We start from the raw sequence: 112247 nt of genomic DNA, 5'->3' as shown, positions 1-112247 counted from the left end.
GCTGACCTTGCCCGCCGCTGTCCGGGGCGAGATGCGCGCCCGGTATAGCGCCTCGCACACATAGATATTGCCCAGACCGGCCACGATGCTTTGGTCCAGCAGGCTGACCTTGATGTTCTGCGCCTTGCCGGCAAAGGCCTCGGCCAGGTGCGCGCCCGAGAAGGCGTTGCCCAGCGGCTCCGGCCCCAGTTTGGCGAACCAGGCGTGCCCCTCGACCGCCTCGGTCGGGATCAGGCCCATGAAGCCGAAGCGCCGCGCATCGGCGTAGCCCAGCCGCGTCAGCACCCCGTCCCGGTCGGCGGTCAGGCTCATATGCTCATGCTTGCCCACGACGGGGGCGTCCGTTTCGAACAGGCCGGGGGCGACGCCCTCCAGGGTGAAGCGGCCGGTCATGCCTAGGTGCGTGATCCAGGTCTCGCCGGTCGACAGGGGAAACAGCAGATATTTCGCCCGCCGGTCCAGCCGCAGCACCGTCGCCCCGTCCAGCCGCTCGACGAAGCGTTCGGGAAAGGGAAAGCGCAGGTCCGGCCGGTTCTGACGCGGCGCGCTCAGGCGGGCGCCCTCCAGCACGGGCTGAAGGCCGCGACGGACGGTTTCGACTTCGGGTAATTCGGGCATGAGCGTCAGCTTAGGCGCGGGCGGCTTCTCGGGCGAGGGGGGAAGGGATTATAGGCGGGGGATGACCATGCTTCTCTACGGCCGCCCGCCCGCCGTGTTCGATCCGCCCACGACGGCGATCCAGACCTCGCCCCTGATCCCCGGCTCGAGCGCGCTGGAGACGGTCGCGCCCGGCTCGGCCGAGGGCGTCATGCTCTACGCGCCGCCCGGCGCGGTGGAGCGGCGCTATACGCTGGCCCTGGCGCTGAGGGCGCTGAAGCCCGGCGGGCGGCTGGACGTCATGGCGCCCAAGGACAAGGGCGGCTCGCGCCTGGGCAAGGAGCTGAAGGCCTTCGGGCTTGAGGTCGCCGAGACGGCCAAGGCGCACCATCGCCGCTGCATCGTCATCCGCCCCGAGGCGGTCGAGGGGCTGGACGCCGCCATCGAAGCGGGAGCGCCGCGCGTGGTCCCGGGGCTGGAGGGCTGGTCCCAGCCGGGCGTCTTCGCCTGGGACCGGATCGATCCGGGCACGGCGCTGCTGGCGCAGGTGCTGCCGCCGCTGAAGGGCGCGGGCGCCGATCTGGGCTGCGGTTTCGGGGCGCTGTCGACGGTGGTGCTGCGCGCGCCCGCCGTGACGGCGCTGCGGCTGATCGACATCGACCGGCGCGCGGTCGAGGCGGCGAAGCGCAATGTCGAGGACGCGCGCGCCAGTTTCGACTGGGCGGATGTGCGGACGCTGGAGGGGGCGGGCGATCTGGATTTCATCGTCAGCAATCCGCCCTTCCACGACGGCGGGGCCGAGGACCGGCGGCTGGGCCAGAACTTCATCCGCAAGGCGGCCGAGATGCTGCGGAAGGGCGGGACGGCCTGGATCGTCGCTAACCGCCACCTGCCCTATGAGGCCGAACTGGACGCCGCCTTCAAGCGGGTGCGGATGGTCGTGGATCAGGGCGGCTACAAGATTTTCGAGGCGGTGAAGTGATCTCGCCCTCAAGCAGCCCGAAGGGCGGTAGGGCGAGGCATAAGCCCTCAAGCAGCCCGAAGGGCGGTAGGGCATGAGCAAGAAGATTCCAACGTCCCGCGTGGACAAGCTGCTGGGCTCGATGGGCTACGGCTCGCGGGCCGAGATGGCGCGGCTGGGCAAGGCGGGCGGCGTCGTGCTGGACGGCGCCGATCTGACCGATGTGTCGCAGCGCATTCCGGTGACGCCCGACCTGCCGAGCCGCATGGAGATCGACGGCGAGCCGCTGGATCCCGTGCCTGGCCTCGTCATCCTGTTGAACAAACCGCTGGGCATGACCTGCTCGCACAAGGAGGACGGGGCGCTGGTCTATGACGTCCTGCCCGACCGCTGGCGGCGGCGCGATCCGGCGATCTCGACCATCGGGCGGCTGGACAAGCAGACCTCGGGCCTGCTGCTGCTGACCGACGACGGCGACCTGCTGCACCGGGTGATCAGCCCCAAGCGTCAGGTGGCCAAGGTCTATCGCGCGACGCTGGCGCGGCCGCTGAACGGGACGGAGGGGGCGCTGTTCGCCTCGGGCGAACTGGTGCTGGAGGGCGAGGACAAGCCCCTGGCGCCCGCCGTGCTGGAGGCGGTGTCGCCGACCGAGGCCCTGCTGACGGTGACGGAGGGGCGCTACCATCAGGTGCGCCGGATGTTCGCGGCGGCGGGCAATCATGTGGAGGCCCTGCATCGCGAGCGGTTGGGCGGGCTGACGCTGGGCGATGATCTGGCGCCGGGGGAGTGGCGGCTGCTGAGCGAGGATGAGATCGCCTCGATCTTCGACTGAACCACTCTTTCGTCATCCTCCGACGAGCGTAGCGAGATCGGGGGACCCAGCGGCGCCCGTCAGGGCGAAAGACCCACGCGCCGCGCTTGCCGCAAGGATCGCCTTCGGCGCCGCAGGGTCCCCCGGTCTGCGCCGCTTGCGCGGCTTGCCGGAGGATGACGAGGGGTAAGGGAGGGGAAGTGCGGCGCTTGACCTCTTCCCCACAGTCGCGCACCTGATTTGCGCATGACCCTGACCAAGATCTGCGGCCTGACGACGCCGGATACGCTGGATGCGGCGCTCGACGGCGGGGCGGCCTTTGTCGGGGCGGTGGTGTTTCCCAAGAGCCCGCGCCACATCCCGCCGCTGCACGCCGCCACCCTATTCGACCGGGCGCGAGGGCGCGCCAAGGTGGTCGCCGTCCTGGTCGATCCCGACGACGCCCTGCTGAGCGAGGTCGCCCTGATCCTGCGGCCTGACCTGATCCAGCTGCACGGCCACGAGACGCCGGCCCGCGCGGCCGAGGCGCGGCGGTTGACGGGGGCGGGGATCATCAAGGCGCTGCCGATCCGGGACGAGGCGGACTTCGCCTCCGTCGCCGATTGGGCGGACGTCGCCGATCACCTGCTGTTCGACGCCAAGCCGCCGAAAGGGGCCGATCTGCCCGGCGGAGTGGGGGCGTCGTTCGACTGGACCCTGATGCGCAATCGGGCTCTTCCGGCAAACTGGTTCCTCGCGGGCGGGCTGTCGCCGGAAAATCTCACCGAAGCGGTGCGGATTTCAGGGGCGCCGATGGTCGATGTCTCCTCTGGCGTCGAAAGCGCGCCGGGTGTTAAGGACCCTGACCTGATCCACGCCTTCCTCAAGGCCGTATCCCGGTCCTGATTTCGTCGCCTTCCCGCGAAAGACTGCCGCTCGTGAACGCATTTCTCCCCAATATCTACGCTTGGCCCGACGCTGACGGCCGCTTCGGCCCCTATGGCGGCCGTTTCGTGCCCGAGACCCTGATGCCGCTGATCCATGAACTGGAGGCGGCCTATAAGGCGGCCAAGGCGGACCCGAGCTTCCAGGCCGAGCTGGACGGCTATCTGGAGCACTACGTCGGTCGCGCCAGCCCGCTCTATTTCGCCGAGCGGCTGACCGAGCATTTCGGCGGCGCCAAGATCTGGCTGAAGCGCGAGGACCTGAACCACACGGGCGCGCACAAGATCAACAACTGCATGGGCCAGATCCTGCTGGCCCGCCGCATGGGCAAGACGCGCATCATCGCCGAGACCGGCGCCGGTCAGCACGGGGTCGCCTCGGCCACCGTCTGCGCCCGCTTCGGCCTGCCCTGCACCGTCTACATGGGCGCCGTCGACGTGGCCCGTCAGCAGCCGAACGTCTTCCGCATGAAGCTGCTGGGCGCCGAGGTCTCGGCGGTGACGGCCGGGGCGGCGACGCTGAAGGACGCCATGAACGAGGCGATGCGCGACTGGGTCACCAACGTCGCCGACACCTATTACATCATCGGCACCGCGGCGGGCCCGGCCCCCTATCCGGCCATGGTGCGCGACTTCCAGTCGGTGATCGGCAAGGAGATCAAGGCCCAGGCCCAGCGCCAGATCGGGCGCCTGCCCGACGCCGTCATGGCCTGCATCGGCGGCGGATCGAACGCCATCGGCGCCATGCACCCCTTCATCGAGGACGAGGGCGTGCGCCTGATCGGGGTCGAGGCGGCGGGCCACGGCCTGGACACCCCCGACCACGCCGCCAGCCTGAAGGGCGGGCGCTCGGGCGTGCTGCACGGCAACCGCACCTATCTGCTGCAGGACGCCGACGGCCAGATTCTGGAGGGCCACTCCATCTCAGCGGGCCTCGACTATCCGGGCATCGGGCCGGAGCACGCCTGGCTGCACGATCTGGGTCGCGGCGAATATCTGTCGGCCACCGACGCCGAGGCGCTGGAAGCGTTCCAGACCCTGTGCAAACTGGAAGGCATCATCCCGGCGCTGGAGTCGTCGCACGCCCTGGCGCGCGCCGGCGAGGTGGCCCGGGACCTCGGCAAGGGGGGCGATCTGGTCATCGTCCTGTCTGGCCGGGGCGACAAGGACATTAACACCGTGGCTCAACACCTGGGCGTGGAGTTGTAATGATGAAGACCCTGCTGATCGCCGCCCTTCTGGCGGCCGCTTCGCCCAGCCTGACCCTGGCGCAGAACACCGCTGCGCCCGCCCAACAGGCGCCGGTGCAGACGGCGCCGACCGTCCCGCCCGGCCCGGCGGCGACCGGAATGCCCGTCCTGCCTCCGGCGACCGAGGCGGCCGACTGCGGCGGCCTGCTGCGCAGCCCCGCCTTCTGCGTGACGGCGCAACTGGACCAGATCGGCGCCCTGGCCGACGCCTATACGGAACATCTGGGCACGCTGAACTGGCTGGCGGCGGACGGGGACGACAACCGCGTCATCTTCGTGCGGCGCCGCGAGGGCGGCGGCTGCGACGGCCTGCAGATGGTCGCCTTCTATGACGAGAGCAAACCGGCCGAGGCGACGGCGCCGGGCTATCTGGGCTTCGCGGTCATTCCCGGCGATGTCTGCACCTCAGGCCCGGCTTCGCCGGTCGCCGGAACCCTGCCGCAATGACGACCGCACGCATCGACGCCCGCTTCGCCAAGCTGAAGGCTGAGAACCGGGCCGGTTTCGTCCCCTATGTCATGACCGGCGACCCCAGCCGGGACGAGGCGCTGGAAATCCTCAAGGGCCTGCCCGCCGCCGGGGCCGACCTGATCGAACTGGGCCTGGCCTTCTCGGATCCGATGGCCGAGGGGCCGCCGATCCAGCGCGCCGCCCTGCGCGGGTTGAAGGCGGGGATGACCCTGCGCGGCACGCTCGACCTGGTGGCCGACTTCCGCAAGAGCGATCGGGACACGCCGCTGATCCTGATGGGCTATCTGAACCCGGTGGAATCCTACGGCTATGAGGCCTTCGCCTGCGACGCGGCCGAGGCCGGCGTGGACGGCATCATCGTCGTCGACTGCCCGCCGGAAGAGGCCGGGCCGCTGTCCGCCGCCCTGGACGCGGCCGAAGTTTCGCTGATCCGGCTGGCCACGCCGACCTCTGACGACGACCGCCTCAAGGTCATCGCCGAGGGCACGTCGGGCTTCGTCTATTACGTCTCGGTCGCCGGTGTGACCGGGATGAAGGAGGCCGTCGCCGCCGAGGTGGCGCCCGCCGTCGCGCGCGTGCGACGCGCCGCCGGCCTGCCCGTCGCCGTCGGCTTCGGCGTCCGCACGCCCGAACGCGCCGCCGAGATCGCCCGCGTCGCCGACGCCGTCGTCGCCGGTTCGGTCTTCGTGAACGAAGTCGCCGCCGCCCTTGAGGCGAACGAACCGGCTGTCCCTCGCGTTCTGGCCAAGGTGAAGACGCTGTCCGATGCGGTGAAAGCCGCGCGAACGAGTGCGCCCCAGAATAGTGATTTCCTCGCGGAAACCGTCTAAAGGCCCGCCCATGGTCGATAAACATCCTGAGAACAAGGCTCGCGGCGGTTGGCTGTCGCGTTTCGCGCCCGGCGTGCGCAAGATCGTCAGCCCGCGCGACACCCCGGACAATCTGTGGGTCAAGGATCCCGACACGGGTGAGATGCTGTTCCGCTCGGACCTGGAGGCGGCCCTGTGGGTCACGCCGTCGGGCCGTCATATGCGGATCAATGCGCCCACGCGCCTGAAGGCCACTTTCGACGACGGCCTGTATGAGAGCATCGACACGCCCGACGTGCCGGAAGACCCGCTGAAGTTCTCGGACGGCAAACCTTATCGCGACCGTCTGTCGGCGGCGCGCAAGGCGGCGGGCCGCAAGGACACCATGGCCATCGGCTATGGCCGCATCGGCGGCGCGCCCGCCGTGGTCATCGTCCAGGACTTCACCTTCATGGGCGGTTCGCTGGGCATGGCGGCGGGCGAGGCCTTCATCGCCGCCGCGCGCGAGGCGGTGAAGCGCAATGTTCCCTTCGTCTGCTACACCGCCGCCGGCGGGGCGCGGATGCAGGAAGGCGCCCTGTCGCTGATGCAGATGGCGCGCACCACCCTGGCCGTCCAGGAAGTGAAGGCGGCCAAGCTGCCCTACGTCGTGGTGCTGACCGACCCGACCACGGGCGGGGTCACGGCCTCCTACGCCATGCTGGGCGACGTCCACCTGGCCGAGCCGGGCGCCCTGATCGGCTTCGCCGGTCCGCGGGTGATCGAGACCACCATCCGCGAGAAGCTGCCCCCGGGCTTCCAGCGCGCCGAATACCTCAAGGACAAGGGCATGGTGGACAAGGTGGTGTCGCGCGCCGACCTGCCGACGACGCTCGGCCTGATCCTGTCCATGCTGATGAGCGGAACCGCCCAGACGCAGAAGGCGGCGTAAAGCCGGCCCTGATGGACCCGATCTCGGAACGCCTGCGCGCCCGGCATCCCCAGCGCATCGACCTGTCGCTGGACCGGATGCGGGCCCTGTGCGCCGCGCTCGGCGATCCGCAGGACAGGTTGCCGCCGGTGGTCCATGTCGCGGGCACCAACGGCAAGGGCTCGACCGTCGCCCTGATCCGGGCGATTGCAGAAGCGGCGGGCCTGCGCGTCCATGCCTATACCTCGCCGCATCTGGTGCGGTTCAACGAGCGCATCCGCCTGGCGGGACGCCTGATCGAGGATGACGCCCTGAACGCCATCCTGGACCGGGTCGAGGCGGCGATGGCCCTGACCGGCGGCCAGGCCACGGTGTTCGAAAGCACCACGGCGGCGGGCTTCCTGGCCATGAGCGAAACCCCCGCTGACCTGGCCGTCATCGAGGTCGGTCTGGGCGGATCGCTGGACGCCACCAATGTCATCGCCCGGCCGCTGCTCAGCGTCATCACTCCGGTCGACCTGGACCACGCCGAGTTCCTGGGCACGAGCATCGAGGGCGTGGCGGGCGAGAAGGCGGGCATATTGAAAGCGGGCGCGCGCGGCGTCGTGGCGCGCCAGTCCGAGGCGGCCATGGCGGTGATTGCGCGGCGTGCGGCGGAGGTGGGCTCGCCCCTGACCGTCATGGGCGTGGACTTCGACGCCTGGGCCGAGCGCGACGGCCTGGCCTATCAGGATCCGGAGCGGTTCCTGGACCTGCCCGCGCCCGCCCTGGCCGGCGCGCATCAGTTCGACAATGCGGGCGTGGCGGTCGCCGCCGCGCTGGAGCTGGACCTGCCCGAAGCCGCCATCGCCGAGGGGCTGAAGTCCGTGCGCTGGCCGGCGCGGATGCAGCGGCTGACCGCCGGGCCTTATGCCGACAAGGCCCAGAAGGTCGACGCCGAACTGTGGCTGGACGGGGGGCACAACCCGCACGCCGCCCGCGCCCTGGCCCGCGCCCTGTCCGACCGTCAGGCCCGCGCCCCGCGCCCCACCGCCCTGATCGTCGGCATCCTGGCCAACAAAGACGCGGGCGGCTTCTTCGAGGCGCTGAAGGGGATCGACGCCCAGGTCTTCACTGTCGGCTTCGAGGGAGCGGCCGCCGAGCCGGAGGCCCTGGCCGCCGTCGCCCAGGGACGCGGCTTCGGCGCGATGGCGGCGGGATCGGTGGACGCCGCGCTCGACCGCGCCCTGGCCCTGGGCGCCGGGCGGGTGGTCATCTGCGGCTCGCTGTATCTGGCGGGCGAGGTGCTGGGCGCCAGCCGCGAGACCTGGCCGGCCTAATCCCGAGGCGCCGCGCTTCTTCCTCCCCGTCCCGGGGAGGGTGGTCGCGAAGCGACCGGGCGGGGAGGGCCAGGCGATCCTGAGCGCCTCAGAACAACAGACAAGCAAAAGGCGGCGCCCCGTTCCCGGCGCCGCCCCCACCCGGTTTCGGCCTGACGGCCTCAACCCCCCTCCCCGGGAGGGGGAGGGAAAAGTCGTGCGTGTGTCAGTCCGCCTTCACGCCGGCTTCGGCCAGCCATTCGACGATCTTGCCCTTGGGCATGGCGCCGACCTTCATCGAGGTCATCTGGCCGTCCTTGAACAGCATCAGGGTCGGGATGCCCTTCACGCCCATCTTGGACGGGACCATGGGGCTGTCGTCGATGTTGACCTTGGCGATGGTCACCTTGCCGGCCAACTCGTCCGAAATCTGCTCCAGCGCCGGGCCGATCTGCTTGCAGGGGCCGCACCACTCGGCCCAGAAGTCCACCAGGACCGGGGTCGAGGATTTCAGGACGTCGGCGTCGAAGCTGTCGTCGGTGACTTTCACAGTCGCCATTTTAGTCTCCTTAAGGGCGCTATCGCTCGCCGCGCGGCGGCTCGCTGTTTGAGCGCATTTAATAGTCGCGCGCCGACGGCAGCGTCGGCGTTCGGCCACAGATGTGGGTGCGAATCCCGCACAAATCAACGCGCATTTTCGAGAGCGGCGTCCATCAGCCCTTGCGGAACCGCCATCAGCTTCGGCCCGTCGGTCCAGACCAGGGCCGCCTCGACCGCGCGGTCGGGATAGAGGCGGCGCAGAACGGCGGCGTAGATGGCCATCTGCAGCACATAGGCGGGATCGGCGTCCTCGACCCGGTCCGGGGCCGGGCGGTTGGACTTGAAGTCCACCACTAATACGCGTTGTGGCGTGACCACCAGCCGGTCGATGCGGCCCGAGATCGACACGCCGGGCGGCAGGTCGGGCGCGGTCCCGGTCAGGGCGACCTCGGCGCGGCTGCCGGGGCCGAAGACGGGGGCGAAGCGGGCGTCGTCCAGCACGCCGAACGCGGCGGCGATCATCTCGGCGCGCTGGTCCTCGCTCAGGTCGCGCTCGCGGGCCAGCATCCGGCGGGCGGCGTCGGGGCGGTCGGGCGACGGCAGGTCGGGTAGACGCTCCAGCAGGCGGTGGATCAGGTCGCCGCGCCGGAACCGGCCCAGACCCGCGCCGGGGCCTTCGCCCCGCGCCAGCGGGGACGGCGCCGGGATGCGTTTCTGCTCCTGCATCTGCGAGGGCGAGGCGAAGCGGGCGGCGGCGTCGCGCGGCGGGGTGGTCCGCGCCCAGGCGGGGGCCTCCGCGCGCATCTCGGCGGCGGCGACGGCGGCGGGCAGGCTGTCAGGATCGGCGCCGTAGCGGCGGACGCCGCCGTCCAGCTCGCGCACCTGATCGCCCAGCCGGTCGAAGGTCTCTTCGATCACCGACCACCAGTCCCCGGCCTCGGGCGCGCGTTTCGAGCCGCGTCCCATGACCATCACCCGATCACGCGCGCGGGTCAGGGCGACGTAGAGCAGGCGCAGAGATTCATCGCCGACCCGCGCCTCACGCGCCGCACGGGCGTCGGCCGAGGCGGGGCAGTCCTCCTTGGACGAGCCGGGGCACATCAGCCAGGCCTCGGCGCCGTCCTCCAGCGGGACAGGCATCAGGGACGGCCCCTGCGCCTTCGCCTTCATCGTCGTGTCGGGCAGGATGACGACCGGCGCCTCCAGCCCCTTGGCGCCGTGGACGGTCATGACGCGGACCTCGCCGCGCGGGCCTTCCAGCTCGCGTTTCACCTCGACATCGGCGGCTTCCAGCAGGGCGAGACAGGTCTCCAGATCGGTCCCGCCGCGTCCCTCGGCGGCCAGCACCTGATTGAGGGTCTCGTCGATGGCTTCCTCGGCCTCGCGGCCCAGCCGGGTCAGGATGCGGGCGCGGCCGGACTGGCCTGTCGCGTCGACCCGGTTCAGCAGGCTTGAGAAGAAGCCGAAGGGATCGAGGTCGCGGGCGCCGCGCGCCGCGCGCAGCAGGTGCAGCGCCCGGCCCCACTCGGGCCGCTCGTCCGCCCGGCGCTTCAGTTCGCGCCACAGGCTGTCGCGTTTATCGCGGCCCGCCAGGTCGAACAGGCTGTCCTCGTCCACGTCGCAGAAGGGGCCGCGCAGCACCTCGGCCAGGGTCAGGTCGTCGCCGGGGAAGAGGGCGAACCGGGCGAGCGCCTTCAGGTCGTCGAAGACGATGTGCTGCGACAGCTTCAGCCGGTCGGCGCCCGCCACCGGCGCGCCCGCCGCCTTCAGGGCGCGGATGATCTCCTCGAAAGTCGCGTCGCGGCGGCGGACCAGGATCAGGAAGTCGCCGTAGCCGCAGGGGCGCGCGACACCGCCCTTGTCAAAGACGACGACGTCGGTCTCGACCTGGCGCTTGATCTCGTTCGCCAGGGTCTGAGCCATGCGCTTGCGGGCGCTGGCGGTTCCTTCCTGATCGACGGGATCGGTCCAGGCGTCGCGCTCGGGCGGGGCCTCGTCCACGAACAGGGGCCACAGCTCGACGGCGCCGGGCTGGCCTTTGCGGGCGGCGGTGTGGTGCGGGATCTCGCCCGTTTCGCCGACCAGGGCGCGGGCGCGTTCGGGCGTGCCGAAGACTGCGTCCACGAAGGTCAGCACCGCCTCGGTCGAGCGGTAGGAGGTCTCCAGCGGCACGCCCTCGAAGGCGCCGCCCGCCCCGCTGATCAGGCTGTCATAGACCTGCGATTCCTGCCTCAGCCGCTCGGGCCGGGCGCCCTGGAAGGAGTAGATGGACTGCTTCTCGTCGCCGACGGCGAAGACGGTGCGGTCGGTGTCCGGGACGGTGAAGAACTCGCCGGTCAGGGCGCGCATGATGGCCCACTGCTCGGGCGCGGTGTCCTGAGCCTCGTCGATCAGGACGTGGTCGACGCCGCCGTCCAGCTTGTACAGCACCCAGGCGGCGGTCGAGCGGACGGTCAGCAGCTCCACCGTGCGCGCCACCAGGTCTGAGAAGTCGAGCGCGCCGTGCGCCGTCTTGGCCGCCTCGTAGAGGGCGGCGTGGGCGTTGGCGAGGGTCAGCAGCTTGATGGTGTCATCGGCGACCTTGGCGGCGCGTTGGCGGTCGAGCGCCGCCAGGTATTTCAACTGCACATTCGCCAGATAGGTCGTGGATGAAGCCGGCGCAGCCTTGGCCCCGAACTTCTCGCGCGCGACGCCCTTGGAGTCGAAGAAGATGTCCTTCATCGCCGCCAGGGTCGTGTCGGGCGGCATGGCGTCGCGCATGCGCTGAGCCATCTTCTGGTCGTTCTTGCCGCTGGTCGCCAGGCCGTCGGCGCAAGCGGCCCAGTCGGCGGGATTGAGCCAGCGCAGGAAGTCGGCCTCGATGTCCTCGGGCGTCTTTTGCGGATCGGCCCCGGTCAGGACATGGGGGCCAGGCGCGCGGCCGTCGGCGACGCGGGCGACATAGTCGGTCAGCTCGGCGCGCCGGTTCTCGATCAGGGCCAGCAACTCCTGGAAGCGGCCCCAGTCCAGCTCGACCGCGAAGTGGCTGTAGGCCTGGCCGACCGGCCCCTCGGCGTCATGGAGGGCGGCGCGGGCCAGGTCTTCGCGCGCGGCGTGGGAGAGGGCGATCGCCGCCTCGTTCTCCAGCACGGTGAAGCGCGGCGACACGCCTGCCTCGATGGGAAAGCGGCGCAGCAGCTTTTCGCAGAAGGCGTGGATGGTCTGGATCTTCAGCCCGCCGGGCGTCTCCAGGGCGCGGGCGAACAGGCGCCGCGCCTCGGACAGGCGGGCGGGGTTGAGGGCGGCGGGGTCGCTGTCGTCCAGTTTGGCCAGCGCAGCCGACAGTTCGCCGTCGTCCATGACGGCCCATTTGCCGAGCGTCTCGAACAGGCGGGCCTGCATCTCGGCGGCGGCGGCCTTGGTGTAGGTCACGCACAGAATGGCCGAGGGCGCGGCGCCGCCCAGCAGCAGGCGCGCCACCCGGCTGACCAGGGTGGTGGTCTTGCCCGATCCCGCGTTGGCGGTGACGAAGACCGAGCGTGCCGGGTCGGCGGCGCGGGTTTGGGGGTTGAGGGCGTCTTCGGGCCGGATGTGGAGGTTCATTCCGCCTCTCCTTCCTCGGCCCCGCCGATGACGTGCCATTCCCAGACCCGGGCCAACAGATTGTAGGGGCTGTAGCTGCCCATCAGGTGCGGCGCGGCCCACGAGAGATAGGGCGTCTCCGGCCGGTCGAACTCGGCCACGCGGGCCATCAGGCCTTGCAGCGCGGCGTCGGACAGGATCTGCGCCTCCGGCCCGGCCGCGCGCACGGCGACCTCGCCCGCCTTCTTTCGGCCGACGACCCGGACGTAGGTCAGCTCTTCGGGCGGCACGGGGCCGTTGGTCTTTTCGAAGCCGCCGGCGGCCAGGATGGCGCCGGTCAGGGTCAGCTGGGGGGCGAAGCCCGCCTTGATCTGCTTGGCGGTCGGGACCTGGCCGGTCTTGAAGTCCATGACGGCGGCCGACAGGGCGCCGACCTCGATGCGGTCGGCGTAGGCCTTGAGCGTGAAGGGGCCGCCGGGGGCCTCGAAGGTCAGGGCACCCTGCTGTTCGATCAGTAAGGTGACGCCGCGCGCACGTCGGTTCGTCTCGAACCCGGCCAGCCAACGGGCGGCGTTTTTCGCCAGCGGCGCCTCGCGGGCCATGGCGGCGTCCTCGAAGCCGTGGGCGCCCAGCTCCTCAAGCAGCAGGCGCTCGATCACCGCGTCGAGATCGTCGGGCAGCAGGTCGGGCCAGTCCTCGGTCAGGCGCTCGATGGCCTTGTGCACGGCGTTGCCGCGCGCCAGGGCCTCGGCCGAGGCGCCGGGGCGCTCCATGGGCTCCAGGTTGAGGATGCGGCGGGCGTAAAGCGCATAGGGGTCGCGGACCCAGCGCTCGACCCCGGTGACATAGAGGCTGCGCGGGCGGCGCTCGACCGGGGGCGTGGGCTTGGGCCTCGGCGCAAGCTTGGCCGGGCCGGCCGGCGGGGCGTCGAGGGCCTCGGTCCAGTCGATGACGCCCCCGGGGGCGCTGAGCTTGACCGGAGTGTCGGGCGCGTCGGCGCCGCGGGTCAGCATCTCCAGCCGCCACAGCCAGCGCGAGCGCACGGCGGGCTGGCCGCCGCGTCGTTCGCAGTGGACCAGGATCGCCTCCTCGGCGCAGGCGGCCTGGACGAAATCCTGCGCCGTCTGTCCCAGGCGCCGCTCGGGCGCGGGCAGGGGCAGGGCGGCGCGCATCGGCCGTGACAGGAAGGGATCGACCGGGGCGGCGTTGGGCCAGACGCCCTCCTCCAGCCCGGCCAGGATCATGCGGTCGGCCCGCGCCAGCCGCGCCTCGATGGCGCCCAGGATGCGAAGCGACGGATGGGTGGCGCCGCCGGTGCGCACCGTGGTCTCGGCCAGCAAGGCGGCGATCAGGTCGGCGAACTCGGCGGGCGCGGTCGGTCCCAGCGGACCGCCGCCCTCGATCAGGGCCGACAGCAGAGAGGCCGCCGCCTCGCCGTCCGGCCCGGCCCAGGCGTTCTGACCCGCCAGGGTTTCGATCAGGGCGGCCAGGGTGCGGGCCGCCTCGTCCGGCGCACAGGGGCGGGCGGTCGCCAGAGCCTCCAGCCGGTCGGCGAGGGTCTGCGCGCCCTTCAGACGGGACAGCTTCCAGTCGGCCAGCGGCAGGCCGCCGCGCCGTGGCTGGGCCGCCTTCAGCAGGCGTTCCTGCAACTGGGACCAGCGGCGCGGACGCGGGCCGCGCAGGGCATGTTCTTCCAGCGCCTCGGCGGCGTCGGTGAGCGAGGTCTCGCCCAGGTCGAGGCGGACCACCGGGTGCTTCAGCAGGGCCAGCAGGGTCTGGGGCTTCAGCGGCTCGGCCAGAAAGCGGGCGCAAAGGTCGACCAGCACCCCGGCCGTCATCCGCGACAAAGGCTGGCCGGTGGAGGAGTCCGGGACGATGCCCCAGCGCGCCAGCCGCGCTTCGACCCGGCGCGACAGCTGCAGGTCCGGCGTCACGAGGGCGCAGGTGATCGGGCGGCCGTCGGAGCCGCGCTGCTCCAGGCTCTCGCGCATCATCAGGGCGACGGCGGTCGCCGCCTCTTCCTCGGCGCGGACGGACAGGACGGTCAGGCCCGACAGGCCCTCGGCGATGGGGTCGGCGGCGCGGCCCGCCTCGGCCGAGCGAGCGCGCAGGCGCTTGATCTCGGCGCGCCAGTCGTCGGTGGCGTCTGCGGGGCGCAGGGCCTCGTTGATCAGGCGTTGGCGGGCCAGGCCGCGCGCCTCGACGGCGGGCTCGAGGGGCGGCTGGAACCAGGGCTGGACCGCCTCGCGCGCGATCTCGGCGCGGGTCAGCAGGGCCTTCAGCGCGGCCTGCGGATGCTGGTCATCGATGCGGTCCCAGGCGTCGGCGGCCAGATCGAGATCGAGGCCGGGCAGGACGACCACGCCCTGCGGCGCTTTCGCCACGGCCTTCAGCACATCGGCGGCGGCGGGGACGGTGCCGGTGGACCCGGCGGCGATGACGGGGGCCTGCGGCGGGCGGGCGTCCCACGCCTCAGCCAGACGGCGCAGCAGGGTCGCGCGGCGCCAGGCCGGATCGACGAGGCCGAGCGCCTCGAGCCGCTTGGGCCAGGCCTCGACGGCGAGGCCGAGGAAGCGGGCGCTCTCGCGCCAGTGCTCGGCCAGATCCTGTTCGGCCAGGGTGGCGACGCGCGACAGGTCCGAGACCTCCTCCAGCTGGCAGGAATCGAGGAAGGCGCCCAGCGCATCGGCCATTTCGAGCGCGCGCAGGGGCTTCATCCCCGGCTGGAAGTCTTCGGCGATCATGCGCGCCATCTCGAAGCGGCGCGTCAGGGGGGCGATGGCGGGCGGCAGGTCCAGGCCCAGCTCGCCGGGGGCGAAGGGCGGCTCGTCCTCCTCCAGATCGCCGAGGGGGCGCACCTGGGGCAGCAGGACGGGCCGCTCGCCCGCCAGCTTGCCCAGGGCGAAGGAGAAGGCGCGGGCGGCGCGGCGGTTGGGCAGCAGGATGGTGGCGTCGGTCAGGGTCTCGGGCGGGGCGTCGCCCAGCCAGTCGAGGACGCCTGCCGCCAGGTCCTCGAGAAAGGGCCGCCAGGCGGGCACGGCGCGCCAGCGCGGACCTTCACCCGAGAAAGGATCGAAGCGCGCCCCCGTCATGGTCAGCCTTCCGCCTTCAGCCGCGCCTCGGCCTCATCGCGCGCCTGCGGGTCGCCGACGTGCATCCAGTCGCCGTCCAGCACGCAGCCGAAGAGGCGACCCTCGGCGGCCGAGGCGCGCCACAGGGGGCTGAGCGAGAAGGGGCCGTCGGGGCCTCGGTCGGCGTAATCGGGGCGGGTGATGTGGACGCCCATATAGGCGTAGGGCGCGCTGGCCGCCTCGCCTCGGAAGGTCAGGGCGCCGTCCTCGCCGAGGAAGAAGTCGCCGCCGCCCTCGAAGCCGATGGAGCCTTCGCGCCGGGCCAGCAGCAGGGCGGCGTCCATGCGCGCGGGGTCCCATAGGCGGATCAGGTCGCCGAGCGCGTCGCCCCGGTCGATCCAGACGCTGTCGATATTGGCGACGAAGACGGGGGCGTCGCCGAGCAGGGGGCGGGCCTTCTTCAGCCCGCCGCCGGTCTCCAGCAGTTCGGCGCGTTCGTCGGAGATGCGGATGCTTGGGCGGGTGCGGGCGGCCAGATGGCTTTCCAGCCGGTCGGCGAACCAGTGGACGTTGACCACGGCGTCGGCCACGCCCGCCTGGGCCAGCCGGTCGAGAACGTGGTCGATCAGCGCCTTGCCGCCGACCTCGACCAGCGCCTTGGGCCGATCGTTGGTCAGAGGACGCATCCGCGTGCCGAGCCCGGCGGCGAGGATCATGGCGATGGCGGGCGAAGTCATGCGCGTTCTCCGATCCTTCTCCCCTCGGGGGAGAAGGTGTCATGCGGAGCATGACGGATGAGGGGGCGGTCGGCGACGGGCGCGCCGCTCGACGTCAAGGGCGAGACCGGCGGAACGCGCCCCCTCATCCGAGCCGCAAGGCGGCCCACCTTCTCCCCCGAGGGGAGAAGGAAGAGAGCGGCGGCGGTCATCGACGCACCTCCTTCGGCACATAACGGTCCATCCAGGCGGCGACGGCTTCGAGGCCCGGCGCCTTAAGGTTGGCGTTCAGGTGGGCCCACATGCGGGGCATGAAGGCGGCGTAGCGGGGCTTGCCGTCGCGGGCGATCAGGCGGGCGAAGATCCCCAGGATACGCGCCTCGTTCAGCGCCGCCAGACCGGCGTAGGCGGCCATGAAGGCCTCGCGTTCGGTCTCGGGCCGCAGGGCGAAATAGTGGTCCAGCGCCAGGGCCTCCAGCTCGGGCGCCACGTCGCGGCGGGCGTCCTGCAGCAGGGAGTGGAGGTCCCAGGACGGATGGGCCTTCACCGCATCCTGGAAGTCGATCATCCCGACCGAGGCGGCGCCGGTCTTGCCGTCCAGCCGGATCAGGTTCTCGGCGTGATAGTCGCGGTGGGCCATGACGGTCGCGCCCGCCTCGCCCGCCGCCGTGATTGGGGCCCAGGCCGCGCGCCATTCGGCGACGGCGGCCTCATCTAAGCTGAGGGCGGGGATCAGCTTGGGCAGCCATTCGACGAACAGGTCGGCGCCGCCCTGCAGCGCCGTCTGGTCATAGGTCAGCAGGGGCCAGTCGCCCGCCGGACCGGTCAGCACCCCGGGCGTCGGGGCGGCGTGCAGGACGGCGAGCGCCTCGACGGCGGCGCGGTAGAGGGGGGCCGGATCGGCGCCGTTCTCTATGACGCGGGCGAACAGGGCGTCGCCGAAATCCTCGATCAGGGCCAGGCCGTTCGGAGCGTCGACGGCGACGATCTCGGGCGCGGACAGGCCGAGCGACTTCAGGTGGGCGGCGACGGCGGCGAAGGCCTCGATGCGGCCGGCCGACAGGCGGGCGACCGCGTTCCAGCCGTGGGCGCGGCGCTCGTCCGGCGTCCAGGCCGGATCGCAGATCGGGCTCTCGGCGGCGGGGGCCTGATCCATCAGCATCAGGGTCGCGCCCGAGGCCGTGGTCAGCCGCTCGTAACGGCGCGTCGAGGCGTCGCCGGGCAGGGGCGCGCGGACGGCCTCGGCCAGGCCGGCCGAGCGCAGGAAGTCGAGGCGGAGGGCTTCGCGGTCAGACATGGAGTTCCTTCAGTTTCGCTTCCCACGCGCCTGCGCCAGTTACGGTCGCAAGGCGGCCTTCGCCGTCCTCGGAGATGGCGATCGTCAGCCGGTCGGGGCCGAGCATCCGCCCGGGATCCTCGCCCAGCCGTTCGGGCCATTCGATCAGGGCGCAGCCCTCGTCCAGCGCCTCGTCGAGGCCGACCTCGAAAGCTTCCTCGGGGCGGGTCAGGCGATAGAGGTCGAAATGGGCGATGGGCGGGTCGCTCTCGTAGAACTGGACCAGGGTGAAGGTCGGCGACGGCACGTCCTCGTCCGGGCGCGTCAGGGCGCGGATCAGGCCGCGCGCCAGGGTCGACTTGCCCATGCCCAGGGGGCCGTAGAGCAGGACCGCCTCGCCCGGCGCCAGCAGGGGGGCGATGGCCTGGCCCAGGCGCGTGGTGGCGTCGGCGTGGGGGAGGACGAAGGTCGTCATGCTGAGATCATCATGCGAAGGTCGCGTCAGGATCGGCGGCGAGGGTCCGCTCGACGAAGGTTTTCAGTTTCAGGGTGGCGGCCTGAGCGTCGATGTCCAGGGCCAGCGGCGGGATGGGGCGGCCGACGGTCAGGTCGAAGGCGCGCCCCTTCTTGTTCAGCAGCTCGTGGAAGAGGGTGATGTCGCGCAGCTCCTGGGACACCTTGTCGAACAGGTGGAACAGACGGCTGGTCGGACCGGCGACATGGACCGGAATGACCGGCGCTTCGTATTTGCGGGCGAGCGAAGCGGCGGTGGCGGCCCACTCTGGATCGGTCAGCCGGCCGTCCGGGCCGAGGCGGGCCAGGCGTCCGGCCGGGAACATGACGACGCAGCGCTCGGCCTCGAAGGCTTCCTTGGCGGCCTGGAGGGTGGCGCGGGTCTTCTCGCGGGTGCGTTTGGCCGTGACCCATTCGACGGGAATGACGGTCTCCGACAGGCGGGGCGAGACCCGCAGGGCGTCGGCGTTGGCGAAGTAGATCAGGTCGTCGCGCACCGTGCGCAGGGCGTCGTGCAGCGCCAGGCCGTCGGCGATGCCGGTCGGGTGGTTGCACACCACCAGACAGCGGCCAGACGCAGGCAGCCGGTCCAGGTGCGCCGTCCGCACCGTCAGCTCCAGCAGGTCCGAGACGTAGTCCAGCGCCTCTCGTCCGCCCATCGGGCCTATGGCGTCAGCCATGCGGCGCGCCTTGGCGTAGTCGAGCAGGCCGTAGAGGGCGGGGCGGACCAGGGGCCAGGCGGCCGATGCCGTGAGCCGGGGCGCGCGCTCGGCGATCAGCACGTCGACGATGTGGGGAGCCGGACTCATCGCCTGCTTGTCGCCGAGCCGGCGGCGGCGGGCAAGCGGCTTGGCGCGGGCGAGAGACTTTGCGGGCGGCTCGCGGCGGTGTTAGGCCTTCGGCCAGACATCCCATCCGCATGAGGAGCGCCCGAATGCGCCGCCTGCCCCATCTCCTGTCCGGCCTCAGCGCCGCCGCCCTGCTGACCACCACGGCCCTGCCGGCCCTTGCCCTGCCGACGTGGGCCGAGGGAGCGCCCGCCGCTGCGGCGGCGGCCACGGCCCCCGCGACGACCCAGGCCCGCGCCGCCTTCACCTATCAGGACATGATCTCGGCCAACCGGCTGGGCGATCCGCAGGTGTCGCCGGACGGCGAGTGGGTGGTCTATTCGCTGACCCAGACGGATGTGGCGGCCAACAAACGGTCCAGCGCCCTCTACATGCTGGGCCTGAAGGGCGAGGCTCAGCCGCAGAAGCTGGCGATCTCCGAAGGCGGCGCCAACACCGCCCGTTGGGGCGCCGACGGCAAGCTGTATTTTCTGTCGAGCCGCTCCGGCTCAAGCCAGGTGTGGGTCTCGGCCGACAAGGGCGCGACGGCGACGCAGGTCACGGCCCTGCCGACCGACGTCAACGCCTATCGCATCAACGACGCGGGCGATGCGGTGGCCGTGTCGCTGGCCGTCTATCCGGACGCTGCGGACCTGAACGCCTCGGTCGCGCGCGGAAAGACCGAGGGCGAGAAGAAGTCGACCGGCCAGGTCTATGACCGCATGTTCGTGCGCCACTGGGATACGTGGAACGACCACACCCAGAACCACCTGTTCGTCCAGTCGATCGGCGCCGACGGCAAGGCGGGCGGCGAGCCGGTCTGGGTGACCAAGGGCTTCGACGGCGATACGCCCTCCAAGCCGTTCGGCGACGAGAGCGAGTTCACCTTCGCCCCGGACGGCCAGTCGCTGGTCTTCTCGGCGCGCAAGGCCGGGAACAGCGAGCCGTGGAGCACCAACTTCGACCTGTATCAGGTGGCCGTCTCGGCGCCGGGCCAACTGACCAATCTGACCGAGGCCAACCCGGCCTGGGACACCGGCCCGGTCTTCTCGCCGGACGGCCAGACGCTGGCTTACCGCGCCATGGCCCGTCCGGGGTTCGAGGCGGATAAGTATTCGATCTTCCTGCGCGACGTGGCCACCGGCCAGACGCGCCAGATCGCGGCCAACTGGGACCGTTCGGCCGACACCCTGCAGTGGTCGAAGGACGGCAAGACTCTGTACGCGACGGCGGGCGATGTCGGTCAGACCAAGCTGTTCGCCATCGACACGCGCAACGGCGTGGTCATGCCGCTGACGGGCGAAGGCCACGTGGGCGCCTTCGGCCAGACGCCCTCGGGCTTCGTCTTTGCGATGGACAGCCTGACCTCGCCCAGCGACCTCTACTTCAAGACCTGGCGCGGTCGCGAAATGCCGCGCCGCCTGACCGAGGTGAACCCGCAGCTGGCGACAAAAGCCTTCGGCGAGGCTGAGCAGTTCAGCTTCCCCGGCTGGAACGACGAGACGGTGCACGGTTACGTCATCAAGCCCGCCAACTATGTCGAGGGTCAGAAGTATCCGGTCGCCTTCCTGATCCACGGCGGTCCGCAAGGCTCGTTCGGCAACTCCTGGTCCTATCGCTGGAATCCTGAGACCTATGCGGGCGCCGGCTATGCGGTGGTGATGATCGATTTCCACGGCTCGACCGGCTACGGCCAGGAATTCACCGACGCCATCAGCCAGCACTGGGGCGACCGCCCGCTGGAAGACCTGCAGAAGGGCTGGGCCTTCGCCCAGTCGAAATATGACTTCCTGGACGGCGACAACGCCTGCGCCCTGGGCGCGTCCTACGGCGGCTATATGATCAACTGGATCGCCGGCAACTGGCCGGGCGAGTTCAAATGCCTGGTCAACCACGACGGCGTCTTCGACACCTTCGGCATGGGCTACGGCACCGAGGAGCTGTGGTTCACCGAGTGGGAATACGGCGGCACGCCGTGGGAAAACCCGCAGGGCTATCAGAAGTTCAACCCGGCCAACCACGTGCAGAACTGGCGTGATCCGATGCTGGTGGTCCAGGGCGATCTCGACTTCCGCATCCCGACCTCGCAGAGCCTGTCGACCTTCACCGCCCTGCAGCGGCGCGGGATCGAGAGCCGTCTGGTCTTCTTCCCCGACGAGAACCACTGGGTGCTGAAGCCCGCCAACAGCCTACAATGGCACAACGAAGTCTTCGGCTGGCTGGACAAGCATCTGGCCAAGTAAGGCTTGGCCTGACTTCGAGGGCGCGGTTCGTCAGGGCCGCGCCCTTTGTCTTTCGGGGGAGGATGCATGACGCGACGAGGGCTTCTGGCGCCGCTGCTGGCGACCGTGGCGACAGCCGCTTGCGCGCCGTTGATCAGGCAGGAGGCGATGCCGCCGGTTCCGCTGGGGCCGGCCGGCTGGCGCACGGCGCGCGCGGCCTATGGCGCCGATCCGCGTCAGACGCTGCGTTTCTATCGACCGGCGGCGGCGAGCCGCTTGCCCATCCTGATCCTGTTGCCGGACGGCGCGCCCGAAGCGGTGGACGAGCGGGCGGCGCGCGATCTGGCCGAGGGCGGCTTCATTGTGGTCCTGGCCGACCGACGCGAGGCGCCGGACAGTCCGCACCCGGCCTTCATTTCCGACGTGGCGGCGGCTGTTGCCTGGGCGGCGAAACGGGTCCAGGATCTCGGCGGCGATGCTGAACGCATCGGCGTTCTGGGCCTGGGCGAGGGCGGCCGGGCGGCTGTGATGCTGGCGCTGGACCGGCGCTATCTGGCGGCGGCTGGCGCGCCTGCCGCCTTGCGCGCGGCGGCGGCTCTGGGCGCGCCCGAACGGCCGGATGCGACCTTCACCGACCCCTCGGCCTATGCCGGCGCCTCTGATTCAGCCCCGGTCTGGCGCGGACGAGCGGGCGATCTGGCGGGGGCGGTCAGCTTCCTGCGCGGGGCGCTGGGGTAGGGCCTCAGTCGCCCGCTTCGACGCGCGTCTTGAGATTGGCCAGCTGCGCCGACAGCACGCCGTCGACCGGCGCGGCCCAGGCCTCCAGTCCCCCGCTGGCGTAGCCGCCGACCACATAGGTCCAGGTCAGGGTCGTTCCGTCGCCTTCCGGCTGAAGGCTGAATGTCAGGCCGCCCGCCGCGCCCTGCCCCTGCAACGGGCCGAGGCCGCCTTGCAGCACCAGTTTCGATCCCGGCTCGACCAGCACCGTTTCCAGATGACGCGAGACGCGGCCGTCCGCCGCTTGCTCGCACCAGCAGCCGCCGGGCGACAGGTCCAGCGACAGGGTCGAGGCCTTGAACCAGCGGTGGTCGCGGCTCCACCAGGTCTCGGGCGCGGTCAGCGTCGCCCAGACCCGCGCGGGCGGGGCGGCGATGGTGATGGCGCCGCCGACCTCGAAGCCGCCCGGGGCGGCTGACTTCACCTCGGCCGAGGCGGGCGCGGTGGCGGCCAGCAAGGCCGCGGCGACGAACGAAAACAGGCGTCGAACCATGGGAGTCCTCAGCCGGATCAGCAAGCGCGCGCCGGGGCGTTCGGTCAACTGTCATGTCGGCGTGTTTCCCCTGTCTCGCCAAGGTCACGGTTTTCCGCTAGAGGAAGCCATGACAGACAAGATGACCCCCCAGGCGGCGCTGGACCGCCTCGAAACCCTCTACAATCAATCCGTCGCCAATCTGCGTCAGGCCGTGAAGGTCTTTCTGGCGACTGGCGATCGCGCCGAACCCGAGGCCCGCGCGGCGGGCCTGTTCGCCTATCCCCGCCTGACGGTGACCTGGCACGGCGAGCGGCCGCAGAACCTGGAAACCCGCGCCTATGGCCGCCTGTCGTGGCCCGGCGTCTATTCCACCACCATCACCCGGCCCGACCTGTTCCGCGACTATCTGCTGGAGCAGCTGACCCTGCTGGCGACCGAATACGGCGCGACCTTCGCCGTGGAACCGTCGGATCAGGAAATCCCATTCCCCTATGTGCTGGACGGCTCGGACGTGGTGCTGGACCGCACCATGACGGCGGCCATCGCCCGCTGGTTCCCGACGACGGAACTGGCCCACATCGGCGACGAGGTGTCCGACGGCCTGTGGGAGCCGGGCGAAGAGCATCCGCTGGCCCAGTTCGACGCCCTGCGCACCGACTTCTCGCTGGCGCGGCTGCGGCACTATACCGGCACCCCGGTCGAGGACGTGCAGAGCTTCATCCTCTTCACCAACTACAACCGCTACGTCGACGAGTTCGTGCGCTGGGCCACGACCCAGATCGCCGATCCCGACAGCCCTTATGAGGCCCTGTCCTGCGCCGGCGGCGTGGTGGTGACGCGCGCCACCGACGATCCGGAGGCGGCCATCATGGACGCCGCCTGGCGCAAGCATCAGATGCCCGCCTATCACCTGACGCGGCCGGACGGTCAGGGCATCACCCTGGTCAACATCGGCGTCGGCCCGTCCAACGCCAAGACCATCTGCGACCACCTGGCGGTCATGCGGCCCCACGCCTGGATGATGATCGGCCACTGCGGCGGCCTGCGCGGCAGCCAGACCATCGGCGACTATGTCCTGGCCCACGCCTATCTGCGCGACGACCATGTGCTGGACGCTGTCCTGCCCGCCGATATCCCCATCCCCAACATCGCCGAAGTGCAGCGCGCCCTCTATGACGCGACCAAGCTGGTCTCGGGCGCGCCGGGCGAAGAGGTGAAGAAGCGTCTGCGCACCGGCACCGTGGTCACCACCGACGACCGCAACTGGGAGTTGCGCTATTCCAAGTCGGCCCTGCGCTTCAACCAAAGCCGCGCCGTCGCCATCGACATGGAAAGCGCCACCATCGCCGCCCAGGGCTATCGCTTCCGCGTGCCCTACGGGACGCTGCTGTGCGTGTCGGACAAGCCGCTGCACGGCGAGATCAAGCTGCCGGGCCAGGCCAACCGCTTCTACGAGGGCTCGATATCGGAGCACCTGCAGATCGGCATTCAGGCGGTGGAACTGCTGCGGGCGGAGGGCGCGCGCCTTCACTCCCGCAAGCTGCGCGCCTTCGACGAGCCGCCTTTCCGGTAAGGGCGCTATCGCGCGCGACGCGGTCGCGCTGCTTGGGCCCAGGCGCGACGCCTCTCCCTCCCCGTCCCGGGGAGGGTGGTCGCGAAGCGACCGGGTGGGGAGGGCTTGGTGATACGGAGCGCAGGGTCGACGCGGGCGGGTCGGCGCTTGATTTGCCTTGCCGCCCCCACCCGGTTTCGCCTTTCAGGCTCAACCACCCTCCCCGGGACGGGGAGGGAGAGGGGCTGTGTCCGCTTTTAAGAAAGAACTTTACAACATAAAGTCATTGGCTCATCTTCTGCTCAACAGGCAGGGAGAGACGCCATGACCCGCGACCAGGTTCAATCCGTTCACGACGACATCGCCTATATGAAGGCCCTGGCCCAGGAAGGGCGGCAGGCGCCGCTGCTGGGCGGGCGCATACTCGTCACCGCTGGACTGGTGTTCGGCGTGGCGGCGGTCATCCACTACGCCATCAACAGCGGGCTGATAGACATGGCGCCGGTCGCTTATCTGATCCTGTGGGGCTCGGCCATGGTGATCTTCTTCGGCGCCCTGATCGTCGAGATCCGGCGTTGCGAGGGCAGGCCGGGCGCGCAGTCGGCGGGCAACCGCGCCGCCAGCGCCGGCTGGATGGGCGCAGGCCTGGGCATCTTCGTCATGTCCCTGGCGATGGGGGTGATCGGCTGGAAGACCCAAAGCGACGCGGTCGCCATGATCTTTCCGTCGCTGATCTTCGCCCTTTACGGCTCGGGTTGGGCGGTGTCGGCGACGATGGGTGGGCAGAAGTGGCAGTGGTATCTCGCGATCGGATGCTGGATCGCCACGCCGTTGATCGCCTTTCTGATCGGCAGCCCTGTGATGTGGCTGGGTTATGCGGCGGGCCTGTTTCTGTTCGCCCTCGTTCCCGGCCTGATGCTGATGCGCCAGGAACCGACGGAGGTGGTCTGACATGACCGCTTCTGAGCCAACGCCCGATGCGGCCGACGATTTCGACATCGGCCGCATCGACGAGGTGATCCACGGCCGGGTGCGCCTGGGGATCATGGCCTATCTGTCGGGCGTGGAGAGCGCCGAGTTCGGGGAGCTGAAGGCCCGCCTGCAGACCACGGACGGCAATCTGTCGGTGCATTTGCGCAAGCTGGAGGAGGCGGGCTTTGTCGCGGTGTCCAAGAGCTTTCAGGGCCGCAAGCCCCTGACGCGCGCCAGCATGACGACGGCGGGCCGCGACGCCTTTCTCGCCTATCTGGACGCGATGTCAGCCCTGGTGGCGGTACGCTGAGGGCGGCTGGCGTCGGGGCGCGAACCGTCTATGGAAGACGGTCATGAGCGAGCGCCTTTCATCACCTGATACTGGCGGCCAAGGGGCGCTATCGGCGCTGGCTGTGGAGCCGTGCGGCTGGGTCGATCCGGTGGCGGTCGCGGCGGGCATCCACCGGCGCGAAGGGGCGCTGGGGCTGATCGCCGGGGCCGATGATCCCACCGCGCATGGCGGGCGGATGTCCTTCGTCGCCTGCGAGCCGGACCTGTGCGTGATCGGGCCGGTCAGGGACGCTGCGCCGTTCCAGGCTCTGCGGAATCCGGCTTTCGCGGGCGGCGGGGTCGTCGGCTTGATGAGTTACGACGCCGGGGCGCGCCCGGCGACGCGCGATCGGGGCGGGGATTGGCCCGATCTGATGCTGGCCCGCTATCCGGCCCTGCTGGCCTTCGATCACCAGACGAAAGAGGTGCGCGCCGTGGGGCGGGGGCGCACCGCGGCGCAGGCGCGCGAACAGGCGCGCCGGGCGGCGGCCTGGCTGACGCTGGCGCAGACGCCGGGAACGCCGTCGGCCCCGGCTTCGGCCTTTGAGGGCGAGGCGGCGCCCGACGTTTATGAGGCCGCCGTCGCGGATGTCGTGGCGCGCATCGCGGCGGGCGAGCTGTTTCAGGCCAACATCGCCCGCGCCTGGTCGGGCAGGCTGGAGCCGGGAGGCGACCCGTTCGATGTCTTTGTGCGGCTGTCGGCGCGGCGCGGCGCGGCCTACGGCGCCTTCTGGCGGCTGGGCGATCGGGCGATCGTGTCCAACTCGCCGGAACTCTTCCTGACCTTCGACGAGGCGAGCAGGCGGGTCGAGGCCCGGCCGATCAAGGGGACGCGGCCGCGCGATTTCGATCCGGAGCGTGACGACGCCCTGGCGGCTGAACTGACCGCCAGCGCCAAGGACCGGGCCGAGAATCTGATGATCGTCGATCTGATGCGCAACGACCTGGCGCGGGCGGCGAGGCCGGGCACGGTTCGGGTCGAGGGGCTGTTCGAGCTGGAGCGCCACCCGACGGTGCATCATCTGGTCTCGACCCTCAGCGCCGAGGCCGCCGCAGGGTTCGGTCCGGCCGATGTGCTGGAGGCGGCCTTTCCCCCTGGCTCGATCACCGGGGCCCCCAAGCATCAGGCCATGAAGGTGATCGCGGCGCATGAACCGCCGCGCGGGCCGTGGTGCGGTTCGCTGTTCGGCTGGGGGCTGGCGGGCGAGCTCCGGCTGACGGCGTCGGTGCTGATCCGCACGGCGGCTTTCGTTCAGGGTGAGAAGGGCTGGCGCTGGCGCGCTCAGGCCGGGGCGGGCATTGTCGCCGACAGCGACCCGCGCGCCGAGCGGCTGGAGACCGAGGCCAAGATCCTGGCCTTGAAGCAGGCCCTAACGGGGTAGGTCAGCAGTCGGTGCAGACGACGCGGTCAACGGTGCGCGGCCGCAGGAAATAACGGCGCGACAGGGCGACCGGCTTGGGCAGGACGGCGGCGAACGGCGACCTGTAGATATACTGGGTCTCGCCCATGATCACCGTCTGCTCCTTCTCGACCACGTCGGGCGGCAAATCGGTGACGGGATCGCCGCGCTGTAGAGGCGACAGCGCCTTGCCGTTGCCGTGGCTCCACTCGATTGTCGCGACGCCCCTGGCGTCGACGGAGATGCTGGTGGTGCGGATGGACAGTTCGGCGGCGGGGAAGGGGCGCATGATCAGGCCGCCGACGGCGTAGATGGCGTCGATCCCGGCCCGATTGGTTCTTTCGCTCTGGGCGACCAGGTCCGACACGACCGAGGCGGCGTGACTGGCGCGGCGCTGGGCCATGAAGCCCTGGCTGAACTCGACCAGGCCGAAATAGAGCAGGATCATCACCGGCGCGATCAGGGCGAACTCGATCGCCGTGGCGCCGTCCCGGTCGCCGGGCAGGCGGCGCAGGGGCCGCAAACGCAGGCGCCGGTTCATTGATAGGGCTCGTTGCGGAAGGCCAGGGTGGTGGTCAGCATCACCCGCCCGTCCTTGGTGCGCGCCACCGCCTGGGCGATCATCGGCGTGACGATCGGCTGTTCATACCAGACCCGCACGAGCACGCGCTGGCCGGGGCCGCCGGGTTCGAACTTCAGGCCGGTGGGGTCGAACTGGTCGCCGCTGGTCGGGTCCGGCGGGGCCTTGCTCGGATCGGTCAGGGAAAAGTCGTCCAGCACGCGCACGTCGATGAAGGCGCGGCGGCCGCAGTCGCCGGAAAACATGCTCATCTCGGCGCAGAACTTGTCCTTGAACTGCTCGGGCGTCAGTTCCTGCGTCTGGGCCTGCCCGGTGCGCACCTGGCGGGCGGCGTCCGAGGCGGCGGTCTCGACCAGGGCGTCGACCAGCAGCATCAGGCCGATCTCCAATATGCCGAACAGCAACAGGAAGAAGGGCAGGGCGACCAAGCCGAACTCGATGGCGTTCGAGCCTTCGCGTCGTTTCCGGTCGTGGGGGCGCCGCGCCAAGGCCCGGCCTTTCTTAAGAGCCGCGGCCGGCGGGGGCCGGGGCGCAGGTCGCGCCGCAGGTCACTTCGGTCGTCTCGCGTCCGCGCCAGACCCGCACCGTCCCGGCGCTGCTGGGCGCCACCACGATCTGGCGCTGGAACAGGGGGCGGCCCAGACCGTCCACGGCGACGACTTCGGTCACGCCATAGGCCTTGCCGGTGATGAACAGGGTGCGGGCGTCGGTGACGGCGACGTCGGCGATGGCCGGGTTGGCGACGATGACGGACCCGGCGGCGGCGCCCAGCTGGACGCGCGTCGCCTGATGGATCGGCACTTCCAGTTGACGGTTCTGGGCCGTCGCCGCCGTCGCGCCCAGAACGATCGGCACGCCGACGCACAGCAGGCGGATCAGGTTCGCCCTGTTGGGCCTGGCCGATGCCGTCATGTCGGAACCTCCGAAGTCAAAAGAACGGGCGCGCGCGACGCCGCGCGTGAACTGTCGCGCGCAAAGGTCAAGATTTCCTGAAATTGCTGCGTCCGCCGATCCTGTGATGAGATCATAGTAAACAAGCAAGTAACCATCATATTCGTATTAGAGGCCGGCGGCTTTTACTCGCCCTTAATCCGCAACGCGGCATGGTCAGCGGGCAAACGGGGGTCAAGCGGGCAAAACCGGTGACCCTGGATGGTGGAACTGTTGCTCGCTTAGAACAAAGGAAGACAAATCATGCGTAACTTCATTAATCGCTTCGCCAAGGACGAATCCGGCGCCACGGCCATCGAATACGGCCTGATCGCCGCCCTGATCTCGGTGGTCATCATCGGCGCGCTCGTCGCCATTGGTCCCAAGGTCAAGGGCATGTTCGAGAAGGTCGACACTGAGCTGGAAGGCGCCGTCGAAGAGTAAGCTTTCAAAAGTCCAAGTTGAACGGCCGGGGTGCAAGCTCCGGCCGTTTTCTTGCGCCAGCACCGAGGCGGATCTTAAAGGAAACCGAGTTTTAAAGACTCTAGGTCAGGCTAGCGGCATGGATCAGCTCTCCTTCGTCCTACTCGCCGTCCTGCCGGTGCTCGCCGTCGTCGCGGCCCTGCACGACCTGACGACGATGAAGATTCCGAACTGGATCTCGATTGCGCTCGTCGTCGGCTTCTTTCCAGCGGCGCTGGCGCTGGGCCTGCCTTTGAGCGTGGTGGGCGTCTGCGCCGGAATGGCGCTGGCGGGCCTTTTTATCGGCGCTGGGATGTTCGCCCTGAACTGGATCGGCGGGGGAGACGCCAAACTGCTGGCGGCGGCGACCCTGTGGATGGGGTTGTCGGGCACGCTGTATTTTCTGCTCTTCACCGGGCTAGCCGGCGGAGCCTTCTGCATGCTGCTGCTGACGGCGCGCAGTCGCCTGCCCATCCTGGCCCAGACGGGACCGGGCTGGATGATGCGGCTGATGCAGCCCAAGGGCGACATTCCCTATGGCGTCGCCATCGCCATCGGGGCCCTGTTGGCCTATCCCGAAAGTCCGCTGATGGCCGCCTTCATCGCCGGCTGATCTGCGTTCGCCAAGGCCTGTCCCGCTTAGGGACGCGTTAACCTCGATCCGTCATCATTGTTAACGGCAGGGGGCGGCCCGCGCGCTATCGCGTCGTCGCGTCTGCCGGAGACCGTCGATGAAGCCCGCCAAAATCGCCGTCATCTGCATCGCCGCCCTGGCCGCTGTCGGCCTGGCGCTGGTGGTGCGCGCCATGGGTTCGTCCGGCGCAGAGCCGGCGACGGCCTCGGCCGCCGTCAAGGCGCGGCCGATGGCCAAGGTTCTGGTCGCCGCGCGCGATCTGGAGCCGGGCCGACGCCTGGCCGACGCGGACCTGAGCTGGAAGGACTGGCCGACCGAGGAGCTGAATCCGCTCTTCATCACCGACGGCTCGACCCCGCCGCCCGCCAAGTCCGAAGGCGCCGCCGCCGAGAACGCCGCCGTCGACGCCAAGGGCGAACCGAGCCGTGAGCAGGCGCGCGACCAGGCGGTCGAGCGCGCCCTGAAGGCCGCCGCTGAATTGAACGGTCCGGGCGCCAAGTCCGACTATATCGGCGCCGTGGTGCGCGAACCCATTCTGGCGGGCGAGCCGATCGTGGCGCGCAAGATCGTTCGCGCCGGGGACAGCGGCTATATGGCCGCCTATCTGGAGCCGGGCACGCGCGCCATGGCCATCCGCGTCAATGTCGAGACCGCCGCCGGGGGCTTCATCCTGCCCGGCGACCGGGTGGACGTGCTGATGACGCGCGAGATCAAGAACAACGACAGCGGCGCCGGGCCGCGCTTCACGACGGCGACGATCATGCGCAACATGAAGGTCCTGGCCATCGACCAGACCACCCGCGCCGCCGAGGACGAAAAGGCCGTCGTCGGCGCCACCGCCACCCTGGCCGTCAGCGAACGCGACGCCGAGCTTCTGGCCCTGGCGCGGTCCGAGGGGGATCTGTCGCTGGTGCTGCGCTCCTATGCCGATACGGCGGGACCGTCCGGCCACGTTCCGGGCGCGGTGCGGCGCGGCGGCGAGCGAACGGGCGCGGTGGTGAAGGTCTATCGCGGCGGCGACGCGCAGGAAGTGCCGACGCCATGAGGATTTCGCGCATGAACCGTTTCGCCGTCGCCGCCAGCGTGGCTGTTCTTGCCCTTGGCGGGGCGGGCGCGCCGATGGATCAGGCGGGCGCCCAGACGACGCGCGCCGCCATCACGGCCGGCTCGGCGCCGCAGCTGGTCAACCTGCCGCGCGGGACCTCCTTTGCGGTCGACCTGCCGTCTGATGCGCGCGACGTCATCATCTCCAACCCGCGCGTGGCCGAGGCCATGCTGCATTCGCCGCGCCGCATCACCATGATCGGCCTGGAGGGGGGCGAGACGGACGCCGTGTTCCTGGATGGCTCCGGCCGCACCATTCTGGCGCTGCGCGTGCGGGTGGACGCGGGCGTCAGCGCCCTGCAGGACACGCTGAACCGCATCGCGCCCGGTTCGGATCTGCGGGCCGAAGCGGTCAACGACAGCATCATCCTGACCGGTCTCGCCGCCAGTCCGGCCGACGCCGACCGCGCCGCCCAGGTGGCCCGCGCCTTCGTCAGCGCCCCCGAGAAGGTCATGAACATGATCTCGGTCGCCGGTTCGGACCAGGTGACGCTGAAGGTCCGGGTCGTCGAGGTGCAGCGCAACGTCATCAAGCAGCTGGGCTTCGACACCCAGGCCGTGATCGGCCGTGTCGGCGACACCCAGTGGCTGCTGGGCAATAACGCCACCTGGGGCGTCAACGGTTCGCTGCTGGGCGGGCTGGCGGGCGGGATTGCGCGCGACACGACCAAGAACTTCCAGATGGAGGGGCCGTGCCTCGGGCCGGGGTGGCCGGAAGGCGCCCTATGCCCGGTCATCGTCGATGGCAGTCCGGGCGATCCTTCCAACTGGGAAACCGCACAGCCGGGCACGGGTCCTGGCTCAGACGGCCTCAACAAAGGCTCGGCGACGCTGAAGGCGTTCGAGCGCGTCGGCCTGGTCCGCACCCTGGCGGAGCCCAACCTGACCTCGGTCAACGGCGAGGCCGCCAGCTTCCTGGCGGGCGGCGAGTTTCCTGTGCCCACCGGCCGCGACCGCGACGGGCAGATCACCGTGCAGTACAAACCCTATGGCGTGGCGCTGGGCTTCCGCCCGGTCGTCCTGTCCGAAGGGCGCATCAGCCTGCAGGTCAAGGTCGAGGTGTCGGAGCTGACGCCCAGCGGCGGCCTGACCATCGGCGCCGGCACGCCGTCGTCGATCACCCTGCCGGGCCTGACCGTCCGGCGCAGCGAAAACACGGTCGAACTGCCTTCGGGCGGGTCGATGATGATCGCGGGCCTGTTGCAGGAAAGCACGCGACAGGCGGTGGATTCCCTGCCGGGCATGACGAACATTCCGGTGCTGGGGCAGTTGTTCCGCTCGCGCGACTATCTGATGGGCGAGACCGAACTGGTGGTCATCGTCGAGCCCTATGTCGTCACGCCGACGGCGCCGGGGCGGATGCAGACGCCGGCCGACGGCCTGCGCATCGCCCATGACGCCCAGACCATCTTCTTCGGCCAGTTGAATCAGGTCTACGGCTCGCCAGCGCCGACCGCCCAGGCGGGCGCCGGATGGCGCGGCCCCGTCGGCTATGTGATCGAGTGAACGCCATGACCCGACCCATTTCGCGGTATCTCGCCCTGATCTCCCTGACGGCGGGCGGATTGGTCCTGTCGGCCTGCGTCGGCGGCCCGGCGAGCCTGGGCGGCGAGCCGCCGCTGACGCCCACCTCGCGCTACTCGCTCCAGGTCGAGCCGGGGCTGGAGCGCATCGCCCTGGCGGTGCATGAGACGGGCGTATCGGCCAATCAGCGCGCGGCCCTGGGCGATCTGGTCAACCGCTTCGCCATGGAGGGGGCGCCGGTCCTGGTCATCGAGGCTCCGTCCGGCGGCGATCCGGTGGCGGCCGAGGCGGCTTGGGGCGTTCGGGCGATCCTGCAACAGGCGGGCGTGCCGGAGAACCGCATCCAGGTCGCGGCCTATGTCGCGCCTGATCCGCGCGCGCCGGTGCTGGTCGGGTTCGAGACCGTCCGGGCGGTGGTGCCTCAGTGCGGGACGCAATGGGGCAATCTGGGCCGCAGCGGCGACAATCAGTCCGCCTCCAACTTCGGCTGCGCCGTCAACGCCAACTTGGCCGCCCAGATCGCGGATGCGCGCGACATCGTGGCGCCGCGCGGCATGACGCCGTCCGAGGCCGGGCGACGCGCGGTGGTGTTCGACGCCTATCGCAAGGGAAGCGCGACCTCGGCGGCGCGCGAACCCCTGCTGTCGCAAATGCGCATCTCACAGGCCATTCAATGAGCAAGCTGGCCGATACCCATTCGAGCGGGTTCGACGCCCTGGACGGTTTTGATCTGGACGACGAGTTTCTGGATCTTGATGACGGTCGGCCCGGCCCGCCGCTGACGCCCCCGCCCGCCGCCGCGCCGACGTCCGCCCCTGCGGAAGCCGCGTTCGTGGAGGCGGCGCCGCCCCCCGTTGCGGCGCCCTCGACCCTCAGCCTGGTGAGCGGGGCGGTGGAAGTCGCCATTCCGCGCATCGCGGTTCATGTCTTCGCCGAGCGTCAGGACACGGCGGCCGCCGGCGAGCGCGCCGGTCAGGACCGCCGCATGGCCCGCGCCGCCACCCAGATCCGTCTGGGCGGGGTGCAGGCGGCCATCGAGGCCTATCAGCACGAGCCGACGCCGCCCCTGGTGATCGTTGAAAGCCTGAAGGACCCGCAGAGCCTGCTGGCCGAGATCGACCAACTGGCCCAGGTCTGCGATTCCGGAACCAAGGTCGTCATCATCGGCGCCGCCAACGACATCCTGCTGTATCGCGAACTGATGCGGCGCGGCGTCAGCGAATATCTGGTGGCGCCGATCCAGCCGTTGCAGCTGATCGCGGCGATCGGCGGCCTGTTCGCCGATCCGGCCCAGCCCTTCGTTGGCCGCACCATCGCCTTCGTCGGCGCGCGCGGCGGCGCCGGGGCCTCGGCCGTGGCGCACAACACCGCCTATGCGATGAGCGAGAGGATCGGCGTCAACACCGTCATCGTCGACTATGATCTGCCGTTCGGCACCGCCGGGCTGGACTTCAATCAGGACCCGCTGGGCGGGGTCGCCGACGCCCTGAAGCAACCGGAGCGTCTGGACGCCACCCTGCTGGACCGGATGACGGTGCGCTGCACCGACAAGCTGAGCCTGCTGGCGGCGCCCGCCACACTGGACGCCGACTGGGACTTCAGCCCGGACGTGTTCGAGGAAGTCACGGGGCGGATCCGCGCCACGGCGCCCTTCGTCGTGCTGGACCTGCCGCACCTGTGGTCGGGCTGGATGCGGCGGGCGCTGATTTCAGCGGACGAGGTGGTGGTGGTGGCGACGCCGGACCTGGCCTCGCTGCGCAACGCCAAGAACATGATCGACCTGATCAAACAGGGGCGGCCCAACGATGCGCCGCCGCGTCTGGTGCTGAACCAGGTCGGCCTGCCCGGACGGCCCGAGATCCCGGTCAAGGATTTCGGCGCGGCGCTGGGGGTGCATCCCAGCCTGATCATCCCGTTCGACGCCAAGGTGTTCGGCACGGCGGCCAACAACGGCCAGATGATCATCGACTCGGCGGCCAAGACCAAGCCGGCCGAGGCGTTCGAGACCCTGGCTCAGATCGTGTCTCATCGCGAGCTGCCGGTTGCAGGGGGTCAGACGCGGGCCAAGGCTGCGGCGGGCGGTTCGTCGCTGTTCGCCGGTCTGTTCAGCCGGAAGCGGGCCTAGGTGTTCGGCAAGCGGACAGCTCCGGCGGCGGCCCAGACGGTCACGCGTCCGGCGGCCGCGCCTGACCCTGGCCTTGAGAAGGCCGCGTCCCGCCGTCCGACGTTGGAGCCGGTCGACGCCTTCTCGCCTGAGGAGCTGGACCCGCTGACGCCGACGACGCCCAAGCGTCCTGATCCTTTCGAACACGCGCTGGGACAGTCGGATCAGCCGCGTGCGGCTGCGGGCGGCGTCGGGCCGCGCGCCACCGCCGGTCTGGCTCAGTTGAAGAACGCCCAGGCGGTCGCCGAGATCGTTCGCGAGCAGAGCGACTATTACCACGCGACGAAGACGACCATCTTCAACGCCCTGATGAACACCATCGACCTGGCCCAGCTGGCGCAGCTGGACCAGAAGGCGGCGTCCGAGGAAATCCGCGACATCGTCTCCGAACTGGTGGCGATCAAGAACGTCTCCATGTCGGTGGCCGAGCAGGAGCATCTGGTCCAGGACATCCTGAACGATGTGCTGGGGTATGGCCCGCTGGAGCCGCTGCTGGCGCGCGACGACATCGCCGACATCATGGTCAATGGGGCAGGGCGCGTCTTCATCGAGGTCGGCGGCAAGGTGCAGCTGACCAACGTCCGTTTCCGCGACAACACCCAGCTGATGAACATCTGTCAGCGGATCGTGTCGCAGGTCGGTCGCCGCGTCGACGAAGCCAGCCCCATCTGCGACGCCCGCCTGCCCGACGGCAGCCGCGTCAACGTCATCGCCCCGCCCCTGGCCATCGACGGGCCGACGCTGACGATCCGGAAGTTCAAGAAGGACAAGCTGACGATGCGCAATCTGGTGGAGTTCGCCTCCATCAGTCCCGAGGGCGCGCGCGTCCTGGGCGTCATCGGCGCTTCGCGATGCAATCTGGTGATTTCGGGGGGCACGGGCTCGGGCAAGACCACCCTGCTGAACACCCTGACGGCCTTCATCGACCCGACCGAGCGCGTCATCACCTGCGAGGACGCCGCCGAGCTGCAGCTGCAGCAGCCGCACGTCGTGCGCCTTGAGACCCGCCCGCCGAACCTGGAGGGCCAGGGCCAGATCACCATGCGCGACCTGGTCAAGAACTGCCTGCGGATGCGCCCCGAACGCATCATCGTCGGCGAGGTGCGCGGGCCCGAGGCCTTCGACCTGCTGCAGGCCATGAACACCGGCCACGACGGCTCGATGGGCACGCTGCACGCCAACAGTCCGCGCGAGGCGATCAGCCGTCTGGAATCCATGATCACCATGGGCGGCTACGGCCTGCCGTCCAAGACCATCCGCGAGATGATCGTCGGCTCGATCGACGTCATCGTCCAGGCCGCGCGCCTGCGCGACGGGAGCCGGCGCATCACCCACATCACCGAGGTGGTAGGGCTGGAAGGCGACGTCATCGTCACTCAGGACCTGTTCGTCTACGACATCACCGGCGAGGACGCGCACGGCAAGATCACCGGGCGCCACCGCTCGACCGGCATCGCCCGCCCGCGCTTCTGGGACCGCGCCCGCTACTACGGGCTGGAGCGCGAACTGGCCGAGGCCCTGGACGCGGCGGAGTAGGGCGGATGCTGCTTCCCGTGCTTGCGGCGGTTCTGGCCTTCATCACCATCGGCGGCGTCGGCTGGGTGCTGGTCGGCGGCGACGATTCCTCGGGTCAGGCGGTCAAGCGCGCCAAGGTTCTGGCGACCAGCCGCACCGAGTCGGTGGCGGCGGCCAAGCGGGCGGCTGTAGCCAATACGCCCGAGGCCCGACGCAAGCAGATCATGGTCCAGTTGCGCGAGGTCGATCGCCGCGAGCGCAAGGCGCGCATGACCACCAGCGCCAAGCTGAAGCAGGCGGGGCTTGAACTATCGCTGCGGACCTTTGTCGTCATCAGCGTAGTGATGGGGCTGATCGGCGCCCTTCTGGCCTTTGTCCTGGGCGGCAACATCCTCATCGTGCTGGGCGTCGGGATCGCCATGGGGCTGGGCCTGCCGCGCTGGGTCGTGAACATGAAGGCCAAGGCGCGGATGAAGAAGTTCTCCCTGGCCTTTCCCGACGCGGTCGACGTGCTGGTGCGCGGCATCAAGACCGGCCTGCCTGTCCATGACTGTTTCAAGGTCATCGCCCGCGAAAGCCCTGAACCTCTGGCGGGCGAGTTCCGCCTGCTGGTCGAGGGGATGGGCGTGGGGCTGACGCTCGCCGACGCCCTGGACAAGATGTACATGCGGATGCCGACGCCGGAGCTGAAGTTCTTCGCCATCGTCATCGCCATTCAGCAGAAGTCCGGCGGCAACCTGGCGGAAGCCCTGAGCAACCTGACCTCGGTGCTGCGCGCCCGGCGGATGATGGGCGAGAAGATCAAGGCCATGTCGTCCGAAGCCGTGGCCTCGGCGGCCATCATCGGCTCCCTGCCGCCGGTGGTGATGATCATGGTGACCCTGACCAGCCCCAGCTACATGATGCTGCTGTTCACCGACGTGCGCGGCCACGTGATGCTGCTGGGCGCAGTGTTGTGGATGGCCACTGGCGTCTTCGTGATGAAGCGCATGATCAACTTCAAGTTCTGAGGAAGGGGCCAGGACCGTGAACGCCTTCATGCGCTTCATCACCGATCCGCAGAACCTGCTGAGCATCGGCGTGGGCGTGGCCGTTTTCGCCAGCGTCCTGACGCTGCTGTCGTCCTTCGTCGGCGGCGGGCCGCGGCTGGACAAGCGAATGAAGGCGGTGGCCGAACGCCGCGAGGAACTGCGCCGTCGTTCGCGTCAGGCCCTGCGCGGCGGCGGGAGCGAGACGGGCGGCGGGCTGCGTCGCACCGACGACAGTTTCCGCAGCCGGGTCGTGGCGCGACTGAATCTGGTCAAGCTGCTGGAAGACCCTAAGGTCGCCGAAAACATGACCCAGGCCGGCTTTCGCGGGCCAAGGCCGCTGAACACCTTCTACTTCTTCCGCTTCGCCCTGCCGTTCATCCTGATGGCGTTGACGGCCTTTTATCTGTTCGTGGTGATCAAGCCGGACCTGCCGGGCTTCACCCTGTTTTCTTTTGTGATTCTGGCGGCGGGCGTCGGCTTCTATGCGCCGAACATCTATCTGAAGAACATGATCGACAAGCGGCGTCAGTCGATCGTCGCGGCCTTCCCCGACTCGCTGGACCTGCTGCTGATCTGCGTCGAGTCGGGCATGTCCATCGAGGCGGCGATCCAGAAGGTCAGTCAGGAAGTCGGCGGCCAGTCGATCGAACTGGCCGAGGAGCTGTCCCTGCTGTCGGCCGAGCTGAGCTATCTGCCCGAGCGGCGCCTGGCCTATGAGGGCATGGCCAAGCGGACGCAGCATCCGGGCATCCGCGCCGTGGCCACGGCCATGACCCAGGCCGAGACCTACGGCACGCCTCTGGGCAGCGCCCTGCGGGTGATGGCCAAGGAAAACCGCGACCTGCGCCTGGCCGCCGCCGAGAAAAAGGCGGCGGCGCTTCCGGCCAAGCTGACCGTGCCGATGATCCTGTTCTTCCTGCCGGTGCTGTTCGTCGTCATCCTGGGACCGGCGATCATCAACATCACCGATACGATCAAGGGCGGCTGACGGCTCTGCCGGGAGGCGACGTCAGCCCTGTTCGGCGATCTGTTTCAGCTTCTCGCTGATGGCCTCATAGGCCGGACGGATGCGGGCGCGATGCTTGTCGTGGAACAGTTCGGCCCGCAGCCCGGTGAAGACCATGCCGTGCGAGACGATGCAGGCGCCGCGATCCAGCTCCTCGATTTCATAGTAGCGCAGGGTGCGGAACAGAAAGCCGCGACGCTCGACCCAGACCAACTGGGCGTTGGGCTCCCACTCGCCCAGATGCGCCTGCACCTGGCGCTCGCCCAGATCCGGCAGGCGTTCGGTCAGGCTGATCGGCGCGCCATAGCCAAGAGCTCCCTGAACCTTGACCTCATGCGGATTCCAGCGCTCCCAGCCGCCGAAGTCCGTCAGCACGTCCCAGAGGCGTTCGGCCGTCGCGCGCACGCCGATGCGGTGTTCGATGCGGATCGTTTCCATGCGCTCCCTGTGACATGGGTTTTGCCGTTTAGGAAGACGGCGCGGCCCTGAGCTTCCAGTCGAAGCGGCGTTTGCCCTTGGAGCGCCGGCGCCGTCGCGTTAAGGCCGAAGGCGAAGCAAGGAGCCGTCATGATCACCCGCATCCAGCCCGAACGTCGCATGAGCCAAGCCGTGATCCACGGCGACACCATCTATCTGGCCGGTCAGGTCGGCGAACCGGGGCAGGACGTCGTCGCTCAGACGCGCACCGCCCTGGCGGAGGTCGACGCTCTTCTGGCTGAATGCGGGAGCAACAAGTCGAAGATCCTCTCGGCCCAGGTCTGGCTGGCCGACATCGCCGATTTCGCGGCCATGAACAGCGTGTGGGACGCCTGGGTCGACCCGATCAATCCGCCCGCGCGCGCCACTTGCGAGGCGAAACTGGCCACGCCCGCCTATCGGGTCGAGGTCATCGTCGTGGCGGCGCGCTGACATGGCGCGCGTCATCTCGAATGAGAGCGAGCTGGAGCGGTTCAGAGCGACCCGGGTCACCGCCCTGTACCGTCTCGACCTGATCGAGAAGGGGGCGCAACTGACCTATGAGGACGGCACGCCGGTCGACATGGCGTCCGAGGCGCAGCGCCTGAAGGATCAGGTCGCCGACATGGACCGGCGCATCGCCCGGCTGGAGGCGGCGGGCGAAGCCTGATCTTCACAGACTGACGAAATGTGGTGCGCGACCCATCCGTCGCCGTCTTTCGCGCGAATAAGGCCGCGCTACTGCATTTCACTTTCAGGAGATCGTTCGATGAACCTTCGCACCCTCGCCGTGGCGGCCGCCGCCTTGTCCGCCTGCGCCCTCCCCGCCGCCGCCGAGACCATCTCGACCCACGTGCTGGATCTGGCGCGCGGCGTCGGCGGCCGTGACGTCCCGGTTACCCTGCAAATCAAGTCGGCCGACGGCCAGTGGCGCGATCTGGCGACCAGCCGCACCGACGACAACGGCCGCGTCCGCTCGTTCGGCGACGCGATCAAGACCGAGGCGGCGACCTATCGCCTGGTGTTCGACATGTCGCGTTACGGCGAGCCGACGACGCCGCCCTTCTTCCCCGAGATCGACGTGGTCTTCCAGGTGGCCGATCCCAGCGTCCACTATCACGTGCCGGTGGTGGTCAGCCCTTACGGCTACAGCACCTATCGCGGCAACTAAGGCCGTGACCGTGTTCGGACGCCTCGGTCAGAGGCGTTCGAACACCGTGCGGATGACCGCCTGATAGGCGTCGGTCAGGGCGCGCAGCTCGGCTTCGGGCACGCGCTCGTCCACCTGGTGCATGGTCTGGCCGACCAGGCCCAGCTCCAGCACCGGGCACAGGGCGCGGATGAACCGCGCGTCCGAGGTGCCGCCGGTGGTCGAGGCCTCGGGGCGGCGGCCCAGCGTCGCCTCCACCGCATCCTGCACCGCCGTGACGAAGACGCCCGGCTCGGTCAGAAAGGCCTCGCCCGAGCACATGTGCTCCAGCTCGATGCGCAGGCCCGTCTCGGCCTGGACGGCGCCCGCCTCGCGGTTCAGCCAGTCGATCAGGCCGTCGCCGGTGTGGGTCGGGTTGAAGCGGATGTTGAGCCGCGCCCTGGCCTCGGCCGGGATGATGTTGGTCGCTGGATTGCCCACGTCGATGGTGGTGATCTCCAGGTTCGACGGCGGAAACTCAGGATAGCCGTCGTCCAGCACATGGGCGTCGAGGCGGGCCAGCAGCTTGGCGATGACCGGGGCCGGATTGGCGGCGCGGTCGGGATAGGCGACGTGGCCCTGTTTCCCATGCACAGTGATCCAGGTGTTCAGCGAGCCGCGCCGTCCGACCTTGATCATGTCGCCCAGGTGGTGGGCCGAGGAGGGCTCGCCGACGACGCAGGCGTCGATGACCTCGCCCTCGGCGGCCAGGGTCTGGACCACCCGCTTGGTGCCATGCAGGGCCGGGCCTTCCTCATCGCCGGTGATCAGGAAGGAGAGGGAGCCCTCGATCTCGCCTTCCGCCAAAACGCGCGAGACGGCGGCGACCCAGGCGGCGATGCCGCCCTTCATGTCCACGGCGCCGCGGCCATAGAGGACGCCGTCGCGCGTCTCGCCCTCGAACGGGGCGGCGCTCCAGGCCGCGACGTCGCCCGTCGGCACCACGTCAGTATGGCCGGCGAAGCAGAGGTTGGGCGACGCCGCGCCGCGCCGGGCGTAGAGGTTCTCGATCCGGGCGTCGTGGCCAACCCCGGTCGGTCCCTCGAACACCATGCGGCGGCAGGCGAAGCCCAGGCCGGTCAGCGTCCGTTCCAGCACGTCCATGGCCCCTTCGTCGGCGGGGGTGACGGAGGGAATGCGGATCAGGTCGCGGGTCAGGTCGACAGGATCGATGACGGAATGTGATGCGGCGCTCATAAGGCAAATGCTTTAGGCATATCCCGCATCCGCGAGAAGGCCCGACGGCCGCGACAGCGCCTCCTAAACGAAGACGCCCGCCACTGTGACGACTGAAAGCTTCGACACCGCCCCGACGGTTCCTCCTCAACCTCCGGCGCCGCCAGGCCCGCCCTCGCACGGCGACGGGCCGTCCAGTCCTTGGGGCATTCGCGACTTCCGCCTGCTGTGGCTGGGGCGGCTGGTGGCGGTGCTGGGCATCCAGATCCAGTCGTCGGCCCTGCTGTGGCAGGTCTATGAAATCGCCCGGCGCGACCATCCGATCGAGGAGGCCAGCCTCTATCTGGGGCTGGTGGGCCTGTGTCAGTTCCTGCCGCTGCTGGCCTTCACCCTGCCGGCCGGGGCGATGGCGGACCGGCGCGACCGCAAGCATACCGTCACCCTCTCGATCATCGTCGAGGGGATGTGCGCGGGGGCCTTCCTGATGATGGCGCTGCACGGGTCGCCGCCGCTGTGGGGCCTGCTGGCCGTGGCCGCCGTGTTCGGCGCGGCGCGCGCCTTCCTGGCGCCGGCCAGCCAGGCCTTCCTGCCGATGGTGGTGGGGCGCAAGGCCCTGCCGCCCGCCATCGCCGCCCAGTCCATCGCCTTCCAGACCGGCGCCATTGCCGGCCCGGCGCTGGGCGGGGTCATCGTCGGCCTAAACGTGCCGCTGGCCTACGCCTCGGCCATGGCCCTGTTTCTGGCGGCAATCGCCTGCTTCCTACTGATCCGCACCAAGGGCAAGCCGCAGGTCGATCCATCCAAGTTGGGCTCGGTGCAGCAGGTCCGCGAAGGCCTGGCCTATGTGTGGAAGACCAAGATCGTGCTGGGCGCCATTTCTTTGGATCTGGTCGTGGTGCTGCTGGCGGGGGTGGCGCTGCTGACGCCGATCTTCGCGCGCGACATCCTGCATGTCGGGGCCATCGGCTTCGGCCTGCTGCGCGCCTCGTTCGGGGTCGGGGCGTTGATCATGGCGCTGTATCTCAGCCGCTTCCCTATCGTGCGCCACGGCGGGCGCTGGATGTTCGCAGCGGTGGCTGTGTTCGGGGTCTGCACCGTGGTGTTCGGCCTGTCCAAAAGCGTCTGGCTGTCAGGGGCTGTGCTGTTCCTGGGCGGGGCGGCGGACATGATCAGCGTCAACATCCGCCAGACCCTGATCCAGCTGGCTACGCCCGATCACATGCGCGGGCGGGTGTCCTCGGTGTCCATGCTGTTCATCGGCGCCTCGAACGAACTGGGCGAGGCCTACTCCGGCGTGGCGGTGCGCCTGCTCGGCCCCATCGGGGCGGCGGTGGTCGGCGGCTTTGGGGCGCTGGCGGCGACCGGCGTCTGGGCCAAGGTCTTTCCGGATTTGAGGAAGGCGAACCGGCTGACCTGATACGCTCAAGGTGATCCTTCTCCCCTTGTGGGAGAAGGTGGCATGCGGAGCATGACGGATGAGGGGTGTCGACGCGGCGGCGGCTGTTCAGTCGATGAAAGAAAAGCGCCGCGATCGGTTGACCGCGGCGCTCACACCCTCATCCGAGCGCCTCCGGCGCCCACCTTCTCCCACAAGGGGAGAAGGGTGCATTACCCCCAGGGGCGGAAGTGTTTCGACAGCTTGAGCCCCTGGCTCTGGTAGTGGCTGCCGCCCTCGCCGTAGAGGCGCGACGGGCGTTCTGTCAGCGGCTCATAGACCAGTCGGGCGACGATCTGACCGTGCTCCAGCAGGAAGGGGGTGTCGTGGGTGCGGACCTCCAGCACGCCCTTGGAGCCCGCGCCGTGCGCCTCGTCCGTGCCGAAGCCGGGGTCGAAGAAGCCGGCGTAGTGAACGCGGAACTCGCCGACCGAGGGGTCGATCGGGGTCATTTCGGCGGCCTGATCGACGGGGATCTCCACGTCGTCGGACGAGGCCAGGATGTAGAACTCGCCCGGGTCCAGCAGCAGTTCGCCGCGACGCAGGGTCAGCGGCTCCCAGAAGTCGCGCGGATCATGGCCGTCGATGTGGTCCATGTTGATGACGCCCGCGTGGCGCCGGCCGCGATAGCCGACGACGCCGTGCTCGCCCGCGCGCAGGTCGACGCCGACGCTGCGGGTCTCCACCTTGGGCGGCTCGCCCGCCTTGAGGCGCAGCTGGTTCAGACGCGTGCCCGGCTTGACCAGGATGGAGAAGGTCTGGGGCGCGATCTCGAGATACAGCGGGCCGTCGTAACCCTCGTCCACGTCGTCGAAGCTGCCGCCCTGATCGGTCAGCAGGCGCACGAAGACGTCGACGCGGCCGGTCGAGCTCTTCGGATTGGCGCGGGCGTTCAGGCCCTTGGGCAGGTGCAGACGCTCCTGCAGGCGGGCGATGTAGACGCAGCCCTTCTCCATCACATAGCCGCTGTCGGGCAGGTCGATGGCGTGCATGGCGACGTCGGCGATGCGTTCCTCGACCTTGCGCTGGCCGGGCAGGAAGGAGGCGCGAACGCGCCAGGCCTGATCCGACAGCCGCAGGTCCAGGCTGGCGGGCTGGACCTGATCGACGTCGAAGGGGGTGTCGGAGGCGATAGCGCCGATCGCGATCAGGGTCTCAATACCCTGGAAGGGAAGGATGCCGGGCTGGTCGGGAATCTGAAAGCTGGTCATGCCGTCCTGTTCTCACACGGATTTTCCCGTCTGTGTAGCTTGTCGGCGACGACAGACGCTTGAACCCCGCGCACGGCGGGCTGCATATAGCGCATGCACTCCGCTCCTGCCTACTCCGCCGAGACCGAAGGCGTCGTCGTTCGCGTCCGCCCCTACTATCTGGCGGGCCAGTCGGACCCGGCCGAGGGACGCTGGGTCTGGGCCTATCAGGTCGAGATCGTCAATCTGAGCGGCGGCCCGGTGCAGCTTGTGGCTCGCCGCTGGACCATCACCGACGCGCTTGGCCGGGTCGAGGAGGTGCGCGGTCCCGGCGTTGTCGGGGAACAGCCGGTGATCGAGCCGGGGGACAGCTACGCCTATGCCTCGGGTTGTCCGCTGACGACGCCATCCGGCTCTATGGTCGGCGCCTATTTCATGCAGGACGCCGAGGGGCGGATGTTCGAAGCCGCCATTCCCGCCTTCAGTCTGGACGTGCCCGATGCGCGAAGGGTGCTGAACTAGAGGGAGGGGCTGAGCGAAGCGCGGCAGGGCCAAACAAAAACCCCTCGCCAGAGGCGAGGGGGATGGGACTGCGTCAACCCGGAGAACCGCAGTCCCGCCCCGGAACCCGCAGGAAACCGGCGGGGCGGACGGCGGCCCCACTAGGGGGCGTTCGTGTCGGCCGTGCGGCCGAACGGCGCCGACGCGGCGGCTGCTCAAGTAGCGAACCGCCGCGCGGTGAGCGGTAGCAGGCCTAAAAAGCTCAAGCAGCGAGCGACCGCGTCGCGAGCGATAGCGAACTTAGATGTACCTGCGCAGGCTGCGGGCCAGGTCGGAGGAGGCGTCCTTGCTGGCGCTCTTGCGGACCTGGGGCTGGTAGGCGACGCGGGCGTGCTCGACGCAGTAGACGCCTTCCGAGGCGCGGCGGCCGCAGAAGCTGAAGTCGCTGGTCGAGGGGTCGCCGATCGGCCATTTGCACATATGGGCGCCCAGGGTCAGCACGGTGGCGGTGCCGGGCAGTTCCGGCGCGGGGGCCGGGGCCGGCGACTGCGGAGCAGCGGCGACGATCGGGCGCGGGGCGACGGCCTCAAGGCGGCGCGGAGCCGACGGCGCCTGCACCGGCGCTGCCGGGGCGGCGGCGCGCGGACGGGCGGGGCGGAAGGTGGTGCGCGCGGGCTGCGACGGGGCGGCCCGGCCCGACAGGCCCAGGCGGTGCACCTTGCCGATCACGGCGTTGCGGGTCACGCCGCCGCCCAAGGCCTTGGCGATCTGGCTCGCTGACTGGCCTTCCAGCCACAGCTTCTTGAGCGCGCCGACGCGGTCTTCGGTCCAACCTGGGTTCATGTCGTCCTCCTGCGGAGACGTCAGATTCAATATCTTGTGTCGGAGTCCGAATTTCGGCCCCTCATCACGCCTTTAATCGTAAATCACCTCTTAAAAGACGCAATATGTGGGAATTCACCTGTCCACAGAAACTATATGTAGTATGGTTAATGTCCCGTTTTGAATCAGTTTCTTGGCCTTCATCCACAGGGCGGGCGCCTTGCGAAACGGCCTCGCCTGTCGCATCTGAGGCCGCATGACGCACCTGACCGCCGGTTCCGACGCCCCTTCCGCTGCTGCTGGCGGCCTGCCTCAGCCCCGCCGCTACGACGGGATCAACTGGGTGGGCTTGCGCACCCTGTATCTCAAAGAGGTCCGCCGCTTCTGGAAGGTGGGCGCTCAGACCGTAGCGGCGCCGGTGGTGACGACCCTGCTCTACATGATGGTCTTCGTGGTGGCGCTGAAGGGCGCCCGGCCGCCGCTGCACGGCACGCCCTTCGCCGAGTTCGTGGCGCCGGGCCTGATCATGATGGCCATTCTTCAGAACGCCTTCGCCAACGCCTCGTCCAGCCTGATCCAGGCCAAGATCATGGGCACGGCGACCGACTTCCTGACCCCGCCGCTCAGCCCGCTGGAGTTGACCATCGGCTTCACCCTGGGCGCGGCGACGCGCGGCGTCGCGGTCGGCTTGGTGACGGCGATCTGCGTCATGCCGTTTGCGAAGCTGGGCCTGGCCAACATCGCCCTGATCGTCTGGTTCGGCCTGATCGCTTCGCTGCTGATGGGCATGATGGGGGTGCTGGCGGGCCTGTGGTCCGAGAAGTTCGACCATCTGTCGGCGGTGCAGAACTTCGTGGTCATGCCGATGACCTTCCTGTCGGGCACCTTCTACCTGATCGACAGCCTGCCCGAGCCCTTCGCCAGCATCAGCAAGTTCAATCCCTTCTTCTACCTGATCGACGGCTTCCGGGCTGGATTCATCGGCCACGCAGAAGGAAGCCTGGTGGTTGGCGTGGTCATGAGCGCCGTGCTCACCGTCATCATGGGCGCGGCCTGCTGGCTGGTGTTCCGTTCGGGCTGGCGGCTGAAGAGCTGACGGCTTAATCAGGGCGTCGAGCGCGAGGCGAGGGGCTTCGCGAATGGGGCCTCGCCATGTCGTTTCATCTTCGCCTGAAAGCCGCAGTCAGCGGCGCCGTTCTGGCCGCCATCTGCCTGACTGCGGCGCCGTCGCTCGCCCAGAACCGCGCCGCCGATCTGCGTGAACAGGTCGGCGCCTACGCCCAGCCGTCCAACGCCGAACGACTGCAAGTGCTGTTGCGCCAGCTTCGGGCCGAGGGCTTCGCGCCCACCGTCGAGACCTTCGACGGCGGCGGGCGGGGCGAGCCGATGCAGGGCTCCAACGTCGTCGTCACCCTGGGCGAGGGCGCGAAGGAAATCCTGCTGACCGCCCACTATGACGCGGTGAAGCTGCGGGACGGGACGATGGCGGATGGTCTGGTCGACAACGCCGGTTCGGTCGTCGCGTTGATCGAGGCGGCCAAGATCCTGCGCGAGGCGCCGCTGTCGCACCGCATCCGCATCATCTTCTTCGACCAGGAAGAGTTGGGTCTGATCGGCGCACGGAAGTGGATCGAGGCGCACGGTCTGGCCAACGTCGCAGCCGTGGTGAACTCCGACGTCGCCGCCTATGGCGACACGATGATGTACGGCCAGAACAACGGGCCGCAGTCGGCCTTCGTCACCCGCGCGGTGCAGGAGCTGTGCGCCGAACAGGCCCTGCAGTGCGTCGGCTTCCCCATCTATCCGCCGTCGGACGACCGGGCCTTCTCGGCGGCGGGCGCGCCGGTGGTCTCGCTGGGTTTCCAGGACGAGGTCGGCGCCCACCAGATGTGGCTGGCCTTCAACGGCGGCAAGACGAACGGCCTGGCCGAAGGCTTCGTCCCGCAGGTTTTCCGGCTGATCCACTCCAAGGACGACGCCATCGAGGCGGTCGAGGGCGAGGCGATCGATCTGGCCGGCCGGACCTACGCCGCCCTGATCCGCAAACTGGATGCGCAGCTGCGCTGAATTCGCATCGCGGGCGGTGTTGACTATGCGGAAATAGCGCCCGACAAGTTCCTCGCCCTTTTCCAAAAGCGGTCCCGTCGCTGACGCGCCGGGGCCGTCTCACTTTATGGAGTTTGCCAAGTGTCCGGTCATCTGATGGGTGTCTACAATCGCGCGCCGCTGGAAGTGGAGCGCGGCCAGGGCGTCCGCCTGTGGTCCGCTGACGGGACCGAGTACCTGGACTGTGTTTCGGGCATTTCGACCAATGCGCTGGGTCACGCCAACCCCAAGCTGGTCGCCGCGCTGAAAGCCCAGGCCGACAAGCTGTGGCACGTCTCCAACATCTTCAAGATTCCGGGCCAGGACGCCCTGGCCGACGACCTTTGCGCCAAGTCCTTCGCCGACGTGGTCTTCTTCACCAACTCGGGCACCGAAGCGGTCGAATGCGCGCTGAAGACGGCGCGCAAGTTCCACGTCGCCAACGGCCAGCCTGAGCGGATCGACATCTACGGCTTCGACGGCTCCTTCCACGGCCGCACCTACGGCGCGATCAACGCCGCCGCCAACCCCAGCTACACCGAGGGCTTCGGGCCCAAGATGGAAGGTTTCCATCAGCTGAAGTGGGGCGACCACGACGCCATCAAGGCCGCCATCGCCAGCCCGACCACCGCCGCCATCATCGTCGAGCCGGTGCAGGGCGAGGGCGGCTGCCGCGCCATGCCGGAACAGTGCCTGCGCGGCCTGCGCGAACTGTGCGACGCGCATGGCGTCCTGATCATCTTCGACGAGGTCCAGTGCGGCATGGGCCGGACCGGCAAGCTGTGGGCCCACGAATGGGCTGGCATGGCGCCGGACATCATGGCCATCGCCAAGGCTCTGGGCGGCGGCTTCCCGATCGGCGCCTGCCTGGCGACGGCTGAAGCGGCCAAGGGCATGACGGTCGGCACCCACGGCTCGACCTTCGGCGGCAACCCGCTGGCGATGGCGGTCGGCAAGGCGGCTTTTGACGAGGTGTCGTCGGACGCCATCCTGAACAACGTCAACGAGGTCGCCGGCTATCTGAAGCAGCAGCTTCATGGTCTGGCCGAACGCTTCCCCGACGTGATCGTCGAGGTGCGCGGCAAGGGTCTGCTGCTGGGCGTCAAGCTGGTCCCGAACAACCGCGAGTTCATGGGCTGGGCGCGTGATGAGGCGAAGCTGCTGGTCGCCGGCGGCGGCGACAATCTGGTGCGCGTCCTGCCGCCGCTGAACATCACCCTCGAAGAAGCCCGCGAGGCGGTCGAGAAGTTCGAGAAGGCCTGCGAGTTCGCCCGCACCAAGGTCGCGGGCTGACGCTGTTTCTCCCTCCCCTCATGGGGAGGGCGGGTGGGGCCGTTTTTCTTCTACCTCCAGATTTCCGCAGGGCCGCCCCCACCCGGTCCCTGCGGGACCACCCTCCCCATGAAGGGGAGGGAGAAGGCTTGGTCATGGTTCGTCACTTCCTCGACATTCACCGTCTGGACGCGGCGACCCTGCGCGCCATTCTGGACGACGCCCACGCCCGCAAGCGCGCCCGCAAGGGCTGGCCCCAGGGTCGGCCTGACGCCGACGCGCCCGGCAAGGACCGCGTCCTGGCCATGGTCTTCGAGAAGAACTCGACCCGCACCCGCTTCAGCTTCGACGCGGCCATCCGCCAGCTGGGCGGCGCCTCCATCATCGCCACCGCCTCGGACATGCAGCTGGGCCGGGGCGAGCCGGTCGAGGACACCGCCCGCGTCCTGTCGCGCATGGTCGACGCCGTGATGATCCGCGCCAACGACCATGAGGACGTCGAGCGCTTCGCCCGCGTCTCGACGGTGCCGGTGGTCAACGGCCTGACCGACCGCAGCCACCCGTGCCAGATCCTAGCCGACCTGATGACGATCGAAGAGCGCCGCGGCTCGATCGAGGGCAAGACGATCGCCTGGATCGGCGACGGCAACAACGTCTGCCACAGCTTCATGCACGCCGCGCCCAAGTTCGGTTTCCACCTGAACGTCGCCTGCCCGGCGGAATACCACCCTGACCTGCGCGATCTGGAAAAGGGCGGCGCTCACGTCACCCTGACCAGCGACCCCCGCGAGGCGGTCAAGGGCGCCGACGTCGTCGTCACCGACACCTGGGTGTCGATGGGCGACCAGGATTATGAGGCCCGCCTGGCGGCGTTCGAGCCCTACAGCGTCGACGCGGCCCTGATGGCCGACGCCGCCGATGACGCCGTCTTCCTGCACTGCCTGCCGGCGCACCGGGGCGAAGAGGTCACGGACGCCGTCATCGACGGCCCGCAGTCGCTGATCTGGGACGAAGCCGAGAACCGCCTCCATGCGCAGAAGGCGGTCCTGGCCTGGTGTTTCGGAGCTTTCTAGGAAGCTCTAGCGCGCTTTGCGCCGCTTGAGGGCGGGCGAGGGCGTTAGCTCAGGTTGACGTCGGCCACATCGCCGGCGTCGGGCGGGGTCTTGGTCAGGTTCGCCTTGGCGATTTCGAAGGCGAACTTCATCAGGCCGCCGTCGCTGACCCAGACGCGGCCGTCTCCGGCGTCGAAGCGCAGAAGCGTCAGCCGCGGATCGTCCTTGCCCTCAGGATACCAGGCCGCCAGCACCGGGTTCCAGTAGCGCTCGATGACCTCGCGGTCGCGCCCATGCACCGAAAGGGCGCCGTGGATGCAGGCCCAGACCTTCTGGTCCTTCGAGCCGTAGCTGAACATGGCCGTTTGCCCCGGCGTCGCCGCATCCCGCGCCAGGTCCGTGTCGTCGCGGGTGAAGAACCAGATGGTCCCGGTTTCTGCTTCGCGGAAGGCGGTCATCGGCTGGCTGTGATAGCCGGGCTTGTCCAGCCCCAGCATGCCGGTGTTGCTGGATTTCAAGCTTTTCCAGAAAGCCTCTTCGGCCTGTGCCGGCGTCAGTTCCTTGTCGGTCACGCGGGTCTCCTGTTGTCCATGGGGAGACAGGAAAACCGCCCGCAGGCCAGAGCGTTCCCGCTAGAAAGCCGGCGCCGCCGGCAGGGGGCGTCCGCTCAGCTCGGCCATCAGGTGGATCAGCAGGTAGAAGGCCAAGGCGGCGGCCAGCAACATGATGAACCGCCACGGCATCATGCGCGGGCCGCGCGTGAGGTCTATCGGTCGCGCGCCGCGCCACCCGGCGAAGACGACGACCGCCAAGGAGGCGATCAGCAGGATCAGGGTGAGCGTGGCGTCCATGACCGCGGCAGTTGGGGCGCCCGAGGCTGGGATGCAAGCGTCCCGCCGCCCATGATCGGCAGCTTGGCCGTATTTCTTGATGCGCGGTTAATGTAAACGCGGCATTAACCATGCCGGGCGCATCAGCGCCGTGTCGGCTGCCGGGGGCGTTTCGTGACGAGGCGCCACATCTTGCGGTTAACGACACGTTTACACGCTCTATCTGGAAGGATACCGTTCGCGCCATGGGTCGGGAGGCGAATCAGTGACCGCAGCGGCGCCGTGGAGCGTGAAGGGCATCGATCCCAAGGCGCGCGAGATCGCCAAGGATCTGGCGCGTCGCTCGGGCATGACCCTGGGCGAGTGGCTGAATTCCATGATCATGGATGAGCCGGAGGAGGACGACAGCGTCGCCACCCTGCCGCGTCGGTCGCCCATCCCTGATCCCTATGATCGCCGCAGCCGTTCGCGCCGCCTGGACGACGTCTATGGCGAGGATGCGCACCGGCATGAAGGCCTGGGCAGAATGGGCGCCTCGCTGGAGGTGATCGCCGAGCGCCTGGAGGCGGCTGAGCGCCGTTCGACGCTGGCCATTCAGGGGATTGATCAGGCCGTCGTCGGGCTGGTGCGTCGGATGGAGGCGCAGGACGAGGCCGAGGCGGCCAAGGCGCGCCGCATCGACGACATCGCCGAGGAACTGCGCGAGGGCCACCGTCGCCTGCGCCGCCTGGAGCAGGACGCCGGAGCCGAGGCGCGCGACGGGTTGGACAAGCTGGATGCGGCCCTGACCGCCGTCTCCACCCGTCTTTATGAAATGGACGAGCGCCAGCGGGCGGGCGTCAGCGAACTGCGCGATCGGATCGAAGCGATCGAGAAGGCGGCTGGGCCGGGCGCCGGAACAACTCTGCTGTCGCAAGTGGGCGTGCGTCTGGACGACGCTCAGTCGCAGACCTCAGAAGCGCTCAAGGGATTGGAGCGGTCGTTCGCGGCCCTCGACCTGCGGATGCGCGACGCCGAGCGCCGCATCGAGCCGGACCACGCGCGCGAAGCCTCGCGCTTTGAAAAGCTGGCTGAGGCTCTCACCCGGCAGGTGGAATCCAGCCGCATCGAGATGATGCGCCGCCTGGATGCGGCCGAAACCGAAGGCCGCGTCGAGCGGATCGAGCGCGCCTTGGCCGCGATCGGCGAACAGGCCCGCGCCGCCGAGCAGCGCTCGGTCGCCGCGGTCGAGGGCATGGGCCACGATATCATGCGCATCGCCCGCAACCTGAACGGCCGGGTGGAGAAGGTCGAGGCGGCGGGCGCAGGGGCGTCCGACGCGCGCGTGGCCGCGCTGGAACAGAAGCTGGAGCGCGATCTGGCTCGCCACGCCCAGGCGGTGGACCAGCGCCTGACTCAGGCCGACGATCAACACGCCCTGGCGCTGGAGCGGCTCGGCGGCGAGATCGCCCGGATCTCTGACAGACTTGGCGAACGCATCGCCCAGTCCGAGCGTCGCTCGGCCCAGGCTCTGGACGACATCGGCCGCCGCCTGGCCGAAAGCACGGATAAGATGCATCAGCGCCACGAGCGCGCCTCGGGCGAGTTGGCCGAGCGGATGCGTCAGAGCGAGGAGCGCACGGCGCGCCTGCTGGCCGAGGCGCGCGACAGCATCGAGCAGCGCGCGGGCCGCACCGAGCGTCGCGACGTTCCGCTGGAAAGCTCGGAGCCCGCCCCCTGGACCCCCGCTGAAAGTCCCAGCGGCGATTGGCGCGCGGCGGCTTTCGCCGACCCGGTCGAGCCCTGGTCGCAGGATCCGCTGGCGGGCGCTGTTCAAGCTGAGCCTTTCCCGACGCAGACGGAGCGCCATCCGGACGACGGCGTCTTCGCCGACCCGTTCGAGGCCGATTTCCTGGAGCCGCGGCAGGACGCGACGCCGTTTGGCCGCGCCCCGTCCGAGCTGTCGGCGAACCCCGGCTCGATCCATGCGCCGGACTCTTTCGGCGGCGCCGACATCAGCGACATTCTGGCGGCGTTCGAAGACCCGGCGGCGGATGTCTTCGCCCGTCCCGAGACGGTTGCCGCGGCGGCGGCCGACCGCCCGTTGACGCTGGACGATGACGACGACGGCTTTGCGGCGGAACTGGAGTTCGTCGATCCCGCGCCGCGCGCGATGGCCGACGAGGGGCCGACGACGACCCGGGACGTGCTGGACGCGGCGCGCGCCGCGATGGCGCCCGAGGCCGCTGATGACGGCGCCCGCGCCGGCTTCGGCCTCAAGAAACGCGGCGGCAAGTCCAAGCTGCAGGAGCGCCTGGACCGGCAGGCGGGCCGACAGGGCTCGACCATGCGCAAGGCGATCGGCGCCTCGGCCGTGGCGGCCCTGGTGGTCGGCGGCGGCTACGCCAGCCTGCAGGTGGCCGAGGGCGCGGGCCTGCGCTTCCCGGGCGTAAGCGCGCCCGGCGTTGCGGCGGGTGCGGCGGACGCAGAAGCTGGGCTGGATGCGCCCATCGCCGCCGTGGCGCTGGACGCTGCGCCGACCGACGCCGTGCCGTCGCCCGAGGCGGCGGCGACCGAGGGCGCGTCCCTGTTCGCGCGCGCCAGCCTGATGCTGAACAACGGCGACGAGGCCGGCGTCGAGCCGCTGACCCGCGCGGCCAATTTGGGCTATGCGCCGGCGCAGCTGCGTCTGGCCATGCTCTATCAGGAGGGTCAGGCGGGGCTGGCCGTCGATGACGCCGAGGCGCGCGCCTGGGCCCGTCGCGCGGCCGAGGGCGGGGACGCCAAGGCCATGCATCACTACGCGATGCAGCTGTATGACGGCGTCGGCGGGGCCAAGAACGGGCCGGACGCGCTGATCTGGCTGAAGAAGGCCGCCGAGGCCGGCCGCGTCGACAGCCAGTACAACGTGGCCAAGATGCTGGAGCAGGGCGATCAGGGCGTGGCCGCCAACCGCACCGAAGCCTTCAAATGGTACATGATCGCCGCCCGTCGCGGCGATCAGCAGGCTCTGGCCTCGGTGCAGCGGCTGACGCCCGCCCTGTCGGCCGTCGAACGCCGCAAGGCGCGCGAGGCCGCCGACGCCTTCACCGCGCCGCCGCTGGCGTAGAGGCCGCGCGCAAACAGGCGCGGGCCGGGGGTGGCGGTTCGCCGCAGGGGCCGCTAAGACCGAAGATCTAGTCGCCTTTCCGGCGCCGATTGCCTGTCCTTCCAGCCGAAGGCGCGTGCCGTGGATATTTACCTGCCGATCGCCGAAGTCTCGGTGAACTGGCCGCTCCTGGTCATGCTGGGGGCGCTGGTCGGATTCGTGTCCGGCCTGTTCGGCATTGGCGGCGGCTTCCTGATGGCGCCGGTGCTGGTGTTTCTGGGCATTCCGCCGACGGTGGCGGTGGCCAGCCAGGCCAGCCACGTCGTCGCGTCCTCGACCTCGGGCGTGATCCGTTATTCCGGCATGGGCGCGGTCGACTACCGTATCGGCGGCATCATGGCCGTGGGCGGCGCCTTGGGCGCGCTCGTGGGCGTCGAACTGTTCCGCTACCTGCGGCTGCTCGGTCAGGCCGATCTGGTGGTGTCGCTGTCCTATCTGCTGTTCCTCGGCTCTATCGGCGGCATGATGCTGTACGAGAGCCTGACGCAGATCCTGCACCGCGTCCGGGGCGAGACGCCGCCGCGCAAGGAGCGTCGTCGCCCGATGTGGCTGTACGGCCTGCCGTTCAGGATGCGTTTCCCGCGCTCGGGCCTGTACATCAGCGCCATTCCGCCGTTCGGCCTGGGCGTGTTCGCGGGCGTCCTGTCGGCCATCATGGGGGTGGGGGGCGGCTTCATCCTGGTGCCGGCCATGCTCTATGTGCTGCGCATGAGGGCCAGCGTGGTGGTCGGCACCAGCCTGTTCCAGATCATCATCACCACAGCCATCACCACTGTGCTTCAGGCCGGGCGCAACCAGACGGTGGACATCGTCCTGTCGACCATCCTGCTGCTGGGCGGGGTGGTGGGGGCCCAATACGGCGCCAAGCTGTCGGGCCGGTTCCGCGCCGAAGAGATGCGGGCGGCCCTGGGCCTGATCGTCCTTCTGGTAGGCATCCAGATGGGGCTGGAGTTGTTCGTGCGGCCCAGCGACCTGTTCCTGCTGGCGCCGGGGGTGGCGGACTGATGTTCCAGGTCCTGCCGCCCGAGCCGCCGCCGCAGGCTGCGCCGGAGATCATCATCGAACGCTCGGCCGCCACCACCGAGGAGGTGCGCGTCGCCGCCGCCCTGACCGACGCGCGGGTGGATGTGGACTCAGGCTTCAAGGGCGCGTCGATCGTTCTTTATGGGGCCGTGTTCAACCCCAGCGCCACCCCGGCCGACGTGGTGGTGGTGGTGCGCGGGCCCGACGCCCCGGTCCGCCTGGTCAAGAAGACGCGCAACATGGGGGTCTGGCTGAACACCCGCCCGGTGCTGTTCGAGGGCGCGCCCGGCTTCTACATGACCGCCTCGACGCGGCCCCTCAGCGACATCGCCGACTTCGGCCAGTTGCGGCGGCTGGGGGTGGGCGTCGATCACCTGCGCATCGACGCGCCCGAGGAGGCCCGCACGGTCACCCGCTACGGCGTGCGCGACGTGGTCATCAGTCGCCTGGGCGAGGATTATCTGGACTGGCGCCGCGCCGTGATCCGGCTGAAGGAGGCGGCGGCCCTTTATGACACCGATCCCAAGGGGGTGCAGTTCGTCGACCGGGGCCTGTTCCGCGCCGAGGTCAAACTGCCCGCCGTGGCGCCGACCGGGAAATACTACGCCGAGGTCTGGTTGTTTCAGGAGGGGGCGGCGGTGTCGGTGTCCAACCTGACCCTGACCGTCGAGAAGGTGGGGCTGGAGCGCGACATCTATGAGTTCGCCCATCGAAGGCCGTGGAGCTACGGCGTGCTGTGCGTGTTGCTGGCGGCGCTGACGGGCTATGCGGCGTCGCGGGTGTTCCGGAGTCGGTAAACTCCTTCCGCTCATCGCGGCGTCCGCCGGGATCCAGTCCTTTGGCTGCATCCGTGCGCGTGGAAATCTTAGCCTTCTTCAAAGGCGGAGCGCGTGGCTCTCACTGGATCCCGGCGTCCGCCGGGATGAGCGGGAAATAGGGCAAGGCGCTCAAGCAGCGAGCGACCGCGTCGCGAGCGTAGTGCAAAAAGAAAAGGCGGCCCGCGAAGGCCGCCCTTTCCGGTTCACTCTGTGTATGAGCCTCAGGCCGCCTTCGTCTGCGGCGCGAAGCGGCCGTAGAAGGTTTCGTCCTTGGCGGCCATGTCGCGCAGAAGCTGCGGGACCTTGAAGCGGTCGCCGTATTTGGCGGCCAGGTCGTCGGCCTTTGCCACGAAGGCCTTCAGGCCGGTCTGGTCCATGAAGGTGATGGGGCCGCCGGTCCAGGGCGCGAAGCCCCAGCCCAGGATGGCGCCCAGGTCGCCTTCGCGCGGGTCGTCGATGACGCCTTCTTCCCAGCAGCGGGCCACTTCGACCGCCTGGCGATACAGCAGGCGGGTCTTCAGCTCGTCGATGGCGGCCAGCGCCTCAGGGCTTTCGCCGAGTTCGGCGCCCTTGGTGGTCGGGGCCAGGTCGTAGAGGCCCGGCCAGATGACCTTGGGCTTGCTGTCGTAGTCGTAGAAGCCCTTGCCGTTCTTGCGGCCGAAACGGCCCTGCTCGACCATGATGGCGACGATCTGCTCGCCCTCGTTGGGGACGTACTTGTCGCCCAGGTCCTCTCGGGTCTGCTTGGCGATCTTGTAGGAGAGGTCCAGGGCGACGTCGTCGTGCATCTCCAGCGGGCCGCGCGGCATGCCGGTCATGCGGCCGACGTTGTCGATCAGCACGGGCGAATAGCCCTCTTCCAGCATGGCCATGCCTTCCATCAGGAAGGTCGAGAAGCAGCGCGAGGTGTAGAAGCCTCTGGAGTCGTTGACGACGATCGGCGTCTTCTTGATCTTCAGGACATAGTCCAGCGCCTTGGCCAGGGCCGCGTCGCCGGTCTTTTCGCCCATGATGATCTCGACCAGCATCATCTTGTCGACGGGCGAGAAGAAGTGGATGCCGATGAAGTCCTCGGGCCGCACGGAGGCCTCGGCCAGGCCCGAGATCGGCAGGGTCGAGGTGTTGGAGCCGAACACGGCGCCCTCGGCCAGCTGGGCCTCGGCGCGCTTGGTGACGTCGGCCTTGATCTCGCGGTTCTCGAACACGGCCTCGATGACCAGGTCCGAGCCCTTGATCAGGTCATAGTCCGTCGTCGCCGTGACCAGGGCCAGGGTGGCGTCGAACTTCTCCTGGGTCATTTGACCGCGCGACAGACGCTTCTTCAGCAACTCCTCGACGTGGGCCTTGCCCTTGTCGGCGGCTTCCTGCGTCTGGTCGATCAGCACGGTCTCGATGCCGGCCATGACCTGCACATAGGCGATGCCGGCGCCCATCATGCCCGCGCCCAGGACGCTGACTTTCTTGGGGTCGGACTTGGGCACGCCCGCCGGACGCACGGCGCCCTTGTCCAGTTCCTGCTTAGACAGGAACAGGCTGCGGATCATGGCCTGGGCCTGGGGCGTCATCAGGGTCTTGATGAAGTAGCGCGTCTCGATGCGCAGGCCCGCTTCGATCGGCACCTGCACGCCTTCATAGACGGCCTTCATCATGTTCAGCACGGCCGGGTAGTTGCCGTAGGACTGCTTGCGCAGGATGGCGTTGCCCATGATGAAGACCTGGGCGCCTGCCGGGTGGTAGGGGCCGCCGCCGGGGATCTTGAACTTGGGATCGTCCCAGGGCTGGACGGCCTTGCCGCCGGCCTTGATCCAGGCCTTGGCGGCCTCGACCGACTGGCCCTTTTCGACGACCTCATGGACGACGCCGGCGCCCTTGGCGTCGTTCGGACGCCAGGACTTGCCCTCGGCCATCTGCATCAGGGCGTTCTGAACGCCGATCAGACGCGTCAGACGCTGGGTGCCGCCGCCGCCGGGGAAGAGGCCGACCTTGATCTCGGGCAGGCCCAGCTGAATCTTCGGGTCGTTCTCGACGACGCGATAGTGGCAGGCCAGGGTGAACTCCAGCCCGCCGCCCAGCGCCAGGCCGTTGATGGCCGCCGCCACCGGCTTGCCCGAGGTCTCCAGCGCGCGGAAGGCGCCGTTCAGCGCCCAGCCGGTGTCGAACGCCTTCTGCAGGTCGCCGCCGCCGGCCAGCATGCCCGAGGCCATGTCGCCCAAGTCCGCCCCGGCGCAGAAGCCGGTCGGCTTGCCCGAGGTGATGACCACGCCCTTGATGGCGTCGTCGGTCTTGATCTTTTCGACAAGAGCCGGGATCTCGGCAATGACGGCGCTGGTCAGGGTGTTCATCGAACGGCCCGGCACGTCGAAGGTGACGAGCGCGATGCCGTCGGCGTCGATGTCGATCTTGAAGTTTTCCATGGTCATAAGCTCCCGGATCAGACGCGTTCGATGACGGTGGCGGTGCCCATGCCGCCGCCGATGCACAGGGTGGCCAGGGCCGTCGACTTGTCCGAGCGCTCCAGCTCGTCCAGCACCGTGCCCAGGATCATGGCGCCGGTGGCGCCCAGGGGGTGGCCCATGGCGATGGCGCCGCCGCAGACGTTGATCTTGTCGTGCGGGATGTCGAGCGCCTGCATGTAGCGCAGCACAACGGCGGCGAAGGCCTCATTCAGTTCATACAGGTCGATGTCGCCCGGCTGCATGCCCAGCTTGGCCAGCAGCTTGCGGGTCACCGGCTCGGGGCCGGTCAGCATGATCGACGGCTCCGAGCCGATCGAGGCGCCGCCCAGGATTTTCGCGCGCGGCTTCAGGCCCAGCGCCTCGCCCATCTCCTTGGTGCCGATCAGCACGCCCGCGGCGCCGTCGACGATGCCGGACGAGTTGCCGGGGGTGTGGACGTGGTTGACGCTGGCGACCTCGGGATAGCGCTGGCCGATCACGGCGTCGAAGCCCATGCCGCCCATCATGACGAAGGAGGGGCTCAGCCCGCCCAGGATCTGCATGTCCGTGTTCGGACGAATGGTCTCGTCGTGATCCAGCTGGGTCAGGCCGAGCTGGTTCTTGACCGCGATCACCGACTTGTCGAAGCGGCGCTCGGCCCAGGACCGGGCGGCGCGCTTGTGGCTTTCAACCGAATAGGCGTCGACGTCGTCGCGGCTGAAGCCGTATTTGGTGGCGATCATGTCGGCCGAGACGCCCTGGGGCACGAAATAGGTCGGGAAGGCCGACGACGGGTCGGTCGGCCAGGCCCCGCCGTCGGAGCCCATCGGCACGCGGCTCATGGCTTCCACGCCGCCGCCGACGGCCATGCCCGCCTCGCCCGACTTCACCTTGGCGGCGGCCACGTTCACGGCCTCAAGGCCTGAGGCGCAGAAGCGGTTGATCTGAAAGCCCGCCGTCGCCTGGTCCCAGCCGGCGGCCAGAACCGCGGTGCGGGCGATGTCGGCGCCCTGTTCGCCCACCGGCGAGACGCAGCCCAGGATCACGTCGTCGACCTTGGCGGTGTCCAGGCCGTTGCGGTCGCGCAGCGCCTCCAGCACCTGGCTGGCCAGGCTCAGCGCGGTGATCTCGTGCAGGCTGCCGTCCTTCTTGCCCTTGCCGCGCGGGGTGCGCACGGCGTCGTAGATATAGGCGTCGGCCATGGAGCGTCTCTCTTTGTTGGGTCCCTAGCGCTCGCCGCGCGGCGGCGAGCGCTAGGGACGGGTTAGGCGTCTTGGGGCCTGCGCGACGGACGGAAAAATCCGATCATCGCGTGTGGCGTGGAAACTCGATCCGTTAGAAAGCCGACGTTTACGTCAACGTCAAGTAACAAGGCGCGTGAGGTCGCCGGATGTGAAAAGGGCGGGCCGTCGTGCGCGGCCCGCCCTGTCTTCTCAGCCTCAGCGGCGCGCCAGCCGCACCAGCTTGCCGTTCTCTTCGTCTGTCACGACCCAGACAGCGCCGTCGGGCCCGACCGCCACGTCGCGGATGCGTTCGCCCAGACCGGTCAGCAGGCGCTCCTCGCCGACCACCCGCCCGTCGCGCAGCACCAGGCGGACCAGATGCTTGCCGCCGAGGCCGCCGATCAGGGCGTTGCCTTTCCAGTCGGGGAACATGGCGCCGTCGTAGAAGACCATGCCGCCTGGCGCGATCACCGGGTCCCAGTAGTAGACGGGCTGGACGGTGCCCTCCTTCGTGGTCGTCGCGCCAGGGATGGCGTCGCCGCTATACTCGATGCCGTAGGCCGCGCCGGGCCAGCCGAAATTGGCGCCGGCCTTCTCCAGGTTCAGCTCGTCGCCGCCGCGCGTGCCGTGCTCGATGCTCCAGACCGCGCCGGTCTCCGGCTGGACGGCGATGCCCTGCGGGTTGCGATGGCCGTAGGACCAGATCTCGGGCAGGGCGTCGTCGCGGCCGACGAAGGGGTTGTCGGACGGGACCGAGCCGTCGGCGTTGATGCGGATGACCTTGCCGTGGTGCGAGGCCAGGCTCTGGGCCGTCGGCCGCATCGGCTTGTCCGAGCGCTCGCCGATGGTGATGTACAGCTTGCCGTCCGGGCCGAAGACCAGGGAGGAGCCGAAGTGTTTGTCCCCGTCATAGGTGTCCTTGACCTGGAAGACGACCTGCACGTTCTCGACGCGGCTTAGGTCGTCTGACAGGCGGCCGCGCGCCACGGCCGTGCCGTTGCCGCCGTTCCGCGGCTGGGCGTAGGACCAGTAGATCATCCGGTCCTGAGCGAAGGTCGGGCTCAGGATGACGTCCAGCAGACCCCCCTGGCCGCGCGCCGCCACGGCGGGCAGGCCGCTGATCGGGGCGCCGATCTGGCCCTGGGCGCTGACGACGCGCATGCGGCCGGGCCGTTCGGTCACCAGCCCCTGGCCGTCCGGCAGCAGGGCCAGACCCCAGGGGTGCTCCAGCCCCTCGGCGACGACCGCGTGCTGCATGGCTACCGTGGTGCTGACTGACGGGGCGCGGGTCTGGCCTTCGTGCGCGGGCTTCTGATCCGGGTTGTTGGGCGGGCGCGTCTCGACCGGGGCGCCGGTCGCGGCGGACGTCTGCGGCTCATCCTGCCCATTGGCCCCGCAGGCGGCGAGAGCGAGGACAGCGGCGGAAGCGGCGAAGAGGGCGGGGCGCATGGCGGCTCCTGAACAGCGTGGCTTTGGATAGCGAAGATGCAGGCTTGCAGCGCATTACGCGAGCCGAAAGACGCCGCGACCGATGGTCCTGCACGAAATCCGCACTGAACCGGCTTGAACCGAACGGAAGGCGGCGATATACGCACCCCTCTCGCGCCCGGGGTCGTTTCGATCCGGCGAGAGGCTCCGTATGGGGTTGGGTAGCTCAGATGGTTAGAGCGGTGGATTCATAACCCACAGGTCGGCGGTTCGATCCCGCCTCCAACCACCACGGACTTTCTTGACATCAAGGACTTAGGCGGGCGCTCCAAGCCAGGGCGCAGGACCGCCATTAGGGCATTCGGGGATCGGCGAGCGACTTTTTCGCAGAGGCCGCCCCGGCTCTTGCGGCGCGACGCCGCACCTTCAAGGTCCGTCGTACCTGATCGAGCGCCGCGGTCTGCAGAATTGACAAGGCCCGCCTCCATAGGGGGGCGGGCCTCGATGCGCCGGTGAACCGGTGCGTTCGCTTATGCGGCCTGGAGTTGGCCCGCCGAAGCCTTGCCGGAGCGCTGGTCGTGCTCCAGCTCATACGACAGCGCTTGGCCTTCGTTCAGCCCAGTGAGGCCGGCCCGCTCAACGGCGGAAATGTGAACAAAGACGTCGCCGCCGCCAGCGTCAGGCGCGATGAAACCGAAACCCTTGGTGGGGTTGAACCACTTAACAATACCAGTAGCCATTTCCATGACCTCCGAAAAAGGTTGCCCAGAGGAAAGGTCCTGAGGGCTGTCGGGTCTAAGGAAACGAAAAATCTCGATGCGTCGCAAAGAAATAGGGCGTTACGCAGAGATATCGACATCCGCAGGGTGAACGAGCGCGCCATCATATGCAAGCATAAGGATTGATTATTTTATCATCCGTTCGAATACCCTTTTATTTCCGTGATTTCGGAAACTTCTTATCTTGAGCCCCTTGCGGTTTCGGTGAGCGTCTCCCACTTGGATAACGAGCTTCGGCTCATTAGGCCCGTCTGAGTCCCAATGCGGCAGACGGGTTTTCTTATGCCCGTCAGCCAGGCCTGGGCGGAAGTCCAGGCGGCGGCGGGCGCTCAGCCTGTGTCTGCGATCTTGCGATGGAAGCGGCGCGCGATAATCGCGGCACGCGCGTGGGATTGCTCTAGGCTGCGTGAAGGCCGTCGAACGGCGCGGCATGCGCAGGGGCGGGGCCGGCCCCGTCACCCCTCCAAGCGCTCTTTTTTGCTTTTCGCCGCGTCCGACAGCGGGCGTCTCGCTTCCGGATATCGGCTTGCGGCTGGTTCGACGTGGGCGGCGCGCGGGCTTTGAGGTTTGCGCCTCAGTCCTGCCGAAGCCGCGATGCGCCGGTCATCTTGCACAGATAGTCGGTCTGGGGGCGGCCCGTCTGCATGCCGCTTGGGGTCAGGATGCCGCCGCGCGCCACGCATTCGGCGTCGAGCTTGGTCATTTCTTCCTGATAGGTCGGCAAGCCTCGGCCGGTGGCGCACCCGGCCAGGGCTAGAGGGGCCGCGAGGACGGCGATGAGCAATAGCGGCGGACGCATGGAGGTCTCCTTGGATGCAGCCTTAGGGCGTCAGGGCCGAGGGTTCCGCAAACGCCTGCGGGGGGCAAGCGCAAAGCCGGTTCGTGACGGCTTTAACCAGCCAGAAGGCCGAGATGTTCCAGAAGAATCTTGCTGCCTAGAGCGATCAGGGCCAGGCCGCCGAGCAGTTCGGCGACCTTGCCCAGGCGCGTTCCCGCCGCCTTGCCGATCAACAGGCCGAGGCTCGCCATGACGAAGGTGGTGAAGCCGATGCACAAGGCGATCAGCCAGATATTGGCTTCCAGCAGAGCCAGGCCCACGCCTACGGCGCCCGCGTCGATCGAGGTGCCCACAGCGGTCGCGATCAGGGCCAGCAAACCGCGCGACGCCGCCTTGCCGACGGGAACGGTGGCCTCGGCCGCATCCTCGTCGCGCTTCAGCGCCTCCCAGATCATCCGGGCGCCGACCGCGCCCAGCAGGCCGAAGGCGATCCAGTGGTCGACCGCCTCGACGAAGCCTGCGGCCGCCACGCCCAGGGCGAAGCCGATCAGGGGCGTGATCGCCTCGACCACGCCGAACACCAGGCCGGAGCGCAGGGCTTGGGGCAAGGTTGGGCGATGCTGGGCGCCTCGGCCGATGGCGGCGGCGAAGGCGTCGGCGGACATGCTGAGGGACAGCACCGCAACGGCGAACGGGGACATCATGATCAAGACGGGAACTCGGCCGGGCGTACGACAGCACGCTCCACGCGCGGGCCGGCCCCACGTGTGCAGCATGCTGGTCTCGCTAGGCGGAAACAAAATCCGCTGATCGCGCCATGCCCTTAAGGCAAGTATGTTGACGCGATCCCGACTGGGATATGCCGGAAGCTACTCCCCAACGGCCGCCCCTCTAGCGCCTCGTTCGGCGTCTATCAAGCCGGCCATGGCCAAAGGCGACAAGACGCCCCATCTGTGCTAGACGCCGCCGCCTCAACTCTTCGCCGCAGGACATCCGCCCTTGAGCATCACGCTCGATCTTTCGCGCGCCAGCGCTTCAGCCACGACGCCCGTCAACCTCAGCGGTTTGACGCGCGACGAACTGCGCCAGGCTCTGATCGACGCCGGGATTTGCCCGCCGGAGAAGGCCCGGATGCGCGCTTCGCAAGTGTGGCGCTGGATCCACCACTACGGCGTGACCGACTTCGCCCTGATGAGCGATGTGGCCAAGGACACCCGCGCGGCGCTGGCCGAGGCCTTCACGCTGGCCCGCCCCGAGATCGTCGAGCGCCAGGTGTCCAAGGACGGCACGCGCAAATGGCTGATCCGCATGGCGCCGGGCATCGAGGTCGAGACCGTCTACATCCCGGACGTGGGCCGGGCCGGCGCTCTGTGCGTCTCGTCACAGGTCGGCTGCACCCTGAACTGCACCTTCTGCCACACCGGCACGCAGAAGCTGGTCCGCAACCTGACCACGGCCGAGATCGTGGCCCAGGTCCAGGTGGCGCGCGACGACCTGGACGAGTGGCCCTCGCCCAAGGAAGACCGCCGCCTGTCGAACATCGTCTTCATGGGCATGGGCGAGCCGCTCTACAATCTGGACCACGTGGCCAACGCCATCGACATCATCTCCGACAACGAGGGCATCGCCCTGTCGCGGCGGCGGATCACGGTGTCGACCTCGGGCGTCGTGCCGCAACTGAACGCCCTGGGCGAGCGCACGGCGGCCATGCTGGCCATCAGCCTGCACGCCACCAACGATCCCTTGCGCGACCAGCTGGTGCCGCTGAACAAGAAGTATCCGCTGGATCAGCTGATGGCCGCCATCCGCGCCTATCCCGGCCTGTCCAACGCGCGCCGGGTGACGTTCGAATACGTGATGCTGAAGGGCGTCAACGACAGCCCCGCCGAGGCGCGCGCCCTGATCAAGCTGATCGAGGGCATCCCGTCCAAGGTGAACCTGATCCCGTTCAACCCCTGGCCCGGCACCGACTATCAGTGCTCGGACTGGAAGACGATCGAGACCTTCGCCGCCATCCTGAACAAGGCCGGCTACGCTTCGCCCATCCGCACGCCGCGCGGGCGCGACATCCTGGCCGCCTGCGGCCAGCTGAAGTCCGAGAGCGAGAAGCTGCGGGCCTCGGCGCGTCTGAAGGCGGAGCGCGAGGCGGTCGACGCCGCCTGAGGCCGCCGACCGTCCGGTTGGACGCTTTGTCCGCCGACTGTGGCGCGGGCGCCCTAGCGGAAGGCTCAAGCTTTCGGGCAAGAATGTTTTGGTTTCGTTCCCCTTCAGATCGGGAGGCTAGGGTTCGTCGTCATGGAGACCTCGTCGTTGCCGGGCGTGCTGTCGACGCCTGAACTCCAGGCTTTTGCGACGGGCTTTCCGATCCTGATGCTGCATCTGGCCGTGACCTTCGGCCTCTTGGCCGCGGGGGCTGCGGTCTACGCCCTGCTGACGCCGTGGCGCGAGATCGCCCTGATCCGGCAAGGCAACCCAGCGGCCGCCGTGGCCTTCGCCGGGGTGCTGGTCGGGCTGGCCATTCCGCTGGCTGTGTCCCTGTCGGTGTCGACCTCGATCCGCGACATCGCCATCTGGGGCGTGGCGACGGTGGTGCTGCAACTGCTGGCCTTCCGCGTCGTCGACTTCCTGCTGCACGGCCTGCCGCAACGGATCGAGAAGGGCGAGGTGTCCGCCGCCGTGGTCCTGGCCGGGGCCAAGCTGTCGACCGCCCTGATCCTGGCTGCCGCCCTGACGGGCTGAGGGGACGGCATTGCGCTTTCCCCACCTTCCGGACTGGACCATCTACGCCGCCGTCATCGGGGTGATCCTGATCGCTTCGCTGAGCCGGGGCGAGCGCGCGGACGCCCCTCACGATCAGCATGAGGATGAGGCGTTCGGCCCCCTTCTGGGGCCGATCACTCCCTTCGACCCTTCCGTCACCGTGGATACGTCCGACGAGCATGAGCCCGTGTCGGGCACGGCCTTCTCCATCGCCGGGGACGGTCGCTGGATCACCGCCCGCCATGTGGTCGAGGGCTGCCGCAAGCCCGCTTTGGTGATCGACAAGACCCGGGCTCTGGCGGCTGACGTGCGGCTGGCGGCGCGGGCGGACGTGGCCCTGTTGCTGACCGACGGCGGGCCGCCCGCCCTGCCGATCGCGCCCGAGGCGCCGCTCTACAAGGGCCAGCGCGCCTTCCACCCCGGCTTCCCGCAGGGCCGGCCGGGCGAGGTCGCCTCGCGCCTGATCGGTCGCGAAACGCTCAAAATCCGTGGCCACCGCTCCTATGACGAGCCGGTGCTGGCCTGGGCCGAGGCCGGGCGCACGCGGGGACTAAAGGGCACGCTGTCGGGCCTGTCGGGCGCGCCGGTGCTGGACCGACGCGGCCGGGTGCTGGGCGTGACCATCGCCGAGTCGCCCCGTCGCGGCCGCATCTACACCACGGCGCCCGACACCTTCGTGCCTGCGGTCGGCGCCCAGCAACGCGCCGACGAGGCGGCTCTGGGCCAGGCGGTGACGACCCAGAACTACGGCGCCGTCTCCGACCGCCTGCGCCAGGACTTGCGCGTCGCCCAGGTGGTGTGTCTGACGACGTGAATGGAGCCTAGCGCGGCGCGCCGTGATCCTTGACCCATTTCGCCTTGGCGGTGTCGATGTCGGCGCGGGGAAGTTGAGACAGGGGCTTGGCGAACTGCCTCAGAAGGATCGCGGCATTGGCGTCGCCGCCTTCTGCGGCTAGCTCGACATAGGCCGCGCCCTTGACCGGGTCGCTGGCGCCGCCCTCGCCGACCAGTATCATCATGCCCAAACCACGCAGGGCGTGGGCCGAGCCGTTTTCGGCCGCGCGCGCATACCAGAGGCGGGCCTCGGCGGGGTCGGGCGCCACGCCCTGTCCCACGGCCAGCATGACCGCCAATGAAATCATGCCGCTTTCGAAATTCTGTTCCGCCGCCTGACGAACGTAACGGTAGGCCGTCGCGAGCTCGGAAGGCGCCCCGCCGTCCAGCAGCAGCATGCCGAGATTCCACTGGGCGCGCGGATCGCCGCTGTCCGCAGCAAGGCTCAGGTGTGTGCGAGCGGCGGCGACGTCGACCGGCACGCCCCAGCCGTCCTGATAGGCGCGTCCCAGCAGGAACTGCGCGTCGACATTGCCGGGGTCCGCCCTGACGGCCGTCTGTATCAGCCGGGTTCCCTTTTTCAGATCCTGTTGGACTCCCGCGCCGAAGAGATAGGCCCGCCCCAGCGGATAGGCGGCGGCCGGCCGATACTTCGCGTCCAGACCTTCGAGCCAGCCGATGGCTTGCGCATCGTCGGCAGGATCATCGTTCATCAATCGTCGCAGGCCGATGTTCAGGCGGGCGTTCTGCGACCCGTCCCGCAGAGCCTGCGCCCAGAGGCGTTCTGACCGTTCGGAGTCGCCTCCGGTAAGTTCCAGCGCGGAAGCCAGGGAAGCCGCCGCCTCAGGATCGCCGGCGGCGACCAGAGGCTCCAGTGCGGCCACGGCTGCAGAGGGATCGGTCCGGAGCAACTCCAGGGCGTCGCTCAGAGGGTCCAGCGCCGACGAGTGCGCCTGTACGGGCGAACAGGTCAGCCAGATCGTGCCGACCGCCAGCAGGGCGACGTATCCGGTCTTCAGCATAATGAGGTTCTCCGATTTCCAGCTAGGCCGGAAATCGGAGCCCGTGGCAAGTCGGCCTACTTCAGCGTCGCGCTGTCCAGGTTCAGTTCGCTCAGGGGAATGACCTCGACGTTGGGGTATTTCGCTCGCAGGCCGTCGATGAACTTGGACGCGTCGCCGACGATCACCAGGCTGGCCCGGTCCGTCGGCAGGTGTTCAGCGAAGGCGCTTTCGACCTGTTCGGCGGTGACGGCGCGAACCCGCCCGGCGTAGTCGGCCAGGTCGCTCATCGGCAGGTCATAGAGGGCCAGGTTGGCGACCAGGCCGCCCAGGCCGTCCACCGTTTCCAGCGAGCGTCCGAAGCCGCCGACCAGGGTGGCGCGGCGGGGCGCCAGTTCGGCCTCGGTCGCCGCCGTGGTCCCCAGCTTGCCGATCTCTTCAAGGATCAGGTCGGCCACCTCGGTCGCCGTCTCGTTCTTGGTCTGGGTCGAGGCGGAGAAGACGCCGGTCTGCTGTTGGGCGCCGACCGAGGAGCGGGCGCCGTAGCTGAGGCCGCGCTTGATGCGGATCTCCTGGTTCAGGCGCGAGGAGAAGCCGCCGCCCAGCAGGGTGTTGCCGAGGGTCAGCGGGAAGTAGTCGGCGTCGGTGCGGCTGATCCCGCGAATGGCGGCGACCACGGCGGCCTGACCTGCGCCAGGCTGGTCGATGACGACGACGCGCGGCGCCAGCGCCTGACCGGCCTTGTCGATGGCGGACGGGGCGGGACCGGCGTCGCGCCAGTCGCCGAAGGCCTGATCCGCCAGGGCGCGCGCCTCGGCCGGGGTCACGTCGCCCGAGAAGACGAGGGTCGCCTGCGAGGGCTGGAACCGCTCGGCGTGGAAGGCGGCCATGTCCTGGCGCGTCAGGGCGGGGATGCTGTTCACCGTGCCTGAGCCGGGTGCGCCATAGGGCGCCGCGCCGTACATCACGCGGCCGACCGACTGGCCGGCGATGGCCCCCGGCTGGCTGAGCGCCACGCGCAGGCCGTCCAGGGTCTGGGACTGCTGCCGCTCCAGCTCTTCCTGGGCGAAGGCCGGATTGCGCACCAGATCGGCCATCAGGGTCAGGGTCCGGCCGAACACGTCCTTGGGCGCATTGGCGTAGACATTGGTGAAATCGGCGCCCGCGCCCGCGCCGATGTTGGCGCCCAGCTGTTCGATGGCGGTGGCGATTTCCGGCGCCGACTGGGTCGTTGTCCCTTGAGTCAGCAGGCTGGCGGTCATGGAGGCGACGCCCGGCTTGCCTGCCGGATCGTGGGCCGAGCCGGCGTTGAAGTTCAGGCGCGCCGAAACCAGCGGCAGGCCCTTGGTCGGGGCGACCAGGACGCGCAGGCCGTTGTCCAGACGGAAGTCGGCGATGGCGGGCGTGGCGGGCGACACCTCAGGTCCTGGCTGAGGCAGGCGGGCGCGTTCGGCTTCGGGCAGCAGGACGGCGACCGGACCGGCTGGCGCCAGAGACGCTACCGTGACCGGGGCGTCGACGTTCTTCTTCTGCTCGCTGGGCGCGTTGGCGTCGTCGGCGGGCAGGTAGTTGATGGTGATCTGGCGCTGCGGCGTCAGATAGCGGCGGGCCACACGCTGCACGTCAGCGGCGGTGACGGCCTGGATCTCGGCGATCTCGCGGTCGGCGGCGGTCGCATCCCCGGTCATGATCAGCGCCATGCCCAGGGTCGTCGCGCGGTCGTCGATGCTTTCACGGCCGCGCAGGGCGTCGGCGACCAGTTCGTTCTTGGCTTCGGCCAGTTCGGCGGCGGTGACGGGCTCGTCGCGCAGGCGCGCGATCTCGACCTCAAGCGCGGCCTTGCCGGTCTCGACCGTCTGGCCGTCGGCCATGATGGCGTAGGCGGCCAGATTGCCCGCCTGCTGGGCGAAATCAGGGTTGGAGCCCGCCGAGGCGGCGATCTGCTTGTCGTAGACCAGCGAACGGTACAGGCGGCTGCTCTCGCCGGTCGACAGGATGCCGTCCAGCACCGTCAGGGCCGCGCGGTCGGCGTCCTTATAGGCCACGGTGTTCCAGGCCAGGGCCACGGCGGGCAGGGGCACGTTCGGCGCATAGAAGGTGGCGGTGCGCGGGCCGGCGGGCTCGGGCTCCTTCACGTCATTGGCGGGCATGGGCGTCGACGGCCGCTTCAGCGGGGCGAAATACTCGTCGACCCAGCCGTCCAACTGCGCCTGATCGAAATTGCCCGCCACGATCAGCATGGCGTTGTCCGGCCGGTAATAGGTGGCGTGGAAGCGCAGCACGTCGTCCAGCGTCGAGGCGTCCAGCTCCTCGATCGAACCGATGCCTGGACGGCGATAGGGATGGTCCTGATAGATGGTCTCGGGCGCGAACAGGCCGAACAGGCGACCGTAGGGGCTGGCCAGAATCCGTTGGCGGTATTCCTCCTTCACCACGTCGCGCTCGGATTCAAAGGTCTTCTGGTCGACGACCAGAGACCCCATGCGGTCCGCCTCGGCGAACAGGATGCGCTGCAGGTGGTTGGCCGGAACAACCTCGTAATAGGCGGTCACGTCGTCGGCGGTGAAGGCGTTGTTCATGCCGCCGACGTCCTCGGTCAGACGGTCGAACGTCTCGGACGGCATGTTCTTCGTCGCCTTGAACAGCAGGTGCTCGAACAGGTGGGCGAAGCCCGAGCGGCCCGCCGGATCGTCCTTTGATCCCACGCGATACCAGACCTGCACCGTGACGTTCGAGGTCGAGGCGTCGCGCGCTGTATAGACCTCCATTCCGTTGGCCAGCACCCGCTTGTGGAAGCCCAGCGGCGGCACCTGGACGCCGCCCTGGATCGCGGTTGCGCTCGCGGGCGGCGCCTTGGCCCAGGCGGGGGCGGCGGCGGGCAGGCCGAGCAGCAGCGCCGAGGCGCAGGCGGTCAGGATCAGACGATTCTTCATGAGGGCGGCTTTCCAACACCCGCAGTCGAAGAAACGGGCGCTGAAAACCTAACAGGACGAAGCGCCGCCGCGCACCTTACGGAGCTGTAATGAAATCAGGCTTGGCCACAGACCCGCCTCGGGGATGAAAAAGATGTAACTCGGTTATGCGTCGGGACGCTGATATCGGCGAAACAGGACGTTGAGGGACGTCCGTGCGAGGACGCCCATCATGACAAAATATAAGTTCGCGCGCCTTCTGGGGGTGGTTCTGGCCCTGCCCGCAGCCGGGGTTCTGGCGCAGACGCCTTCGCCTGGAACGCAGCCGTCCCAGAACCGTCCCGTTCAGACTCTGCCGCAGAAGGCGGATAAGGACGATCAGCCCGCCGCCGTGGGCGATGTCGTCGTCAGCGCCCGCGCCAATGATGTGCGGACCTCGATCGACTCCATCAGCTATAGTCTGGCCGACGATCTTCAGGCGGCGACCGGGACCCTGGCCGAGGCCCTGCGCAATGTGCCCTCCGTCGATGTCGATCCTCAGGGCAACGTCTCCCTGCGCGGCGACGGCAATGTCACCCTGCTGGTGGATGGCCGCCCGTCGGCCATACTGTCGGGACCGAACCGTGCCGATGCGGTGCTGCAACTGCCGGCCGATCGCTACGCCCGTATCGAGGTGATGACCAATCCGTCCGCCGCCTACAGCCCAGAGGGCTCGGGCGGGGTCATCAATCTGATCACCAAGCCGGTTCCGGCGGCGGTCGCCGCCGCTGCGGCCGCGGGGACGCCGGGCGCGGCGGTCACGACCGGGTCGCTGCGCGCCAATGTGGGCGATCATGGACGCTGGAACGTCGGGGCCAGCGGCTCGCGCCAGCAGGGCAAGCTGACCCTGACCGGCGATCTCAGCTATCGTCACGACGAGCAGAGCCTGTCCTTCGACCGCCTGCGCGAACAGCTTAACCCGTCCGGCGCGGTGGTCAGCACGACGACCACCGCCCAAAATATTGAATCGACCCAGGACGGCGTCTTCGGCCGCGTCGCCGCTGAATACCGGCTGACGGAAAAAACCATGCTGACCGGCGAGGCGCGCGCCAATCGCTTCGACATCGACAGCGATGTGCGCGGCCTGTTCGAGACGCGCGACGCCTCGGGCGCCCTGACGCGCGCCTATAGCCGCGACGGCTCGGGCGGCTTCGCCATGAAGGGCTGGGGCGTCACCGGACGGGTTCTGCATCAGTTCGATACGTCCGGGCACGAATGGTCGAACGAGCTGCGCTATGATCGCAACGATCAGGAGAACGACTCCCTGGCAGCCAACGTCTTCCGCCTCCCGATGCAGCCGACGGTGTATGAGGCCCAGCGCGGCCTGAACGCCCAGGAGACGATCGGCTTCACCAGCGCCTACACCCGGCCGATGGGCGAGGGCGCCAAGCTGCGCGCGGGCTATGAGCTGAACCTCACCCGGCCGGATCAGGAAAATGAGGTTCGGCGGGGACCCGCCGAGAACGCCCTGGCGCTCGTGCCGTCGCAAAGCAACCGGTTCGAGGCCGAGCAGACGGTCCAGGCGCTTTACGCCACCTATGAGCGTCTCTTCGGCGAGAAGCTGTCCGGCCAGTTCGGCTTGCGGCTGGAACAGGCCGACATCGAGGTCGAGGACGTGACCAACGCCGTGCGCGCGTCTCAGGACTATTTCCGCGCCTATCCGACCTTCCACCTGCAGTATCAGCTGACCGAGACCCAGACCCTGCGCGGCAGCTATTCGCGGCGCATCCAGCGGCCGCAGCCGTCGCAGCTGAATCCGTTTGTGGTCTATGGCGATCCGCTGAACCTGCGCTCGGGCAACCCGGACCTGGAGCCGCAGGAGACCGATAGCTTCGAGGCCATGTGGCAGATGCGCCGGGGCCAGAGCTTCTATCAGGCCACCGCCTATTTCCGCGACACGACCAAGGCCTTTACCGAGGTGGCGACCGACGTGGGCGGCGGGGTCCTGCTGACGCGGCCCGAGAACCTGGGCGCCCGCCGCGATCTGGGGATCGAACTGACCGCCAGCGGCCGCCTGCACCCCACCTTGCGCTACAACGCCAGCGTCAACGCCTTCCGTCAGGAGATCGACGCAGCCGGCATCCCCGGCGGCCGCGACCGCGAGGGCGAGATGGTGACCGGCCGCCTCAGCCTGAACTGGCAGGCCACGCCCAAGGATTTCGTCCAACTGATGGGGTTCTGGCAGGGCGATCAGCTGCTGGCGCAAGGCAAGCGCGAGAGCGGCGGCATGCTGAACTTCGGCTACCGCCGCAAGCTGAACGACACCCTATCGCTGCAGTTCACGGCCCGCGACCTGCTAAACTCCTTCGGCGGCGCCACCACCTATGACACGCCCCAGTTCCGCGAGCGCCTCGACCAGGATCTGAACCTGCGCGCCTTCTACCTGGGGCTGAGCTGGTCCTTCGGCGGGCCGCGCCGCCAGCCCGAACAGTTCGACTTCTCGACCGGCCCGACCGGCGGCTGAGGCCTGTCGCCGGACTGCGTCTGACGCCCGTCGCCCCTGTGGCGGCGGGCGTTCTCGCTTGGGCCCTTGCGTGTCTGATCGGCCACACCCACCTCCATTGCGACAGCTCAAGGCGTCGCTTCGGATAAGGGCGCATTGAGTTCAAATCCGCCTCCTGAGGGGAAACCGAACGCCATGAATCTCGACCTCTATTCCGACCGCGCCAAACAGGCCGTCCAGTCCGCCCAGTCGCTGGCCCTGGCCCGCCGCCACCAGCAATTCGCGCCCGAGCACCTGCTCAAGGTGCTGCTTGAGGAACGCGACGGTCTGGCTCGCAAGCTGATCGATCAGGCGGGCGGCGATCCGTCCGCCGTCGAACTCGTCACCGAGGGCCTGCTGAAGAAGCGGGCGCAGGTCGAAGGCGGCTCGGGCCAGCTTTACCTCGACGGCGATCTGGCGCGCGTCTTCAGCGCCGCCGAAGAAGCCGCCAAGAAGGCCGGCGACGCCTTCGTCACTACCGAACGCCTGCTGGCCGCCATCGCCAAGGAAGGCGGGGCCGCCGCCGAGGCGCTGAAATCCGCCGGCGTCACGGCCAAGAAGCTGGACGAGGCCGTGACCGAAATCCGCAAGGGCAAGACCGCCGACAGCGCGGGCGCCGAGGACAGCTTCGACGCCCTGAAACGCTACGCCCGCGACCTGACGGAGGCCGCCCGCGACGGCAAGGTCGACCCCGTCATCGGCCGCGACGAGGAGATCCGCCGCACCATTCAGGTGCTGGCCCGCCGCACCAAGAACAACCCCGTCCTGATCGGCGAGCCCGGCGTCGGCAAGACCGCCATCGTCGAAGGCCTGGCCCTGCGCATCGTCAACGGCGACGTGCCCGAAAGCCTGAAGGACAAGAAGGTTCTGGCGCTCGACATGGGCGCCCTGATCGCCGGGGCGAAATATCGCGGCGAGTTCGAGGAGCGGCTGAAAGCCGTGCTTAACGAGGTGGCGGCGGCCGAGGGCGGCATCGTCCTGTTCATCGACGAGATGCACACCCTGGTCGGGGCCGGCAAGGGCGACGGGGCCATGGACGCCTCCAACCTGCTCAAGCCCGCCCTGGCGCGCGGCGAGCTGCACTGCGTCGGCGCCACCACGCTGGATGAATACCGCAAGCACGTCGAGAAGGACGCGGCCTTGGCCCGTCGCTTCCAGCCGGTGTTCGTCGCCGAACCCACCGTCGAGGACACGGTGTCAATCCTGCGCGGCCTGAAGGAGAAGTACGAGGTCCACCACGGGGTACGCATCTCGGACAGCGCCATCGTCGCCGCCGCCACCTTGTCGAACCGCTACATCACCGACCGCTTCCTGCCGGACAAGGCCATCGACCTGATCGACGAGGCCGCCAGCCGCGTGCGCATGGCCGTCGATTCCAAACCCGAGGCGCTGGACGAGATCGACCGCCGCCTGGTGCAGCTGAAGATCGAGCGCGAGGCCCTGAAGAAGGAGAGCGACAGCGCCTCGAAGCAGCGTCTGGAGAAGCTGGAGGATGAGATCGCCGATCTCGAAGGCCAGTCCGACGACATGACCGCCCGCTGGAAGTCGGAAAAGGCCAAGGTCGGGCAGGGCGCGCAACTGCGCGAGACCCTGGACCGCCTGCGCGCCGAACTGGCCGCCGCCCAGCGCGCCGGCGACCTCGGCCGCGCGTCAGAGATCGCCTACGGCCAGATCCCGCAACTGGAACGCCAACTGGCCGAGGCCGAAGCCGCTGAGAAACCCGCCGAAGGCCCCCTGACCCCCGAGGTCGTGGACGCCGAACAGATCGCCGCCGTCGTCAGCCGCTGGACCGGCGTCCCCGTCGACAAGATGCTGGAAGGCGAGCGCGAGAAGCTGCTGAAGATGGAGGACGAACTGGGCCGCCGCGTCGTCGGCCAGGACGAGGCCTTGGAAGCCGTGTCCGACGCCGTCCGCCGCGCCCGCGCCGGTCTGAACGACCCCAACAAGCCGCTGGGCAGCTTCCTCTTCCTGGGCCCCACGGGCGTGGGCAAGACCGAGCTGACCAAGGCGCTGGCCGGCTATCTGTTCGACGACGACAACGCCATCACCCGCATCGACATGAGCGAATACATGGAGAAGCACTCGGTCAGCCGCCTGATCGGCGCCCCTCCGGGCTATGTCGGCTATGACGAGGGCGGCGCCCTGACCGAGGCGGTGCGTCGTCGCCCCTATCAGGTCATCCTGTTCGACGAGGTCGAAAAGGCCCACCCCGACGTCTTCAACGTGCTTCTTCAAGTGCTGGACGACGGCCGCCTGACCGACGGCCAGGGCCGCACCATCGACTTCAAGAACACCCTGATCATCATGACCTCCAACCTGGGCAGCCAGTATCTGGCCGACCAGCCCGAGGGCGAGGATGTCGAGGCCGTTCGTCCCCTGGTCATGGAGCAGGTCCGCGCCCACTTCCGGCCCGAGTTCCTGAACCGCATCGACGAGATCATCCTGTTCCACCGCCTCGGCCGCGAACAGATGGGCGGCATCGTCCGCATCCAGCTGGCGCGTCTGGAAAAGCTGATGGCCGACCGCCGCCTGACCCTGGCCCTGGACGACAGCGCCCTGACCTGGCTCGCCGACAAGGGCTACGACCCGGTCTACGGCGCCCGGCCGCTGAAGCGCGTCATTCAGAAGGAGCTGGTCGACCCGATGGCCAAGAAGCTGCTGGCCGGAGAGATCGAGGACGGGTCCGTGGTGGCCGTGTCAGCGGGCGCGGATGGGCTGGAGATCGGGAAGGCGCGGGTGCATTGAGCGTCCTCCGTCATCCCGGAACTCAAGACCCGGGATGACGGAGCGACAAGATACTTCGTAGTGTTCCCGGAAGGGGATTATGCCGCGTATCGACGGTACTCCGACTCCAATTCTCCGATGCGCTTTCGAATTTTTGGGTATAGATCGTCAAGTTCCGCTGCGGTCGCGGTGAATACTTTCCCACTTCGAACATCGATCATATCGAAGTGATCGTTGTCGTTCGCTTCGACGCCTTGGCGCATTAATGCGCAACCGAGTCTGGCTTCTTCTGCGGCCAAACGGGGGGATTTATTGTTCCAGATAAGCCCCCAATGGCGGAAATCGCCAATCTCGAAGGTGAAATGCGCACGTGTGCTAATCGCCAGCACGCCGCCTGGACCGATGTACCTGTTTGGCGCAGGCGGACGAATTCGCTCCCGTGGCTCACCACCTATGTAAGCTTGGAAGTATTTCAAACCTCGAGTGAACTCTTCCCGGGTCGCCAATGCCGAGAGCGCTTGAATATAGCGCTCGCAGTCCGCTAGAGTTCGGTAGCCATTGGCTAGACTTGTCAGGAGGCTGAATAGGGTGAGGTGTGGGTGCTTGGCACCGCCCCTGCTCAGGCTTTTCATGGCCTGACGGAGGTCTGGGCCGTCGAGGCCACTCCACCGGACTATCGTACTGGCCCCTACATGGGTGGGCTCGACTACAGAACGCTCACTGGTCATTCGGAAGCTCCGATGCGCAGGTTCGATGTTTGTTCACGGTATCGCTAGCACTCCGAGTCGTAAAGCGCCAAAGCGTCATTATCGGACGTATATCTCACCCCCTTTCGTCATCCTCCGGCAAGCCGCGTCAGCGGCGCAGACCGGGGGACCCAGCGGCGCGCGGGAGCGCGACACTGTCGAGGGCACCGCGCTAGCCGTAAAGATCGCCTTCGGCGCCGCTGGGTCCCCCGGTCTCCGCTTCGCTTCGCCGGAGGATGACGAAAGAAGGGTGTAGATGACGAAAGAGGGGGAGCGGGTTAGCGTGGCTGTATGGAGACGCACCGCACCTTCATCGCGACCTACATCATGGCCAGCGGGCGCAACGGGACGCTCTACACCGGCTCGACCTCCAATCTGGAAAGCCGCGTGTGGAAGCACAAGACGCGCGCCTTTCCCGGCTTCACCGACGCCTACGACTGCACCCGTCTGGTCTGGTTCGAGCAGCACGCCCTGATGCTGGATGCGATCCGACGCGAGCGGCGCATCAAGAAATGGCTGCGCGACTGGAAGCTGGCCCTGATCGAGCGGGACAACCCGGACTGGCGCGACCTCGCGGCCGACTGGTTTTCTGACCCGAACTGGACCCCGCCGCCGGACGCCGACTGAGCCTCACCCCAGCACCGGCATCACCTCCACCCCGTCGCAGACGAAGATGCTCATGTGCGGGTGGTTCTCGAACAGGCGGGCCGCCGCCTCGTGGCTGTCGGCGCGCACGACCATGAAGACGGTCAGCAGGTTGACCATGTCGGTCACGGCGCCGTCGTCGTCGAGGCGTTTGGTCGGGCCCAGCGGGCCGCCCTGAAAGACGATGGAGTCGCGGTGCGCCTCTTCCCAGGCGGCGACGGCGGCCACGCCGCGGCGGGCCGTCTCGGCCTGCTCGGCCTCGCTCATGGCGCGCCAGGCCCGCCATTTGGGGCCGGTCTTGTCGCTGGTGAAGACGGCCAGGTAATGGGTCTCGACGCTCATCGCAGCCTCCTGTGCGGCGCGAGCATCAACCCTTCGGGCCGTCTTCGACAAGCGGCGCCGAAGACGGGCTTCAGCCCTCGGCCAGCAGGTGGTCGATCAGGGCGCGCGCCTCGGGGCCGGCCCAGTCGGCCTCGCCGGTCAGGACGGCGCGGACGCGGCCCTGGCGGTCCATGACGATGGTCTGGGGCATGGCGCCCTTGCCGGGGAACTCGAACGCCAGTTGGAATTTCGGGTCGATGTAGAAGTCCAGCGGCGCGTTCTCGGCGATGAAGGTCCGCGCCTCGTCGGCCGTCTTGTCCAGGTCCATGCTGACGGCGACCACGGCGAAGTCGTCGCGCGCCTTATAGCGGTCGGCCAGGGCCGCCAGCGTCGGCATCTCGATCTTGCACGGGGCGCACCAGGTGGCCCACAGGTTCACCACCGTCACCTTGCCGGCGAAGTCGGCCAGGCGGACGTCGGCGCCGTCGGCGGCCTTGAACACATAGTCGGGCGGGGTCGGGGAGGCGGGCGCCTGCAGGGCCGCCAGCGACCCCTTGGCGAAGGCGGCCAATTGCGGCTCAAGGGTGTGGACCGGTGCCTGGGCCGCAGGCGGCGCGGACTCTTTGCCTCCGCCCTTCTGATTGACGTATAGCAGCGCCGCGCCCACGCCGATCACGCCGATCACCGCGAACGTCGCCACGCCCGCCCAAGTCCGTCCAGAGCCGCTCATGTCCGATACGCCTTCCAAACCACAGCCAGATACCCCCGCTCAGGGCCAGTCTCTATGGGGCGGACGCTTCAGCGCCAAGCCTGCGGACATCATGCAGGCCATCAACGTCTCCATCGGCGTCGACAAACGCCTGTGGGCGCAGGACCTGGCCGGTTCGCGGGCCCATTGTCGCATGCTGGAGAAACAGGGGATCATCGCGGCTGCGGACGCCCAGGCCATCCTGGGCGGGCTGGACGTGATCGAGGGCGAGATCCGGGACGGGAGCTTCCCCTTCCGCGACGCCTATGAAGACATTCACATGAACGTCGAGGCCCGCCTGTCTGAGCTGATCGGCGAGCCGTCGGGGCGTCTGCACACCGCGCGCAGCCGCAATGATCAGGTGGCGACGGACTTCCGCCTGTGGGTGCGCGACGCCTGCGACCGCACCGTGGCGCAGCTTCAGGATCTGCAGCGGACCCTGCTGGACCGGGCGGAACAGCACGCGGGCGACCTGATGCCCGGCTTCACCCATCTGCAGACGGCCCAGCCGGTGACGTTCGGCCATCACCTGATGGCCTATGTCGAGATGTTCGGCCGCGACGCCGGGCGCTTCGCCGACGCGCGCGCCCGCATGAACGAGAACCCGCTGGGCGCCGCCGCCCTGGCCGGTTCGCCCTTCCCGATCGACCGCCACATGACGGCGCAGGCGCTGGGCTTTGATCGTCCGATGGCCAACAGCCTGGACGCCGTGTCGGATCGCGACTTCGCGCTGGAGAGCCTGGCCGCCGCCTCCATCGCGGCGGGCCACCTGTCGCGTCTGGCCGAAGAGATCGTGGTCTGGATGACGCCGATGTTCGGCTTTGCGACCCTGCCTGACGACCTGACCACCGGCTCGTCCATCATGCCGCAGAAGCGCAACCCGGACGCCGCCGAATTGGTGCGGGCCAAGACGGGCCGCATCAACGGCGCCCTGATCGCCCTGACCACGGTGATGAAGGGCCTGCCGCTGGCCTATTCCAAGGACATGCAGGAGGACAAGCCGCCGGTGTTCGAGGCCTTCGATGCGCTGGATCTGGCGCTGACGGCCATGACCGCCATGATCGCGGTGATCCGCCCCAACATCGAGAAGATGGCCGCCGCCGCCGGCGCGGGCTTCTCGACCGCCACCGACCTGGCCGACTGGCTGGTGCGCGAGCTGAACCTGCCCTTCCGCCAGGCGCACCATGTCACCGGCGCCGCCGTGAAGCGGGCTGAGGCGCTGGGCCTGGGGCTGGGCGAATTGCCGCTGAGCGAATTGCAGGCGCTGGATGGCCGGATCACCGAAGGGGTGTATGAAGTGCTGACGCCCGAAGCCTCCTGCGCCAGCCGCCAGAGCTTCGGCGGCACGGCGCCGGAACAGGTCCGCGCGCGCATCGCCGACTGGAGAAGCCGCCTGTGACGAAGACGTCTGTGAAGAAGACCCTGATCCTCGCGGGCGCCGCCGCCCTTCTGCTGGCCGGCTGCGGGCGAATGGCCGACCTCGAGCCGCCGCAGGGCGCCATGCCGAAGAAGCAGACCGAGCGCGCCATCCGCGACCGCTCGGCCCCGGGCTTGCCGGAAGAGGCGATGCAGAACCTGCCGCCGCGCCAGATGCCCATCGACAACGGCACGAGCAACCCGTTCGGCAAGCCGCCGCCGATGAACTGAGCCTTAGCGCTCCTCCTCTGACAGGACTCCCCGCCGGTGCACCATTTTGATCTGAAGGACGGCGTCCTGCATGCCGAGGGCGTCTCTCTGGAGGCGCTGGCGGACAGCGTCGGCACGCCGACCTACGTCTATTCCTCGGCCACCCTGCGCCGTCATTACGGCCTGCTGCGCGAGGCGTGCGACGCGCACAGGGGCGCGCTGGGCGACGCCCTGATCGCCTTCGCGGTCAAGGCCAACTCCAACCTGTCAGTGCTGGCGACCTTGGCGAAACTCGGCTGCGGCGCCGACACCGTGTCCGAGGGCGAGATCCGCCGGGCGCTGACCGCCGGGATTCCGGGCGAGCGGATCATCTTCTCGGGCGTGGGCAAGACCGACGCCGAACTGGTTTTCGCCATCGAACAGGGCGTGCGTCAGATCAACGTGGAGTCCTCGGCCGAGCTGGACCGGCTGATCGCCGTCGCTGCGACTCAGAACGCGGCCCCCGCCATCGCCATCCGCGTGAACCCCAAGATCGGCGCCGGCGGCCACGCCAAGATCACCACCGGCGGCGCAGGCGACAAGTTCGGCGTGCCGGTCGAGGAGGCGATGGCGCTGTACGCCCGCGCCTCGACCTCGCCCCACGTCACGCCCGTGGGTCTGGCCTGCCATATCGGCAGCCAGATCACCGACCTGGCTCCGCTGGAAGCCGCCTTCCGCGTGCTGCGGGACATGACCGAGGCCCTGCGCGCCCAGGGGCGCAGCGTCACCCGCCTCGACCTCGGCGGGGGGCTGGGCGTGCCCTATTACGGTGATGCGGCGACGCCGTCCCCGGCCGACTACGTCGCCATGGCCGCGCGCGTGCTGGAGGGGCTGAACGTCGAGGCCGCCTTCGAGCCCGGCCGCCTGATGGCCGCCAATGCGGGCGTCCTGCTGAGCCGCGTCATTCAGGTCAATGAGCGCACGGACGGCCGCCGCTTTCTGGTGCTGGACGCGGCGATGAACGATCTGATGCGCCCGGCCCTTTACGACGCCTTCCACGATCTGAAGCCCGTCCGCCCGGTCGAAGGCGATTACCTGCCTCACGACGTGGTCGGGCCGGTGTGCGAGACCGGCGACACCTTCGCGCGCGACCGCGACCTGCCGCCGCTGAAGGCGGGCGATCTGGTCGTCTTCATGAGCGCCGGAGCCTATGGCGCGGTGATGAGCGGCGAATACAACACCCGTCCGCTGGCCGCCGAAGTGCTGGTCGACGGCGAGCGCAGCGCGGTCATCCGCCCGCGCCCGACCTATGACGCGATGTTCGCTCGCGAACCGATGGCGGACTGGCTCAAGGACTAATCCAGCGCGCAGATGTTGGGCAGGCCGCGCATCCCGCCGGCGTGGTCCAGGCCATAACCGACCAGGAAGCGGTTCGGCGCCTCCCAGCCGACGAAGTCGGGCTCGGGCGCGCGGGGCTTGGGCCAGGGCTTGCGGGCGAAGACGCAGGTCAGCACCTCGGCGGCGCCCGCCTCCTTGGTGATGCGGACCGCCTCGGCCAGCGACAGGCCGGTGTCGAACACATCGTCCAAGATCAGCACCTTCTTGCCGGTCAGCGGGCGCTGATATGGGGCGCGAACCTCGATCCGGCCCCGGCTGGTCTGCTCGTCGCCGTAGGAAGCCAGCCACAGGGCGTCGAAGCGGACGTTGCGGCCTTCGCGCGACAGGGCGCGGGTCAGGTCGGCGGCGAACCACAGCCCGCCGGTCAGCAGGACGACGGCCACCGTATCATCGTCGACATGAGGGGCGATGCGTCGCGCCAGATCAGCCACGACGGCCTCGATCTCGGCCTGGGACAGGAGGACAGCGGGAGCGGGCGTCGATGGGGTGTCAGCCATGCCTCGCCGATACCCCTTCTGCGACGTCGGTGTCGAGAGGCGAGGGCGCCGGGCCAACGTCGAGGGCGCCCAGACGACGCAGGCCTCCGTCTTCGCGCGCGGCGGGTTCAGGGCGGGCGGTCTTGTCGGCGGCGCGCGGGGGCGCCTTGCGCACGGGCTCAAGAACGAACCTCGTCGTTATGCCGACGGCCTTGCCTTGAGGATCGCCGATGACCGTGGCGAAGCCCTGCGCCTGGCCGGGCAGGGTAGGGGGCCAGTCCGGGCGCACCACGCGACTGGCGATCTCGACGCCACGCTCATCCTGAAGGATCACGCGGATGGGGGGCGACGACACCTCGGTGTCGCGGATGTTGCGCACGGCGCCGGAGACGATGATCCGGCCGGGATCATGCGGCGCCACCCGCGCCCGCTGGGCTTCGAACTCCAGCCCGACGATGTTCACCTCAAGCCCCAGCGCGCCATAGGCGCCCGCTGTCGCCGGGAATTTGCGGACGATCTCCTCACGGAACAGGACGCCGCCGCCGAGCAGCCCCAGCACCACCGCCGCCGCCGCCGCCCAGGCTGCGCCCGCCGCCGCCGCCTGCCGTGTGCGGCGCTTGCGCTCGGCCCTGGCGCGGAAGGCGCGCGGCAGTTCGGGCGCGGGCGTCTCGGCCAGACTGTCAGGCAGGGTTTCGGGCGAAGCGTCTTCGCCGGCGCTCAGGCCTTTCGTCGCCGGTTCCAGCTCCAGCGGCGCATCTTCCAGGCTGGCGCGCCAGTCGTGGCCGCAGGCCTTGCAGCGCACGCGGCGGCCGTTCGGCCCGATCGCTTCATCGGCAACAAAATAGCTGGTGGCGCAGGCGGGACAGGTCAGTATCATGTCAGCTGACTGTGAGGCTTATCGCCCCCTCCTGTCGCGGCGCAACGCCCCGGTCCAATACGAAACCCTATGCCCGATCCGATCCGCCGCGCCGCCGACCCTGATTCCGCGCCTGACGCCGTCCGCCTCAGAGGCGTGGGCTTCGGCTATGGAGGCCGACCCGCCGTGCTGCGGGACGTTAACCTTAGTCTGCCAAACGGCTCTTTCCACTTCCTTACCGGACCTTCGGGGGCGGGCAAGTCCTCGCTGCTGCGGCTGCTGACTTTGGCGGCGCGGCCCCAGGCGGGACGAATCAGCCTGTTCGGCCAGGACGTGACCCACCTGCCCCGGCGCGAGGTCCCGGCGCTGCGACGCCGCATGGGGGTGATCTTTCAGGATTTCCGCCTGCTGGACCATCTGTCGGCCTTCGACAATGCGGCCCTGCCGCTGCGCCTGGCGGGCGAGCGCCCGGCCGAGTACGCCGCCGACGTGCAGGAAATGCTGCGCTGGGTCGGACTGGGCGGTCGGCTGGACGCCCTGCCGCCCACCCTGTCCGGCGGCGAGAAGCAGCGTCTGGCGATCGCCCGCGCCGTGGTGGCGCGGCCGCGCCTGATCCTGGCCGACGAACCGACGGGCAGCGTCGACCGGCCTATGGGCGAGAAGCTGATGCGGCTGTTCCAGTCGCTGAACAAACTGGGCGCCACTGTGCTGATCGCCAGTCACGACGAGGCCCTGGCCGAGCGCAGCGGCGCGGCCGTCCTGCGGCTGGAAGGCGGGCGGCTGACGCAGATCGCGCCGGCTTCATCCGTTGGGCCGGAGGCGCAGCCATGATCGGCCGTTTGCGCAGCTCCCAACCAGAATTGCTGCCGCGCGAGGCCGGTGGCGAACGCTGGCTGGTGGTGGTCATCGCCGTGCTGTGCTTCCTGGCCTCGATCGCCGCTGTCGGGGCGCTGGCCGCCGACCGGGCGGCGCACGGCTGGGCGGGTCACCTGCGCGCCGAGGCGACGGTGCAGGTGCGCCCGCGCGTCGATGAGACCGGCCCCGCCGCCGCAGCCCGCGCCGCCGAGACCCTGGCCGGGGTGACGGGCGTCGCCGAGGCGCAGGCGATGGACCGCAAGGCGGCCGAGGCTTTGTTGCGGCCCTGGGTGGGGGAGGCGGTGCTGCCCGACCTGCCTCTGCCCTATCTGGTCGTCGTCCGGCTGGACCCCAAGACGCCCGCTAGCGCGCCGAGCCTGAGCCGCGCCCTGGCCGAGGCCGGGCTGGACGCCAGCGTCGACGATCACAGCCTGTGGCGCGGCGAGGTCGAGCGGTCGGCAGGCGTGATCACGGCCCTGGCGGGGGCGGCCTTCCTGCTGATCGCGGCGGCGACGGCGGCGGCGATCGCCTACGCGACCCGCGCGGGCATGGCGGCCCAGGCGGCGGTGATCGAGACGCTGAGCCTGAACGGCGCGTCGGACGGAGCCATCGCCACACTGTTCCAGCGGCGTTTCGGGATTCTTGCGGCGACCGCGGGCGCCGCGGGGGCCGGCCTGGCGGCGCTGATGCTGGCGGCGCTGCGGTTGATCGGGGGCGAAGGCGGACTCACCCCGGCCCTGCCGCTGGCCTTTGGCGACCTGCTGGTGCTGATCGCCTGCCCCTTGCTGGCGGGGGCGGTCGCGGTGCTGGCTGCGCGCCTGACGGCGCTGGCGAAGCTGGGCGGGCGTCGCTAGTTAGTTAAGCATGAAGTTCCTGACGCTGATCGCCGTGGTGGCGCTGATGTGGCTGACGGGCCTGTTCGTCTTCGCCGAGCGGGTTCGCGGTCTGACGCCTGCGCCGGAGCCGGCGCGGGCGGACGCCATTGTCTCCCTGACCGGCCCCTCGGCCGAGCGCGTCAACGCCGCCATCCGCCTGTTGGAGCAGGGCAAGGGCGACCGGCTGCTGATCTCGGGCGTCAACCGCGAGGTGCGGCGCCAGGAGCTGCGCGCCCTGACGCCGGGGTCCAAGAAGCTGTTCAACTGCTGCGTCGACCTGGGCTTTGAGGCTGAGAACACCGTCGGCAACGCCCAGGAGATCGCCTCTTGGGCCCGGGCCAAGGGTTATGACGACCTGATCGTCGTCACCTCGGACTATCACATGCCGCGCAGCCTGATGGAGATTCGCGGCGCGGCGCCCGGCGTGCGGCTGACCCCCCACGCCATCTCGACGCCGTCGCTGGACACCCCGTCGTGGTGGCGCGCGACCGAGACCGCCCGGCGCATGACGCTGGAATATATGAAATACCTGGCCGTCCTGGGCCGCGAGGGGATGCATCGCCTGACCGGGCGTCACCCGGAACGCCCCGGTCCCGCCGCACCCGACGCCTCAGACCCCCGCAAGGCCGCCGCATGACGACCGTTCGATCCCTGCTTTTCACCCTGTGGCTGTATCTGTCGATGCCGCTGTTCGCGGTCTTGCTGTCGCCGGCCCTGCTGATGCCGCATGGGGCGGCGATGGGGGTGATCAAGATGTGGGCGAGGTTCGTCCTGTTCGGCCTGCGCTGGATCGCCGGGGTCAAGGTCGAGGTGCGGGGCCTAGAGCATCGTCCCAACGGCCCGGCCCTGATCGCGGCCAAGCACCAGGGGATGCTGGACGTCATCGCCCCCTTCGCCTTCCTCGACGACGCCTGTTTCGTCATGAAGAAGGAGCTGATGCCGCTGCCCTTCTTCGGCTGGTTCGCCTGGAAGACGAAGATGATCGCCGTGGACCGCGCCGCCCACGCCAAGGCGCTGAAGGCCATGGTGCGCCAGACCCGCGCTCGCCTGGCCGAGGGCCGTCAGATCCTGATCTTCCCCGAAGGCACGCGCACGACGCCGGGCGAACCGGCCGACTACAAGCCCGGGGTCGCCGCCATCTATCGCGACGTGGACGCGCCCTGCTGGCCCGTCGCCACCAACTCGGGCGTTCACTGGCCGGCGCACGGCTTCAAACGCTATCCGGGCACGGTGGTGTTCGAGTTCCTGCCGCCGATCCCGGCGGGTCTGAAGCGGGTCGAGTTCATGAAGCAGCTGGAAAGCCGGATCGAAGACGCCTCGATCGCCTTGTTGCCGCCCAGAACCTAGGCTTTGGAGGGCGGGTCCCTATATCATCAGCTGTTGACCTAGGCCCCGCTCATGATTTCACGCTCCGCCTTTCGCCTCGCCCTGCTGACCGCCATCCTGGGGGGCTTGCCGGCTGTCGCCTCTGCGCAGTCACAGCCGTTCCAGCCGCTGGAAGCGCCGCAGACGTGGAAGGTCGACATCGGCGGCGGCTTTGTCCGGGGCTTCAGCGTCTCGGGCGACAAGTCCGAGGATTTCAACTTCACCGCCTGGGGCTCGGCCTCCTATCGCGACATCGTCTACGCCAACGGTCTGGACGGCCTGGGCTGGAACGCGGTCAAGCGCGACGGCTTCCATGCGGGCGTTCAGTTGCGTCCGCGCTTTGCGTCGGGCGACATCGAGGGCCTGGACCGGCCCGGCTACGGCGCCGATGCGGCCCTTTACGCCTTCAAACGTCTGCCGGGCAATGTCGTGGTCGGAGGCCGCATCCAGCATGACGCCACCGGCGACGACGCCGGTCTTGAGTACTACGGCTCGGTCAGCCACCAGCGCGTGACGCCCGTCGGCCTGTTGCAGACGATGGCCTATATGCGCGGCGGCGGCGACGCGCGCGTCCAGCGCTATTACGGCGTCACCGCTCAGGAAGCCGCCAATACCGACTACGCCGCCTTCACGCCGTCGGGCGGCCTGTCGGCCGCAGGCGCCGCAGCCATGCTGGCCGTGCCGATCGGCGACCGCTACGGCGTCGGCGCCTTCGTCAACTACGAACAGCGTCTGGGCGACATCAAGGACAGCCCGTTGATCGAGGACGACTACGTCTGGCGCGCCGGGGTCATCGGCGTGGTGCGCTTCAACAGCGGCGGCTGAGGCCTTAGCCCGCCGCGAACTCGCTGAGGGCGTCCAGGAAGGCGCGGTTCTGATCCTCGGTCCCGATCGTCACTCGCAGGCAATCGGGCAGGCCATAGCTGCCTACGCCGCGCACGATGATCCCCTTGGCCTGCAGATAGTCCTGCGCCGCCGAAGCCGGGCGTTTCGCATCGGGGAAGCGGATCAGGATGAAGTTGCCCGAGGCCGGAAAGACCTCGAAACCGAAGCCCTTGATCGCCTGGGTCAGGCGCGGCCGCCACTCGGCCACCAGATCGCGCGAGGCCCTCTGGTGCGCTTCGTCGCCCTGGGCGGCGATGGCCGCCTCGATGCCGGGCAGGGAGACGTTGAACGGCAGACGGATGCGGTCGATGGCCTGCTCCACCGCCAGCGGCGCATAGCCATAGCCCACCCGCAGACCGCCCAGCCCGTGCAGCTTGGAGAAGGTGCGGGTGACGACGATGTTGGGCGCCGTGCGCGCCAGATCGAAGGCGCTCTCCCAGTCCGGCTCGGTCACGAACTCGGCGTAGGCTTCGTCGATCACCAGGATGACGTGCGGCGGCAGGCCCGCGTGCAGGCGGCGGATTTCCTCGCCCGTGGCGTAGCTGCCGGTCGGATTGGCCGGGTTCGACAGATAGACCAGCTTGGTCCGCTCATCGACCAGAGCCAGCATGGCGTCGACGTCCGCGCGCAGCTCCGGCTCGGCCGCCAGTTTGACCTGGGCCTGACAGGCGCGGGCCGAAATCTGGTAGGCGACGAAGGCGTACTGGCTGGTGACGATGTTGTCCCCGGCCTCCAGATAGGTCTGGTTCAGCAGGGCGAAGACTTCGTCCGATCCATTGCCGAAGATCAGCCGCTCCGGCTCCAGCCCGTGCGCCTCGGCCACCACGGCGCGCAGACGGTCGGCCCGGCCGTCGGGATAGAGGTGGATCGAAGAGGCGGCGGCGGCGAAGGCCTCGCGCGCCTTCTCGCCCGCGCCCAGCGCGTTTTCGTTGGAGGACAGCTTGATCGGTTTGGCCACGCCCGCGATGGCGCTCTTGCCGCCGACGTAGGGGGCGATGTCCAGCAGGCCGCGCTTGGGTTGTGGCGCGCCGTCGGACGGCGCCTGGTTCGCTTCGGTCATGCGCGCTTCATCCCCTGCCGGCAGCCATGTTCAAAAGACGGGAGCGGCGCCGATGACGCCGGTCAGGCCGCCGGGCGCGCCGTCCAGCCTGATGTCTTCGGCCTGCACATAGCCTGTCAGGACGAACAGCTTCAACCCGCCTCCGCCCGATAGAAATTCGGCCGCCAGACCGGCCTGAGACAGGGCCTCGACGATGCGAGCGTCCGGCCAGGCGCTGTCGGTGACCCAGAAGGTGCGGTCGTCGCCCGTCGGCCCCGGAGCCTCGGTTCCGACCATCAGGGCGCGCGGAGCTCCAGCCGCGTCATCGGGCAGGGCGGCGATGACCTTCAGCATGGGCAAAGCCAGCAGCCGCCCCCACCACGGCCGCGCCGACAGATCGATCAGGGCGCGCGCCTTCTTCGCCGCCCCGTCGCGCACGGCGAGCAGCGCCTGATCCGCCTCGGACATCGGCCGCGCCGCCAGGCCCCAGCGATCGGCCGCCAGCACCTGCGACAGCGCCCCACAGGCGATCAGGGGGCGTCCGTCCGCCGCCTCCAGCCGCCCCAACACCGCGCGCACCGCCGCCTTTTCGGACAAGCTCATCCCCGACAGAATTGCGCGCAGGGCGATGGCGTCGCCGTCAACTGAGCCGCGCGGCCCCGCCGCCAGCCGGGCGCGAGCGGCCTCGGCCACGGCGCGTTCCAGCGCCAGGCGTTCCTCGTCGGCGGGCGGCTCGATCAGCATGACAGGGGCAGCCTCAGAACAGCTGCGGCGCAGGCGCCAGGGCGAACGGCCCCAGATAGGTGCGGCCGCCGCGAAACTGGATGGCCAGCTCCACGCCCTGACCGTCGTCGCCGGTTCCGCCCTGAGGCGTGGCCGCGGCGGCCTTTGCGGCGGCGGCGCGATCCAGCGCCCCGCCCTGCTGGGCGCCCGCCAGGCCGACGATGGCCGCCAGCGGCTTCTCGGCGCGCACGAAGACCTCGCCTTCCAGCTGGCCCTTGGCGTCGGCCGACAGGGCGTCGCTGGAGACGAAGGCCTTGCTCTCGCCCGCCTGAAGCTGGCCCTTCACGTCAATGAAGCGCCCGCCCGCCGCCGTCCAGGCGGTCAGCAATCCCTTGGCGTCCGCGCCTTTGCGCAGGGCCGAGGCCTTCTCGATCACCGCCTCGATCTGGGCGTTCAGCATTCCCGACTGGGTGAAGCCCTCGACCGGACCGTTGGCGCGGCCCTCGCCGTCGACCAGACGGAACAGCACATCCACGTCGTCGGTCGGCATGTCCGAACCGACCAGATGCGGCCGCATGTAGAACTGCACCAGACGCGCCTGTTTCAGCGGGAAGGGCTCGGCGTCCGGCAGGGCGGTGAAGACCGGCTTCTCCAGCTCCAGCGCCAGATTGGGCCAGCGCTGGGTCAGGCCGTGCACGCTCATGCGGATGCCCTCGGCGCGGATCGCCGTCTTGCCCTTCTGCGCGCGCGTGACCGTCAGGCCGTCCGGCGCCGCCAGCACCCAGCGCGTGGGGTTATAGGCGTTGGCCTGGGCGATCATCTCGGGCGCAGCGATCGCATGACCGGACGGGGCGACGACGTCCAGGTGTTTGATCGTCACCCGCGCGTGCATCGGCCATCCCGTGGTGGAGATTCCGGCGTGTTCGATGGTCCAGCCGCTCTGCTGCAGCCCGGCGATCTTGCCCTCCATCTGCCGCTCGATCTGCTGCGTCAGGAAGAACCACCAGCCGGTCCACAGAACGAGGAGGACGGCGACGATGGCGAAGGGAATGATCAGTCCCTTGCGGCTGTGATGCGGGGCGGCGTCGGTCATGCAATCTCCGGATTTGCGCCCCTATAGCGCATGGACCGGGGGCGCCATAAAGGCGAAGGCGGCGCCGGTTCGCGGCTAGGCTTCATCGGACGATGATGAAGATGAAGCGAGGAACGCCTTGGTCAACTCCACCGTCTCGGCCAGCCCCAACCGCAGCACCTCCGTGCCCGGCGGCAGAGCGGCGAACAGGCGGGTCGGGCAGGCGGCGTCCAGCATGACGAAGACGCCCCGGTCGTCCGCCCGGCGAATCAGGCGACCAAACGCCTGAGCGATCCGCCCGCGCGCCAGGGCGTCGTCCCAGGAGCGCCCGCCCGAGCCCGTGCCGAACCGTTCGCGCCGCGCCTTGTGCAGCAGGTCCGGGCGCGGCCAGGGCACGCGGTCAAAGGCCAGAACGCGTAAGGAGCGCCCCGGCACGTCCACGCCGTCCCTGACCGCATCGGTGCCCAGCAGGCAGCTGTCCCGCTCGGCGCGGAAAACATCGACCAGCGCCCCGACCTCCAGCGGATCGACGTGCTGGGCGTAGAGCGGCAGGCCCGCCCGCGCCAGCTCCGGCCCCAGCCGTTCATAGACCGCCTTCAACCGACGGATGGCGGTGAACAGCCCTAAGCCTCCGCCGCCCGCCGCCAGGAACAGTTCGCGCATGGCCGCCGCGATCTGGCGCGGGTCGTCCTTGACCAGATCATTGACGACGATGACCCGGCTGTTGGTCGCATAGTCGAACGGGCTGTCCACCTTCAGCGTCCGCGCCGGTTCGATCAGGCGCGCCGCGCCGGTGCGCAGACGGGCCAGGTCAAAGGGGTCATCGGCCGCCGGATCGGACAGGGTGGCGCTGGTCACCAGCACCCCGTGCGAGGGCATGACCACCGCCGCCTCCAGCGGCACGGTCGGGTCGATCCAGTGACGACGCAAGGCCACGTCGTGGATGCGGCCGAACGCGGCCTCCGCGCTCAGCCAGTCGACGTAATCGGGATCGGGCCCCATGTCGCCATCTGGGCCGCCCTCCTCCAGCGCCGCCAGCATGGAGCGCCAGCCGGGCAGGGTCATGCGCGCGCGCCGGTCCATGCCGCGCAGCGCCCCCTCGATGCGGGCGCGGGCGGCGCCGTCCAGCTCGGCCGCCTCCTCGTCGAGGATGTCTTCCAGATGGCGCGACAGGGTCAGCAGCGGCGCCTCGAGGTCGGCGATGGCCTTGGCCGCCTCGCGCGCGGCCGCCAGCACCGGCTCGGTGACCGGATGCAGCGGGCACTCCAGGCCGAACTCGGTCCCGCCGCTCTCGGCGGCGCGAGCGCGCAGTTGCTCCAGCGCCGCCACCAGGAAGCGCTCGATCGGGCCGATGGGGTTCACTTCGCCGGACGCCGGCGCGATGCGGCCGGACACGCCTTCGCCGGGCAGTTGCGCCGCCGCGCGCAAGGCGTCGGTCAGGGCCGCGCGGGCGGCCTCGTTGTCGGCGCACAGGTCGCCCAGCCGTTGCTCGAGCCCGCGCCCGCGACGGCCGCGTCCCTCCGGCCCGCGGATCCAGCGGCGCAGCTCGGCCGCCTCCTGCCCCGACAGGCAGGCGGAGAAGGCGCTGTCGGCGGCGTCGAACAGGTGGTGGCCCTCGTCGAAGACGATGCGCTTCAGCGCCGCCGTCTCGCCGTCCTGCTTCAGGCCCCGCGCGGTGCGGGCGCCGTCGAAGGCGGCCTGGGTCATCACCAACGCATGATTGGCCACCACCAGATCGGCCCGGCGGCTGGCGCGGATGGTCTTTTCGACAAAGCACAGGCGATAGTGGGGACAGGCGGCGTGGACGCACTCGCCGCGCCGGTCGACCAGATTGGCCGGTCCCGCCTGATGCATGGGCGCGGTCGCATAGAGGCCCGGCAGCCAGCCGGGATAGTCGCCCCCGGTCATGTCGCCGTCGCGGGTATGGGCGGCCCAGCGCGCGGCCAAGGCCATGCCGATCAGGTCGCCGTTGCCCAGCTGCGCCGCCTGCACCATGTCCTGGAGGTTCAGCAGGCAGAGATAGTTCTCGCGGCCCTTCCTCACCACCGTCTTGCGCCGCCGCTCGGCCTCGTCGGGCCACAGGGCGCGGCTCTCGCGGTCGATCTGGCGTTGCAGGGCGCGGGTGTAGGTCGAGATCCACGCCGCGCCGGCGTTGCGCTCGGCCCACAGGCTGGCGGGCGCCAGATAGCCCAGGGTCTTGCCCGTGCCGGTCCCCGCCTCGGCCAGCAGGACGCGCGGACGCCCCTCCTCGTTGCGCGGCGAGAAGGCGTAAGCCGCCTCGGCCGCATAGTCGGACTGGGCGGGCCGCGTCTCGTCCAGACCCGAGGCCTGAAGCAGCTTGTCCAGACGGATGCGGGCGCTCTCAGAGTCGACGGGGGCCGACCCGGCCTCGCCGCGCGGCGCCTCGTCCTCCCACTCCTGAAGCCGGGCCCAGACGTCGAGGCCCGAGCCGCGTTGCTGGCGGTCGCGCAACGGCCCGGCGCGCAGGGCTTGAAGCACGCGCGGCGCCCAGCCCCAGCCCGCCCGTTCCAGCGTCAGGGCCAGCGCATAGGCCTCCTCCCGCCCTGGGTAGGCGGGCGCGGCCAGTTCGGCCAGCAGGTCGGCGGCGGCGGCGCGCAGGGCGGCGGCCTGGGCCTCGGCGCCCCGCGGCTCCTCGCGCCCCAGGGCCAGCGCCAGCCCGGTGGCCGACGGGGCGCAAAACCGGGCCGGGCGCACGAAGGCGAACAGCTCCAGCGCATCCAGCATTTCGGCCGAGCGCGGCGGCGGCGCCAGGCCCAGACGCCGCGCGGTCAGTCCGGCGTGGGCGACGATGACGGCGCCGCCGGTGAACAGGCCCTCGGCGGCCCCTCGCCCGATCTTCCTCGCGCCCTGATCGTCGCACACGGCCCCGGCCCCCGGCGGGGTGGCCAGCGCGGGGGGCAGGTCGAACGTCAGGGACGGAACGGTCCGGATGTCGGCGGATTCAACAGTCACTCTCGCTCAATAGCGCCAGAGGTGATGAAACGGAACGGGAACATGTTATAGGCCTGTCGTGACGACGCCGCGCACTGCAACGCTTCCGCCTCTGTTCGCCGACTGGTTCGCCGGTCGGGGCTGGTCGCCGCGCCGGCATCAGCTGGAGATGGTCGCCGCCGCGCAGGCCGGTCAGCACGCCCTGCTGGTGGCGCCGACCGGCGGGGGCAAGACGCTGGCGGGCTTTCTGCCCAGCCTGATCGACCTGGCCGAACGGGGGCCTCGACCCGAAACGGGGCCGGGCTCGGGCGTTCACACCCTCTATCTGTCGCCGCTGAAGGCCCTGACGACCGACGTCGAGCGCAATCTGATGACGCCCATCCGCGAGATCGGGCTGAACATCCACGTAGAGAGCCGCACCGGCGACACCAAACAGTCGAAGAAGCAGCGCCAGCGCGACTTCCCGCCCGACATCCTTTTGACCACGCCGGAGCAGCTGGCCCTGTTTTGCGCCTGGGAGGGGGCGAGGGACTATTTCGCCGACCTGAAATGCGTGGTGCTGGACGAGGTCCACGCCATCTGGAGCGGCAAGCGCGGCGACCTGCTGGCGCTGGGGCTGGCGCGGTTGCAGGCGTTCGCGCCGGGGATGCGGCGGGTGGCGCTGTCGGCGACGGTGGACGATCCGGCAAAGATCGCCGACTGGCTTTCTCCTTCTCCCCTCGGGGGAGAAGGTGGGCGGCGGAGCCGCTCGGATGAGGGGGACGTTAGGGACAAACTCGACGCCGACCGTCTGGATCAGGCGTCCCCCTCATCCGTCTCGCTGCGCGAGCCACCTTCTTCCCCGAGGGGAGAAGGAGTGCGGGTTGTTTTGGGCGACCCCGGGGCGCCGCCCGTGGTCGACGTGCTGGTCAGCGAAGGCCGCGTGCCGTGGGCCGGGCACACCGGCGTTCACGCCATCCCAGAGGTCTACGACGCCATCCGGCGCTCAGAGCTCAGCCTGATCTTCGTTAACACCCGCTGGCAGGCCGAGTTCGTCTTCCAGTCGCTGTGGGCGATCAATGAGGACGACCTGCCCATCGCCCTGCACCACGGCTCGCTGGCGGCAGAACAGAGGCGCAAGGTCGAGGCGGCGATGGCGCGCGGCGACCTCAAGGCCGTGGTCTGCACCTCGACGCTGGACCTGGGCATCGACTGGGGCGACGTCGACCTCGTAATCCAGCTGGCGGCGCCCAAGGGGGCCAGTCGGCTGGTGCAGCGCATCGGCCGGGCCAACCACAGGCTGGACGAGCCCTCGCGGGCCCTGATGGTCCCGGCCAGCCGGTTCGAGATGCTGGAATGCCAGGCCGCGCGCGAGGCCGTGGCCGAGAACGCCTTCGACTGGGAGCCGGAGCACACCGGCACGCTGGATACGCTGGCCCAGCACGTCATGGGCTGCGCCTGTTCGGAACCCTTTGATCTGTCGGACCTATACGCCGAAGTGACGACGGCCGGCCCCTATCGCGGCCTGACCTATGAAGCTTTCGAGGAGGTGGTCGATCTGGTCGCCACCGGCGGCTATGCGCTGCGGACCTACGACCGTTTCGCCCGTATCGTGCGCACCCGCGAAGGCAAGTGGAAGGTCCGCAACGCCCAGATGGCGCAGCGCCACCGGATGAACGTCGGCGCCATCGTCTCGGCGGCCAATCTCAACGTGCGCGTCGCCGGTCGCAGGGCAGGGGGCAAGCATCTGGTCGCTGGCCGCAAGATCGGCGAGGCCGAGGAGTGGTATTTCGAGCAGATGACGCCGGGCGACACCTTCGTCTTCGCCGGTCAGGTGTGGGCCTTCCAGGGCATCGCCGGGACCGACGCCCTGGTCGCGCCCGCCGTGGATAAAGACCCGAAGATCCCCTCTTACGGAGGCTCGAAGTTCCCGCTGGGCACGTCCCTGGCCGAGCGGGTGCGGCGCATGGTGCAGGACCGCGATCACTGGCGCGTCCTGCCCTCCGACGTGCAGGAGTGGCTGGAGCTGCAGGAGCTGCGCAGCGCCATCCCTGAAGCCCAGACCCTGCTGGTCGAGACCTTTCCGAGGGGCACGCGGCATTTCCTGGTCGCCCATCCGTTCGAGGGGCGGCTGGCGCACACGACGCTGGCCATGCTGCTGACCCGGCGACTGGACCGGATGGGCGTCGGCCCGCTGGGCTTTGTGGTGACGGACTATTCGCTGGCGATCTGGTCGATCCGGCCGATGGACGACATCGATCTGGACGCCCTGTTCGAGCCGGACATGCTGGGCGACGATCTGGAGGCCTGGCTCGAGGAGAGCTTCATGATGAAGCGGTCCTTCCGCAACTGTGCGCTGATTTCCGGCCTGATCGAGCAGCGTCAGCCGGGGGCCGAGAAGACCGGACGGCAAGTGACCTTTTCGACCGACCTGATCTATGACGTGCTTCGGCGGCACCAGCCCGACCACCTGCTGCTGAGGACGGCGCGCGCGGATGCGGCGACGGGCCTGCTGGACGTGGCGCGGCTGGGTCAGTTGCTGAGCCGCATCCACGGCCGCATCGTGCATAAGGCGCTGGACCGGCCCTCGCCCTTCAGCGTGCCGGTGCTGGTGCAGATCGGTCGTGAACGGGTCGGGGGCGACGCGGCCGAGATGATCCTGGATGAAAGCGCCGAGGCCCTGATCGCCGAAGTCATGGAAGACGCGCCCGAAGCGCTGAAGGGGGCGGCGTGAAGCAATCGTGCGTCCTTCTCCCCTCGGGGGAGAAGGTGGCTTGCGCAGCAAGGCGGATGAGGGGGACGCCAGTTGCGTGCTCGTCTTTTAGCGGCTTGCCTGCGGATACAGCCCCCTCATCCGAGCGGCTCCGCCGCCCACCTTCTCCCCCGAGGGGAGAAGGGCGATGAACGACGCCCTGCGCGAAACCCTATCGCCCTATCGCCATCCCTGCGGCGGGCTGAAGCTGACGGTCAACGAAGAGGCCTGCGTGCTGCGCTGTTCCGGGGCCCTGTGGCTGCCGAGGCGTCAGGCCCTTATCGCCTCCGACCTGCACCTGGAGAAGGGCTCGGCCTTTGCGGCGCGCGGCCAGATGCTGCCGCCCTATGACAGCCCCGCGACCCTGGCCAAGCTCGAGGCCGAGATCGACGCGCTGGACCCGCGCACGGTCGTGTTGCTGGGCGACAGCTTTCATGACTCAAAGGCGGTGTCGCGCATGGACGGCGCCCAGCTGGCGCGGCTGGAGAGGCTGGCGGCCGGGCGCGACTGGGTCTGGCTGGAGGGGAACCATGATCTGGACGCCCTGGCCGGCGCCCTGGACCAGCTGCCGGGCCGCGTGGTCGAGACGATGGCGCTGGGCGGCCTGTATCTGATCCACGAGCCGCAGATCGAGCCGGCGCCCGGAGAGGTCGCGGGCCATCTGCATCCGGCCGCGCGCGTCGCCGCCTATGGCCGGGGGGTGCGGCGTCCGTGTTTCGTGACGGACGGGCGGCGGCTGATCATGCCCGCCTTCGGCGCCTTTACCGGGGGGCTGGACGTGCGCGATGCGGCGGTGGCGTCCCTGTTCGCGACCGCTCCCTTGGCGGCTCTGCTGGGGCGGGACAAGGTCCACGCCGTCGCCTTCCACCGCCTCAGCTGAGGCGGCGAGGCGTCAGGACGGTGCGGCCGATCAGCCGACGTGCGGCGTGATGATCCCCAGCGGCAGGGTGGTGACGTTCTTCACCCCGCGCGTGACGATATGGCTCTCGCAGTTGGAGACGATGCCCAGCGTCAGCAGCTTGTCGCGCAGGAACTGGTCGAAGGCGTGCATGTCGGTGGTGATGATGCGCAGGACATAGTCTTCGCGCCCGGTGATGGTGGCGCACTGCACCACTTCGGGCCAGCCCTCGACGGCTTCCTCGAAGATTTGCAGATTGTCGCGCGTCGGCAGGCTCAGCTTGACGATGGCGTAGACCTCGAAGTCCAGGCCCAGAAGTCCGGCGTCCAGCAGCGTGACACGCTTGCGTATCAGGCCAGAGTCCTCCAGTCTCTTGATCCGGCGCCAGCACGGCGACGCCGACAGGCCGACGCGATCAGCCACCTCCGCGACGGACAGGCCTGCGTCCTGCTGAAGGATGTCAAGGATGCGCGCGTCGATGGGGTCGAGTTCGTCGGCCAAAGGCTTTCTCCGAATTTGCTTTCTGCGCAATAAAATACCTCAAATTGGTATTTGGCAAGAGTGTTTTTGGAAGAGCTAACAGTGAGCCGACATGCTATGCCCTAGTTCATAAGGAAACGCGGCCGGTTCAACCGGACGGGAGGCATTGATGAAGAATACCCCGACGCTGTCGCTGCGCGTCCCGGAGCCTTCGGGCCGGCCGGGAGATACGCCTGATTTCAGCCATTTGAAGCTCGACGAGCCCGGCGCGGTCGCCCGCCCGGACGTCAGCACGACCCCCGCCGAGATGCGCGATCACGCCTTCCGCCTGATCCGCGTGCTGGACGATCAGGGCAAGGCCGTCGGGCCGTGGGACCCCAAGCTGGACCCTGAGACCATGCGTCGCGGCCTGAAGGCCATGATCCTGACGCGCGCCTTCGACGACCGGATGCACCGCGCCCACCGCCAGGGCAAGACCAGCTTCTATATGAAGTGCACCGGCGAAGAGGCCATTGCGGTCGCGCAAGGGATGATCCTGAGCCGCGAGGACATGGGCTTCCCGACCTATCGCCAGCAGGGCCTTCTGATCGCGCGCGACTATCCGCTCGCGACCATGATGAACCAGATCTATTCGAACGCCGAAGACCCCATCAAGGGCCGCCAGCTGCCGATCATGTATTCGGCCAAGGACTACGGCTTCTTCACCATCTCGGGCAATCTGGGCACGCAGTATGTTCAGGCCGTGGGCTGGGGCATGGCCTCGGCCATCCGCGGCGACGACAAGATCGCCATCACCTGGATCGGCGACGGCTCGACGGCCGAGAGCGACTTCCACTCGGCCCTGACCTTCGCCGCCGTCTATCGCGCGCCGGTCATCCTGAACATCGTCAACAACCAGTGGGCCATCTCGTCCTTCCAGGGCATCGCCGGCGGACTTGAGACCACCTTCGCGTCCAAGGGCATCGGTTATGGCCTGCCGGCCCTGCGCGTCGACGGCAATGACTTCCTGGCCGTCTGGGCCGCGACCCAGTGGGCCGAGGAGCGCGCCCGAACCAATCAGGGCGCGACGATCATCGAACTGTTCACCTATCGCGGCGCCCCGCACTCGACCTCGGACGATCCCAGCCGCTACCGCCCTGGCGACGAGCACGAGAAGTGGCCGCTGGGCGATCCGATCGCCCGCCTGAAGCAACACCTGATCGGCCTGGGCGAATGGTCGGACGAACAGCAGGAAGAAGCCGAGAAGGAAGCGGTCGAGAAGGTCCGCGCCGCCGCCCGTGAATCCGAGGCCATCGGCACCCTGGGCCAATCGCGCCCCAGCGTGAAGACCATGTTCGAAGAGGTCTATGCGACCGAGGACTGGCGCCTGATCGAACAGCGCCGCGAAGTGGGAGTCTGAGTCATGGCCGAGATCAACGACAAGATTGAAGCCGACATGGTCGACCAGAAGGACGCCCCGGCGTCGGTCGCCCCGGACGGCCCCGCCATTGCGCCGATGAACATGATCCAGGCCCTGAACTCGGCCCTGGACGTCAAGATGGCCGAAGACCCCACGGTCGTCTCCTATGGCGAGGACGCGGGCTATTTCGGGGGCGTTTTCCGCGTCACCGACCACCTGCAGAAGAAGCACGGCCTGAACCGCAGCTTCGACGCCCCGATCTCGGAATCCGGCATCGTCGGCACGGCCATCGGCATGGCCGCCTATGGCCTGCGCCCGGTGGTCGAGATCCAGTTCGCCGACTACATCTATCCAGCCTACGACCAGATCGTCTCCGAAGCGGCCAAGATGCGCTATCGTTCGGGCGGCCAGTTCACCACGCCGATGGTGGTGCGCAGCCCCTACGGCGGCGGCATCTTCGGCGGCCAGACGCACTCCCAGTCGCCGGAAAGCCTGTTCACCCACATCGCCGGCCTGAAGGTGGTGATCCCGTCCAACCCCTATGACGCCAAGGGTCTGCTGACCGCGGCGATCGAGGACGACGACCCGGTCATCTTCTTCGAGCCCAAGCGCCTCTACAACGGCCCCTTCGACGGCTGGCACGAAAAGCCGGTCAGCCCTTGGAAGGCCCAGGACCTGGCCCAGGTCCCGACCGGCAAATACGTCGAGCCGATCGGCAAGGCCCGCGTGATGCGCGAAGGCAATGACGTGACCATCCTAGCCTATGGGACCATGGTCTGGGTCGCCCTGGCCGGCGCCGAGCACGCGGGCGTGGACGCCGAGGTCATCGACCTGCGCACCCTGGTGCCGCTGGACATCGAAGCCATCGAGGCCTCGGTCAAGAAGACCGGCCGCTGCGTCATCGTGCACGAGGCGCCCAAAACCTCGGGCTTCGGCGGCGAGCTGAGCGCTCTGGTGCAGGAGCGCTGCTTCTATCACCTGGAGGCGCCGGTGGCGCGCGTGACCGGCTGGGACACGCCCTATCCGCACGCCTTTGAATGGGAATATTTCCCCGGACCGCAGCGGGTCGCCGACGCGCTGAAAGCCGTCATGATGGGAGGTCGCTAAGATGGGTCGTTTTGTTTTCAAGCTTCCTGACGTTGGCGAAGGCACCGCCGAGGCCGAACTGGTCGGCTGGCACGTCAAGGTCGGCGACACCGTCGCCGAGGATCAGATCGTCGCCGACGTCATGACCGACAAGGCCACGGTCGAGCTGACCAGCCCGGTCGCGGGCGTCGTCACCGCCCTGCACGGCGAGCCCGGCCAGATGATGGCCGTGCGCGGCCCGCTGGCCGAGTTCGAGGTCGAGGGCGAAGGCAATGCGGAAGCGGTCGCCGAAAGCCCCTCCACCGCTACGCGGTCCCCCTCCCCACAAGGTGGGGAGGAAAAGCCCTCGCTTTCTCCTCCCCATGCCAATGGGGAGGTGGCGCCGAAGGCGACGGAGGGGCCGACGGCCGCACCCGGAGCCAACCACGTCTTCAAACTGCCCGACGTCGGCGAAGGCACCGCTGAAGCCGAACTGGTCGGCTGGCACGTGAAGGTCGGCGACACGGTCGAGGAAGACCAGATTCTGGCCGAGGTCATGACCGACAAGGCGACGGTCGAACTGACCAGCCCGGTCTCCGGCGTCGTCGTCGCCCTGCACGGCGAAGCCGGTCAGCAGATCGCCGTCGGCGGCCCGCTGGTCAGCTTCAACGTGGCGGGCAAGGGCAACGTCGCCGAAGCCCCCGCCGCCGCTCCGGCGCCTGCCGCCAAGGCCGAGAAGGCCGCGCCTGCGCCTGTCGCCGCACCGGCCGCCAAGTCTGCTGCTGCGCCCAAGGCCGACGCCAGGCCCGTTCCCGCCGTGACCGGCCGCCAGCCGGGCGAGCGCCCGCTGGCCTCGCCCGCCGTGCGCAACCGCGCGCGGGATCTGGGAATCGACCTGGTCTTCGTGCCGGGCAGCGGCCCCGCGGGCCGCATCGAGCACGCCGATCTGGACGCCTTCGTCGCGCGTGGCGGCACGTTTGCCCCCGCCACAGCCTCGGGCGGTTCGCTCTACGTCAAGGCCGAAGGCACCAACGAGGTCCGCATCATCGGCCTGCGCCGCAAGATCGCGGAGAAGATGGCCGAGAGCGTGCGTCGCATCCCGCACATCACCTATGTCGAGGACATCGACATGACGGCGGTGGAAGAGCTGCGCGCCCACCTGAACGCCCAGAACAAAGGCACGGGGAAGCCCAAGCTGAACGTCCTGCCCTTCATCGCCCGCGCCATCGTCGTGGCCCTGAAGGACCAGCCGAACATCAACGCCACCTATGATGACGAGGCGGGCGTGCTGACCCAGCACAACGCCGTCCATCTGGGCATCGCCGCCCAGACGCCGAACGGCCTGATGGTCCCGGTCGTCCGCCACGCCGAGGCGCGCGACGCCTATGACACGGCCGAGGAGATCGCCCGCGTCTCGGGCGCCGCCAAGGACGGCAGCGCCAAGCGTGAGGAGCTGTCCGGCTCGACCATCACCATCACCTCGCTGGGCACGCTCGGCGGCGTGGTGCACACGCCCATCATCAACCACCCGGAAGTCGCCATCGTCGGTCCGAACAAGATCGAGGAGCGCGTCGTGGTGCGGAACGGCCAGATGGTCGTGCGCAAGATGATGAACCTGTCCTCTAGCTTCGATCACCGCATCGTCGACGGCCATGACGCGGCGGTCTTCGTGCAGAAAATCAAAGACCTGCTGGAGAACCCGGCGACCTTGTGGATGTAGAGCGGAATGCGAACGTCGCTCGCAGCAGCCTTTGGCGCATTCATACTGTGCCTCTTGGGACCGAGCGCCACCATCGCCTGCACGGTGATGTTCGATGCTGACCATTCTGCAGATCTTGCAAGGCAGCGCTTGCATTGGGATCAAGCTGACAGCGTCGTTTTGGCTCGGCTCGATGGACGTGCTTGGCTCACGCGCGACCATGCGCGGCTAACCTGGCGCACCGTGGCGATCATCAAAGGGACTGTCGGCCCCGAGGAGATCCACCGTATGCGGCATATCAACGGCGTCGACAGGGAATGCGGCTTCTTTCCTCCCGAGCGCGGCACGGTCGTGGTGCTCTATCTGAGACGTAACGGCTTGCCGACACGTCTTCTTCCCAACTCTGGCTGGTCCATCATCGACAGTGATGGACCGCGTTTCATCTACGATCCGCGTATCGCCGAAGCTCTTCGGGCGGCAGCTGATCGACTAAGGAGCCTGAACAGGTGACCCAGACCCTCAAGACCAAAGTCCTGATCATCGGCGCCGGAACCGGCGGCTATGTCGCAGGCATCCGTTGCGGCCAGTTGGGTCTGGAGACCGTGCTGGTGGATGCGTCGCCCGGTCTCGGCGGCACCTGCCTGAACGTCGGCTGCATCCCCTCCAAGGCCATCATCCACGCGGCGGGCAAGTTTGAAACGGTGGCCAAGGCCGCGTCCGACGCGGGCACGCTGGGCATCACCGCCTCCACCCCGGCCATCGACCTGTCGAAGACGGTCGAGTGGAAGGACGGCGTGGTCAAAAAGCTGAACGCCGGCGTCGCCGCCCTGCTGAAGAAGGCCAAGGTCAAGGTCATCAAGGGCTGGGCCGAGTTTTCGGACGCCAAGACCTGCACCGTGAAAACCGACGACGGCGACATCCGCATCACCGCCGAACACGTCATCCTGGCCACAGGGTCGGAGCCGGTCGAACTGCCCTTCCTGCCCTTCGGCGGCGACGTGATCTCGTCCACCGAGGCCCTGAGCCTGCCCGAGGTTCCCAAGAAGCTGGTCGTCGTCGGCGGCGGCTATATCGGCCTGGAGCTGGGCATCGCCTTCCGCAAGCTGGGCGCCGAAGTCGCCATCGTCGAGATGGCCGAGCGCATCCTGCCGCTCTACGACAAGGCCCTGACCGACCCGGTCGCCAAATGGCTGGAGAAACACGGCGTGCAGCTGCTGCTCGGCGCCCGCGCGGGAGGGTTCGGCGACGGCAAGCTGAACGTCACCGACAAGGACGGAAACCCGATGCAGCTGAATGCCGACAAGGTGCTGGTCACCGTCGGCCGCCGCGCGCGGACCCAGGGCTGGGGCTTGGAGAACATGGGGGTGGCCATGAACGGCCCGTTCGTGAAGATCGACAATCGCTGCGCCACCAGCATGAAGAACGTCTGGGCCATCGGCGACCTGACCGGCGAACCTATGCTGGCGCACAAGGGCTCGGCGCAAGGTGAAGTCGTGGCCGAAATCATCGCCGGTCATGATCGCGTGTTCGACCCGACCACCATCGCCGCCGTCTGCTTCACCGAGCCGGAGATCGTCTCGGCGGGCCTCGGTCCTGACGACGTCAAGGGCCGCGACGACGTGATCCAGGCGGTCTTCCCCTTCGCCGCCATCGGCCGCGCCCTGGCCATCGAGGCCGGCGAGGACGGCGGCTTCGTCCGCGTCATCGCCTCCAAGTCGGACCACCGCCTGCTGGGCGTCCAGGCCGTCGGCCAGCACGTGTCGGAGCTGTCCAACAGCTTCGCCCAGATGCTGGAAATGGGCGCGGTGCTGGAGGATGTCGCCGGAACCATCCACGTCCACCCGACGCTGGGCGAAGCCTTCCACGAAGCCAGCCTACGGGCGCTCGGGCACGCCATACACATCTGAGGGCGCTATGCTCGGGTCGCGGACCCTCGCGACTTGAGCGCAGTTGAGCGGGCCGCGATCGTCGGCCCTTCGGGACCTCCCGACCCGACGCGGCTTGAGATTCCCTCCGCCCTTCGGGGCAAGAAAAAGGGGCGCGCAGCGAATGCAGCGCGCCCCTTTTTTTGCGTCTAGCGCCTGCTAATCAGTTCTTGTGGGGAACGCGCGTGTCCGTGGCCGGATCGACGGCGCCGGGGCGTCCCTCGGCGGCGGCCTCGGCCTGATTGGACTCCAGCTTGTCGGCGACCTTGCCCGCGCCTTCCTCGACCGCCTGAGCGGCCTTCATGGCGCCGGATTCGACCACCTCGCCGGTCTGGGCGGCGACGTCGGCGGCCTTGCCGCCGGCGGCTTCGGCGTTGGCCTCGGCTTGGTTTTGCTCGGCCTGGGTGCAGGCGGCGGCGCCGAGCGCCAGGACGGAGGCGGCGGCGATGGTCAAGGTGCGGATGCGCATGGGTGAACCCCTCTGAGATAGGAACCTTTGCCTTAACGCCGGCGGTCCGGCGCGGGTTGCGATCACCCTTAGTTCAGGTCGACCGGCAGCGTCTGGCTGGCCAGCAATTGCTCCATCGTCTTCCAGTGGTCCGGCCCCTGCCGCTCGACCCAGGCCTGCACCATGTCGCGGCCGAGGCCATAGTTGATGATGTAGGAACGATAGGTCTCGATAAAGCCCAACCGCTGCGCCGCGCGGTCGCGCGGCACGAGGCTGTATTTCTGCAGCTGATCCAGCGCCGTTTCGCGGTCGATGCGCCCCGCCAGATAGGCGTCCGCCACCGTATATTCCGCCCGCGCCAGCTCGCGCGTCAGGGCCAGCAGCTGCGTCTGCGCCTCGGCTGTCGCCGGGTCCAGCCCGGCCAGCGGATACAGCACCTGGGCCTCGAACTCGGTGCGTTCATGGCCAGGGAAGGCCAGGTCGATGCCGTAGTTGGCGCTGCCCTCGGCGATGAAGGACATGGGGCTGAACAGGGGATAGACGCTCATCTCGACCCAGCCCTTGTCCTTGACGAAGGTCTGCTCAAGCAGGGCGTTGTAGACGTGGTGGCCGGGATAGCCTTCGTGGCAGCCCAGATCGACCGCGCGGTCGATATAGATCGGCAGATCGGTGTTCACCTGGATCAGGCTGAAAGAGCCGCCCTTGAACCAGTTGTAGCCGGACCACGGCTTGTCGTTGACGAACTCCAGCGTGAAGGTCTCGCCGGCGGGCAGGGTCATGCGGCGCTCGGTGCGCGCCTTGCACTCGCCGATGGCGGCGCGCATCACCGTGTCCAGCCGGTCCTTGGGGATGACATAGCGGGCGCGGAAGGCGGCGACCCGTTCCGCCAGCGGCCCCTCGCCGGGGATTAGGGCGTCGATGCGCGCCAGCACCGGATCATAGGACGACAAGGGCCGCAGTTCCGGCCGCACTCCGAACAGGGCCTCGGCCTCATCGGCGAACCCCAGCTTCTCGCCCTGCAGCATCCGCAGCCGCGCCGAGGCCGCCGCGACATGGGCCTTCAGATAGGCGCGGCGCTGGCGGCTCTGGGCGTCCAACCCAGCCTCCGGCAGGGCGTCCAGGCGCTGGGAGAGGTTGGCCGCGCTCTTGGCCAGCTGGGGCAGGGCGCGCGGCTGCGCCTTGGCCGTCTCGGCCCACTGCGCCGGGCCGTAATAGGCGTCGACATAACCCGGCTCGCGCTCGCCGATCTCCAGCGTCAGGGCGACGTAATCGCGCGCCACGGCGTCCAGACTGTCGGCGTTCGGCTTCGGCGTCGCCGCGCAGGCGGCCAGAACGGCGACGGCGCCCGCCAGGGCGGCGATGGTGGTAGCGCGCATGGACATCTCCCTCTCTCGTCCCTGACGCTAGGCCTTCGCGCGCCGCTCGCCAAGAAGCGGCCGGCGGACGCAGTTCAGGGATTGAGACCGCCCCGCCCATGCTGTAAGCACCGCCGTCCGGCCTCGTCGCCGCAGACGCACCCGTAGCTCAGCTGGATAGAGTGCTGCCCTCCGAAGGCAGAGGTCACAGGTTCGAATCCTGTCGGGTGCGCCACTTCGGTTTAAAACCGAGAACTCCGCCAGCGGCGGCGTAACTTCCACCATCGCTAGACGCTAAGGCCCGCAGAAGCTCGGTTCGTGAGCCGATGATGCGCGCCTCTGTCTTGCTGATGACCTCCACCCGCTGTGTCAGAGCTCGGAGGTGATCCCGCCGATAACCGCTGGTGCAATCCCGCAGCTTACGCCGTGCGGCGCTGGCGAAGCGGGTTAGGGCGTCCGGCGTGATCGTCGGCGCCAGCCGATCTACTGACGCGCTGATCCGCTCGGCGTCTGCTCTGGCCTGATCGCGGATGCCTGAAAGTTCAGCCACTCGATCCTTCAGCGAGGCGTCGTCCGGCGACAGCAGACCGTTCTCGATAGCCTCGTAGAGCCGATTGAGCTTGGCGTCTGCCTCGGTGGCGCGCTTGCGCATCTCCGCGATGTGGGTGCGCCGCTGATCGGCCCATTCCTCCCGCCGATCTAAAAGTTGTTCCATCAGCGCCGCTAGACGATGCGGATCGAGCAAGCGAGATTCGAGGTGGTCGATGATGGCGTCATCGAGTTTGTGCATCGGGACGGCGAGGCCCTTGCAGCCTACCTCGCCCATGCGGGCCTTAGTCGAACAGGCGTAGTAGCGGTACTGGCCGCCCGCGCTGCCCTTTCCCGTCCTCAGAGTCATGGCGCCGCCACAGGCGCCGCAGAAGCAAATGCCCGTCAGCAGGTTTGGGCCGGTGGAGACGCGAGGCGGGGTCCACTTAGGATTCCGAGAGGCGAGACGCGCTCGAACAGCCTCGTGGTCCGCCTTCGACACTATGGCCGGAACAGCCATGATGGCGTGTTCCGCCTCAGGCTTCGGCGCCTTGGTCTTGTGGTCGCGGGTGTTGAACCGGTGCTCGCCCATATAGGTCGAGCGGGTCAGGATCTGATGGACAGCGCTGATGCCCCAGCGCCCGCCGTCTCTGGTTCGGACGTTCTGATCGTTCAAGCGTGTGGCGATGGTCTTTAAACCCATCGGTCCCTGCGCTCCGTCGCCGGTCAGCGCCCAGCGGTAGATGGTGCGAACCGTCTCGGCTTGGAGCGGGTCAATCTCCAAGGTCTTCTTGATCTTGGCCCCGCGCTGCTCGGCCGCGACGATGCGGTAGCCGATGGGCGGCCGGGCGCCGTTCCAGAAGCCCTGGCGGGCATTCTCCTTCATAGCGCGTAGGGTGTGCTTGGCGTTCTCGCGAGACTGATACTCGTCAAAGAGCGTCATGATCTGGCGCATCATCACGCTCATGGGATCGTCGCCCAGCTCCTGGGTGATGGACACGAGCCGCACCCCATTCTTCGCCAGCTTCCGCACATAGAACTCGAACTGGAACTGATCGCGGAAGAACCGCGAGAAGCTGTGCACCACGATTACGTCGAAGGCGGGCGGCTTGGTCAGGGCCGCCTCAATCATGGATTGGAAGGATGGACGCCGGTCGTCGGTGGCGGTGTTGCCCGGCTCGACATACTCTGCGGTCGCCTCCCAGCCCTTGGTCTCGCAATAGGCTTCAAGCTGACGGCGCTGGTCAGGAATGGAGAGGTCGTTGACGGCCTGTCGTCCGGTCGAGACGCGGAGATAGAGGGCGGCGCGGGTCTGAACGCCTGTGGTGACGGCTTTGCGGCTCATGTTCTGCTCCTCTCAGAGGCGCGGACCCAGAACCTCGTCGAGCACCTCGCCAAGCCACGCCTCCACCGCCTGGAGCTCGGCCGAGGTGATCGGGAGATCATCAGGCCAGGTGTGGGTGACGCGGACGGCCGATTGTACGCCAACTGGCCGGGCTTGCGGAGTCTGGCGCCGACGCGCCTCCGGCTCTGATGACGGCTGGACATACATAGCCGCCAAGCTGATCGCTCTAAAACTGCGCGCATATTCGGAACCTCACCCTCGTAAAACTACGGCCGCCGCTTCCCTGCAAAGCGGATCGATCCATCGATCACGCCCAGCCCTCAGCGGCGGCGGCCGACCGGGTCAACGCCTGCGGCGCTTGCCGCAGCCCGCAGGGCGCGAAGCGGGGTTGAAGCGGGCGGGCGGCGCTGCTCCTCACCCCAAAATGAGGGTCAATACGGCTCCGCTTGTCAGACAATGCCGGCGCAAAGCCTATCCTGCCCTAGACCCTCACGAGCGCTCAGAGTCCTCTTCGCCGCCCGCCTTATCAATGGCCCGGCTCAGCCGAACGAGCGCCGCCGCCAAACGCGCTTCGGCCGCTCTTTTCCCGATGCCCAAGTGCTCGGCGATCTGCTCCAAAGGCATTCCGGCGAAGCGATGCAGGATGAAGACATCCCGACAGCGCCGGGGCAGTCGGCGGATCACGGCAACAAGAGCCCGGCGCTGGCGGTCTTCCTCGGCGGACTGCGATGGCGAAGGGGTCACCGATCTGTCCCGCTGTCGATCCCTATTGCCGCCTCCACGGCGCTCAGAAGGTCACAGATGACGTGATCGGCGACTTCGGGCGGAAGCGGGAGGTCCGGCTTCATGCCGGTGCGCAGGGCCCCTGAGCCATAAAGCGGGCCGAGCACCGCAGCGAGTTCGCCAATACCGTCAGGAACGCCCTCAAATCCCAGCATCCTGACGCAGCGGAGCGCCTTGCTCAGGTCATGACGCAGCCAGACGCGGGTCCAATCGTCAGAGAAGCCGCGATGCATGAGATAGGCTTTGAGGCCCAGTTCAATGGCAATGGCGGAATGATAGGCCGACTGGGCGCCGACGCGGTCATCGCCAATCCAGGCCATCGCGTGGAAGGCTCGGGCGTTACGGGCGAATGCGATAGCCAGCCGACACTCTGAAGAGAGTCGCCTCCACTTTCTGGGCTGAGAGGAGCTTAGATCAGTTGGCATGAGCAGCCTCCGCGAACCCGGATGTTGGCTGGCATTTCAGAACAGGGTGCGCAAAGATGATCACACCGACCCGACAAAGTCAACACGGTGTATTCATATAGGAGCACACCGTGCCGATTATTACTCCGCTACAGGTCAAGCTCGCGCGAACTGCAGTCGGGCTGGGCGTGAGAGACCTCGCCGCAGCGGCAGGCGTCGCGCCCTCTACCATCCAACGGTTCGAGTCCGAGCGTGGAGACATGCAATCTCGAACACTCGATAAGGTTCAGCAGGTTTTGGAAGCCGCTGGCGTGATTTTCATTCCTGCGGACGCCACCGGCGGCCCTGGCATTCGACTGAAGGCCTGACGTTCACTTGCGGCTTACAAGGACAAGAGGCCGGTGCTGGAACTGCATGCTGTCATGGCTCCTTCCGCGAAACATGGGCGATTGGTCGAGGAAATGCTCTTGGTAAGGTAGTGGCGCGCTACAGCGCAGGTCTTCAAATGCAAAGCCTCCGTGGGGTCATCGTCAGCGATGACGCCTACAAGAAAGTGTTCTTTGCAATTAAGCACGTCTCCGATTTTCAGGACACGATCAGGCAGCGGGAAAGCAGGTTCCAACGCCGAATACCGACGAGATCAAAGCCGATCTCAATACAATCGACCAATATAGTCAGATGCTGAAAAACGATTGGCCGAGACTGCTGATATACACCGTCAGTTCGAAGAGCCTCTTAAAGCCACCATTGCGGCTTAGCTGCCCGGTGGGCCGAAAAGCAGTTTCAAAGCTGCAATCGTCTTGTCATAGCGGTAGCCCTGCGGCCCGCCTTTGAGCGCCGCATGAACGAGTCCGCCGTACCGGCTGGCTCGCTCTTCCTCTTCCGTTGTGTCTGCCAACGCGATTTGATCGGGAATGCTTAAAGCACGGCCATCCTTCCCGATGCGGACATAGAGCGCGTCCTGCTTCCGGCGATCTTTTTTCCCCTCGGCGATTGCTAGCGCAGATTTCTCATAGTTGGGATCTTCCCCCCAAACCCACGTGCCGCTTTCCCAGCGGCCAATCTTCTCATAGCGCAGGAGCTGAAGGGCGCTTCCGATGTCCTGCGGAAAGCAGTCTCCTAGTTCGATATCCGCTCGGACCATCTCCATATACTTATTCGCGTTGTCCCAATGCATGATCACGTACTCCATGATCATGCCCACGAGCTGTTTGCAAACATGGTCGTTCATTGCTCGAACGACTGCGGGCGTGAAGGGGATCACATCATCCTTCACCAAGAGGAGCATGAAGGCTTTCGCAAACTCCTCCTGTGCGATCATGGCATTGTAATAGCGACCGGCAAACACGGTGAGGAACTCAAGCGCGTACCGGTCCTCAAGAAGGCGATATCCATTGTCGAAGCATTTGTTCGCGCTCTCGATCAGGTGTTTGTCAACAGGTCTGCTCAGCTTCGCCATTCTCCACTATGACCTTGCACAGAGGACATCCTCAAGGCGTGTGGTGCCGTTGATGGGTCGAGCGCAGCCATAAGCGCCTGCGATCGAGCGGGATCACGGTTGGCAAAGAGATGGTCGATCGGCAGTTCCGAAGGCTGGTACAGATCGAAGCAGAACGTCTGCCTTGGCGTAGCTATAGAGGCCGGGACGTCGCAGATCGAGCAGGGTTGCCAGATCGATGACCGGTTCGCTGTAGCCGCCGACGCGACTGAGTTTCAAAGCCCTGCGCAGGATAGAGGGCCATATTCCTGTTCTGCCAAGCTCGATGGCTTTCCTGCGTCATAGTCATACGGAATTCCCCCATCTGGTTGACTATGATGCACTGATAACTTGATTTTTGGTCGACTATAGAGAACCATAAACCCAAAGGATGGTTGACTATGGCCAAACGCAGCGACAGCCAAGCGCTCGCCCGCAAGCACTTGGATAAGCAGTTTGAGCGGATTTCGATCAAGAACACGACGCGCCCGCCGAAAGGCTGGCTGCGCGCGATCCGTGATGCCTTGGGTCTGACTTCTCGCCAGCTCGCAACAAGGATGGGGAAAACCCATACGACGATCACCGCTCTCGAAAAAGGAGAGGTGGCAGGCACGACAACGCTCAACAGTTTGCGCGACGCCGCCGAGGCGATGAACTGCACGCTCGTCTACGCAATTGTACCTAACCAGTCACTCGAGGCGATGGTGCGTGCGCAGTCGCGCAAACTCGCCGAAGCGCAGCTCGCCCGCGTGAACCACACGATGCGACTTGAAGATCAGGCCGTCGCGCGTTCCGACCTCACCGATCAGATCAATCGCCTTGCCGAGGATTTGAGCCGCGACGGCAGTCGCCTTTGGGATGAGCCGTGAACGATCCTCTCTTCGACGCCGAAGACGATGCCGCAACACCGCTCACACCTGATGAGCGCGCGCAGCTTATCCCGACCTACATCACGACACGCGCGCAGCTAAACGAGGCGGAGCAAATCGGTATCGCCGATGCCGATCGCTGGGCGTTCAGACGCAAGCGCGACGTGCTCGACGAAGATTTTCTTCTCGCACTGCATAAGCGGATGCTCGGCGGTGTGTGGCAGTGGGCCGGCACCTTTCGGAACACAGAACGCAACATCGGTATCGCGGCCTACCTCATCGGCGTGGAACTCCGCACGCTGATAGGCGACGTGAAATACTGGATCGAGCACAACACGTTCCCGATCGACGAGATCGCCGTGCGATTTCACCACCGTCTCGTTGCGATCCACCCGTTTCCCAACGGCAACGGGCGGCACTCACGCCTCGCAGCCGATCTTTTGATTGTCAGTCTAGGCGGCGTTCGCTTCACATGGGGCAGCGCCAATTTGGTAGAGCCCGCCGCGACACGCGCGCGCTACATCGCCGCTTTGAAATCGGCTGATGACCATGACATCGGATTGTTGCTCGCGTTCGCACGTTCATGACGGGAAGAAAGCGCCCATGAAATTTCTAGAGGCGCTGCAAGAGAACGCGACGGCGACATCGGATGCAAACCTGCCCTATGCGGAGGTGATTTCCCGCATCGAGTCTCTGAACGAGGGCTTGCGAGAATTCTGGTCGCAATCTCACGGATGGGCTCCGGCCGACGCCGCCGAGTTGATGAGCAAGTCACGGCTCGACTGGCAGGTGTCCCTTTCAAGATCGTTGAAACACTGGGCGGTGGAGCCGCCTGACAGCATCGAAGATGGCGACCTCATTCTCGGCTGGGCGAACCTGGGCAGCCTAATCGAAGGTACGGTGAAGCTATTCCTCGCGGTCTATTACGAGGATTACAAGAACGACCTGGACACGCTGAAACAGACGCCGGCGTGGAAGAAGGGAAAGCTTCTCGACCCTGACGGACTGATGCTGGAGGCGCTGATCCAGTATGTGTCAAAAGCGAAGCTCTTCCCGTCCGACGAACTTGCGCTGCTGAAACTCGTGCAGGCTCGACGAAACGCCATTCATGCTTTCAAGGACCGGCCGATTGGCACCGGTTCGGAATTTCACGCAGCGGTCAGGGAATATCTCGGCATGTTGCGCTCGACCGCAAACCGTTTGCCTTACCCCGACGAAATGTATGCCCCGCAGGAATATTGACATGTCGACAGGCGCTCCGCGAACTCATGCAGGTCACCGAGGAGCGCCGTGATGACGTCCGAACGAGGCGATCCAATCCTGCAAATGGGCGAGGGTCTCGACCACTACATGAAGGCTGCCGATGAGACGGCGATAGATCTGCTCGGTGGCGACGATGAGCTCGTCAGCGCTTTGCGACGATACGACGACTATATGCGTCGAGACCTCTTGCAGCATGCCGTCAAGTCGCCCGGCCTTGGTTTCGTCCTGTCGATGAACGCCTGCATGATGTTCTTGGCCGGCGCACGGATGGCCCTTAGCGGTCATTCCGCAGCGGTGTTCCCGCTGCTGAGAACAGCGCTCGAATCCGCGAGCTACGCCGTTCTTATCGAACGCGACCCGACCCTTTCTGACGTTTGGACCCGCCGGCATCGAAGCGAAGCCGACAAGAAGGCGTGTCGCAAGGCATTCACGTTCGAACAGGGCGCTGCCTTCCTGAAGACGTCAGCGCCGGACATCTACGGGCTCGCCAAGGAGGCGTACGAGGGTGCGATCGACTATGGTGCCCACCCGAACGTCAAAGGCGTTGCAGGGCACTTGTCGATCGACGACGAGCGCGACGACAATTACACCGCCGTCACGCTCACCGCGCTCTATGGCTCGACACATATCGAAACCGTGCGGGGCCTTTGCGCCTGTCTCGATTTCGGCCTCTCGATCATCGGCTTGATCGCGTTGGCTCATCCCGAACCATCCGAGCAGCTTGTTGAAGACCTTCAGAAACTGTCGGACATCAAGAACGAAGCGACCGACCAGTATCGTCCGCCCGAGTTGGAAGAGGAATAGCGCTCGCGCCTGCGGAGAAATCGCCGCCCTTATCCGCCGACGCGTTTCAAAAAGCGTTCCAGCGCCAGCTCGTCTTCAGCCATCATGATGAACGAGCGCGCGGCGAATTCCCGGTCGATCGTCTTGCTCACACGCCCACTCGCGACCTGAGCGATCATAAGGCTTAGAGCAGGGTTCAGTCGCCGATGTGTCCAGCCGGTTTCCTCAAGTAGCTTGCGGGCACTTACGCTCAGATGCGTTTGGTTCTTCTCCTTGGCCTCATCAAGGATGCGGCGGATCAGAGTGCAGGCGTCACGATGAGGATCGGTGTTGCAGGCGATCGGATCAAAGACCGCATAGATGTCCGACGTCATCGAAAAATACGGAACCGCGCGGTTCGTCGTGCGAGTGAGGGTGACGAAGCCTTCACTCTCCAGCTCGGCTAACGCCTTTGCCAAGTCTCGCTCCGACGCCTCGGGAAAGGCCGTCTGGGCATCACTGCCACGCGGCGGATTCTCCAGTCCGTGTTCAGACTGCATCGCCATCCAGAGCCCGACCTTCTTCGCTAGCTCGCTGACGTCGAGCTTGAGATCGTCTAGCGTCATCGACTTCGCCTCCTTAGGTTCGGCTGGCTTGGACCCTGCCTCGTTGGACTCCCCAATCGCCGGCGACGGCGCGCCGCAGAGCCACTCATCAAGGCAATCAACGACGCTCTGACAGATTGACGCGAACCGCCTGATGTCATCACCGACGAGGACCACGGTTTCACCTAGGCGGGCTTCTTCAGCGTGCTCGGCAAACTTGGAATCTACGACACCGAGGTTGTGACCGATGATGTGACGCTTTTGGATATTGAGGCGAAGGGTCGCGAGGTCCGCGACTTCGAGGTTCGCAAACGGATTGAAGTCGAGATTCTTGAATCGCTTCTCCGCCCGCTCGAGGTTTTGAAAGTCATTTCCCACGGGCTTCACCGCTGGAGCGCCTTCTGACCTGTTTTCGATGCCGTAGAGATAGACGGTCTTCAGCGTGGCTTCGAAAGCGGTGAGCACATCTTCATGGGCATTGCCCAGAAGCCGATAGGCCAGTTCCTCAAGACCGGCGCCTTGTGCCTCCGCAATCTCGACCTGTGCATTCACGAGTTGCCGCTCGCGCTCGAAGTGAAGCCGCAGGTTCGGCGCTCCGCAATCCGGGCAGAAAAGGCCGATCGCGTAAACGCCGTAGTCCCGGCCACAGTGATCGCACACCAGTTCGCGGAGTAGATCGGCGCGGCGGAAAACTAGACGCGGCTTCGGTGTGCGGGCACCTGGTTTGTACGTGATGTATTTCGAACGACCGGCGACGCCCTTGAGCATGTCCGAAACGGCCGCCTGCATGTCAGCAAGGGCAGCCTGTTTGACGGTATCGATAGCGGCCTTCTTGTCGTCAGGGTGCCAGAAGCTATCGTCGCTTCCGATTGTTCCGCTGTAGGGACACACAGTTTTCTGGGATCGCGGCTCCAGTTTCATGCGTTCGCGCGCCTCCTTCGTAACCTCAAAATCCGGCGTCACATTTCCGAGGACGAAGTGCCGAGGGTGAGCCTCCTCGTTAGGCGAAAACCTGTAAATCCGCCCCGACGGCGTACTTGGCGGTCGAACAGCCAACTGCATTTTGCTATCAGTCCCGCCGACGCGGTACTTATTGAGGTTGTCGAACTTCATCACTGAGCTCCTGTGAGGAGCCTGTGATGGGAATCGGAATAAATCAAGAACATCTGCTGGCGGTCATGCTTTCAGCATTTCCACCACGATGTCGGCCAGGCTGTCCCACATCGACATCAGGTGTTCAGGCGACGGCGCGAAGTTGGGGGAGTGAACGTAGCGGTTCAGCGTGTCGGCCGAGACGAGCTTATCGCCCTGTTTGCATCTCTTGAGCACCTCGACCTGCTTCCCGTCGATCTTGCCTGCCGCTTTCAAAATGCAGCCCGGCTTTCTCCAGCCGGCTCGCAAGTGTGTCGCCGTCTTGAACGACTACGCCCGCCTTCTGGATGTAGTTCTCAAGCGCGAGTTCGACCAGCACACGCAACAGGACTGCGATCGCGTTCGGGTGTTTGTGCAGGTCCAGATGGAACTGGAGCTCTTTATAAATTTAATGATGGCGCTGGAGCCGGCCCGGCCAAACGAGGCTGACATCCTTTTGTGGAATGAGCGGGTGCGGACCGTGGGTGTCGCTTTCGCACTCGGCTTTACCTTCGCCGGCTTGGCGGAAGGTTTTGACCCGCCTGGCGTGGCGGGCTTCGCAGGGTCGCCGTCATCCGATCATGCCACGTGCTCTGGCATATGCCCTTCTGTACGCCGGTGTGTCGGCGGAAAAGGATCTCATCGATGCGCTCGCGATCCGTCTCAACCTGACAGGTGATCTCCTTCGGGAATGCTCCTTTCCAGAGTGCGCGCTGCTCCCGAAAGAAGGTTTGCAACTACGTAGTCGGCGCTCGGCGCGGGTCATCGAGCAGTTTTAGGCAGGTCACCCGCCTGTTGCCGTCGAAGACGGTGAACTTCGTCTTCTCGGGTGGCCGGTGACGTGACCCCCGTTTCTCATCCAGCCATAACAAGAGTCCGAGGTTGATCTGGGTAGAGATTGGTTGGGTTGGCAATAGGGCGGCCTGCGCAGCCGTC

106 protein-coding genes, 2 tRNA genes and 1 riboswitch (1 of these 109 running past the window's edge) are annotated in these 112247 nt (G+C 68.2%); of the genes, 63 read left to right on the top strand and 45 right to left on the bottom strand.

Annotated features, from left to right (window positions below; genetic code table 11):
- On the bottom strand, positions 1-618 hold the 5' portion of the coding sequence (mutM, locus tag ACLBV5_RS07515) for a bifunctional DNA-formamidopyrimidine glycosylase/DNA-(apurinic or apyrimidinic site) lyase (RefSeq protein ID WP_447605294.1). Its footprint begins 243 nt before the window's first position; 618 of the gene's 861 nt are visible here — the first part of the coding sequence; the start codon lies at positions 616-618; its stop codon lies off the left edge, out of view.
- A 61-nt stretch (positions 619-679) separates the two neighbouring features.
- Here mutM and ACLBV5_RS07510 point away from each other — a divergent pair, with 61 nt between their 5' ends.
- From ACLBV5_RS07510 to ACLBV5_RS07475, 8 genes are all read left to right on the top strand, one after another.
- A complete protein-coding gene (locus tag ACLBV5_RS07510) occupies positions 680-1579 on the top strand; it encodes a class I SAM-dependent methyltransferase (protein ID WP_447605293.1) in 900 nt (299 codons plus the stop codon).
- Positions 1580-1652: 73 nt separating this feature from the next.
- On the top strand, positions 1653-2390 hold the full coding sequence (locus ACLBV5_RS07505) for a pseudouridine synthase (protein WP_447605292.1): 738 nt from the start codon (positions 1653-1655) through the stop codon (positions 2388-2390).
- A gap of 225 nt (positions 2391-2615) precedes the next feature.
- Positions 2616-3254, top strand: a complete 639-nt coding sequence (locus tag ACLBV5_RS07500; RefSeq protein ID WP_278069998.1) for a phosphoribosylanthranilate isomerase — start codon at positions 2616-2618, stop codon at positions 3252-3254.
- Between the two features lie 32 nt (positions 3255-3286).
- Positions 3287-4501 (top strand): tryptophan synthase subunit beta, encoded by a 1215-nt coding sequence (gene trpB / locus ACLBV5_RS07495; protein ID WP_313634009.1) that lies wholly within the window; start codon positions 3287-3289, stop codon positions 4499-4501.
- The gene (locus ACLBV5_RS07490) at positions 4501-4989 is read left to right on the top strand and encodes a hypothetical protein (RefSeq protein ID WP_134581819.1); all 489 of its coding nucleotides are present in this window, start codon (positions 4501-4503) and stop codon (positions 4987-4989) included. The genes trpB and ACLBV5_RS07490 overlap by 1 nt, the downstream gene beginning before the upstream one ends.
- On the top strand, positions 4986-5843 hold the full coding sequence (trpA, locus tag ACLBV5_RS07485) for a tryptophan synthase subunit alpha (RefSeq protein WP_447605291.1): 858 nt from the start codon (positions 4986-4988) through the stop codon (positions 5841-5843). The genes ACLBV5_RS07490 and trpA overlap by 4 nt, the downstream gene beginning before the upstream one ends.
- Before the next feature lie 10 nt (positions 5844-5853).
- Positions 5854-6753: an acetyl-CoA carboxylase carboxyltransferase subunit beta gene (locus ACLBV5_RS07480; protein WP_025978017.1), complete on the top strand. Its 900-nt coding sequence runs from the start codon at positions 5854-5856 to the stop codon at positions 6751-6753.
- A gap of 11 nt (positions 6754-6764) precedes the next feature.
- A complete protein-coding gene (locus ACLBV5_RS07475; protein ID WP_447605290.1) occupies positions 6765-8051 on the top strand; it encodes a bifunctional folylpolyglutamate synthase/dihydrofolate synthase in 1287 nt (428 codons plus the stop codon).
- 205 nt (positions 8052-8256) lie between these two features.
- On the opposite strand, the gene trxA is transcribed toward ACLBV5_RS07475, so the two are convergent.
- The 7 genes from trxA to ACLBV5_RS07440 all read right to left on the bottom strand — a co-directional run bounded on the left by trxA (position 8257) and on the right by ACLBV5_RS07440 (position 18516).
- Positions 8257-8589 (bottom strand): thioredoxin, encoded by a 333-nt coding sequence (gene trxA / locus ACLBV5_RS07470; protein ID WP_025978019.1) that lies wholly within the window; start codon positions 8587-8589, stop codon positions 8257-8259.
- A 125-nt stretch (positions 8590-8714) separates the two neighbouring features.
- Positions 8715-12152, bottom strand: coding sequence for a double-strand break repair helicase AddA (addA, locus tag ACLBV5_RS07465; RefSeq protein ID WP_447605289.1), 3438 nt, complete (start codon positions 12150-12152; stop codon positions 8715-8717).
- Entirely contained in the window at positions 12149-15223 is a 3075-nt protein-coding gene (gene addB / locus ACLBV5_RS07460) for a double-strand break repair protein AddB (protein ID WP_447605288.1), read from the bottom strand. Before addB ends, addA begins: the two co-directional genes overlap by 4 nt.
- Positions 15224-15225: 2 nt before the next feature.
- Positions 15226-15939 carry an N-acetylmuramate alpha-1-phosphate uridylyltransferase MurU gene (gene murU / locus ACLBV5_RS07455; RefSeq protein WP_447605287.1) on the bottom strand — a complete coding sequence of 238 codons (714 nt, stop codon included), beginning with the start codon at positions 15937-15939 and terminating at the stop codon, positions 15226-15228.
- Positions 15940-16126: 187 nt separating this feature from the next.
- Complete coding sequence (gene amgK, locus ACLBV5_RS07450) at positions 16127-17215, bottom strand: N-acetylmuramate/N-acetylglucosamine kinase AmgK (RefSeq protein ID WP_447605286.1); 1089 nt, start codon at positions 17213-17215, stop codon at positions 16127-16129.
- The gene (gene tsaE / locus ACLBV5_RS07445; RefSeq protein ID WP_447605285.1) at positions 17208-17669 is read right to left on the bottom strand and encodes a tRNA (adenosine(37)-N6)-threonylcarbamoyltransferase complex ATPase subunit type 1 TsaE; all 462 of its coding nucleotides are present in this window, start codon (positions 17667-17669) and stop codon (positions 17208-17210) included. Before tsaE ends, amgK begins: the two co-directional genes overlap by 8 nt.
- 10 nt (positions 17670-17679) lie before the next feature.
- Positions 17680-18516 (bottom strand): 1-acyl-sn-glycerol-3-phosphate acyltransferase, encoded by an 837-nt coding sequence (locus tag ACLBV5_RS07440; RefSeq protein WP_447605284.1) that lies wholly within the window; start codon positions 18514-18516, stop codon positions 17680-17682.
- A 125-nt stretch (positions 18517-18641) separates the two neighbouring features.
- On the opposite strand from ACLBV5_RS07440, the gene ACLBV5_RS07435 reads away from it, so the two are divergent.
- A complete protein-coding gene (locus ACLBV5_RS07435; RefSeq protein WP_447605283.1) occupies positions 18642-20777 on the top strand; it encodes a prolyl oligopeptidase family serine peptidase in 2136 nt (711 codons plus the stop codon).
- 66 nt (positions 20778-20843) lie between these two features.
- On the top strand, positions 20844-21494 hold the full coding sequence (locus ACLBV5_RS07430) for an alpha/beta hydrolase fold domain-containing protein (RefSeq protein WP_447605282.1): 651 nt from the start codon (positions 20844-20846) through the stop codon (positions 21492-21494).
- Positions 21495-21498: 4 nt separating this feature from the next.
- Here ACLBV5_RS07430 and ACLBV5_RS07425 read toward each other — a convergent pair whose 3' ends face one another.
- Positions 21499-22026, bottom strand: a complete 528-nt coding sequence (locus ACLBV5_RS07425) for an SRPBCC family protein (protein WP_134581809.1) — start codon at positions 22024-22026, stop codon at positions 21499-21501.
- A gap of 109 nt (positions 22027-22135) precedes the next feature.
- On the opposite strand from ACLBV5_RS07425, the gene ACLBV5_RS07420 reads away from it, so the two are divergent.
- From ACLBV5_RS07420 to ACLBV5_RS07405, 4 genes are all read left to right on the top strand, one after another.
- Complete coding sequence (locus ACLBV5_RS07420) at positions 22136-23581, top strand: AMP nucleosidase (RefSeq protein ID WP_025978029.1); 1446 nt, start codon at positions 22136-22138, stop codon at positions 23579-23581.
- 303 nt (positions 23582-23884) lie between these two features.
- Positions 23885-24511 carry a hypothetical protein gene (locus tag ACLBV5_RS07415; protein ID WP_447605281.1) on the top strand — a complete coding sequence of 209 codons (627 nt, stop codon included), beginning with the start codon at positions 23885-23887 and terminating at the stop codon, positions 24509-24511.
- A gap of 1 nt (position 24512) precedes the next feature.
- Positions 24513-24842 carry a winged helix-turn-helix domain-containing protein gene (locus tag ACLBV5_RS07410; protein WP_447605280.1) on the top strand — a complete coding sequence of 110 codons (330 nt, stop codon included), beginning with the start codon at positions 24513-24515 and terminating at the stop codon, positions 24840-24842.
- A 43-nt stretch (positions 24843-24885) separates the two neighbouring features.
- A complete protein-coding gene (locus ACLBV5_RS07405; protein WP_447605279.1) occupies positions 24886-26244 on the top strand; it encodes an anthranilate synthase component I family protein in 1359 nt (452 codons plus the stop codon).
- A gap of 1 nt (position 26245) precedes the next feature.
- Here the strand turns inward: ACLBV5_RS07405 and ACLBV5_RS07400 are convergent, their stop codons facing one another.
- From ACLBV5_RS07400 to ACLBV5_RS07390, 3 genes are read right to left on the bottom strand one after another with little or no spacing between them, the layout of a single operon-like run.
- Positions 26246-26803, bottom strand: coding sequence for a TadE/TadG family type IV pilus assembly protein (locus ACLBV5_RS07400; protein ID WP_134581805.1), 558 nt, complete (start codon positions 26801-26803; stop codon positions 26246-26248).
- Positions 26800-27330, bottom strand: a complete 531-nt coding sequence (locus tag ACLBV5_RS07395) for a TadE/TadG family type IV pilus assembly protein (protein ID WP_025978034.1) — start codon at positions 27328-27330, stop codon at positions 26800-26802. Before ACLBV5_RS07395 ends, ACLBV5_RS07400 begins: the two co-directional genes overlap by 4 nt.
- 13 nt (positions 27331-27343) lie before the next feature.
- The gene (locus ACLBV5_RS07390; protein WP_447605278.1) at positions 27344-27754 is read right to left on the bottom strand and encodes a pilus assembly protein N-terminal domain-containing protein; all 411 of its coding nucleotides are present in this window, start codon (positions 27752-27754) and stop codon (positions 27344-27346) included.
- 282 nt (positions 27755-28036) lie between these two features.
- On the opposite strand from ACLBV5_RS07390, the gene ACLBV5_RS07385 reads away from it, so the two are divergent.
- The 9 genes from ACLBV5_RS07385 to ACLBV5_RS07345 all read left to right on the top strand — a co-directional run bounded on the left by ACLBV5_RS07385 (position 28037) and on the right by ACLBV5_RS07345 (position 37194).
- Complete coding sequence (locus tag ACLBV5_RS07385; RefSeq protein WP_312444485.1) at positions 28037-28216, top strand: Flp family type IVb pilin; 180 nt, start codon at positions 28037-28039, stop codon at positions 28214-28216.
- A gap of 118 nt (positions 28217-28334) precedes the next feature.
- A complete protein-coding gene (locus tag ACLBV5_RS07380; protein WP_447605277.1) occupies positions 28335-28847 on the top strand; it encodes an A24 family peptidase in 513 nt (170 codons plus the stop codon).
- A gap of 118 nt (positions 28848-28965) precedes the next feature.
- The gene (cpaB, locus tag ACLBV5_RS07375) at positions 28966-29913 is read left to right on the top strand and encodes a Flp pilus assembly protein CpaB (protein ID WP_447605276.1); all 948 of its coding nucleotides are present in this window, start codon (positions 28966-28968) and stop codon (positions 29911-29913) included.
- Positions 29914-29924: 11 nt separating this feature from the next.
- Entirely contained in the window at positions 29925-31478 is a 1554-nt protein-coding gene (locus tag ACLBV5_RS07370; protein WP_447605275.1) for a type II and III secretion system protein family protein, read from the top strand.
- A 5-nt stretch (positions 31479-31483) separates the two neighbouring features.
- A complete protein-coding gene (locus ACLBV5_RS07365) occupies positions 31484-32173 on the top strand; it encodes a CpaD family pilus assembly protein (RefSeq protein WP_447605274.1) in 690 nt (229 codons plus the stop codon).
- The gene (locus ACLBV5_RS07360; RefSeq protein WP_447605273.1) at positions 32170-33621 is read left to right on the top strand and encodes an AAA family ATPase; all 1452 of its coding nucleotides are present in this window, start codon (positions 32170-32172) and stop codon (positions 33619-33621) included. Before ACLBV5_RS07365 ends, ACLBV5_RS07360 begins: the two co-directional genes overlap by 4 nt.
- Positions 33622-35196: an ATPase, T2SS/T4P/T4SS family gene (locus ACLBV5_RS07355; protein WP_447605272.1), complete on the top strand. Its 1575-nt coding sequence runs from the start codon at positions 33622-33624 to the stop codon at positions 35194-35196. It abuts the gene before it with no gap.
- Between the two features lie 5 nt (positions 35197-35201).
- Positions 35202-36185 (top strand): type II secretion system F family protein, encoded by a 984-nt coding sequence (locus ACLBV5_RS07350; RefSeq protein ID WP_278069972.1) that lies wholly within the window; start codon positions 35202-35204, stop codon positions 36183-36185.
- Positions 36186-36201: 16 nt separating this feature from the next.
- On the top strand, positions 36202-37194 hold the full coding sequence (locus tag ACLBV5_RS07345) for a type II secretion system F family protein (protein ID WP_253121988.1): 993 nt from the start codon (positions 36202-36204) through the stop codon (positions 37192-37194).
- A gap of 21 nt (positions 37195-37215) precedes the next feature.
- Here ACLBV5_RS07345 and ACLBV5_RS07340 read toward each other — a convergent pair whose 3' ends face one another.
- On the bottom strand, positions 37216-37650 hold the full coding sequence (locus ACLBV5_RS07340) for an SRPBCC domain-containing protein (RefSeq protein ID WP_025978045.1): 435 nt from the start codon (positions 37648-37650) through the stop codon (positions 37216-37218).
- A gap of 129 nt (positions 37651-37779) precedes the next feature.
- On the opposite strand from ACLBV5_RS07340, the gene ACLBV5_RS07335 reads away from it, so the two are divergent.
- The 3 genes from ACLBV5_RS07335 to uraH all read left to right on the top strand — a co-directional run bounded on the left by ACLBV5_RS07335 (position 37780) and on the right by uraH (position 38839).
- A complete protein-coding gene (locus ACLBV5_RS07335) occupies positions 37780-38121 on the top strand; it encodes a RidA family protein (RefSeq protein ID WP_025978046.1) in 342 nt (113 codons plus the stop codon).
- A 1-nt stretch (position 38122) separates the two neighbouring features.
- Positions 38123-38338 carry a hypothetical protein gene (locus ACLBV5_RS07330; protein WP_025978047.1) on the top strand — a complete coding sequence of 72 codons (216 nt, stop codon included), beginning with the start codon at positions 38123-38125 and terminating at the stop codon, positions 38336-38338.
- A gap of 99 nt (positions 38339-38437) precedes the next feature.
- Positions 38438-38839: a hydroxyisourate hydrolase gene (uraH, locus tag ACLBV5_RS07325; RefSeq protein ID WP_447605271.1), complete on the top strand. Its 402-nt coding sequence runs from the start codon at positions 38438-38440 to the stop codon at positions 38837-38839.
- A gap of 27 nt (positions 38840-38866) precedes the next feature.
- Here uraH and dapE read toward each other — a convergent pair whose 3' ends face one another.
- A complete protein-coding gene (gene dapE, locus ACLBV5_RS07320) occupies positions 38867-40054 on the bottom strand; it encodes a succinyl-diaminopimelate desuccinylase (protein WP_447605270.1) in 1188 nt (395 codons plus the stop codon).
- An 85-nt stretch (positions 40055-40139) separates the two neighbouring features.
- Between dapE and ACLBV5_RS07315 the strand changes: the two genes are divergently transcribed.
- Positions 40140-41450 carry an MFS transporter gene (locus ACLBV5_RS07315; protein ID WP_447605269.1) on the top strand — a complete coding sequence of 437 codons (1311 nt, stop codon included), beginning with the start codon at positions 40140-40142 and terminating at the stop codon, positions 41448-41450.
- Between the two features lie 191 nt (positions 41451-41641).
- Here the strand turns inward: ACLBV5_RS07315 and ACLBV5_RS07310 are convergent, their stop codons facing one another.
- Positions 41642-42679, bottom strand: a complete 1038-nt coding sequence (locus ACLBV5_RS07310) for a 2'-deoxycytidine 5'-triphosphate deaminase (RefSeq protein WP_227157729.1) — start codon at positions 42677-42679, stop codon at positions 41642-41644.
- A 93-nt stretch (positions 42680-42772) separates the two neighbouring features.
- Here ACLBV5_RS07310 and apaG point away from each other — a divergent pair, with 93 nt between their 5' ends.
- On the top strand, positions 42773-43180 hold the full coding sequence (gene apaG, locus ACLBV5_RS07305) for a Co2+/Mg2+ efflux protein ApaG (RefSeq protein ID WP_447605268.1): 408 nt from the start codon (positions 42773-42775) through the stop codon (positions 43178-43180).
- 279 nt (positions 43181-43459) lie between these two features.
- Here the strand turns inward: apaG and gcrA are convergent, their stop codons facing one another.
- Positions 43460-44002 (bottom strand): cell cycle sigma 70 cofactor GcrA, encoded by a 543-nt coding sequence (gene gcrA / locus ACLBV5_RS07300; protein ID WP_025978053.1) that lies wholly within the window; start codon positions 44000-44002, stop codon positions 43460-43462.
- Between the two features lie 235 nt (positions 44003-44237).
- Between gcrA and ACLBV5_RS07295 the strand changes: the two genes are divergently transcribed.
- From ACLBV5_RS07295 to argF, 4 genes are all read left to right on the top strand, one after another.
- Complete coding sequence (locus tag ACLBV5_RS07295) at positions 44238-45077, top strand: ABC transporter permease (RefSeq protein WP_303705038.1); 840 nt, start codon at positions 44238-44240, stop codon at positions 45075-45077.
- Between the two features lie 56 nt (positions 45078-45133).
- On the top strand, positions 45134-46048 hold the full coding sequence (locus tag ACLBV5_RS07290; protein WP_447605267.1) for a M20/M25/M40 family metallo-hydrolase: 915 nt from the start codon (positions 45134-45136) through the stop codon (positions 46046-46048).
- A 135-nt stretch (positions 46049-46183) separates the two neighbouring features.
- Positions 46184-47359 carry an acetylornithine transaminase gene (locus ACLBV5_RS07285; protein ID WP_447605476.1) on the top strand — a complete coding sequence of 392 codons (1176 nt, stop codon included), beginning with the start codon at positions 46184-46186 and terminating at the stop codon, positions 47357-47359.
- Between the two features lie 134 nt (positions 47360-47493).
- Positions 47494-48411: an ornithine carbamoyltransferase gene (gene argF, locus ACLBV5_RS07280; RefSeq protein WP_447605266.1), complete on the top strand. Its 918-nt coding sequence runs from the start codon at positions 47494-47496 to the stop codon at positions 48409-48411.
- 44 nt (positions 48412-48455) lie between these two features.
- On the opposite strand, the gene ACLBV5_RS07275 is transcribed toward argF, so the two are convergent.
- Positions 48456-48962 (bottom strand): pyridoxamine 5'-phosphate oxidase family protein, encoded by a 507-nt coding sequence (locus tag ACLBV5_RS07275; RefSeq protein ID WP_447605265.1) that lies wholly within the window; start codon positions 48960-48962, stop codon positions 48456-48458.
- A gap of 60 nt (positions 48963-49022) precedes the next feature.
- Positions 49023-49241: a hypothetical protein gene (locus tag ACLBV5_RS07270; RefSeq protein WP_025978059.1), complete on the bottom strand. Its 219-nt coding sequence runs from the start codon at positions 49239-49241 to the stop codon at positions 49023-49025.
- Positions 49242-49485: 244 nt separating this feature from the next.
- On the opposite strand from ACLBV5_RS07270, the gene ACLBV5_RS07265 reads away from it, so the two are divergent.
- From ACLBV5_RS07265 to ACLBV5_RS07255, 3 genes are all read left to right on the top strand, one after another.
- Positions 49486-52308 carry an SEL1-like repeat protein gene (locus tag ACLBV5_RS07265; protein ID WP_447605264.1) on the top strand — a complete coding sequence of 941 codons (2823 nt, stop codon included), beginning with the start codon at positions 49486-49488 and terminating at the stop codon, positions 52306-52308.
- Positions 52309-52428: 120 nt separating this feature from the next.
- Positions 52429-53352 (top strand): sulfite exporter TauE/SafE family protein, encoded by a 924-nt coding sequence (locus ACLBV5_RS07260; RefSeq protein WP_025978061.1) that lies wholly within the window; start codon positions 52429-52431, stop codon positions 53350-53352.
- Positions 53352-54167 (top strand): TIGR02186 family protein, encoded by an 816-nt coding sequence (locus tag ACLBV5_RS07255; protein WP_447605263.1) that lies wholly within the window; start codon positions 53352-53354, stop codon positions 54165-54167. The genes ACLBV5_RS07260 and ACLBV5_RS07255 overlap by 1 nt, the downstream gene beginning before the upstream one ends.
- 242 nt (positions 54168-54409) lie before the next feature.
- On the opposite strand, the gene ACLBV5_RS07250 is transcribed toward ACLBV5_RS07255, so the two are convergent.
- The 3 genes from ACLBV5_RS07250 to ACLBV5_RS07240 all read right to left on the bottom strand — a co-directional run bounded on the left by ACLBV5_RS07250 (position 54410) and on the right by ACLBV5_RS07240 (position 59295).
- Positions 54410-56602, bottom strand: coding sequence for a 3-hydroxyacyl-CoA dehydrogenase NAD-binding domain-containing protein (locus ACLBV5_RS07250; RefSeq protein ID WP_447605262.1), 2193 nt, complete (start codon positions 56600-56602; stop codon positions 54410-54412).
- Positions 56603-56619: 17 nt separating this feature from the next.
- Positions 56620-57825, bottom strand: a complete 1206-nt coding sequence (locus ACLBV5_RS07245; protein ID WP_447605260.1) for an acetyl-CoA C-acetyltransferase — start codon at positions 57823-57825, stop codon at positions 56620-56622.
- A gap of 237 nt (positions 57826-58062) precedes the next feature.
- Positions 58063-59295 (bottom strand): PQQ-dependent sugar dehydrogenase, encoded by a 1233-nt coding sequence (locus ACLBV5_RS07240; RefSeq protein ID WP_447605259.1) that lies wholly within the window; start codon positions 59293-59295, stop codon positions 58063-58065.
- Positions 59296-59489: 194 nt separating this feature from the next.
- On the opposite strand from ACLBV5_RS07240, the gene ACLBV5_RS07235 reads away from it, so the two are divergent.
- A tRNA-Met gene (locus ACLBV5_RS07235) sits at positions 59490-59566 on the top strand.
- Positions 59567-59804: 238 nt separating this feature from the next.
- Here ACLBV5_RS07235 and ACLBV5_RS07230 read toward each other — a convergent pair.
- The 3 genes from ACLBV5_RS07230 to ACLBV5_RS07220 all read right to left on the bottom strand — a co-directional run bounded on the left by ACLBV5_RS07230 (position 59805) and on the right by ACLBV5_RS07220 (position 61535).
- Complete coding sequence (locus ACLBV5_RS07230) at positions 59805-60014, bottom strand: cold-shock protein (RefSeq protein ID WP_025978066.1); 210 nt, start codon at positions 60012-60014, stop codon at positions 59805-59807.
- A gap of 613 nt (positions 60015-60627) precedes the next feature.
- The gene (locus ACLBV5_RS07225) at positions 60628-60852 is read right to left on the bottom strand and encodes a hypothetical protein (protein ID WP_278069960.1); all 225 of its coding nucleotides are present in this window, start codon (positions 60850-60852) and stop codon (positions 60628-60630) included.
- Between the two features lie 92 nt (positions 60853-60944).
- Positions 60945-61535, bottom strand: a complete 591-nt coding sequence (locus ACLBV5_RS07220; RefSeq protein WP_303705074.1) for a manganese efflux pump MntP — start codon at positions 61533-61535, stop codon at positions 60945-60947.
- Between the two features lie 9 nt (positions 61536-61544).
- Positions 61545-61726: riboswitch (yybP-ykoY riboswitch) on the bottom strand.
- 104 nt (positions 61727-61830) lie between these two features.
- Here ACLBV5_RS07220 and rlmN point away from each other — a divergent pair.
- The 3 genes from rlmN to ACLBV5_RS07205 all read left to right on the top strand — a co-directional run bounded on the left by rlmN (position 61831) and on the right by ACLBV5_RS07205 (position 64405).
- Positions 61831-62994: a 23S rRNA (adenine(2503)-C(2))-methyltransferase RlmN gene (gene rlmN, locus ACLBV5_RS07215; protein WP_025978069.1), complete on the top strand. Its 1164-nt coding sequence runs from the start codon at positions 61831-61833 to the stop codon at positions 62992-62994.
- Between the two features lie 132 nt (positions 62995-63126).
- Complete coding sequence (locus tag ACLBV5_RS07210) at positions 63127-63570, top strand: DUF350 domain-containing protein (RefSeq protein WP_029972642.1); 444 nt, start codon at positions 63127-63129, stop codon at positions 63568-63570.
- A gap of 10 nt (positions 63571-63580) precedes the next feature.
- A complete protein-coding gene (locus ACLBV5_RS07205) occupies positions 63581-64405 on the top strand; it encodes a S1 family peptidase (RefSeq protein WP_253121951.1) in 825 nt (274 codons plus the stop codon).
- 7 nt (positions 64406-64412) lie between these two features.
- On the opposite strand, the gene ACLBV5_RS07200 is transcribed toward ACLBV5_RS07205, so the two are convergent.
- Positions 64413-65447 carry a tetratricopeptide repeat protein gene (locus ACLBV5_RS07200; protein ID WP_447605258.1) on the bottom strand — a complete coding sequence of 345 codons (1035 nt, stop codon included), beginning with the start codon at positions 65445-65447 and terminating at the stop codon, positions 64413-64415.
- 56 nt (positions 65448-65503) lie between these two features.
- Positions 65504-68359: a M16 family metallopeptidase gene (locus tag ACLBV5_RS07195; protein WP_447605257.1), complete on the bottom strand. Its 2856-nt coding sequence runs from the start codon at positions 68357-68359 to the stop codon at positions 65504-65506.
- 211 nt (positions 68360-68570) lie between these two features.
- Here ACLBV5_RS07195 and ACLBV5_RS07190 point away from each other — a divergent pair, with 211 nt between their 5' ends.
- Positions 68571-70841, top strand: coding sequence for a TonB-dependent receptor domain-containing protein (locus ACLBV5_RS07190; protein ID WP_447605256.1), 2271 nt, complete (start codon positions 68571-68573; stop codon positions 70839-70841).
- Positions 70842-71015: 174 nt separating this feature from the next.
- A complete protein-coding gene (gene clpB, locus ACLBV5_RS07185; RefSeq protein ID WP_447605255.1) occupies positions 71016-73604 on the top strand; it encodes an ATP-dependent chaperone ClpB in 2589 nt (862 codons plus the stop codon).
- 77 nt (positions 73605-73681) lie between these two features.
- On the opposite strand, the gene ACLBV5_RS07180 is transcribed toward clpB, so the two are convergent.
- Positions 73682-74215, bottom strand: a complete 534-nt coding sequence (locus ACLBV5_RS07180) for a hypothetical protein (RefSeq protein ID WP_447605254.1) — start codon at positions 74213-74215, stop codon at positions 73682-73684.
- Between the two features lie 405 nt (positions 74216-74620).
- Between ACLBV5_RS07180 and ACLBV5_RS07175 the strand changes: the two genes are divergently transcribed.
- Positions 74621-74956, top strand: coding sequence for a GIY-YIG nuclease family protein (locus tag ACLBV5_RS07175; RefSeq protein WP_447605253.1), 336 nt, complete (start codon positions 74621-74623; stop codon positions 74954-74956).
- Between the two features lie 3 nt (positions 74957-74959).
- Here ACLBV5_RS07175 and ACLBV5_RS07170 read toward each other — a convergent pair whose 3' ends face one another.
- Complete coding sequence (locus ACLBV5_RS07170; RefSeq protein ID WP_447605252.1) at positions 74960-75316, bottom strand: YciI family protein; 357 nt, start codon at positions 75314-75316, stop codon at positions 74960-74962.
- Between the two features lie 70 nt (positions 75317-75386).
- Positions 75387-76025, bottom strand: coding sequence for a TlpA family protein disulfide reductase (locus tag ACLBV5_RS07165; RefSeq protein ID WP_447605251.1), 639 nt, complete (start codon positions 76023-76025; stop codon positions 75387-75389).
- Between ACLBV5_RS07165 and argH the strand changes: the two genes are divergently transcribed.
- From argH to lysA, 3 genes are read left to right on the top strand one after another with little or no spacing between them, the layout of a single operon-like run.
- Complete coding sequence (gene argH / locus ACLBV5_RS07160) at positions 76024-77442, top strand: argininosuccinate lyase (protein ID WP_447605250.1); 1419 nt, start codon at positions 76024-76026, stop codon at positions 77440-77442. The two genes, ACLBV5_RS07165 and argH, sit on opposite strands and share 2 nt — an antisense overlap.
- On the top strand, positions 77439-77690 hold the full coding sequence (gene lptM / locus ACLBV5_RS07155) for an LPS translocon maturation chaperone LptM (RefSeq protein ID WP_235599170.1): 252 nt from the start codon (positions 77439-77441) through the stop codon (positions 77688-77690). The genes argH and lptM overlap by 4 nt, the downstream gene beginning before the upstream one ends.
- Positions 77691-77726: 36 nt before the next feature.
- Positions 77727-79007, top strand: coding sequence for a diaminopimelate decarboxylase (gene lysA, locus ACLBV5_RS07150; RefSeq protein WP_447605249.1), 1281 nt, complete (start codon positions 77727-77729; stop codon positions 79005-79007).
- Here the strand turns inward: lysA and ACLBV5_RS07145 are convergent.
- The gene (locus ACLBV5_RS07145) at positions 79004-79543 is read right to left on the bottom strand and encodes a phosphoribosyltransferase (protein ID WP_447605248.1); all 540 of its coding nucleotides are present in this window, start codon (positions 79541-79543) and stop codon (positions 79004-79006) included. The genes lysA and ACLBV5_RS07145 overlap by 4 nt on opposite strands.
- Positions 79536-80399, bottom strand: coding sequence for an MJ0042-type zinc finger domain-containing protein (locus ACLBV5_RS07140; RefSeq protein WP_447605247.1), 864 nt, complete (start codon positions 80397-80399; stop codon positions 79536-79538). The genes ACLBV5_RS07145 and ACLBV5_RS07140 overlap by 8 nt, the downstream gene beginning before the upstream one ends.
- 69 nt (positions 80400-80468) lie before the next feature.
- Here ACLBV5_RS07140 and ACLBV5_RS07135 point away from each other — a divergent pair, with 69 nt between their 5' ends.
- The 5 genes from ACLBV5_RS07135 to ACLBV5_RS07115 are packed head-to-tail and all read left to right on the top strand — an operon-like array spanning position 80469 to position 84298.
- Entirely contained in the window at positions 80469-81209 is a 741-nt protein-coding gene (locus tag ACLBV5_RS07135) for a cell division ATP-binding protein FtsE (protein ID WP_025976647.1), read from the top strand.
- The gene (locus ACLBV5_RS07130; protein WP_447605246.1) at positions 81206-82087 is read left to right on the top strand and encodes a cell division protein FtsX; all 882 of its coding nucleotides are present in this window, start codon (positions 81206-81208) and stop codon (positions 82085-82087) included. The genes ACLBV5_RS07135 and ACLBV5_RS07130 overlap by 4 nt, the downstream gene beginning before the upstream one ends.
- Positions 82088-82097: 10 nt before the next feature.
- Positions 82098-82745, top strand: a complete 648-nt coding sequence (locus tag ACLBV5_RS07125) for a YdcF family protein (RefSeq protein WP_025976645.1) — start codon at positions 82098-82100, stop codon at positions 82743-82745.
- Positions 82742-83455: a lysophospholipid acyltransferase family protein gene (locus ACLBV5_RS07120; RefSeq protein ID WP_134581774.1), complete on the top strand. Its 714-nt coding sequence runs from the start codon at positions 82742-82744 to the stop codon at positions 83453-83455. Before ACLBV5_RS07125 ends, ACLBV5_RS07120 begins: the two co-directional genes overlap by 4 nt.
- Positions 83456-83506: 51 nt before the next feature.
- Positions 83507-84298, top strand: a complete 792-nt coding sequence (locus ACLBV5_RS07115; RefSeq protein WP_447605245.1) for a MipA/OmpV family protein — start codon at positions 83507-83509, stop codon at positions 84296-84298.
- Positions 84299-84302: 4 nt separating this feature from the next.
- Here ACLBV5_RS07115 and hisC read toward each other — a convergent pair whose 3' ends face one another.
- From hisC to ACLBV5_RS07095, 4 genes are all read right to left on the bottom strand, one after another.
- The gene (hisC, locus tag ACLBV5_RS07110) at positions 84303-85418 is read right to left on the bottom strand and encodes a histidinol-phosphate transaminase (RefSeq protein WP_312444624.1); all 1116 of its coding nucleotides are present in this window, start codon (positions 85416-85418) and stop codon (positions 84303-84305) included.
- Positions 85419-85448: 30 nt separating this feature from the next.
- Entirely contained in the window at positions 85449-86141 is a 693-nt protein-coding gene (locus ACLBV5_RS07105; protein WP_447605244.1) for a hypothetical protein, read from the bottom strand.
- 13 nt (positions 86142-86154) lie between these two features.
- On the bottom strand, positions 86155-87213 hold the full coding sequence (locus tag ACLBV5_RS07100; protein WP_447605243.1) for a DUF2125 domain-containing protein: 1059 nt from the start codon (positions 87211-87213) through the stop codon (positions 86155-86157).
- Between the two features lie 75 nt (positions 87214-87288).
- Complete coding sequence (locus ACLBV5_RS07095) at positions 87289-90165, bottom strand: ATP-dependent DNA helicase (RefSeq protein ID WP_447605242.1); 2877 nt, start codon at positions 90163-90165, stop codon at positions 87289-87291.
- Between the two features lie 58 nt (positions 90166-90223).
- On the opposite strand from ACLBV5_RS07095, the gene ACLBV5_RS07090 reads away from it, so the two are divergent.
- On the top strand, positions 90224-92857 hold the full coding sequence (locus tag ACLBV5_RS07090; protein ID WP_447605241.1) for a ligase-associated DNA damage response DEXH box helicase: 2634 nt from the start codon (positions 90224-90226) through the stop codon (positions 92855-92857).
- A gap of 166 nt (positions 92858-93023) precedes the next feature.
- Positions 93024-93755, top strand: a complete 732-nt coding sequence (gene pdeM / locus ACLBV5_RS07085; RefSeq protein ID WP_447605240.1) for a ligase-associated DNA damage response endonuclease PdeM — start codon at positions 93024-93026, stop codon at positions 93753-93755.
- Positions 93756-93785: 30 nt separating this feature from the next.
- On the opposite strand, the gene ACLBV5_RS07080 is transcribed toward pdeM, so the two are convergent.
- Positions 93786-94274: an Lrp/AsnC family transcriptional regulator gene (locus ACLBV5_RS07080; protein WP_025976636.1), complete on the bottom strand. Its 489-nt coding sequence runs from the start codon at positions 94272-94274 to the stop codon at positions 93786-93788.
- Between the two features lie 148 nt (positions 94275-94422).
- Here ACLBV5_RS07080 and ACLBV5_RS07075 point away from each other — a divergent pair, with 148 nt between their 5' ends.
- Genes ACLBV5_RS07075 through lpdA form a run of 5 tightly spaced genes read left to right on the top strand, consistent with a single transcriptional unit; the run spans position 94423 to position 100323 of the window.
- Complete coding sequence (locus ACLBV5_RS07075; protein WP_447605239.1) at positions 94423-95652, top strand: thiamine pyrophosphate-dependent enzyme; 1230 nt, start codon at positions 94423-94425, stop codon at positions 95650-95652.
- Between the two features lie 3 nt (positions 95653-95655).
- A complete protein-coding gene (locus tag ACLBV5_RS07070) occupies positions 95656-96759 on the top strand; it encodes an alpha-ketoacid dehydrogenase subunit beta (RefSeq protein WP_208542137.1) in 1104 nt (367 codons plus the stop codon).
- A 1-nt stretch (position 96760) separates the two neighbouring features.
- On the top strand, positions 96761-98437 hold the full coding sequence (locus ACLBV5_RS07065; RefSeq protein WP_447605238.1) for a 2-oxo acid dehydrogenase subunit E2: 1677 nt from the start codon (positions 96761-96763) through the stop codon (positions 98435-98437).
- Positions 98438-98443: 6 nt separating this feature from the next.
- Positions 98444-98926 carry a hypothetical protein gene (locus ACLBV5_RS07060; RefSeq protein WP_447605237.1) on the top strand — a complete coding sequence of 161 codons (483 nt, stop codon included), beginning with the start codon at positions 98444-98446 and terminating at the stop codon, positions 98924-98926.
- A complete protein-coding gene (lpdA, locus tag ACLBV5_RS07055; protein ID WP_447605236.1) occupies positions 98923-100323 on the top strand; it encodes a dihydrolipoyl dehydrogenase in 1401 nt (466 codons plus the stop codon). Before ACLBV5_RS07060 ends, lpdA begins: the two co-directional genes overlap by 4 nt.
- Before the next feature lie 181 nt (positions 100324-100504).
- Here lpdA and ACLBV5_RS07050 read toward each other — a convergent pair whose 3' ends face one another.
- Together ACLBV5_RS07050 and ACLBV5_RS07045 are read right to left on the bottom strand one after the other, a co-directional pair.
- Complete coding sequence (locus tag ACLBV5_RS07050; RefSeq protein ID WP_447605235.1) at positions 100505-100810, bottom strand: hypothetical protein; 306 nt, start codon at positions 100808-100810, stop codon at positions 100505-100507.
- Between the two features lie 68 nt (positions 100811-100878).
- Complete coding sequence (locus tag ACLBV5_RS07045; RefSeq protein WP_447605234.1) at positions 100879-102165, bottom strand: hypothetical protein; 1287 nt, start codon at positions 102163-102165, stop codon at positions 100879-100881.
- A gap of 137 nt (positions 102166-102302) precedes the next feature.
- On the opposite strand from ACLBV5_RS07045, the gene ACLBV5_RS07040 reads away from it, so the two are divergent.
- A tRNA-Arg gene (locus ACLBV5_RS07040) sits at positions 102303-102379 on the top strand.
- On the opposite strand, the gene ACLBV5_RS07035 is transcribed toward ACLBV5_RS07040, so the two are convergent.
- The 3 genes from ACLBV5_RS07035 to ACLBV5_RS07025 all read right to left on the bottom strand — a co-directional run bounded on the left by ACLBV5_RS07035 (position 102350) and on the right by ACLBV5_RS07025 (position 105120).
- A complete protein-coding gene (locus ACLBV5_RS07035; protein WP_447605233.1) occupies positions 102350-104017 on the bottom strand; it encodes a recombinase family protein in 1668 nt (555 codons plus the stop codon). The two genes, ACLBV5_RS07040 and ACLBV5_RS07035, sit on opposite strands and share 30 nt — an antisense overlap.
- Positions 104018-104506: 489 nt before the next feature.
- Positions 104507-104761, bottom strand: coding sequence for an RNA polymerase sigma factor (locus ACLBV5_RS07030; protein WP_447605232.1), 255 nt, complete (start codon positions 104759-104761; stop codon positions 104507-104509).
- Positions 104758-105120: a hypothetical protein gene (locus ACLBV5_RS07025; protein ID WP_447605231.1), complete on the bottom strand. Its 363-nt coding sequence runs from the start codon at positions 105118-105120 to the stop codon at positions 104758-104760. The genes ACLBV5_RS07030 and ACLBV5_RS07025 overlap by 4 nt, the downstream gene beginning before the upstream one ends.
- A gap of 215 nt (positions 105121-105335) precedes the next feature.
- Between ACLBV5_RS07025 and ACLBV5_RS07020 the strand changes: the two genes are divergently transcribed.
- Positions 105336-105572: a helix-turn-helix domain-containing protein gene (locus ACLBV5_RS07020; protein ID WP_447605230.1), complete on the top strand. Its 237-nt coding sequence runs from the start codon at positions 105336-105338 to the stop codon at positions 105570-105572.
- 386 nt (positions 105573-105958) lie between these two features.
- Here the strand turns inward: ACLBV5_RS07020 and ACLBV5_RS07015 are convergent, their stop codons facing one another.
- Complete coding sequence (locus ACLBV5_RS07015) at positions 105959-106663, bottom strand: hypothetical protein (protein WP_447605229.1); 705 nt, start codon at positions 106661-106663, stop codon at positions 105959-105961.
- A gap of 419 nt (positions 106664-107082) precedes the next feature.
- Here ACLBV5_RS07015 and ACLBV5_RS07010 point away from each other — a divergent pair, with 419 nt between their 5' ends.
- Genes ACLBV5_RS07010 through ACLBV5_RS06995 form a run of 4 tightly spaced genes read left to right on the top strand, consistent with a single transcriptional unit; the run spans position 107083 to position 109617 of the window.
- The gene (locus tag ACLBV5_RS07010) at positions 107083-107550 is read left to right on the top strand and encodes a mobile mystery protein A (RefSeq protein WP_447605228.1); all 468 of its coding nucleotides are present in this window, start codon (positions 107083-107085) and stop codon (positions 107548-107550) included.
- On the top strand, positions 107547-108137 hold the full coding sequence (locus ACLBV5_RS07005) for a mobile mystery protein B (RefSeq protein WP_447605227.1): 591 nt from the start codon (positions 107547-107549) through the stop codon (positions 108135-108137). Before ACLBV5_RS07010 ends, ACLBV5_RS07005 begins: the two co-directional genes overlap by 4 nt.
- Positions 108138-108153: 16 nt before the next feature.
- A complete protein-coding gene (locus tag ACLBV5_RS07000) occupies positions 108154-108792 on the top strand; it encodes a hypothetical protein (protein WP_447605225.1) in 639 nt (212 codons plus the stop codon).
- A 51-nt stretch (positions 108793-108843) separates the two neighbouring features.
- Positions 108844-109617 carry a hypothetical protein gene (locus tag ACLBV5_RS06995; protein ID WP_447605224.1) on the top strand — a complete coding sequence of 258 codons (774 nt, stop codon included), beginning with the start codon at positions 108844-108846 and terminating at the stop codon, positions 109615-109617.
- A 29-nt stretch (positions 109618-109646) separates the two neighbouring features.
- Here ACLBV5_RS06995 and ACLBV5_RS06990 read toward each other — a convergent pair whose 3' ends face one another.
- The 3 genes from ACLBV5_RS06990 to ACLBV5_RS06980 all read right to left on the bottom strand — a co-directional run.
- On the bottom strand, positions 109647-111293 hold the full coding sequence (locus ACLBV5_RS06990; RefSeq protein WP_447605223.1) for a hypothetical protein: 1647 nt from the start codon (positions 111291-111293) through the stop codon (positions 109647-109649).
- Positions 111294-111356: 63 nt separating this feature from the next.
- Positions 111357-111581 carry a hypothetical protein gene (locus tag ACLBV5_RS06985; protein ID WP_447605222.1) on the bottom strand — a complete coding sequence of 75 codons (225 nt, stop codon included), beginning with the start codon at positions 111579-111581 and terminating at the stop codon, positions 111357-111359.
- Between the two features lie 467 nt (positions 111582-112048).
- A partial coding sequence (locus ACLBV5_RS06980; protein WP_447605221.1) for a hypothetical protein occupies positions 112049-112247 on the bottom strand: 199 nt, incomplete at its 5' end.

It is taken from the genome of Brevundimonas sp. M1A4_2e, assembly GCF_053345555.1.
Note: the sequence above shows the minus strand (reverse complement) of the source record. Positions and strands in the feature narration are given on the sequence as shown.

Coding starts and splice junctions, on each gene's coding strand:
- ACLBV5_RS07000 (WP_447605225.1), top strand. CDS start 108,154: ATGAAATTTCTAGAGGCGCTGCAAGAGAACGCGACGGCGACATCGGAT.
- ACLBV5_RS06995 (WP_447605224.1), top strand. CDS start 108,844: ATGACGTCCGAACGAGGCGATCCAATCCTGCAAATGGGCGAGGGTCTC.
- ACLBV5_RS07335 (WP_025978046.1), top strand. CDS start 37,780: ATGATCACCCGCATCCAGCCCGAACGTCGCATGAGCCAAGCCGTGATC.
- ACLBV5_RS07310 (WP_227157729.1), bottom strand. CDS start 42,679: ATGACCAGCTTTCAGATTCCCGACCAGCCCGGCATCCTTCCCTTCCAG.
- tsaE (WP_447605285.1), bottom strand. CDS start 17,669: ATGACGACCTTCGTCCTCCCCCACGCCGACGCCACCACGCGCCTGGGC.
- ACLBV5_RS07060 (WP_447605237.1), top strand. CDS start 98,444: ATGCGAACGTCGCTCGCAGCAGCCTTTGGCGCATTCATACTGTGCCTC.
- ACLBV5_RS07120 (WP_134581774.1), top strand. CDS start 82,742: ATGACGACCGTTCGATCCCTGCTTTTCACCCTGTGGCTGTATCTGTCG.
- argF (WP_447605266.1), top strand. CDS start 47,494: ATGGTTCGTCACTTCCTCGACATTCACCGTCTGGACGCGGCGACCCTG.
- ACLBV5_RS07130 (WP_447605246.1), top strand. CDS start 81,206: ATGATCGGCCGTTTGCGCAGCTCCCAACCAGAATTGCTGCCGCGCGAG.
- ACLBV5_RS07225 (WP_278069960.1), bottom strand. CDS start 60,852: ATGCGTCCGCCGCTATTGCTCATCGCCGTCCTCGCGGCCCCTCTAGCC.
- ACLBV5_RS07340 (WP_025978045.1), bottom strand. CDS start 37,650: ATGGAAACGATCCGCATCGAACACCGCATCGGCGTGCGCGCGACGGCC.
- ACLBV5_RS07255 (WP_447605263.1), top strand. CDS start 53,352: ATGTTCCAGGTCCTGCCGCCCGAGCCGCCGCCGCAGGCTGCGCCGGAG.
- ACLBV5_RS07510 (WP_447605293.1), top strand. CDS start 680: ATGACCATGCTTCTCTACGGCCGCCCGCCCGCCGTGTTCGATCCGCCC.
- ACLBV5_RS07220 (WP_303705074.1), bottom strand. CDS start 61,535: ATGATGTCCCCGTTCGCCGTTGCGGTGCTGTCCCTCAGCATGTCCGCC.
- ACLBV5_RS07440 (WP_447605284.1), bottom strand. CDS start 18,516: ATGAGTCCGGCTCCCCACATCGTCGACGTGCTGATCGCCGAGCGCGCG.
- ACLBV5_RS07145 (WP_447605248.1), bottom strand. CDS start 79,543: ATGGCTGACACCCCATCGACGCCCGCTCCCGCTGTCCTCCTGTCCCAG.
- ACLBV5_RS07290 (WP_447605267.1), top strand. CDS start 45,134: ATGTCGTTTCATCTTCGCCTGAAAGCCGCAGTCAGCGGCGCCGTTCTG.
- dapE (WP_447605270.1), bottom strand. CDS start 40,054: ATGAGCGCCGCATCACATTCCGTCATCGATCCTGTCGACCTGACCCGC.
- ACLBV5_RS07250 (WP_447605262.1), bottom strand. CDS start 56,602: ATGGAAAACTTCAAGATCGACATCGACGCCGACGGCATCGCGCTCGTC.
- ACLBV5_RS07505 (WP_447605292.1), top strand. CDS start 1,653: ATGAGCAAGAAGATTCCAACGTCCCGCGTGGACAAGCTGCTGGGCTCG.
- ACLBV5_RS07135 (WP_025976647.1), top strand. CDS start 80,469: ATGCCCGATCCGATCCGCCGCGCCGCCGACCCTGATTCCGCGCCTGAC.
- ACLBV5_RS07270 (WP_025978059.1), bottom strand. CDS start 49,241: ATGGACGCCACGCTCACCCTGATCCTGCTGATCGCCTCCTTGGCGGTC.
- ACLBV5_RS07175 (WP_447605253.1), top strand. CDS start 74,621: ATGGAGACGCACCGCACCTTCATCGCGACCTACATCATGGCCAGCGGG.
- cpaB (WP_447605276.1), top strand. CDS start 28,966: ATGAAGCCCGCCAAAATCGCCGTCATCTGCATCGCCGCCCTGGCCGCT.
- ACLBV5_RS07405 (WP_447605279.1), top strand. CDS start 24,886: ATGAGCGAGCGCCTTTCATCACCTGATACTGGCGGCCAAGGGGCGCTA.
- addA (WP_447605289.1), bottom strand. CDS start 12,152: ATGAACCTCCACATCCGGCCCGAAGACGCCCTCAACCCCCAAACCCGC.
- ACLBV5_RS07415 (WP_447605281.1), top strand. CDS start 23,885: ATGACCCGCGACCAGGTTCAATCCGTTCACGACGACATCGCCTATATG.
- trpA (WP_447605291.1), top strand. CDS start 4,986: ATGACGACCGCACGCATCGACGCCCGCTTCGCCAAGCTGAAGGCTGAG.
- hisC (WP_312444624.1), bottom strand. CDS start 85,418: ATGACCGAAGCGAACCAGGCGCCGTCCGACGGCGCGCCACAACCCAAG.
- ACLBV5_RS07285 (WP_447605476.1), top strand. CDS start 46,184: ATGGGTGTCTACAATCGCGCGCCGCTGGAAGTGGAGCGCGGCCAGGGC.
- ACLBV5_RS07115 (WP_447605245.1), top strand. CDS start 83,507: ATGATTTCACGCTCCGCCTTTCGCCTCGCCCTGCTGACCGCCATCCTG.
- clpB (WP_447605255.1), top strand. CDS start 71,016: ATGAATCTCGACCTCTATTCCGACCGCGCCAAACAGGCCGTCCAGTCC.
- ACLBV5_RS07240 (WP_447605259.1), bottom strand. CDS start 59,295: ATGCGCCCCGCCCTCTTCGCCGCTTCCGCCGCTGTCCTCGCTCTCGCC.
- pdeM (WP_447605240.1), top strand. CDS start 93,024: ATGAACGACGCCCTGCGCGAAACCCTATCGCCCTATCGCCATCCCTGC.
- ACLBV5_RS07170 (WP_447605252.1), bottom strand. CDS start 75,316: ATGAGCGTCGAGACCCATTACCTGGCCGTCTTCACCAGCGACAAGACC.
- ACLBV5_RS07500 (WP_278069998.1), top strand. CDS start 2,616: ATGACCCTGACCAAGATCTGCGGCCTGACGACGCCGGATACGCTGGAT.
- murU (WP_447605287.1), bottom strand. CDS start 15,939: ATGACTTCGCCCGCCATCGCCATGATCCTCGCCGCCGGGCTCGGCACG.
- ACLBV5_RS07140 (WP_447605247.1), bottom strand. CDS start 80,399: ATGATACTGACCTGTCCCGCCTGCGCCACCAGCTATTTTGTTGCCGAT.
- ACLBV5_RS07295 (WP_303705038.1), top strand. CDS start 44,238: ATGACGCACCTGACCGCCGGTTCCGACGCCCCTTCCGCTGCTGCTGGC.
- ACLBV5_RS06990 (WP_447605223.1), bottom strand. CDS start 111,293: ATGAAGTTCGACAACCTCAATAAGTACCGCGTCGGCGGGACTGATAGC.
- ACLBV5_RS07410 (WP_447605280.1), top strand. CDS start 24,513: ATGACCGCTTCTGAGCCAACGCCCGATGCGGCCGACGATTTCGACATC.
- ACLBV5_RS07360 (WP_447605273.1), top strand. CDS start 32,170: ATGAGCAAGCTGGCCGATACCCATTCGAGCGGGTTCGACGCCCTGGAC.
- ACLBV5_RS07480 (WP_025978017.1), top strand. CDS start 5,854: ATGGTCGATAAACATCCTGAGAACAAGGCTCGCGGCGGTTGGCTGTCG.
- ACLBV5_RS07435 (WP_447605283.1), top strand. CDS start 18,642: ATGCGCCGCCTGCCCCATCTCCTGTCCGGCCTCAGCGCCGCCGCCCTG.
- ACLBV5_RS07350 (WP_278069972.1), top strand. CDS start 35,202: ATGCTGCTTCCCGTGCTTGCGGCGGTTCTGGCCTTCATCACCATCGGC.
- ACLBV5_RS07365 (WP_447605274.1), top strand. CDS start 31,484: ATGACCCGACCCATTTCGCGGTATCTCGCCCTGATCTCCCTGACGGCG.
- ACLBV5_RS07025 (WP_447605231.1), bottom strand. CDS start 105,120: ATGGCCTGGATTGGCGATGACCGCGTCGGCGCCCAGTCGGCCTATCAT.
- ACLBV5_RS07210 (WP_029972642.1), top strand. CDS start 63,127: ATGGAGACCTCGTCGTTGCCGGGCGTGCTGTCGACGCCTGAACTCCAG.
- ACLBV5_RS07330 (WP_025978047.1), top strand. CDS start 38,123: ATGGCGCGCGTCATCTCGAATGAGAGCGAGCTGGAGCGGTTCAGAGCG.
- ACLBV5_RS07190 (WP_447605256.1), top strand. CDS start 68,571: ATGACAAAATATAAGTTCGCGCGCCTTCTGGGGGTGGTTCTGGCCCTG.
- ACLBV5_RS07010 (WP_447605228.1), top strand. CDS start 107,083: ATGGCCAAACGCAGCGACAGCCAAGCGCTCGCCCGCAAGCACTTGGAT.
- amgK (WP_447605286.1), bottom strand. CDS start 17,215: ATGTCTGACCGCGAAGCCCTCCGCCTCGACTTCCTGCGCTCGGCCGGC.
- ACLBV5_RS07385 (WP_312444485.1), top strand. CDS start 28,037: ATGCGTAACTTCATTAATCGCTTCGCCAAGGACGAATCCGGCGCCACG.
- ACLBV5_RS07390 (WP_447605278.1), bottom strand. CDS start 27,754: ATGACGGCATCGGCCAGGCCCAACAGGGCGAACCTGATCCGCCTGCTG.
- ACLBV5_RS07065 (WP_447605238.1), top strand. CDS start 96,761: ATGGGTCGTTTTGTTTTCAAGCTTCCTGACGTTGGCGAAGGCACCGCC.
- ACLBV5_RS07100 (WP_447605243.1), bottom strand. CDS start 87,213: ATGACCGACGCCGCCCCGCATCACAGCCGCAAGGGACTGATCATTCCC.
- ACLBV5_RS07125 (WP_025976645.1), top strand. CDS start 82,098: ATGAAGTTCCTGACGCTGATCGCCGTGGTGGCGCTGATGTGGCTGACG.
- ACLBV5_RS07490 (WP_134581819.1), top strand. CDS start 4,501: ATGATGAAGACCCTGCTGATCGCCGCCCTTCTGGCGGCCGCTTCGCCC.
- ACLBV5_RS07165 (WP_447605251.1), bottom strand. CDS start 76,025: ATGAGCGGCTCTGGACGGACTTGGGCGGGCGTGGCGACGTTCGCGGTG.
- apaG (WP_447605268.1), top strand. CDS start 42,773: ATGCACTCCGCTCCTGCCTACTCCGCCGAGACCGAAGGCGTCGTCGTT.
- ACLBV5_RS07245 (WP_447605260.1), bottom strand. CDS start 57,825: ATGGCCGACGCCTATATCTACGACGCCGTGCGCACCCCGCGCGGCAAG.
- trxA (WP_025978019.1), bottom strand. CDS start 8,589: ATGGCGACTGTGAAAGTCACCGACGACAGCTTCGACGCCGACGTCCTG.
- ACLBV5_RS07045 (WP_447605234.1), bottom strand. CDS start 102,165: ATGCGCGCTACCACCATCGCCGCCCTGGCGGGCGCCGTCGCCGTTCTG.
- ACLBV5_RS07200 (WP_447605258.1), bottom strand. CDS start 65,447: ATGCTGAAGACCGGATACGTCGCCCTGCTGGCGGTCGGCACGATCTGG.
- ACLBV5_RS07400 (WP_134581805.1), bottom strand. CDS start 26,803: ATGAACCGGCGCCTGCGTTTGCGGCCCCTGCGCCGCCTGCCCGGCGAC.
- ACLBV5_RS07420 (WP_025978029.1), top strand. CDS start 22,136: ATGACAGACAAGATGACCCCCCAGGCGGCGCTGGACCGCCTCGAAACC.
- ACLBV5_RS07070 (WP_208542137.1), top strand. CDS start 95,656: ATGGCCGAGATCAACGACAAGATTGAAGCCGACATGGTCGACCAGAAG.
- ACLBV5_RS07425 (WP_134581809.1), bottom strand. CDS start 22,026: ATGGTTCGACGCCTGTTTTCGTTCGTCGCCGCGGCCTTGCTGGCCGCC.
- ACLBV5_RS07370 (WP_447605275.1), top strand. CDS start 29,925: ATGAACCGTTTCGCCGTCGCCGCCAGCGTGGCTGTTCTTGCCCTTGGC.
- gcrA (WP_025978053.1), bottom strand. CDS start 44,002: ATGAACCCAGGTTGGACCGAAGACCGCGTCGGCGCGCTCAAGAAGCTG.
- ACLBV5_RS07230 (WP_025978066.1), bottom strand. CDS start 60,014: ATGGCTACTGGTATTGTTAAGTGGTTCAACCCCACCAAGGGTTTCGGT.
- ACLBV5_RS07035 (WP_447605233.1), bottom strand. CDS start 104,017: ATGAGCCGCAAAGCCGTCACCACAGGCGTTCAGACCCGCGCCGCCCTC.
- uraH (WP_447605271.1), top strand. CDS start 38,438: ATGAACCTTCGCACCCTCGCCGTGGCGGCCGCCGCCTTGTCCGCCTGC.
- ACLBV5_RS07075 (WP_447605239.1), top strand. CDS start 94,423: ATGAAGAATACCCCGACGCTGTCGCTGCGCGTCCCGGAGCCTTCGGGC.
- addB (WP_447605288.1), bottom strand. CDS start 15,223: ATGACGGGGGCGCGCTTCGATCCTTTCTCGGGTGAAGGTCCGCGCTGG.
- ACLBV5_RS07380 (WP_447605277.1), top strand. CDS start 28,335: ATGGATCAGCTCTCCTTCGTCCTACTCGCCGTCCTGCCGGTGCTCGCC.
- ACLBV5_RS07180 (WP_447605254.1), bottom strand. CDS start 74,215: ATGAAAAGCCTGAGCAGGGGCGGTGCCAAGCACCCACACCTCACCCTA.
- ACLBV5_RS07105 (WP_447605244.1), bottom strand. CDS start 86,141: ATGCTGATCGAGCCGCCCGCCGACGAGGAACGCCTGGCGCTGGAACGC.
- argH (WP_447605250.1), top strand. CDS start 76,024: ATGTCCGATACGCCTTCCAAACCACAGCCAGATACCCCCGCTCAGGGC.
- ACLBV5_RS07195 (WP_447605257.1), bottom strand. CDS start 68,359: ATGAAGAATCGTCTGATCCTGACCGCCTGCGCCTCGGCGCTGCTGCTC.
- ACLBV5_RS07475 (WP_447605290.1), top strand. CDS start 6,765: ATGGACCCGATCTCGGAACGCCTGCGCGCCCGGCATCCCCAGCGCATC.
- ACLBV5_RS07430 (WP_447605282.1), top strand. CDS start 20,844: ATGACGCGACGAGGGCTTCTGGCGCCGCTGCTGGCGACCGTGGCGACA.
- ACLBV5_RS07015 (WP_447605229.1), bottom strand. CDS start 106,663: ATGGCGAAGCTGAGCAGACCTGTTGACAAACACCTGATCGAGAGCGCG.
- ACLBV5_RS07050 (WP_447605235.1), bottom strand. CDS start 100,810: ATGCGCATCCGCACCTTGACCATCGCCGCCGCCTCCGTCCTGGCGCTC.